Origin of the sequence: Blautia sp. DFI.1.216 (assembly GCF_020594215.1) — a bacterium.
In the GTDB taxonomy this organism is placed as follows: Bacteria; Bacillota; Clostridia; order Lachnospirales; family Lachnospiraceae; genus Blautia_A; species Blautia_A wexlerae.
This window is the reverse complement of sequence record NZ_JAJDML010000001.1, coordinates 1-115,343: the sequence shown is the minus strand read 5'-3', so window position 1 is coordinate 115,343 and position 115,343 is coordinate 1. Positions and strand designations below refer to the sequence as shown.

Sequence of the window (115,343 nt, the reverse complement as noted above, 5' to 3'; positions counted from 1 at the left end):
CACATATAACATGATGACAAATATGGAAAACAAGGACAATATGATTGCCAGACTTGAAAAAGAGCTGTCAACTGTGCAGTCGAAGAAGACCAAAGCCATTGAGGCACTTGCGAAGCTGAGACTGGAGAAGCAGAAGATTGCCGGAGAAAGCAAGGGCAATGAGGTTGTTCGTGCATGGGCTGAAGCTGTAGTGAAAGCAAGGAGGGAAGAGAAACATGATGGATGATACGGCGTTCTCTGAGTTCCTTGACGAAAGCATTCCCTTGTGGCGTGATGATCCAGTCATGTTTTTTCGGGAAGTTCTGAATTTCGAACCAGATGAATGGCAGGCACAAGCAGCTAGAGACTTGGCTGCAAACCCAAAGGTAAGCATTAAATCCGGACAGGGTGTTGGAAAGACTGGTCTTGAGGCAGCGGTGTTCCTGTGGTTCGTTACCTGTTTTCCACACCCAAGAATCGTTGCGACAGCACCAACCAAACAGCAGTTGCACGATGTCCTCTGGTCTGAGATTTCCAAGTGGATGAGCAAGTCCGAACTGCTCTCTATACTTCTAAAATGGACAAAGACATATGTTTATATGGTTGGAGAGGAAAAGCGTTGGTTTGGTGTTGCCAGGACTGCTACAAAGCCAGAGAATATGCAAGGTTTCCATGAAGATAACATGCTTTTTATCGTTGATGAAGCTTCCGGTGTTGCGGATCCAATCATGGAGGCTATCCTTGGTACCTTATCTGGAGCAAACAATAAACTTCTTCTGTGTGGAAACCCAACGAAGACGTCTGGAACCTTTTATGATTCCCATACAAGAGACAGGGCATTGTACAAATGCCATACGGTTTCTTCTATGGACAGCACCAGAACAAATAAAGAGAACATAGATTCTCTTGTTCGAAAATACGGATGGGATTCTAACGTGGTCCGTGTTCGTGTCAGGGGCGAGTTCCCGAACCAGGAGGACGACGTATTTATTCCGCTGAGCATTATTGAACAATGTAGCAGCAGGCTTTTAGAACTGGATGATACAGATGGAATGCAGTTTGTATCATTGGGGGTGGATGTGGCCCGTTTCGGAGATGATGAAACGATCATATATCGTAATTATCATGGTCATTGCAAAATAGTCCGGAACAGGCGAGGACAGAACCTGATGGCCACTGTAGGGGATATCGTACAGGAATTCAAGAAGATATATAGAGAACATCCAACGTATGAAGGCAAAGTATATGTGCAGATTGATGATACAGGACTTGGAGGAGGCGTCACTGACCGACTAAAGGAAGTCCGGAAAGAACAAAAGCTGTACAAGATGCAAGTTATCCCGATAAATGCCGCTGAAAAGATTGAGACTGATACGGCAGCAGGTAAAGATGCAGCTGAAAGGTACAATAACCTGACTACCGCTATGTGGGCCAGTATGCGAGATCTCCTTGATAACAAACAGATTGTTATTGAAGACGATGAGCAGACGATTGGTCAGCTTTCTTCCAGAAAATACACCATGGCCAGTAATGGAAAGCTTGAGATTGAACCAAAAAAGGAAATGAAGAAAAGAGGACTTGATTCTCCTGACCGGGCAGATGCTCTTGCGTTGGCATTGTATCTTGGAAAAATCAAGAAGCACACAGGTACGGCACCAAGTGCAGGTGCTATGCAGAAATTGTCAAAAGATAATTATTGGGGCTGATATAGCCAGAAAGAGAGGTGATGAAGATGAAAGAGTATGGACGGATTGGACAGAAACGCTGGGAAGGCGTGTTTAATGAAGAGTTTCTTCCTGAACTATCCGGAATAAGAGGCGTGAAAACGTATCGTGAGATGCTCGACAATGATGATACGATTGGAGCGATAATGTTTGCTATAAAAATGCTGATTCGTCAGGTTAAATGGCATATTGAGCCGGGCGGTGATAGTGCAAAAGACCGGGAAGCAGCAGAATTTGTAGAATCGTGTATGGACGATATGCAGAATACATGGACTGACACCATCTCAGAGATTTTATCATTTCTCGCATACGGTTGGAGCTTTCATGAAATTGTCTACAAGCGCAGGATGGGAAAAACAAAAAATCGAAAAACATCAAGCAAATATTCAGATGGACTGATTGGATGGCAGAAGATTCCGCCCAGAGCGCAGGATACGTTGTACAGATGGGAATATGACGATAAAGACAACTTAATCGGAATGACTCAGCAACCTCCGCCGGATTATGGATTGCTTACCATCCCGATCAGCAAAGCAATGCTGTTCAGAACAGAGAGCATAAAAGACAATCCTGAGGGACGAAGCATTCTGAGAAACGCCTATCGGTCATGGTACTTCAAGCGCCGCATACAGGAAATCGAGGCAATTGGAATCGAAAGAGACCTTGCCGGACTTCCGGTGTTGCACGCACCAGATGGTGTAGACATATGGGACGATAAAGACCCTGAGTTGGTATCTATTAATGCAGCGCTTACATCCATGGTCAAGAACATCCGCAGAAACGAATATGAAGGGCTTGTTCTTCCAGCTGGATATGAAGCTGAACTCCTGAGCACTGGTGGAACCAGACAGTTTGACACGAATGCCATTATCAACAGATATGATGCAAAGATCGCGCAGACTGTTATGGCGGATTTCATCATGCTGGGGCATGAGCAGACAGGAAGCTTTGCGCTGAGTGAAGATAAAACAGAACTGTTCGCAGTTGCTCTTGGGGCGTTCTTGGATGTCATATGCGAAACATTCAATAATCAGGGCATTCCATCCCTGATCGACATGAATGGTGCTCATTTTGATGCAATAACAGATTATCCACAGCTTGCACATGGCGATGTGGACAAGAGAGATATCACGAAGCTGTCTACATTCCTGAAAGACATGGTTGGAGTTGGAATCCTTATCCCGGATGAAGATCTTGAGGATTATGTAAGAGAAGTCGCCAACCTGCCGGAGAGAACGCTGTCAGATGATCCTAGAAATAAGGATGAACAGCGGGAAGCACAGAGAAGGTCGCCGGAAAAAGAAGGCAAAACATCAGAAGTTGAGCCTGAGGAAAATCAGGAAATCGAAGAAGCGAAGAAACGGTTAGGCAGGTGAACATATGTTGAAGATGCGGGCAAGGTCTCGAACGATTAAAAAAAGCGTAGAATCACAGAAGGTTCTTGAAGCCCTTGATAATTATCTTGAGAGTAACCTGGACGAGCCGATGAAATGGCTTGTAAGGTTCTGGAAAGATCAGGCAGCGGTTATGCTGTATAAGGACTTGCGGGAGATTGTAATCGGAGAAGCGGATCCGCAGAGCCTGTTTGATCAATGGTTCTCAGATTATTCTGTCTTTCTTTCCTCGAAAATGACAGCATCATGGGAAAGCGCTTATTTTGCGGCGTGGAATTCAACAGCTGAATTTGTTGGCCTGGAAGAAAAGATTAGTTCAGAAATCTATGTGAGAGATTGGATTATAAATCGAACAGGTAACTTGATTACGAATGTCTGTAGTGATCAGGTGAATGCGGTCCGCTATTTGATTGCAGAAGCCCAGTCATTAGGTATGGGTAGCGATGAAACTGCTCGATATATCCGGCCAACGGTTGGCTTGACGGAGAGGCAGGCAGCAGCGAATCTGAGGCATTATAACAGTGTGAAGACTCAGTTGAGAGCAGATCATCCACGCATGAAAGAAGAATCTATTGAGAGAAAGGCCAGGACAGCGGCTGCGAAGTATGCTGAGCGACAACAGAGATATAGGGCTGAAACAATCGCCAGGACAGAGATTGCACAGGCATACAATGCGGGAGCAGATGCTTTCATCAGAGAAGCCATCCGGCATGATTTGATGCCGGAAATGAAGAAAGAATGGTCAACTGCTCTTGATGAGAGAGTGTGCAAAGAGTGCCAGGCTCTTGAGGGCGTACAGATTAGTATGGATGATAGTTTTGAGACACAGTCAGGAAGAAGGAATGTAACAGTATTATTGCCGCCATTGCATCCTCGGTGCAAATGCGCGGTCAAATATGTGGAGGCAACATATGAAATCGTTTAATGAAATCATGAAGATAAGAGATGAACCGGAATCGAAAGACATACCGGTTGAAAAAAGAAAATTTCAGATCAAGAAATCCGATGATGAAAAAATGCAGGCGTTCGGATGGGCCAATATTTCGATTACCGCAGATGGAGAAGTGCTGGAAGACCTGCAGCATGACATCATCGAACCAGAGGAACTGGAACAGGCGGCATACAAATTTGTTGATCTTTACCGGGAAGGTGGAGAGATGCATATAAGAGGCGGCGTTGCCAGACTGATTGAAAGTGCAGTATTTACAAAAGAAAAGATGGAAGCTATGGGTATTCCAGAGGGAACACTTCCAACGGGATGGTGGATTGGTTTTCAGGTAACAGATGCCGATGTATGGGAAAAGGTTAAAGATGGAACATACTCTATGTTTTCCATAGAGGGAGAAGCAAAGAGAGTAGAAGTGGAAGATGAAGAATCTGATCAATAGGCACCGGAAACGGTGCTTTTTTGATAAATAAAGCGAAAGGAGGGAATGACTTGGCGACAAAACTTGAAGGTCTGCATATAAAGAAAGTTGATTTTGTGGACCAGGGAGCTAACCAGATGGCAAATATTAAGATAAAGAAAAGCAAGGATGGGGAAGAAATTTCAAATCCAGAGGTAGGTCTTTTCAAACGATTTGTGAACTGGATTACGGGTGAATTGAGTAAGTCAGACTCAGAGATTACAAAATCAGCAACAACATTCAATGAACAGATCAACGCTGTCAGCATGGATGCAATCAGGGATGAAATCTGGTCTACTTGCTATGCACTGCAGAATTCACTGAACTCTATTCTGTGCGATGCAGAAATGGACAGTTCTGCGAAGCAGGCCGCAATGGAAACAAGCACAGAACAGTTTGCAGAAGCTATGAAAGGATATATCCCGAACTGGGCTTCTGGCACAGCGACGAATATCAGAAAGAATCTGGCTACACCAGATGAAACAGATCTTCAGATGGTTATGAAAGCACATAAGAATCTGACAGATATTATTGAAAAATCAAACGAAGATAATGAGAAAGGGGAATTGGAAGACATGCTTAAAATCAACAAGTCTAAAATGACCGCAGAAGAAAGAACTGCGTATGATGAACTTATCAAAAAATATGCAGTAGAAACAGAAGAACAGACAGAAGAACCGGTTGGAAAGAGTGCACCTAAAGCGGAGGATCCGGATATTGTAGATGATTCCGAAGTTACGAAAACTCAGAAGTCAGTAACACCGCCACCAGCAGCACCTACAACAGAGACAAGTGCAGACACCGGAGATGATATCTACAAAGGATTACATCCTGCTGTAAGAGCAAGATTAGAGGCTCTGGAAAAGAGAGCGGCAGAAGCAGAAGAAAGAGAGCTTCTTGATGTCGCAAAGAAATATGAGATTGTCGGAGAAAAGCCGGAAGAATTAGTGAAAACTCTGAAGTCTTTAAAGGATGCAGGCGGAACCGCATACAATGATATGATTAGCGTTCTGGACAGAAGCGTTGATATGGTTGAGAAGTCTGGCGTATTTAGCGAAATTGGGAAGTCCTTCTCAGGCAATCCTGTAGCATCTATTAAGAAGTCTGCAGCAGAAAGTAAGATCGATACTATTGCAAAGGGATATATGGAAAAAGACTCTGCTCTGACATATAATGCAGCTCTTGCAAAAGCGTGGGAGGATCATCCAGAACTCTTGGATGAATATGAAGCAGAAGCGGGCTATTGAGAAAGGAGTGAAGAAAGATGGGTACAAACTTTAACGGAACAATGATCAACCAGTCTGTGACTATCGCAGAAAAGGCAGGAGCTGATATTGCAGATGTCCGCAATCTTATTCTGAAATATGATGAAGATGGAAATGTAGTGATCGCCGCAAACGGAACAGCACCCCTGCTCGGCTTATCTATTATCGAAGGTGGCTACAACGATATTTCTGGTGCTGAATCAGGAAAAGTAAAGAAAGGTGATGATCTTGAAATCCAGATCAAGGACATTGGCTATGCAATTGCGTCTGCGGAAATCAAAAAAGGACAGGAAGTCACAGCCACCACAGGTGGAAAGGCAGCAGTAGCTAAAGCGGGAGAGTACGTGATTGGTGTTGCCCTCAATTCTGTGTCTGCCGGAGGATACAGCAGAATCCAGATTGCAAAATATCAGAAAGCAAAAGCGTAAAGGAGGAATGTAAACATGAGAAATACAACAGCGGGAATTAAGGCTGAAATCGCAAAAGGCGTGTTCAGACCCCACACAGCACTTACTAACATGGCACTGGCTTATTACCAGAATGCCAGCAATTATTTCGCAAAAGCTCTTTTTCCAACCTGTCCGGTAGGTCTTTCTTCTGACAATTACTACATTTTTAGCAGAGAAGATCTCCTGAGAGATAACTGGCAGAGAAAACCGGCATATGGCAAAGTTGACCCGACAACAATTGGCGAAAGCACTGACAACTATGTCTGCAAAGTAGATCAGATGATTATGGGTATCGACCAGATTCGCCAGACCGACCTTTCCAGACGTCAGGGTCCATCTATCATTCAGCCTAAACAGCAGCGCACTAGAACAATTGCAGAACAGGCTAACATCCACCAGGACCGTTTGTTTGCAGCGAGCTATTTCAAAGAAGGAGCATGGAAGAACGAACTTGAGGGTGTTGATAACACCACTCCAAGCACAAACCAGTTCATTAAGTTCAGCAATGCAAATTCTGACCCTATTGCATTTATCGACAAAGAGAAGACCGACATGAACCAGCAGACAGGTCGCATGCCGAATCGTCTTGGTCTTGGTATTAATGTATTTAATGCTCTGAAAGTACATCCGGGCATCCTCGAAAGGGTTAAATACGGTGGAAGCACCGCAAATCCGGCATCTGTAACAGAGAATGTGCTTGCGCAGTTGTTTGGAGTTGAAAAGATTGTAGTGCTTAAATCCATTATGAACAGTGCAAGCATGGGCGCAGATGAAGAAATGCAGTATATCGGAGATCCGAACGCATTTCTACTGGCTTATGCAACTAACGCACCGAGTATCGATGAACCGTCTGCAGGTTATATCTTCACATGGGATATGCTCGGCAATGGACAGATGCTTCCGATCCTGAACTATCTTGGAGAGAATGGCACACATACTGAGTACATTGAAGGTCTTATGGCGACAGATATGAAGAAGACATCTGACGATCTTGCAAGATTTTATAAAGCTGCAGTTTAAGGAGGAACCTATGAAACTTGTTGCAAACAAGCCATGCAATCTGAATGGAAAGAAATATTTCATCGGTGAAGAAGTCCCGGTTGAAGAAGTGGTTGATTACGCCAGTTTAGTAAAGATGGGGCTGTTATCAGTGATTCATGACGCTGTTCCGGAGGATAATCTTGAAGAATGTGTTGCTATGGTAGGAGAGGTAAGCTTTTCTATTCCAATTGTCAAAGGTCACGAGACGATTGATTTGGACGTTACAGAGCCTCAGATGCAGGATGCAGTAAAAACTATGCAGATGAGTGCAGATGCTGCTGTAGCTCATATTAGAGGGAATATTGAGGACGATACAACGCTTATTATCATCAATGCTCTTGACTCCAGAGCAACCGTAAAAAAAGCAGCAGAGTCAAAAGCCAAAAATCTCATTGAACAGGAAGAAAGTAAAGGTGATGCCTGATGGCAGGAACTTATACATATGAACCTGCCATGATCACATCGTATGGGAAAGATCGAATGAGGTTTGAACTTGGAGATGTGATGGTAGATGGAAAAGAGAGAACTTGTGCATTGTCAGACGAGGAATACATCGTTTTGTGTGATGATGTTCAGTCTGCGAAAGATTGGAAACGGGCAAAATTAAAGTGCCTTGAAAGTATATTTCGCAGGTTTTCTTTTGAACCTGATACAACAGTTGGCCCTACCTCATTCAAATTTGGTGATAGGGCTAAATTGTGGCAGGAAGAATATGAGAAGCTGAAGAAAGACCTGAAACTTGCTTCTGTATCCCCATCGGCTATTCTGATGAATGCCGGAGATACAAGCAAACAGCCAGTGCCATATTTCTACAACGGAATGATGAGCCATGAAGAAAGTGATGGTGTAGATATATGATTAGTCCATTTGGCTTGATGTATCTAAGACCGGGAAATTTATGGACAGATTTTGTGGTAAGACGAAAGAGCATTCGCAACATACTCGGACATCCTGTGTCAGATTTTGAAGCGAAAGGCGAGATATCAGGAATACTTGCTGAAGCATCTACACATGAATCTGACCGAATGAAACACAGGTGGGATCAGGAACAGCATTCCTTAACCCACACTCTTGTTATCCGAGATTCTGCAAATGTAAAGCAGGGAGACTATCTAACTACCGCAGGAAGAACCTTCCTCGTTCTCTTGTGTGAGGATCCCGGAAACCTTGGAGCAACTGGCTTAATATATCTTGAAGAAAGGAATGATCTGAAATGACGCCTGCCGAAGCAGCAGAAGCAGTAAAAGTTCAAGTTCAAACAGACAAGGAACGGATAGAGCAGCAGGTGATCGCAAGATATCCAAGGGCTTCAAATGCCCTTAGAAATGCTGCATTATCTGTACTGGCAAATCCAAGCCCGTCAGCTCCGGGCAGTCCACCGGGTGTTCGGAGCGGACATTTAAAAAATAACTGGCATATGAGCGGCGGTGCGGTATGCATTACTTCAGGTATGGGATATGCTGGCTATCTGGAACATGGTACCAGAAAGATGGCGGCCCGTCCTTTTGTTGACAAAATACAGCAGACGGCATTACCGAATGTTATGGCTATATTTGCAGAAATCGGAGGTTGATATGCTTATTGATCACATTGAACGAGCAGAATTTAATGCGGAGGAAATGCGAAGAGGAACTCTCGTCTTTGCAAAACATAAAACATGGAAAGAGGGAATCTCAGGTATTGTTTATCGCGCTTCTGCGGAACAGATTACAGTAATGTATCCGAATTCTCTGACAAATACCCAAAATCATTTTTTTATACCAGTTTCAGAAGTTTATAAAAATGAGTGGGAAATAAGATATTCGGGCGATGGTCTTCGTACTGTTCAGGAATACAAGGAGGCTGCGGATGAATCTTAGCGAACTGATTTTTAAACGTCTCTCTGCAGACGAAAATTTGCAGACAATGCTTGCTACATATGCCGGAGCACCTGCAATATTTGATTCTGAGTTTCCGGCAGACCAGCAGGAAGGATGGGAAGGAGCCACGCAGTATCCGAGGATATGCTACCGTATCGATATGCAGGTCAATCAGGAACGATCATCGGCGGGAACCTTGTATGTTGCAATGTATACGGATAAAACCAGTACGATAATTGAAGATATTGAAACAGCTGTGAAGCACTGTCTTCAGGACGTCCTGATGAAGCCGGCAGGAGAAGCACCGTTTTGCGTGGCGTGGGCGCGCACAGAATCGTATGCGATTGAGGGAAAAGAGGTGTGGTGCAAAGAAATGGCATTTGACATCCTCGAATACCCCGAACAGTTCAGCACGGATCCTGATCCGGTTCTTGCGGTAGCTGCGTATATCAAAAAGATATTTCCAGAGACAACAGTGCTTGGCATAGACAATGTTGGAGATTTTGTCGAAACATCAAGAACTCCCGTGTTCTATTGCAGATTGGCAAATATACAGCATACGACAGGGCATTGTATGAATACGATTTCATGGTTTGTAGGGAAGATTGCTGTACATTTGATTTATCCGGGAGCTGGCACAAGGTTAAAGACACTTGCATCTATCAATCAGAAGGTAGCCATAGATGAGGAGATAATCATGCTGGATGATTCCCCTATGACTATTCAGGGATTAGAACTGAATAATAAGTCAGATTACCTCAGAGAGGGACAGCTGACTATAACTGGTAAATATGGATGTCTCAGATGCAGTGTGAAAAAACATAATATTGCAAGAATAGGCATGGAATTCACAAATTGAAAGGAGAAGCAATGGCAGAAACAAAGAAAACAAATGCTCCGGAAGAAACAAAAGAAGTTCTTCCGGCAGAGAAAGAAACGGAATATGGGGTAGATGAGCTGATTGCCGCACGCGATCAGCTTTTTTCTTGCCCTGATTGCGCGATGGTGGCACTGAAACTGTCAAAAAAGAAAAGCATGACTGTTTCAGAAGCTGAGAAGCTTGTCGAAGAATTTATGAAGAAGGAGGTCAAATAATGGCGGAATATTTCCAGATTCCTGAAGTAGGTACAAAAGTTCGACCAGGAAGTTATTTCAACGTAGATAAGAATGGTGACGATGATTCTTTCGGGGCAATTGACGGAGTTGTTGTAGCTGTGTTTAAAGCAACGTTTGGACCAGTAGATAAAGTAACAGTCTTAGAGAGAGGAGACGATTACACAACAATCTACGGAGATGGATTAACGACTGACCTGATTCGTGAAGTTCTGTATGGTGGTGCAAAGAAAGTTATTTGCTGTCGCCTTAATGGAACGGGCGGAGCTGTGGCGAGCGTAAGTCTTGCAGCTGCAACTGGAAAAGTTAAGATCACAGCAAAACATCCAGGAGAGATGCCATTTTCTGTAACTATTAGAAACCGCTTAACTGACAAAGACAGGAAAGAATGCATTATCTATACAGGAACTACTGAATTTGAAAAAGTATATTTTTCAGCAGGCGATAATGAAGCTGCAAGTCTTGTAAGTGCTTTTGCAAATTCAAAGAATTTCACGGCTAATCTTGAAGAATCTGCAAAAGGAATCATGACTAATGTGAATCAGACAGCGTTTACAGGAGGAAAGAATCCTACAGTAGCAACTGCCAATTATTCAGCTGCTTTTTCACAGGCAGAAAAATATTTCTTCAATACAATTTGTGTTGATACAGAAGATACAGCAGTACATGCGCTGTTACAGGCATTTCTGGACAGAATTTATGAAACCAGTCAGTTTGGGATTGGAGTTGTTGCAGAGAAAGATAACAAAGATTTAGACGAAAGAATGAATGCGGCAGCAGGATTTGATGGTGAGAATATAGTTTATGTTCTCAATCCAAAAGTCTTTATCAATGAGGGAACTCTGGATGGATATCAGACTGCCGGCTTGATTGCTGGACTTATTGCAGCAACTCCTGCAAATCAGGCAGTGACTCATATGGTGATTACTCGATATGTAGATCTTGTAGAACCGCTTACAAATACTCAGATTATAAAAGCGGAACTGAAGGGATGCTTGGTTCTTAGTAAGTCTACAGAAGATGAGGTATGGATTGATGCTGGAATCAATACACTGATTAATCTTCCGGATAACAAAGATAAAGGTTGGAAGAAAATCCGCCGTGTAAGAACAAGATATGAGTTATTGTACAGAGCAAATGCCCAGTCCGACGCTTTAGTTGGAAAAGTCGATCCTGATAAAAATGGAAAAGCCACTATTATTGGAAAAATTCAGGGAATTATCAATGCCATGATCAAAGAAAAAAAATTAACAGCAGGAACAGTAACTGAGAGCACGACTTATATTGCAGACGCAGATAACTGTTATTTTGACCTTGATATCATTGATAAGGATTCTGCGGAACATATTTACTCATTCTATAAGTTTAGATTCAGTACCAATGCAGAGTAAAGGAGGAAAGGTGAATGTTAAATACAAGTGCTGCAACAGACGCGAGACATAGTCGTTCAGGTAAAGATGCCATGCTTTACAATGCAGATGGGGTTCCGTTTGCGCAGGTAAGCAGTTTTCAGTCGAAAACATCTTTTAATAATACCAAATATCAGCCATTAGGACAGAACAGAGAACTGGAAACAAACAATACTATTGGAGTCACGATTACAATTTCGGAGATCGTTGTTCTGGATGGCGAATTATTCAACAATGTTGTTAGTGCGGTAAATAAAGGAGAAAGCCCGGTTATGACTTTAGATGGAGTTATTGAAGGGCGTAATGGCTCCCAGGAACGCATTACATATCGTGAATGTATCTTTAGCGGTGACCAGGATCTGCAGAATGTAAGTACAGGAGATACATTATCAAGATCTTATAATCTGCACTGCAACGGGGAAGTAGAACCCCGTTCATCACTGACAATTTGATATCTGATCAACACAAGGGTGGCTAAAACTGGCCGCCCTTATTTTATAAACGGAGGAAAATAATACATGGCAAGAACTGCAAATATCGAAAATGAAGAACTGAAAACAACTGAAATTGATATGACAGAAGCTGAGGCAGATGAAGCATTAAAAGCTGATATGGCGGCAAATGAAGTGGATTATCTGGCGGGTCTTTTGAATGCAGCAGAAGATGCAGAAGACGAAACAAAGAAGATCGAGATTGTCCGTAATGGAAAGACTTACTTTGCTTTTTCAATTCATTCGCTTCCGGATGAGACTCTGTATGAAATCCGTAAAAAGTACACCAAGTATGTAAAGAATAAGAGAACTGGCACAAAGGTAGCTGAAGGAGTAGACAATGCGAAACTCCGCAGTTCTATGATTTACAATGCGACAATTGCAGAGGATCAGGAAAAACTGTGGGATAACAAACAGGTTCAGGAAGCATTAAGACGGAGAGGAAAACACATTATTAATGCTCTGGATGTCATTGATGCGGTGCTGCTTCCGGGAGAAAAAGAGAACGTATTAACTGTTCTGGACGAGCTTTCAGGCTACGATACAGAAGAAGCAAAGGTTGAAACAGCAAAAAACTTATAAGGTCCGGCTACAAATCAGCCCTGTTGCACTGGATATTCCAAAGGCAGGGCATCCGGCCGGATGAGGTAATGGCCTTGCCAGCAGGGGTCAGAGCCTTTCTTTTTGCCTCTACGGAGGTATGGATTGAAGAAAATATCAAGAAAAATGAAAAGAGGTGAGATGCTTGGCAGAAACGATAAGGATAGAGATTCCTGTTAATGTGGTCGATAATACCGGTTCTGGAACGTCGAGTGTGACCAGGAATCTCACTGCAATGGAAAGGGCGTTTGAGAGGGCAGACAGGGCGGCGCAACGATTCCAGCGTAGATCAGGCGTAGCAGCTGAGATAGAAATTGGAGCAGACGACAATGCCACCCCGGTTCTTTCTGCTGTTGAAAATGCAACAGAACAGATCGACGGAGAAACAGCACAGGTAGAAGTTTCAGCTGACGATTCAGCTACACAGATTGTCAATTCCGCATCAAATGCTGTAGAAAATTTTGATGGACAATCGGGAGATGCAGAAATAGGAGCAGACGATAGCGCCACCCCGGTAGTATCCGCCGCTTCTGATGCGGTGGAGAATTTCGATGGAATGAGCGGGGATGCTGAGATTGGTGCTTCTGATGAAGCTACGCCGGTTATCCGGGCTGCTCAGGATGCAGCAGAATCATGGGGAGGAAGCGTGTTTAATGCTACTATCGGTGTCATAGATGCGGCGACCGCCCCAATATCCAAACTTGCGAGTATAGCAAAGAATCCGGTTGTGCAGGGAGCATCATTGATCGGTGCCAGCTTTGGTGTGGCAGAATCGGTTAACTCCTTCCAAGACTTTGAAAGCATGATGTCACAAGTCAAGGCTATCTCTGGTGCAACAGGGCAGGCATTCGATGATCTGACTGCAAAAGCACAGGAGATGGGAGCGACCACCAAGTTTACGGCCACAGAGAGCGCAGAGGCGTTTAATTACATGGCTATGGCAGGATGGAAGCCACAGCAAATGATCGATGGTATATCCGGCATTATGAGCCTTGCAGCAGCATCCGGAGAAGACCTTGGAACAACAAGTGATATTGTAACGGATGCACTGACAGCTTTCGGATTACAGGCGGGTGATGCAGGGCATTTTGCTGATGTTCTTGCTCAGGCGAGTGCCAATGCCAACACAAATGTGTCAATGCTTGGAGAATCGTTTAAATATGTCGCTCCTGTTGCTGGCGCTATGAATTACAGCGTTGAAGATACATCTCTTGCGCTTGGTTTAATGGCAAATGCAAGTATTAAAGGTAGCATGGCCGGTACCGCACTTAAAACATCTTTGGCAAATATGGCGGCACCTACAGACAGCATGGCAGCAGCTATGGATAAATACGGAATCAGCCTTACAGATTCTGAGGGAAACATGAAATCCCTTCGAGGAGTAATAGATAATCTTCGAGGAAGCTTGGGTGGACTTTCTGAGACTGAGCAGACAGCAGCAGCTTCAACCATTTTCGGAAAAGAGGCCATGGCCGGCATGTTAGCAATCATCAACGCCAGTGAAGAGGATTACAACAAGCTGAGCACAGCAATTGGCAATTCAAAAGATGCGGCAGAGGGAATGGCTGACACGATGCTGGATAACCTGAAAGGTTCGTTCACACTGATGCAGAGTGCTATCGAAGGTACGGAGAATGCCTTTGGAAAACGGTTGTCTCCGTATTTAAGAGGAATTGCAGGTGGAATTACCGATATGATGCCTGAGATAACGGATGGAATCAATGCGGTTATGGATGTGGTAGATGATAAGATTGCAGGCGTAAAACGCAAGATCACTGACATGACCGGTTCTGATGAATGGAAGAATGCGGATCTGTTTGGAAAGATCGACATAGCATGGGATTCAATAATCGCAAAGCCGTTCGGGAATTGGGCTTCTGGAGATGGTGCGCAATTAATATCCAGTGGGCTTGGCACATTATTTTCGAGTGCAGCGGCTATTCTTCCGGGAGGTGAAAAAGCAGGACTAACATCGTGGTTAAGTGCAGGGATTCTCGCAAAAGGAGCAGCTACGGTTGCTCAAAAAGGGAAAAGCATAGTGGAAACCCTGTCACCTATCGGAGATGCTATTGGTAACATTACAGAAGCAGCTGGAAATGCAAATGATGTGATGGACTTTGTAGGTAATCTGAGTTCCATGATTCCTGTAGGAGCGAAAGTTGGACTTGCGGCAGCGGGAATTACAGCTGCGATTATAGGAATCAAACTTGCAATCGACAAGTATAACCAGACTCAGCTTGAGAATAGTTTGGAGGAGCATTTTGGGAAGATTAAATTATCTGCAGATGAAGTTAAAGATGCGGCGGCAGGAATACTGAACCAGAAATACCTCACAAACGTGGAACTGGCATTGAATGAAGTACAGAATGCCGATAATCTGCGAGCGGAGGCGCAAAAAGCTTTGGAATCGAACGATGTCCTTGAATTCAAGAGCAGAGTTGGAATCACTTTGACAGCTGATGAACAACAGGAATATACGGATAATATTAATACTTTTGTTGAAAGCAAGATATCTGAACTGGAGAGTCGTACATTTGCGGCTCATATTCACGTTCAAACATACCTCGCAGGTACAGAAGACGGTCAGACATTAGCCCAGAACATCAAGGAATGGGCCAGAGCGGACAATTTGGAATTATCCGATTTATCTAGCCAGCTGTCGCAAAAGGTCTCAGAAGCCCTGAAAGACGGCATCATTGATGTGAATGAAGAAGAAGCTATTAGCGCTTTGCAGGAGAAGATGAACAGCATAACTGCTCGCTGGAAAGAAGCAGAGGCACAGGCTCAGTGGGACTGGATAAACCAGAAATACGGTCATTTAAGTGCAGCTGATCTGGAAAGCGGTTCATTTACAGACTTGATGGATGAAATGCGAAGCCAGCGTGAGACTGCAATGGAAAGCATTAAAGCAGATACGACTCAGTGGTATTCGGAATTGGAGGCAATGAAGGACTATGGAAGAATTACTCCTGAACAGTATGAGAGCTACAAAGAGCAGACTGGATGGTATGTAAGAGGCCAAGAAGGTTCCGAATTGTCGAAGAGTCTTGAGCTTGGAAGCAACACTCTGAATGACACATACGGCGAGAAGATTACCGGAAACATCCAGACGCTTACAGAAACTGCGCAGAACGCCTTGAAAAGTGCAGAGACCAGTTTGCAGAGCGGAAGCTATGGTACGATTGCAAGTACCTTTGATAACATGTTTACGTCTATGGATAATGGAAAAGGCTTCCTGGGAATTGGTGCAGATGCCGATCAGAGAGCACTAAACGAATTGTATCAGTCGATGGCTCCGGATGTTAGTCAGATGGGAAGCCTGATTGACCAGTACAGAGAAGCAGGGCAGGCAGTACCGAAGAGCCTTATGGAAGGATATAAGGAAGCAATCGAAGTCGGTGCGGCGGCAGGTGACGTTGATGCGGCTTGGCAGAATTACGCAAACCAGATTCTTGAATCTGGAAGCGAAGAAATGAAGAGCGTTTTGACGGATCCGAACAATCCAATGTACGAAAGTGTACGAGAGCAGTTGCCGGAGGAACTCAAAACTGCCATTGACAGGGCGACGGCAGAAACGACGCCAGATGAGATAACACTTGAAGGGCTGAGAGCTGCTGTCGATGGAGATGTGGATATTGACAAAGATTCCTGGGTATCGGCGCTGAATGAAAAACTGGGAGATCTTGCAACTACTGAAGAGGTTACTGCTGACAATGTAAAGATTAAAGTTGAGCAGGGGGATTGCCTTTGGGAAATTGGTAATGCTCTTGGAATTGACTGGCAGACGATTGCAGAACAAAACGGTATCGAAAGTCCATACATTATTCACCCAGATCAGGAACTTACAATTTCGATGGATACAATAAAAGCTGAAATGGACGGAGATAAGGCGCAGGCTGCTATCGAGCAGGCAATGTCGGCTCTGGATGCCGAAGGGGCAGAAATGTCCGTTACAGCAGAAGGAGTGAAGGTTGATCTGGCAAATGTTGAAGTGGATTCTGATGTAGCGGCGGCTCAGATCGAGTCGGCTCTTGGCATGGAATCCGGGACACTTGCAGCCAATGGCATTGAAATACAGGCAGGAGCAACAGTAACAATTCCACAGGAATTGGTACAGGTTGATACATCTGGCATACAGAGTGCTACTGAGGCGCAGACAGAAACAGAGCCCGTGGAAACAGATACGTCTGCAAATGTTAATATCACTGAAGCAACTACAGATGCGTCTGGTGCCAAGGAACAGGCACAGTCGGAAGTGGAATCTACATTTTCAGAATCTATGCCGGCAGATGGCCATACCGATGTAACGCTCGATCAAACGAACAATGCAGCAGAAGTATATTCTGAAGTGGCGTCTGAAGTACAGTCTACATTTTCAAATCCGATAGCGGCATCATGCACTGTTAATGTAACTCTTGACTGGCATATCACAAATCCATCTGCCGGAATTACAACCTCCGGAAGCGGTTCTTCTGTAAAGGCATCTATTACAAGCAATGCGGAGGGAAGCATCGTTACCGGACCGTTATTATCCTGGGTAGGCGAAGATGGTCCAGAAGCCATTATTCCTCTTGGCTCAAAACGCCGAGACAGAGGCATGGACTTGTGGTTACAGGCTGGACGGGCATTGGGTGTCAAAGAGTATGCAGACGGCGGCATGATTGGAGATGTCCCACTGTCAGGAGGTTCCTCAGACTCATCTTCCGGAAGTTCTGGTAACAATGGCGATAAAGGACAAATCGTTGTCAATATGAATCCTGTCTTCAACATTAACGGAGAGGGCGGCAATGACACAGTAAATTCAATCAAAGAGAAACTGAAAGAGTTAATTAACGAAATGTCCGGAGAACTGGCATCAAGATTACTCGAATCATACGCAAATATGCCGACGTAGAAAGGGGAGAGGGCATGGAGATATATTTAAAAGAGGCGGCAAATAAGCAATCTTGTCTTCGCTTTCCTTCTCTCCCAGACAAGGAGATTACTGTTAAGGGAAATTCAAAATACCAGAAGTACGATCTGATAAAAAAAGGAACCTTTGCATTTCCGGCTGGTCCGGATATCAGATCATATGAATGGGATGGATACCTCTGGGGAAGAGCCAGAAAAAAGATGTCCACCATACATACGAAGTGGCTGGATCCGAAATCTGTTATAAAGAAGCTGGAAAACTGGCGAGATAAGGGAACGGTTCTGAACCTTATCATTTCTGCCGGCGGCGGCATCAATGTTGATGTGACGATTAATAGCTTTGAATATAAGAAATTTGGCGGGAAAGGAGATTACTTTTATAGCATTTCCTTTTATCGTTATCGTCCGCTTAAAATCCAGACCACAAAGGACCTTGGCATTGATAAGAAGAAAAAGAAGACGACAGCCCGAACGAACCTGAAAAAGAGTTCAACAGATAAGAAAAAACAGACATACACCATTAAAACTGGTGACTGCCTGTGGAATATCGCAAAGAAATTTTACGGATCAGGAGCAGATTGGAAAAAGATTTATGATGCAAATAAGACAGCGATAGAAAAGGCTGCGAAAAAATACGGGCATAAGGATAGCAACCAAGGGGACTGGATATTCCCTGGCACTATCCTTACGATACCGTAAAGGAGGCATTATATGATTGATCCGCTGAAATATTCTTATTATTTAGTCCTCGTGACTGAAAAAAAGAAAAAATATGACATCACCAATTTTGTCGAAGATTTGGGATGGGAAGAGCTGGAAAACGAACTTGCAGCCAGATTGTCGTGCACTGTAAAGAATGATAAGACCACAAAAGGCAGGATTTCCAGTTTGTCTAAACCGGGATGTTATTTGTACTTGTATTATCGGTACAAGACTGGAACTGCACAGGAAGCTATGCGTGGCCGGATTGTAGAATGGAATCCATCTGCAAAGTCAAGCAGTCAACCATTAAAGCTGAAGGCCTATGATAACCTGTATGATTTGCAGGAGTCGGAAGACTGTGTATATTATTCTTCCGGAGCAAGAACCAAGCAGGTTATACAGGATTATTTCAAGAAATGGGGCATACCAATTGGTAAATATACCGGACCTGATGTGGTCCACGGAGTTATTAAGGAAGACAAGAAGAAACTCGGCACAATGGTCAAAGATATTCTGGATGAAGCGAAGAAAAAGGGTGGGGGCTATTCTGCAATCCGTTCTGTCAAGGGCAAAGCCCAGATTCTGGCAATTGGCAGCAACAAGAACATTTATCATTTTGCCGAAACAGAAAATCTGATAAGTGTTTCTCATAAGATCAGCACTTCGGGAATGGTTACGCGAGTAAAGATTCTCGGAGAAGCAGACGATGATAAGCGCAGACCTGTAGAAGCAACGGTCGATGGTCAGACAAAGTACGGCATTCGCCAGAAAATACTTACAAGAGGCAAGGATGATAGCTTAGATGAAGCAAAAAAAGAGGCAAAGGAAGTCCTTGATGATGATGGAAAGCCGAAAGAGGAAATCAAGGTAGTTACTATCGACATTCCTATCATCCGAAAAGGAGATATTATCCATCTTAAAATGTCAACTGGATCAGGGTATTACTGGGTAAAGGCAATTACTCATGATTGCGACAAGATGGAAATGACTATGACTTTAAAGAAAACTAAGCTGAAATCTTCGTCTTCGAAAAAGGATAACAAGAAAAAGGATGGAGATTACAGCATCGGAGATACAGTCAACTTCCATGGCGGCTATCATTATGTTTCTTCGGATGCAACGTCAGGATATAAGGTAAGCGCCGGAAAGGCGACAATAACACACAGTAATCCGGGCAGTGCTCATCCATGGTGCTTGGAAAATGTTAACTGGGCTGAGACCCATGTATGCGGCTGGGTAGACGAAGGCTCGTTTGATTAGGAGGGCATATGGCATATGACAGTAATGACGGTGTCGCACGATTAGCTGCGGTATTAGATGCAAGAATGAGAGATCATGCAGATAAGCCGCTCTGCCTTGATTTTGCAGAGATTCAGGCAGACGGCAGCCTGCTCTCGAATACATTTCCGATTCCAATTCCTAAGAGTGATTACAGAGTTTGTAGGCAATTAACTCTTGGAAAGACGGGAGATGCATTTTGCGATGTCCGGGCAGATGAACATTCTGGAAAAGCATATCTTCCGGAATCTATGCGGCAGTTGCAGGCCGGAGACAGAGTGTTGATTGCGTGGGTGCAAGACACTGCTGTTGTGATCGACATTATAACCAGACCGGTATAAGAGGACAGTATAGGAGGACATATGGCAGACAATAACTTATATCCGGTGGTGGATATACCGGAATATGAGGAAGAAAATGAAGAATATGATACAGAGTACAAGCCATCTGTGGCGTGGGACTTAGAGAAAGGAGATTTCGTTTGTAAATCTCCTTTTTGTATGCTCAAAAGCGAAGGACTTGAAGCGTACAAGATATGGTGCGTGAAGGCCGTATCAACAGAAAGATATAGTTGCCTCGGGTACGACGATGACATCGGTGCAGAGATGGAAGATGCCATGAAGGAAGAAGATGACACAGCTGTGGAACTGGCAATTGAACGTACCATAGAAGAGGCTCTGATGGTAAATCCAAGGACTGAATCCGTAGAGGACTTTGAGTTCTCATGGGAACCATCTGTGGTTTATGTGAAATTTACAGTGTACGCAATACACTGGGAGAAATTTGATTTAGAAGTAACATTGAAAAGGAGATGAGAATTTGACAGAAGAATTTGTAACTCCAGAATTTATAGATAATAGTGATCCTGATACGATCCAATCCAGGATGATGAACAATCTGCCTGTTGATATCTCTGATATGCCGGCAGATTTCCCATACGATTTCACAATGCCAACAGCGATTGAAATATCGAGGTTAATACAGTATAACCTTACCCGGACATTGATGTTGATGTTCCCGATGTGGGCTTGGGGTCAATGGCTTGATTTGCATGGTGTATCTGCAAAGGTTACACGAAAGCAGGCGAGCAGAGCATCCGGTCATGTGACCGTCGTAGGCACCGCTGGAACGATTATCGAGGAAGGGACGGTATTTTGTACAGAAGGTACGACAGATGTCGAATCTGTTGAATTTGCGACGACTGAGGAAGCAACTATACCAGAGCAGGGAACGGTTGACATACCTGTTGCGTCTGTTCTCACAGGAGCTTCTTATAATGTGACAAGAAATACTGTGACATTGCAGAAACAGCCAAACAAGAATGTTACTTCTGTGACGAATGAGAATCCTATCAGGGGTGGCACAGACGAAGAGGACGACGACACATACCGAGAAAGAATCCTTGAAAAGCTTCGCTCCGCAGAGGTTTCCTTTGTAGGATGTGACGCAGATTATGTCCGTTGGGCGAAAGAAGTATCTGGTGTTGGTTCTGCCGTGGTCGAAGCTGAATGGAAAGGACCTGGCACCGTTAAGGTTGTTGTTGCTGATCCGGATGGTTCTGCGGTTGGAGAAGATACTCTAAAAGCAGTTGAAGACTATATTGTATCCCCAAAGGACAGAATGAAGCGTCTGGCTCCGATTGGAGCATCCGTAACGATATCTACAGTGAAGGACATGACTATATCCTACAGTGCAGTGCTTGAACTGGAAAGCAATTACAGTATCGACAATGTAAAGGAAGCATTCCTGACAGCATTAAAGACCTATTACAGGGAAGCTAAGGACAGTGAAGAAATCCGGTATACGGTTGCATCTGCATTGTTGTCTAACACAGCCGGAGTAATTGATTTCTCAGATTTTCGTATAAATGAAAATACGAACAATATATCGGTTGCGGCAGACTATTATCCGATCACAACTGCGACGGAGCTTAATTTTACGGAGGGATAGAGATGCATATAGACAATGTTGATCTGGAACATTTTCCTACGAATGAGGTTGCTCAGAGGCTCCTGACGTATGTGACGAGAGGATGGTATGATAAGTCGTACGTCGGAAAATGGATATACGAAGTTATCGGGCTGGAACTGGAGACTGCAAGCAGGAGGATTGGCGAAGCGCAGAAGCAGGCATTTCCGGAAACAGCGGCATGGGGAATTTACTTCCATGAACTGACGTATGGAATACCGATTGACAGGACAAAAGACATTGATGATCGCCGAAAAGCAGTCGTGAATCGACGCGATAGGACGGCCAGATCGTCCATTACGCCTTATAGGCTCGAGAACATTATACAGACCGTATTTGGGCTTTCTGCGAGCGTCTCGGAGCAGGTAGAGAAGTATGTGTTTGGTATCGACCTGTTGATCGGAGCAGATTATCCGATATATTCCGTCGATGTTTTACTGGAATATATCCGAAAAATAAAACCATCTCATCTGTCAATGCAGGCTCGATATGTTATTGAAGCCGCAATATGCAGTGAGAGGGAAAGAGTTCTATTCCCAGCGTTAGACATAGGAATGCAGCATGTCTGGACAGAAAGATTTTCTGTACCATCGGTTGAAGTTAAATGTGAAATAACAGAAAAACTTCCGGTTGGAATGACCGGGAATGTTATGATCTACAAGAATCTCAATCAGTGGAATGGAGAGTACAAATGGGATGGAACGATAAAATTTGATACAGAAGTAACAACGGAGGAATTGTGATGGAAGGAAAGGTAACAGTAGTAGGAAGGACGAAAATCCTGAGAGCCAGAGCCGGAGAGATCACTCTGCCTAAGATTGTAGGATTTGCGTTTGGAAGTGGCGGCTCGAATGGTTCAACAGTTCTTAGTCCGGGAGAAACATTGAAAAATGAATTTCTTCGAAAAGCGGTAGATGGACATACGCTTAAAACCAATGAAAACAAGTGTGAATATTATTGCACATTAAATGGATCTGAAGCCAACGGAAAGAGCATAAGTGAGATCGGATTGTATGACTCTGAGGGAGACATCATCATGATTGCTAATTTTCTTCCAAAAGGTAAAGATTCGAATGTATCAATGAGATTTGAAATTGATGATGTTTTACAGTAAGGAGATGATTATATATGGCGAACGTGGTTATCCCGGAGAATCCGGAGTTCAATGAAGCTTTGAGAATCATCGAGACAAAGGATCTGGTTCATGCGGATGTAGTAAATCCTATGTTTAGGACATTACTGCTTAATACTATATATCTCGAACGACGGGTAGCAAAGATGATCGAACGGATTGACACACTTGCGATTGACAATACCTATGGAGGACCAGAGCTGTCGGCGGATGCAAATATCGTAGATGCAAGCGCGCAGTTCAGCGTTATCAGGAAAACGTCGTCGACAGCATCAGTACAGACACTGTTTCAAAAAGCAATCGATAGTCTCAGAAAAGGACTCTATAGCTTGTTGATTAGAGTGAAAGTGAACTCAAATTCAAATAACGGCGGGCTAATCGAATTAAATGTAACGTCTGGCGGAGCGATATTGGAAACCAGAACTATTACTGCAAATATGTTTGAAAGAGCAGGAGTTTATCAGACGTTTGGACTTAATGTTGAATTGAATGATACGGTTACTATTACTGCGAGATTGCTGAAAAATAGCGCAAATATAACGGTGTCCGTTGATTATGTCATGCTTCAGCCGGCTCAGACAGCAATCACGAGTTTGTAGGCGGTGGCTATATGATATCAGCAGAGAGACTTGTAGAATTGCGGGCAAAAGTAAAAAAAGAAATGGCAAGGAGAAGCTGTGTGGAGCATGGTTCAAGCGCTTCAATGAATAAATTTGCTGCAAATTATGATTATAATGCTGTTCCGGTCACTGGGGGAGACATTACAGATGAACATATACAAAAGGTTATTGATCCGCTGCTTAATGTAGCGGATTTTTTGCAAGATAACAGCCTGCAACAGAGTCATAGTGGAGCAGATGTGATCGTCGATCAGGCGGAGAAATTTGTTGATACCCTTGCAAAAATAGATAAGCAGGCAAGTGATAGTGGGTGCAGAGGACTCTGTACGGGGTTATGTGTAGGTTCTTGCACATCTGGCTGTCAGGGATGCACTGGGTGTACTGGTGGTTGCGATACCACTTGCGCAAAGAGTTGTTCAGATGGCTGTTCTACATCCTGCGGTGGTTGTTCAGATGGCTGTTTTTCTGGATGCACACATACCTGTGGTTCCGGATGTACAACCGGCGCGATGACTACATAATGAGAGGAGGTGATATCTATGGCGTGTTCAAAAGGATGTGGAACGAGTTGTGCAACGAGCTGTAAGTCCACAGCGTCTGGCAACTGCGGCGGATGCGGGACTTCCTGCTCGCGAAATTGCAGTACGATATGTAGCGGCACCTGTTCTGGTACTTGTGATAAAACATGCACAAAGCAGTGCAATCACAATTGTTCGGACGAATGTACTGGATGTCAACGGACATGCGCAGATGATTGCGAGGCAGGATGCAAAACGGATTGCCTTCAGACATGCACAGCAAATTGTTCGGACACCTGCGCAGACTGTACAGGCGGATGCGGAAACAGTTGCTTTTCGACATGCGCAGATGATTGCACAAGCGGATGCAAGGGCAGTTGCAATCAGACATGCACAGCAAATTGCATGAACGACTGCAATACCTGGTGCGAAGGCGGATGTTATTCTTCATGCACATGGACTTGCGAAGGATGCAGTAATACTTGCACCGGTACCTGCACCGGTACCTGTTCTGGCACCTGTTCTGGTACCTGTTCTGGTACTTGTCAGGGTTGTGATAATAAGTGCACAGCTTCCTGCGCTCAGTCTTGTACTGGCTGTAGCGGCTGTTCGGGTTGTGGAAATTCCTGTGGTTCCGGATGCACAGATAGCTGCATGGGAACCTGCAAAAGCAATTGTTCTGGAGGCTGCGGAACCAGCTGTGGAGGATGCTCTACATCCTGTGCATCAAGCTGTCAGAGTGATTGTGGCGGCACCTGCAGGAATCAGTGCTACGGACAGGCGACTACACCGATATATTCATTTAATTAGGAGGAAAAAAATGAGAACAGTAATTATTAAAGTAGACAGCAAAGAGGCAGAGTACATCGAAAGACTGGACTACGAAAGGGGATTTACTAAAGATGTCCTGCAGAGAATCATCGAAGCACACATGGAAGACCCAGATGTAATCAATAGCCCAGCATTTAAGGCTTATCAGAAACAGGGAGCGGAATTGGATGCACAGTTCAGCATGGCAGTAGCAGAGCTTGAGAAAAAATATATTCCGGAGATTCTTAAACATCACAAGATCAAATGGAATCTTGAGTACAAGACAGGAGAACTGAAAGTAGACATTCTGTGCAATTGTGAAATTGAGGGAATCAAATGAAAAGAACAGAACAATATTCCGAAAGGCTGAGCAGATTATATCCTGAGCTGCACGAACCGGTAGGGACAGAAAAGATTCTGACTCAGACCATTACGTTTCAGGTCACTGATGACTGCAATCTGGCATGCAAGTATTGTTATCAGACACATAAGGGCAAAAAGAAAATGTCTTTCGATACGGCAAAGAAGATGATTGATCTTCTGCTAACTGGAGAAAAGGGCATGAGAGATTATATCAATCCAAGGCGTTCCCCTGGCCTTATCATTGACTTTATCGGCGGAGAACCGCTGTTGGAAGTAGGGCTGATTGATCGAATCTGCAGTTACACTATTGGCCAGATGATAGAACTAAATCATCCATGGCTTATGAAAACAATGTTTTCTATCTGCAGTAATGGTGTGTGCTACTTCGAACCAGAAGTACAGAAGGTTTTGCAGAAATGGAACAATCGACTGTCTTTTTCTGTTACCGTTGATGGTAATAAAGAGCTACATGATTCCTGCAGAGTGTTTCCAGACGGTCATCCATCGTATGATCTGGCGATTGCAGCGGCAAAAGACTGGATGAATAAGGGCGGATACATGGGAAGCAAAGTTACTATAGCTCCGGCGAATGTAATGCACACATACGATGCAATCACACATATGATTGAACTTGGATATAACGAGATTAATGCGAATTGTGTGTATGAGGAAGGATGGAAACCGGTTCACGCCACAGTTTTTTACGATCAGCTGAAAAAGCTGGCTGATTATATTTTGGAACACAACCTTGACATGGAAAAGGATTATTATATTTCCTTGTTTGAGGAAAAGTATTTTCGTCCAAAGCAGGAGGATGATCTTGAAAATTGGTGCGGCGGGAATGGTGTTATGCTGGCAGTTGACCCAGATGGCATCATATATCCATGTTTGCGGTATATGGAAAGCTCTCTTGCAGGGCAGCAGGAACCATATAGTATAGGAGATGTGGATACAGGAATCTGCCAGTGTGAATGCCACAAATGCCGTGTGGAGTGCCTTAAGAAGATTGATCGGAGAACACAGAGCACGGATGAATGCTTCAATTGTCCCGTTGCAGAGGGGTGCTCATGGTGTACTGCATACAACTATCAGGTATTTGGCACACCCGATGCAAGGGCTACTTACATCTGTAACATGCACAAGGCACGAGCACTCGGAAACATCTATTTCTGGAACAATTATTACAAGAAACACGGTATTGATAAGCATATGGAGAATTATGTGCCAGAAAAATGGGCGCTTGACATTATCACTCAAGCAGAGTGGAATATGCTGAATAGCTTATAACTATTTTCGATATAATCTAACAAAAAATGATAATATCGAAAAAATATGGTAAAAAAGAGAGGTGTTTTAAAAATGATAAAGCAAGAAGTTATCTTTAATGTTAAAAACCTCATGATCTCTAAAACAAAGAATATCTTTGCAACGGAAGGCATTCGGAATGTATTTGAAGCGTTTTTCCAGTTTCATTCTTCTGATTGGGACAATCTTACGAAAACTGCTGTCTTCGAAAATGTAGAGGGCACGAAAGAGCTGCGACTGCTTGTAGACGATAAGTGTGATATACCTGACAGCTTCTTTAAGACTTCTGGAGTGTGTTATGTGTCAGTGATGGCGGGCGATTTCATGGTCACAAATAAAGCGGCGATCATCGTAGTAAACGCTGGGTATACTTCCGGAGATACCGTACCGGATGCAAAGAATTATTTTGAACAGCTTCTGAGATATTTTGATGCAACGAACACGAATGTTCAGGAATATGGAAAGCTGGCCGAAAGATTTGCGGTTGGTTTGGCAGAGGTTCCTGAAAGCCTGACGGATAACGCAAAATATTACGCGCGTCAGGCAGAGCGTGCCGTAATGGGTATTCCGGGGCAGGTGGAAGATGCAAAGGGAGATATCGACAATTATGTAAAGGGCAAGGAAGCTGATCTGAAAGGCGAGGATGGAAATGTGTGCTTTGTCGAGTTTCGCATTGAGCCACCTTGCTTGTATATGCGGAATAATCCGGATGAAACAGACATAGAGTTCCGACTAAACGGTTCAAAATTGGAATACAAATGGAGGGAAAGAGGTTAAATGGCAAATAGATCAACGGGCAGTGGCCAGTGGACTAACATGGGGAACGTTACACCAAATCCTCGTGGAAGTTATTCTGACGCTGAAACATATAAGTATTTAGATATGGTGTCATATGGTGGCGGTTCATATCTCTGCTTGCAGGATGATACAATTGGTGTGCGCCCATCTCCTGGTGAAAGTACAGACAGATGGTTCTGTTCTTCGGTGCCAGGAGAAGCAACCCCGGATTTCAAAAACTTAGTGACAGAAACTAAAGAAGCGGCCAGGACAGCAAAAGAAAAAGCATCTGAGGCGGAGACAAGTGCAAAGGCTTCAGAAATAAGTGCACAGGCGGCTTCGAACTCAGCCGAAGCAGCAGCAGCTTCGGCCAGAGATGCAGAGAATGCAAAAGATGTTGTTGCCGGATACAAAATTGCGGCTGAAAAGGCTGCATCATCCGCTGCGACATCTGAGAAAAATGTAAATGATAAAATTGCTGGACTGGACAATACGTTTTCTGAAAAGACAACGAGCGCAATAGAAACCATAAACAAATCCGTAGATGCAAAAGCAGATGAGATAAAAAATGAAATCACTGCAACAAAAAAATCTATGGTAGATGCGTCTCAGAAAGCTATAAACGACACAATCGATGCGAGAAAAACTGAGATCAATAATACAGGTGCATCTGAAATTAAAAATGTACAGGCTGAATCAGCAACACAGACACAGGGGATTAAAAGCGTAGCAGCTGAGCAACTGGCAGCTATTAATGCGGCTGGTGGCACTTTAGAGAGTGCAATTGAACGCTACTATGCTATGCGCCGTACGAGAGAAATCTATACGGTAGAAGAACTTGATCCGGATGTTACACAGGCCTGCACGGTAAATCGTTTAGATGCTCTGTCTGGTCTTACCTGCACACCGTCCACAAATACGACAGCTGGAGAAGACCAAATTGGAACCCTCGAAGCATTCCGTCCGATTGAAGTGAACTGGATCCTCGATGATGATGGAAACCAGAAAATTACCGCAATTGAGGGAATGCCGGGATATAAGACGACAGGAAAAGTCAACCGTGGAATCATGAACATGGGACTCTATTACAAAAAAGAGCGAAATGCAGAAGACAATGGTTGGCTGCATCATTGGTCCATGCTTCCTCGAAAAGAAGAAGGATATGTTCCGATGAAAGAATGTGTTCGTCCAGACAATACGGTGCAGGGATGGATGCTCCATCCTAAAGGAGCGGCAGTGGATATTGATGGTGTTCCGTATGTAACCAACGGAAAACCCGTCAGAAACAAACCTTCGTATGCAAATTTTACATATGCACGAAAGCAGGGTCCGGCATACTGCTTTGAAACAGATGTGGATGCTGCATGGGTTCTGGCGTTGACAATGATTAAGTACGGAACAAAAGATCTGCAGGCCTATATGAGAGGATGCACAGCTTACAGTAATCAGTATAATGTTGCAGTTGCTGAAGAGAATACAAAGAGAGTAATTCTCACAAAAGATCAGGCGAATTATTTTGTTGTTGGTTCATTTGTCAGTGTTGGAAATCCAGGTTCAAATACGAACTATGATCGATATTATGCTTATATGCATAATATCGTTGATAGCGTAAAAATCACGGCGATTGAAGCTGTGGATGAAACACATAGTGCATTGGTGCTTGATGTTGCAGCACCTTTTACGACGGAAACAAGTTACAAGGTAAGTGCAATGCATTGGGAGACGGGATCCACTGATTCCGTACAGGGTTACGATGGAAGCCCAGTATCCAATACAGATGGAAAGAATATCTGCAAGATTAATGGCATTGAGATTATGCCGGGAGGTCTTTCGGTATCTGGAAACTCTGTTCATATTATAGAGACAGATTCTGATGGAAATACAAGCTGTACATATTATAGATGTGATGATGCCAGATTGTTAACAACTAATACAGATACAATAATTAGTTCGTATGTAAAAGTTGGAAGTTTTCCTGCAACGGACAATGCGTGGAAATACATCAAAGAGCAGATGGTTGATTTTGGTAAAGGAGTTATGTATCCAGTGACATATGGCGGTGGCGATAAAGCTTATTGGGCAGATGGATGGCATACAGGAAGTACTCCTTCGGCTGGCCAAAAGTCAGCCCGGGAGCTCCTCCGGCGCGGCAATCTGCGCAGCGGCGGCATCGCTGGCCCGTCGTGCGTGCGTGGCAGCCATGGCCTGACGTCTGCCGGGTGGAACCTCCTCGCGACCCTTTCTCCTAACGCCGTACGGGGTGAATGGCAGGCGATAGCCTGACAGAGGGGCTGTCCCCTCCAATGGCTACAAATGATTTTAAAATGATGAATTTAACCGTATGAAAATACAGACGGTTTAAAGTAACAAAAAATATAATATAAGGACTTATGGGGTCCGGGAGCTCCTCCGGCGCGGCAATCTGAACAACGGCGGCATCGCTGGCCCGTCGTACGTGAATGGCAACAATGGCCTGACGAATGCCTGGTGGAACATCCTCGCGACAATTTCTGTGTATAAAAAATTTGATACTCGACCTCATAAGCCGGCTGAAGAAGCCTATACTTGGGAATACCCGAAATACGTGATAAAAGGCCATTCCTTTCTCATGAAGTAGATTGACATCTGCAGAGTGGGAAGGGGAGACTGGCAGGTGCGCTGCCAGCCGGGACTAGTAGACAACCGAAAGTCCCTGAATCACACAGAAAGGAAAATGCCTTTATGAAGAAATGCTGCAAGAATGTAAATATTTTAGCAGATGATTTTATTGAAGATCCAATTTATGAAGCACTTGACGAAAAATGGAAACGGCCAGATGTGGCAAAGTATCTGCATGGTCGCACAAGTTCAATGAGTTTGCAGGCTATGAAACGATTACTTCGAGACACAGACGAAAGAGATCTCATGGTATCCGGTCTGATCCGTACAGTGGCAGAAAGTCTCAGATATGAAATCCAGAACAGAGAGTTGAAAGTAGAACCTATTCAGTATGGTTGGCGGCGAGATGGAATAAACGGAAAGTTTCGAGAAATCGGAGTGGAGAGTGTAAAACAGCTTATTCTTGACGAAATAGCCAGCGAAGGACTGGATGAACTCTGGAGAAGAAAACTGGGCTATCATCAATATGCAAGTATCAAAGGAAAAGGACAACTCGGAGGCAAAAGAGCAATAGAGCATCAGATCAGAAAGAAATATGCTCAATCTCGGTATGCCTGGAAGGGCGATGTAAGGAAATGCTATCCATCGGTTGATACCCGTAAATTGAAACGTATGTTGGAACACGATGTGAAGAACGAAGTCCTTCTGTATCTTGTGTTCTTTCTGATAGGGACATACAAACAGGGACTTAATATCGGCTCCGGTTTATCACAGTTTCTGTGCAATTATTACCTGTCTAAAGCCTATGTGTATGTACTTAGCCTACATAAGACCAGAAAGCACCGAGATGGTACGACTGAAAGCAAGAGACTTGTATTTTTCTGTATATTCTATATGGACGACATCCTGCTCATAGGAGCCCGGGAAGCTGATGTTAAGAGGGCGGCTCGGGCGTTAGAAAAGTACCTGTTGAAAGAGTACGGACTCACAATAAAACCGGATGCAGACCTATTCCCGATTGATTATCGCATTAAAACCGGAAATAAATATGAGAATTACAGAGAAAAAGATAAGGCAGAAAGGCGCGGAAAACCGATAGATATGATGGGTTATGTGATTTACAGGGACCACACAGAAATCAGAAGCAAGATCTTTCTGCGGGCAAGGAGAGCTTATTCAGTAGCTTGGTACTGCATGAAGAATAGAGTTGAAATCCCTCTGGAGATTGCTTATAAATGTACCAGTTACTATGGATGGTTTAAACATACCGATTCCAAATACGTCAAAGATAAATATAACATTGATGCTGTTTGCGCAGCTGCAAAAAGGAGGATCAGCAAGCATGCAAAAAGCGAAATATATGGAACGTCAGCCAGAAGTGCGCTGGCAGCCTGTTAATAATGGCATGGTGGATGTTACGCTGTGCTTGAATGAGCAGAAAGTGACGATTGAACAGGGACAGATGGAAGGCTCGGCAGAGCAGATGATGTATGAATATGACTATCATCAGTTCAGAGAATCTATTGACAAAATTAATGAAGAAGCAGTGAGAGTATCTCCTACAAAGTATATGTCCTATGTTCCAGAAAGCGAAAAAAGCTTAGAAGAGAAATTAGAGGAACTGCAGGCTTCGAACGAAATGCTTACAAGTTGCGTTCTTGAGATGTCAGAACTGGTATATCAGTAATGATGAAACTATTAAGTAACTTTATTATATTATTACAGAATGATGGAGGAAAAGAAATGATTGCAATGTTATGGGCACAGCAGATTATGCTTGGAAAGAAAACTTATGCAGAGGTACCGAGACTTCTGAAAGCAAAGGTAAAAGAAATCCTGGAAGATTCCGGAATGGGAGAACTGGCAAAGGAAGAATGACGAAACTACAGATAATAAGTAAACAATGGTCATTGATTTATGATCTTCTGCTACTTAATAAGGGGGCGAGTGAAAGAACCCTTGATGAGATTGAACGGGATATGGATACATTGGAATTTCATTGTAGAAAGTATGCCGACGCAGATGATGAAGAATTGATGGCATGAAAAGGGCCTGAGCAGGCTCTTTTTTTAATGGAGGTAAAACTATGTATAGCCAAAGAAGCCCGCCGTAAGAGCAATATAGAAGCTTTGGAAATTAAATACGGAGGTATTGGAATGACGTTAAAAGAGATTTTGGAAGCTGGTGGGGGAATCCTTTTTGTTGTTCTTACATTAGTACAGGTAGCGCCAATTAAGGTAAATCCTTGGACAGTATTGGGACGATCAATTGGTCGCGTACTGAACAAAGAAGTCATGGACAAAATCGAGGAGGGAAACGCTAAGAATGCACGTTACAGAATTATTCGATTTAATGATGAGGTTAAGCATGATGTAAAACATACAGAGGAGCATTTTGACCAGATTATTGAAGATATTGATACTTATGAAAATTATTGTAGCGATCATCCTCACTTTCCAAATGGAAAAGCAGTTCATTCGATTTCGAATATCAGGAAGATTTATGATAAATGTAGTGATGAACATTCTTTTCTGTAAACACTGGAGGCGGCAGGTAAAATGAAAAAAAGATTAAAAAAGATAGTTTCGGCGATAAAGAAAGTCGGAACATTGAACCTAGTGCTGATGTTTGTCGGCGCTTTTTTTATATGGTTCAACTGGCAGATGATTTTGCTGTACAGACAGTGTGATAGCATGCCGGAAACATATGCCTGTGCAGTTGTGGCAGCAACCATTGGAGAGTGTGGCATATGCGGCTGGATCCGGACAAACAAAGACAAACAGCAGGATCGGAAATGGGAAAAAGAGGACAGGAAGAAACAGGAACAAAACGACGCCAATATGGCAGAAAATGAGGAGGATTGAGAAAATGAAATTTAAAGAAGCATTTGAAGAGATGAAATCAGGAATTCCAGTAAAACTCCCGTCATGGGCTGGCTATTGGTGGTGGGATGAAGAATCCCAGACAATCCTTATGTACACAAAAGACGGTGACTGTCTGGATATAAGAGAAACACAGAATGTGGAGTATACGCTTCAGAATATTCTTTCCGATGAGTGGGTTTATGCGGATAGTCGGAACTGCCCGATTCTTGGCGGAGAAGCAACATTCTCTTTTGGAGAAGCAATTAAGTACCTGAAAAGAGGCATGAAAGTAGCAAGAAAAGGATGGAATGGAAAGAAGCAGTACATTCAGCTTGCAAGCGGAATCTCTTATAAATCGCCTACCGGAGATATCGTGAACTGTGAACATGACGCAATCGGCAACATGGCAGTAGCTTTTGTCGGAACTTCTGGTGTACAGATGGGATGGCTAGCGTCACAGGCAGATATGCTTGCTGAAGACTGGGTATTTGCATAAGAAGAGGAGGATAAATTTATGACATTAGAATATTTTTTACTGTTACTTATGATTGTATCAATCTTTACCGGCTTAGTGACTGAAGGTATTAAGAAGTTGCTTGAAGAGTCAAAAAAAACCTACAAGGCAAATTTCCTTGCAGGAGGGGTGGCTGTAGCTTTATCTCTGCTTGTTGGAGTTGGGTACATTATTTTGATGGAGGCGCAGATTAATAGCAAAATGGCAGTATATCTTATTGCGTTAGTACTTTTGTCCTGGCTGTCTGCAATGGTTGGATACGACAAGGTCATTCAGTCACTTGGGCAAATTAAACTCCCGAATAAAAATGAGTAGTTAGGAGCCTGTTTTAAGGCTCCTTTTTTGCGAGGTGGACTTATGGATAAGCAAAATATAACTGTGTTGAGAAAAATACTGTACGCAGTGGAATCCGGAGATCAGGTATATGGTAAGCAGGATTATTCCTGCTTTGCCGGGGTCGGAGCGAACTGTAGCAATGAAAAAGCTATTACGATCGGTGCGGGCCAGTGGTACGCAGGAGAAGCAAAAGAACTGTTATACCGGATTCAGAGAGCAAACCCGAAGCTATTCAAAGACATGGATAATGCAGGCATGGAAAAAGACCTGCTGATGAAGAGCTGGGATACATACGCCGTAACAGCAGAATCTACGAAAGGAAAATGTATCGTAGACATTATCAGCACTGACTTGGGGAAGGAATGCCAGGATCAGTACATGGAAGACCAGATACAAGCGTATATTCCGATCATTGAAAAAGCATATGGAACCATGCCAGATAGTGCCATGATGGAATGCATCAATATCCTGCATCAGGGTGGCTTTGACGCATTGAAAAGAATCTTGTCTAAAACTCCGGAACCGTACACTGCAGACAAGATTTATGCAACGTTATGTAAGGATCCGGCAGACTCGACGCCGAACCAGGTAGGAGATTACACAGACAGACAGAAAGCGGTAATCAGCATGATTAAGAATTATGCTGTGACTGCGGAAAGAAAGGAAGATGCAGCAATGACAAAAACAGAAAAAGCAATAAGGCAGATGGAGACATGGGCGAAAGATGATTCTCACGGCTACGATCAGGACTACCGCTGGGGAGAAAAAGGAGATTACGACTGTTCCTCCGCTGTAATTCAGGCATGGCAGAACGCCGGAGTTCCAGTTAAGTCTGGTGGCGCTACATACACAGGAGATATGAAGAACGTATTCCTGAAAAATGGATTTGTAGACGTAACGAGCAAAGTTAACGTAGCAACCGGATCTGGTCTGCTCAGAGGAGATGTGCTGCTGAATGAAGCGCATCATGTAGCCATGTACTGTGGAAATGGTAAAGAGGTAGAAGCCAGCATCAACGAGAAAGGTACCGCTCATGGCGGTAAACCGGGAGACCAGACTGGTAAGGAGTTTCTGATCCGGAGCTATCGGAATTATCCTTGGAATTGTGTGCTCAGGTATAGAGGGAATATTTTCTCCGCTTCTGACACAGAAAAGAAGCAGAACGCAGTAGCCTATGTAGCGAGATTCACAAAGGATTGCAAATGCTACAGTGCAGCCGGCAAGACTCAGGCGAAAATGTTCCCGGTGATTAAAAAGAATGCGGTTGTAGATGTGATGAAATACACCGAAACCGTAAATGGTAAAAAGTGGTATTTTATCCGGATTCCACATCCGACAGAAGGATTCGTAAGAGAATTTGTTCCGGCCGGATATTTCAAGAAGTTGATTTAAAAAAGACGGCGCCTTCTAAAATCACATTAAAATATATCACTTCAAAAGGAACTCTATAAAGATGGAGTTCCTTTTGAATAAACCGCTAATTATATTTTATAATATTATTCCTCCCCTATCTTTTCTTCATATTTTTTTATGAGCCATTCCGGGACCGGTTCGTCTCCGTCGTCACCCCTGTATTTGATCGGGTCAATATTGTTTGTGAAACACCATTCCCAGCTGTTATAATCGTCGCCGTCTTTTGATACGATGTAGAATATATCATATTCGCCATCCACAAATGCTATCGTATCTGTTGTATTCATTGTGTACAGCATGATATACATGTTTCTCCTGTATGCGTACGCCATTTCTAGCGGCGAATCTTCACCGCCCAGAAATTCCATGAACATTTCAACGTCGGAAGATTCTTTCGACAATTTGTTATAATAATCGTAGACTTTTTCATCCCATCCGTCCGGGAAAAGCTTACGATCTTTTATTTTCTCGTTATCTTCTTTAGCCATTTTGTAAATGGTTTCAAGCTTCACTCTTTTAATCATTTTCTTACCTCCTCTTGTTCCATTTCGAGCCAAATTTCACACTGCTCGCCGTCTTCCTCGTAGCTGACAACTTCGCCAGCTTCCAGGCGTTCTCGCCAGTTCTCCGGGTAGTTTTCCGGGATGTAAATACAGTTTCCCGGAAAGAGCTGGTTGTTGCGTTTCTCGTTGACTAAATATTCCATTTTTTCCTCCTTGACTTGTAAGTTTTCAGCAGTTTTATTTTGAATCTTCTAAGACAGCTCGCTCTAACAGCTGTCTCACATAATCCGGACATTTGCTTTTTCCGGATTCCCAGTTTTCGAGCGTTCTAATCGGTATGTTGTACCTCCTTGAGAATTCTGCTCGGGATATCTTTAAGTGTTCACGCATTTCCATGGTGGACATATTTTCTTTTTGCTTCAGATCATCTTCCATAGATCCTTTTGTTTTGTAAGACATGAATCCTACCGCGGATGGGAAAATACGGGTGTAAGTGGTTTTGTTTTCGTCAATCCATTTAATACTCACATATACTTTTGCACATAAATATGGCCATTCCGGACTTAATATAGTACCGTCCGCATATACACAAACATCGCATTCTTCAGCGATAGAATTATCATATATGATACGATCGACTTCTTCTTTAAAGAATTTCGCACGGCAATAGGCCACGATGTCGTCTAACTGGTATCCGTCGCATTCAGGTATAAAACTTTTGATCTGTTTTCGCTTGATCTCCCATAGATTCGTGCTATAATCTTTATCCATTTTAACGAGGCTGTCGACAAACCCACCGACAGGAGAGGGATTTAAGATTTTGTAAGCTACATCAAGTTCGGCTTCAGATTTTCCGCAGCCTTTCTTGAAATCATGCATTAATTCATCCATCATGGATTCAAATTCAGATTGATTATATTTATACATACATTTCGCCCCCCTTCTATCAATGTTCTTTGACATATTTATGTATACGCTCATATAAATTCATTTCATTTCGGTTCGCCATTAATTCGCTCAAATCGTTTGAATCATAATTTGTAGAATATACGGCATAACTGCGATTTTCGATAAACCATGAAGCTTCTTTGATGTTGCTAAGAATCTCCATATCTTTAGCTCTTTTTTCTGCGCGAGCAGGTCTGTCTTCGGCTTCGTATTTTCTAACGAGAGCAGATAAATATGAAATCATGTTTTTTCTTATATCTTCAGCCCATGCAATCTGTTTTGGACTTCCGACGAGTTCAACTAATTTTTGTTCCATTGTTTTCGCTTCCTCCCATGCTTTCTTAAGACCGGAGGAAATTGTCATTGCAGATTTCTTGACCAGTTCCCATGCTCTTTTCATAATGTTTGATAAGTTATATTTCTTCATCTTGCTTTCCTCCGTTCCTTTGATGATTACATAATACCACCAATTTGGTGGTATGTCAAGAAGAAACGCAATTAAATTAATGCTAGTGTACGAGTGCTCGACTTTAAATTACTCTTATCTGGGATATAGCCAGTACCGTTTCCTCTACTCATTCGCCTCTCCTTTTCCCAATGTTGCCATTAAGAGATTTGTAGCAAAGCCTTCTATTGCATCGATGTAATCGACATCTTCGTCCTCCCATTCACAGTTGGGATATCTTTCCCGGAATCTATCAACTATATTCAACACAGTTTTATACGCTGCTTGATCGGCTCCGTATTGGTCATCTAAATCTTTAAACAATGGATGGATTTTACCTTCTTGCAGAAGCGTGTCATACATGAATGTTACTTCTACAATGTCTGTTCTTCTAACAGATTCTTCCAATAATTGCAGAACATATTCCGGTGGAATTCGAACTTCGGATTCCCACGATTCAAGCGTTCTAATCGGTATGTTGTACCTCCTTGAGAACTCCGCTCTGGAGACTCCTATGTAATTTCTCATTTCTGTAATGTTCATAATTGTTACCTCCTTCATAATGAAATAATACCACACAATGCGTGGTATAGTCAATAATAATTCCTTCCATATATTACCGCTATTTTTTCTACATCTGGTGTGATAGGATAAACGAGCTTCACACAGTTAAATTTCTGGCGTAAATTCGATAGGATATAGCAGAAAACGATATAATCTAACAAATTCCGTCATGTATTACCATAAAGTGGTAATTTATAACGGAGGAGCAATGGCATGATTAAAATTTTACTGTCGAAAAAGCTGGGAGAGTTAAGACTTACTCAAGCAGATCTGGCGAGGGCAACTGGAATCAGACCCAATACCATCAATGAGTTGTACCACGAGCTCACAGAAAGGGTCAGCCTTGAACACCTTGATTTAATTTGTGAAGCATTAAATTGTGAGTTGGACGAATTGATTATAAGGGTACCAAACAAGGAAACATCTATAACCCATACACGCCAGGGAACCCAGAAATCTAGCGACACAAAGTAGATTGCTGCAACAATCTACAACTAAAGAGAGGGCGAAAACCCTCTCTTTATACTGCAATGTATTAAGCTGCATGGGAAGCTTCTGCATTTTTTCTGAGCTGTTTCATCATGTGTAACCTGCAGGTCTTGAATTCATCTCCGTAAAGACCAAGGCGATTTGTTAAAATATTATACATCAGTGTGACTTTTTTCTCTGCAGTGTATCCATTCATTGATCGGAATACTATTTTGTCTGAGGATTCGATAGACCATGCTGAAAGAGCAAGGACAAACTGGATGTATGCTTTAATTTTTCCAGCATGAAGAGTGCTGTTAAAAAGTCTGAATTCGACTGTGCCTTTCTGGAAGAAGCTGTGAAGATTCAGGGCGTGGTATCTTGTTGAATTATAATGACTATGATCAATACCACCATGATACTGATCGTTCGCACTGCTGTACCAGATTTCTTCAACTTTTCTTGCATCAAGATCCTTTTCTTTTTTCATTGTATCCAGTAAATCCTTACATACCGGCTTGCACCATCTGTCTTTTCTACTTCCTACTGCAAGAGCATCGTAGATAATCTCCTGTCTGCTGAAAAAGAAATTTACCAGTCTTCTGAGAGAAGTGGCGGTATGATTGGCGCCGTCAACATGAATATGTATTCCGCAACTGCTGTGAGGTACTCCGCCGAGTTCTTTAAATTTACGGATTATTGACTGAAGCGTTTCAATATCTTCATAATTAAGTGGCGGTGTTACAAATTCAACTCTATATTCATCCATCAATTCACGTCCCGCTTTTCTAACTGGACAAATACTTGAATCTCTCATTACTTTCCAAATTCTTCTTTTGCTATCTCGAATCGTATAAGTACGATAGCAAGTGCGATCAGGTCCGGTAGCATGACTTCCGAGGATTTCTGCAACAGCCTCAGCGGCCATGGTTCTTGTTATTCCTGTAAATTCTACCTCGACTCCAAATTTCTGTTTCTTTAAAAGTTCTGACATATCATTTTCCTCCTATTATCTTTCAAACCTCGCACCGTCTATGCGAATGTTTGTTCTGCTGTTTATGTTTGTATATTACCATATGTACCGTACATGTCAATAGTTTACTAGAGAAAATTTCTAAAATTATAGAGAAAAAATTCAATATAATGAAGCAAAAGCTTGACATACATTAAACAAGACTATATAATAAAGCCAGATAAAAACAGACAAATCAGAGGAGGAAACACTATGAATAAAACGGAATCTGTAGCTGGTAAAGCTACAAGAAGAATGCAACTTAAAAACATGCCTCTCGATCGCTTCGAGGACGGAGTTGGATTCATCCATGCAACCGGATGCGATTGTTTCGTGGATGGCGAGTGGGTAACTGAATATGAAGACGGAATCTATGAGGATGCCCCAGGCTGCGTCTATGAGGACGAGGAAGATGATGAACCTGAGTGGACGGAAGAAGACGAAACTCAGTACGCAGAGACGTTCGAACCGTATCCGGGCTTTGAAAATTTTAAACTGGGAGGAAAATAGATGATTTCATATACTCCCCTCTGGCATACCCTTATCAATAAGGGCATGAATAAGGGGGATTTAAAAAATATGACTGGTTTAAGCTTCGGAACCATTGCCAGTATGGGAAAAAACGAGCCAGTCAACTTAAAACAGATCGACAGGATCTGCAAAGCTCTTCATTGCAAGATAGAGGATGTTATAGAATATAAGGAAGATTAAATGCTTCCTTATATATATTTAACAAATGTTAGATTCTGGTTACCTGCCATTAACATGCGGGATGCTATGATTATCATATAATGTCACCCAAATAATTATATCAATCAATTATCTGGTTATGAGCAAGTAGCGAAGAGGATGCTTTTATCTGCCTGATAAAAGCATAGTAAAAATATAAAAAAGAGCTGAGAAGTCCTTAACTGGATTTTTCAGCTCTTTTGAAGTATTGATGTGATTTTGGATGAATGAAGGCTCTATTTATTCGGCGTCCGAATTATCGGTATCATAGGATTCGTTGTATGTCTCTGCGTCTGTGTCATCTGAAGCTGAACTGTTCATATCAACGATATCGCTATCTGAAGCAGCTGTATCTGCAGAACTGCTCTGGGAGTCATTATTACTGTTATATTTTGCAGTAAAAGTACTGCCTTCTGCAGTAGAAATCCAGGAACTCCGCTCATTGATTTTTCCAAGGATTCTTGTTGCCTCATCACCTTCTGCCGGAGTTGGCTGATAATTATTATATCCATCATAGGCAGCAGAAGAAATGGAGCAGGGAATGATATTGGTCACGTTGTCTTTTTTTACCCCATCGGCATCAATAGTAAAGGTCTGCTGGTAGATCATGGTGTCCATATCACTTGGAGAACTGTTGCCACCGAAGCAGAAGTTTCCGAGGCTGTATACAATATTCCTGCCTTTATAAGTTTCAATGCCCTGAAGTACATGCGGATGATGTCCGCATACAAGATCAGCGCCTTCATCGATCGCGATGCGTCCAAGTGTTGTCTGGTTGCTGTCCGGAACGGTTTCCGTTTCATTACCCCAGTGGAAGATCACTACGATCAGCTGTGCCCCGTCTGCCTTTACTTTTGCAATATTGTCTTTTAACTGCTGCTCGCGCTCAAGATGGTCGTACAGTTCATAGATACCGACTAATCCCACTTTGATTCCCTTTACATCCATAACAGCAGTTTCATCATATCCGAAATGAACGATTCCTGCATCATCCAGTGCTGCCAGAGTATCATCGAAACTCTGATTACCGTAATCATGACTGTGATTGTTAGCGGTATTTACGGCCTCTACAGATCCGCCTGTCAGAATAGAGGCATAGGATGCGGGTGCTTTAAATGCAAATGTTTTATCCTCCCGTTCATCAGAATCGGTGAGTGTTCCTTCAAAATTTGCAATAGTCAGATCATCTGTGGAGAAAATATCTTTTACATTCTGCAGGAAATAATCTGCACCGTAATTTTCATAATAAGCATTTAAGCTGGTATCATAATCAAAAGTTTCATCTGTGCCAAGAGTGCAGTCACCGACAACACTGAGTGTCAGAGAAACAGGAGAAGATACTGTAGCATTGGAAGAATCCGTGTTCTGAGAATCTGAGGATGCTTTCTGGCAGTTGTCCTTAGAAGCGTTCATGGAAACAGTTTTTTTGGCTGCTGCCTGTCTGGAACTCATATAGTTGCTGCATCCGCGGATACCTGCCAGAATAAGTATAAAAACCAGAACAAAGATACCGATACCTGTTGCAATCAGCAATTTTTGCCTTTTTTCCTGATAGTATTTTGATTTTTTGTAGATGTCTTTCCTGCGTGCAGAAGAAGATTTCGTCTGGCTTCGCTTGTTGGATTGTAGGCTCATATGTATAGTTCTCGCTTTCGTTTATAATAGATTAGAGATATAGTATTAAAAAAATATTAAAGAGACCGGGCAGTTAAAATATCTGAACAGATGATCAGAATTAACAAAAAATAAATCGTAATTGCTATAGGATATATTCAAAGTATATAGAGAATTCACAGAATCGTCAAGAAATAAGTCTTTTCATAAAACCGTATTTTTGTTATAATACCATGACAAAAGGTTACATAAATATTACAGACAGAAAAAAGAGATGTGTTATCCTAAAGCGTATGAAACATGCTCTGAAAGCACTCAAAGATAATGAGAGATGGGTACGTGAGATAGCACTTCTCAGGAAAGAATATGAGGAAAAATAAAGATGAAAACATTGATATTCAACGGTTCACCGCGAAAGAACGGTGAAACTGCATATATGATCCGGACTCTGCAGGAAAATCTTGGAGGGGATTTTAAGGTGGTTAATGCCTACAGGGCAGATATCCGCCCGTGTATAGACTGCAGATGGTGTTTTGATCATGCAGGATGCGCAGTCAAAGATGAATGGCAGGAGGTTCTTTCGTACATTGAAGAATGTGACCATATTATTATGGCATCTCCTGTATATTTTGAGGAGGTTACGGGAATGCTTCTTGCTGTGATGAGCAGACTGCAGACCTATTTCAGTGCAAGATATATCCGTAAAGAAGAACCTGTTCCTAAGAAGAAAACAGGAGCAGTTCTGCTGACAGCAGGAAGTATCGGACCCAGAGAAAAAGCGGAAAGTACGGCAGAGATGCTGCTTCGTCAGATGAGCTGTGACAGTCTGGGGACTGTATATGTGAACCGTACAGACAAAGTGCCGGTCAGAGACAGAGAAGATATCATACAGGAAATAAAAGATCTGGCAGGCAGATTGAGAACAGCAGAATAAATATTATCTGAAAATGAAACACCATTTGTGTTATGTGGAACAGACGAAAGGATGATTAAAATGAAAAAAATAAAATACTTTATGATTACAGGAATGCTTCTGGCATCCATCGGTCTTGCCGGATGTGGGAAGAAGTCAGAAGATGATATTACAAATAAGGAAATTTATCAGGATGATCTTGAACCGCTGACAGAAGAAGAGCTGAATGAAATGGATGCAGATACTTCTGACGAGGATATGAAACAGATTGATGAGCCTGAGGAAGAAACCGCTGACATTACAGATACTACAGATGCAACAGAAACTACAGATAAAACGGAAAATACAGATAAAGCAGAAACTTCAGATTCTTCTGCAAAAAAATCTGCGGATAAAACTGAAACATCAGATTCTGCAGATACAACAAAATCAGAAACTAAAACGAAAACTGAAAAATAATCACAAGGGGGCTGTCGCTGGAATTATTATTGCGACAGCCCCCTGATCATATTTCTGTAATTATCAGGAAAGAACCTCGTTCTTCAGTTCGTTCCCATCCATAAATGCTTTCGCATTTTCGAGAGTAGTCTCGGCAATGTTAGTCAGTGCTTCTTTTGTAAAGAATCCCTGATGAGAAGTCATCACTACATTCGGGAAGGAAAGCAGGCGCTGGGTAATGGAGCTCTGCAGAATACGCTCGGACATATCCTCGAATACGAAATCAGTTTCTTCTTCATAAACATCCAGTCCTACTGCAAAGAACTTATGATCACGGATTCCGGAGATCAGGTCCTCTGTCTTGATCAGGCCGCCGCGGGAAGTGTTTACAAGAATTACACCATCTTTCATTTTGGCGATAGTTTCTTCATTGATGATGTGTTTGGTTTCTTCTGTAAGCGGGCAGTGAAGACTGATGAGATCACTGGTTGCCAGAAGCTCATCCAGAGATACATATTCCAGATAATCCAGGCTCTTATTCGGGAAAAGATCGTAAGCGATAACTCTCATACCAAAACCTTTGCAGATTTTTGCCATTGCCTGGCCAATTTTTCCGGTACCAATGATGCCGGCAGTTTTCTGATAGAAATTAAGTCCCATCAGACCACTTAAAGAGAAGTTGTTTTCGCGGCATTTGATGTATGCTTTATGTGTGTGGCGGTTTGCGGTCAGCGCAAGTGCCATTGCATGCTCAGCCACAGCTTCCGGAGAATATCCCGGAACACGCAGAACCTTCATTCCGAATTTGTGAGCAGTTTCCAGATCTACATTGTTATATCCTGCGCAGCGCATAAGGATCAGTTTTACACCCTGAGCATTCAGCTCTTCGATAACAGGAGTGCTCAGATCAGCGTTTACAAAAGCGCAGATTGCCTCATATCCTTTTGCAAGGGAAGCAGTTTCTTCGTGAATATTTGCTTCGGTAAATTTAATTGTAATTCCCGGATAGGAAGGAAGAAGCTTCTCGAAAAATTCCTCGTCGTAGTTTTTTGTGCCGTAAAATAAGATTTTCATAAATGTTAGCTCCTCTCTGGCTGTATACCTGTATGGTATACTCACCGTGAAAATTATAATATCAGTGTTTATAGCAATCCTCATAAATAATGCATCTTAATCCAGACCATCAGAGTGTGAAATCCTGCTATAGTAAAACAAATCGAATAATGTTAAAATAATAACAATCTTCTGACGATTCACATTATAACCGATTTATCGGAAAAAGAAAAGACTATTTTGGATAAAATTTCTCAAGTATCTATAAAAATACAATCTGAGAGAGTATGAAGATACTGTAAATAGGAATTGCAAATTATGCTTTGTTATGAAAAGTATGTACAGAAAGACAAAAGATATGCAGGATAAAAAACATTTTGCGGGATATTACAGGTGAACAGTAAAAATTATGCTGCTGTCAACAAACATAAAAAAATGATATGTTGACAGCAGCATAATTATAAATGACAGTTGCTATTTTCCGAGAGAGTACAGATCTTCATAGAATTCCGGATAGGAAATTTTAACGCAGTCCCCATCTTTGATAGTAAGTGTACCGTCACAAATTGTACCTGCAACAGCAAAGGACATGGCAATACGGTGATCAAGATAAGAATTGATCTCGGCACCATGAAGTGGCTTTCCTCCATGGATGATCATTCCGTCATCAGTCGGCTGAATATCAGCTCCCATGCGTTTCAGTCCTTCTGTTACCACTGCGATACGGTCGGATTCTTTTACCTTCAGCTCCTGTGCGTCCCTGATAACAGTAGTCCCCTCTGCAAAAGCTGCCATTACAGCGATCATCGGGATTTCATCGATCAGTGTGGGGATGATCTCACCCTCAACAGTGGTTCCGTGAAGACTGCTTGTGCGGATCAGCAGGTCAGCGGTAGGCTCACCCTCTGTACTTGCATTCAGCAGAGTAATATCAGCCCCCATAGCCTTGCATACACGAAGCATTCCGTCTCTGGTTGGATTAATGCCTACATTTTTAAGAAGAATCTCACTTCCGGGAGTAAGAAGCCCTGCTGCGATAAAGTAAGCAGCAGAAGAAATATCTCCGGGAACTTTAATCTCGCGTCCGTTCAGCACAGGCTCCGGTTCAATAGAAGCAGTTGTTCCCTGGGAAGTCACATTTGCGCCGAAATAATTCAGCATGATCTCCGTATGATTTCTGGAAAGTACCGGCTCAGTAACGCTGGTAATCCCATCTGCATACATACCAGCCAGAAGCACGCAGGATTTTACCTGTGCGGAAGCAACCGGTGACTGATAATGAGCGGCATGCAAAGACTTTCCTGTAATACGCAAAGGTGCGCATCCATTGCCCCTCAGACTTACGATATCAGCGCCCATAGACAGAAGAGGAGTCATAATCCTTTTCATTGGACGGGACTGAATGGAAGCGTCACCGTTTAATTCGCTGGTAAAAGACTGTCCTGCCAGAATTCCGGAGATCAGTCTTGTGGTAGTCCCGCTGTTTCCCACATCCAGAGTTTCAGACGGAGCACTGAGTCCGTGAAGTCCCTTTCCATGAACGAGGATTTCGGAAGCATTTCTTTCAATATCGATTCCCATTTTCCGGAAACAGGAGATTGTAGAGAGACAGTCAGCTCCCTCAAGAAAATGTGTGATCTTTGTAGTACCCTGTGCAAGAGAACCGAACATAACTGCACGATGAGAAATGGATTTATCTCCGGGTACAGTGAGTTCTCCTCTGAGGCTTGTCTGTTTTTTTATTTCCATGTTTGATTCCTGCCTGTTTTTATAATATTTCTGTATTTCCCTGCAGTTATTTATAGCAATCTGCTTTTGACAAAATATTTTTGAAATGAATGTCAAAGGGTGATCTGTTTAGCGTTCGTAGACAATATAATTTCTTTTTTTAAGGAGTGCGGCACCCTTTTCCATAGAGATTCCGTCGTAGAATTCAATTTTGAGGACACCTTCCTCGAATTCACGGTTGTGAATGATACCGATATTTTTAATGCTGATCTTCTCCATCGCAAGGATAGTGGCAATCGTAGCAATACCGCCGGCCTCATCCGCAATATCAAGATACAGGACATAAGCCTTTTTCAGCAGACCATTGTCTACCACATCAATAGAATCACGGTAATCTCTGGAACTTGCAAACATCTGATACAGACTCCTGGAGTCCTTGTTATCCACAAAACATTTGATCTGAACCAGCAGGCGGATGTAGTCATCCAGAACATTGGAGATATTCTGATTATTTTCCACACAGATCTGCTCCCACATAATTGGAGAAGAAGAAGCAATACGTGTGATATCACGGAAACCTCCGGCTGCAATCGTTTTCATATATTCCTGATCGCTGTCCAGCATATTGACAAGATTTACCAGTGCAGAAGCGATAATATGAGGCAGATGGCTGACTCCGGCAGTGATGAAATCGTGTTCTTCACTTGTAAGGACCATCGGGATCGCACCAAGGGAAGAAATCATCTCTGTGAAATCTGTCAGGCGTTCCAGTGCAACTTCACCGCCCGGAGTAATAATATAGTAAGCATTCTCAATCAGACGGTCACTGGAAGCTTCGAATCCGGTCTTCTCAGAACCGGCCATTGGATGACCTCCGATAAAACGGGATTCCATTCCAAGACGTTCTACTTCTTTATGGATAATGCCCTTGACACTTCCAACATCTGTGAGGATCGTGTCAGGACCGATATTGTCTTTGAAATATTCAAGATATTTTACATTAAATTCTACAGGAGCACACAGGAAAATATAATCGCAGCTCCTGAAACGTTCATCATGTTCTTCGCATACAGCATCGATCATATTGCTGCTTACTGCTGCAGCAAGTGTTTCCCGATCCTGATCATAAGCAAGAAGTCGGTAGTCTTCATGGTATTTTCGGATGGCCTTGGCAATTGATCCGCCAATCAGTCCGAGACCGATAAAACCGATAGTTTTCATAGTGGTTTTTGCATCCTTTCAGGTAACATTATTCGTAACTGTGAAAATACGGAACAGTTACATGATTTCATAATTTACTATTTTAAAGGATATGATTTGAAAAGTCAATTCATACGGCACTTTTATACATAAATAATTTAAAGCGACAAAGCGAACGCCGTATCATATGCAGATATCTTCCATGTCTTTCGCACTCTGGTTACTAGAGTGTGTCTGAAAAATCATTCCCGCAATCTACACGCCCCACTTTGCGGGATATTTCACCCGAATTCAGTTGCCGTAGCCCGCTACGGCGCCCTCATCCGGGCAAAATATCCCACAAATTGTGACGCACATCTTGCAGAAAGCCTTTTTCAGACACGCTCTAGGACTACTATAGTCAACTGAAAAAAACGATGCATTATAAATATTCGTACAATCAAAATCAGTCAGCCAGCTGCACGTTTGAGATAAAATTCACAGTCGAGATCCGTGAAAATTACTGAAAATATATAAAATGCTCATCAATTTACAAGAAGTTCACAAAAAAAGATGTTAAAATTTCATAAAATACTTGAAAAATATAAAAAAATTTAGTAATATATAGCCATATCGTTGCTGCGGACGTTGCAAGCGGCAATAACATAACAGACAAACAGGGAGGTACGCAACATGGATGTATTTAGAACTGACCGAATTAGAAATGTAGTCCTTTTAGGTCATGGGGGCGCTGGCAAAACTACACTGGCAGAAGCAATGGCTTACTTAGCAGGAATGACTAACCGTCTCGGAAGAGTAGAAGACGGAAATACTGTCAGCGATTATGACAAAGAAGAGATTAAGAGACATTTTTCCATTTCTACCACATTGATCCCGGTACCGTGGGATAAGGTAAAGATCAATGTGCTGGATACTCCCGGATATTTCGATTTCGTAGGCGAAGTAGAAGAAGCAGTAAGCGCAGCAGATGCAGCGATCATTGTAGTTTCCGGTAAAGCAGGCGTTCAGGTTGGAACACAGAAGGCATGGAACTTATGTGAGAAATATAAACTTCCGAGAATGATCTTTGTCACAGATATGGACGTAGATGATGTCAGCTACCGTAAAGTAGTAGAACAGCTCACTGAACTCTACGGCAAGAAGATCGCACCGCTTCACTTCCCGATTCGTGAAGACGGCAAATTTGTAGGATATGTAAATGTTGTAAAACAGGCAGGACGTAAGTACATAGATAAAGGTAAGAAAGAGGAATGCCCGATTCCTGAATACCTGGATGAATATCTGGAGAAATATCACGATATCCTTATGGAATCTGTTGCAGAGACCAGCGAGGAATTCATGGACCGTTATTTTGAAGGTGATACATTCTCGGTAACAGAGGTTTCCGCAGCACTTGCAATGAACGTACAGGAAGCATCTATCGTACCTGTATGCATGGGCTCACCGATCAATCTTCGCGGTGTATCCAACTTACTGGATGATATCTGCGGATATTTCCCAAGCCCGGACAAACGCTCCTGCAACGGAATCGCTCAGAAGACAAATGAGATCTTTGAAGCAAACTACGACTTCACGAAAGTGAAATCCGCATATGTGTGGAAAACAATTGCAGACCCGTTCCTTGGCAAATATTCTCTTATTAAAGTATGCTCCGGTGTTATCAAATCCGATGACACTTTATTAAACGTAGAGAAAGGCGAAGAAGAACGTCTGAATAAATTATATGTACTTGAAGGATCCAAACCGATCGAGGTTCCGGAACTTCATGCCGGTGATATTGGTGCAATTGCCAAATTAAACAGCGTACAGACTGGTGACAGCCTTGCGACAAAAGCAAATCCGATTCTTTATCCGAAGGCACTCCTTTCCACACCATATACCTGCAAGAGATTTAAAGCAGTGAAGAAGGGTGATGAGGATAAGATTTCCCAGGCACTAGCGAAGATGATGAGCGAAGACAAGACACTTCGTGTAGTAAATGACAGTGCAAACCGTCAGAGCCTTATCTACGGTATCGGTGACCAGCATCTCGATATTGTTATGAATAAATTAAAAGAACGCTACAAAGTAGATGTTGAACTGAGCAAACCGAAGGTTCCGTTCCGTGAGACAATCCGTAAGAATGCAGATGTAGAAGGCAAACATAAGAAACAGTCCGGTGGACATGGACAGTATGGACATGTTAAGATGCGTTTCGAGCCATCAGGCGATCTGGAGACACCTTATGAATTTGAACAGGTTGTAGTTGGTGGTGCAGTTCCGAAGAACTACTTCCCGGCAGTTGAGAAAGGTCTTCAGGAATGCGTATTAAAAGGACCTCTGGCTGCATATCCTGTAGTTGGTGTGAAAGCTACCTTATATGATGGATCTTATCATCCGGTAGACTCCTCAGAAATGGCATTCAAGATGGCAACGATTCTTGCATTTAAGAAAGGCTTTATGGATGCATCACCTGTACTCTTAGAGCCAATCGTATCTATGAAAGTAACTGTTCCGGATAAATTTACCGGTGATGTTATGGGTGACCTGAACAAACGTCGTGGCCGTGTTCTTGGTATGACTCCTGATCATCAGGGCAATACCATTATTGAGGCAGATGTTCCACAGCTTGAGATTTATGGATATTCCACAGATCTTCGTTCTATGACAGGTGGAAGCGGAGAATTCTCCTATGAATTTGCACGCTACGAGCAGGCTCCTGGAGATATTCAGGCAAAAGAAATTGAAGCCAGAGCAAGCAAAGTGGATAAATCTGAAGAATAATAAGAGGCTGGCGGTTACCGACAGAGAGGCAGCAGATAAATATATCAGCGCTATGAATTAGATGTAAGTATATAAGAAATAAAGAAGACAGGACATTTGACAGAAATGTGAGATGTCCTGTTTTTACTGTTCACTGGTAGTAACTATAAAATAGGTCCCATTTTTATCGTAAAACAGCCAATACTGCGAAACGTTACATTGACAAACCGGCGCCATTGAATTAAAATGAATTTTTAGATATAGCAAAATGTTGGAGGAAGTATAGAGATGAAATACTTGTTTAAAAAGATTGAGCCTAAGTGGCAGGCAAAATGGGAAGAGGCCAAAGTCTTCGAAGCCAAAGATAACAGTGACAAACCTAAATTCTATGGTCTGGTAGAGTTCCCATATCCAAGCGGTGCCGGTATGCACGTAGGACATATCAAAGCATATTCCAGTCTGGAGGTTATTTCCAGAAAACGTCGTATGGAAGGCTATAATGTACTTTTCCCGATCGGATTTGATGCATTTGGTCTCCCGACAGAGAACTACGCGGTAAAGACCGGAACACATCCACGTATCATCACAGATGAGAACATCAAGAGATTCTCAAACCAGTTAAAGAAAGTTGGATTTTCCTTTGACTGGAACCGTGTGATCGATACAACAGATGAAGATTACTACAAATGGACACAGTGGATTTTCCTGAAAATGTTCGAAAAAGGTCTTGTATTCAGAGACAGAACACTGGTTAATTACTGCCCGCACTGTAAAGTAGTCCTTTCCAATGAAGACAGCCAGGGCGGTAAATGTGATATCTGCCACAGCGATGTTGTTCAGAAATCAAAAGATGTATGGTATTTAAGAATCACCCAGTATGCAGATAAGCTTCTGGAAGGTCTGAAAGATGTAGACTATCCGGATAATGTAAAACAGCAGCAGATCCACTGGATCGGCAAATCAAAAGGTGCTTTCGTTAACTTCGATGTTGACGGAATCGATGAGAAACTTGAAATCTATACAACCAGACCGGATACTCTGTTTGGTGTAACATTCATGGTAATCGCACCGGAACATCCGATCATTGACAAATATGCAGATAAAATCACAAACATGGATGAGATCACTGCATATCGTAATGAGTGTGCAAAGAAAACAGAGTTTGAGAGAACTCAGCTTGTAAAAGATAAAACAGGTGTGAGAATCCAGGGACTTGAGGGAATCAACCCGGTTAACGGTAAGAAAATCCCGATCTACATTGCTGACTATGTAATGATGGGATATGGTACAGGTGCTATCATGGCAGTACCTGCTCACGACCAGCGTGACTATGATTTCGCGAAGAAATTCGGCATCGACATTATCGAAGTTATCAAAGGCGGAGATATTTCCAAAGAAGCCTATACAGGCGACGGCGAAATGGTAAACTCCGATTTCCTGAACGGATATGCAAAGAAGAAAGATTCTATTGAGCGTATGTTGGAAGAACTGGAGAAAAAAGGAATCGGTAAAGCCGGTGTTCAGTATAAGATGAAAGACTGGGCATTCAACCGCCAGAGATACTGGGGTGAGCCAATCCCGCTTATCCACTGCCCGAACTGCGGTGTTGTGGCAGTTCCGGAGAACGAACTTCCGCTGCGCCTGCCGGATGTAAAGGACTTCGAGCCGGGTGAAGACGGACAGTCCCCACTTGCAAAGATTGATTCTTTCGTAAACTGCACATGCCCGAAATGTGGTGCTGCAGCGAAGCGTGAGACAGATACTATGCCTCAGTGGGCAGGATCTTCCTGGTATTTCTTAAGATATACAGATCCGCACAATGCAAATGCACTGGCAGATATGGACAAACTGAAATACTGGATGCCTGTTGACTGGTACAATGGTGGTATGGAACACGTTACCAGACATATGATCTACTCCAGATTCTGGCATCATTTCCTGTATGATCTTGGCGTAGTAAATACACCGGAACCATACGCAAAACGTTCCATCCAGGGATTGATCCTCGGACCGGACGGAGATAAAATGAGTAAATCCAAGGGTAATGTAGTTGACCCGCTGGATATTGTAGAAGAATACGGTGCAGATACTCTTCGTACCTATGTGCTGTTTATGGGTGACTATGGCGCAGCTACACCATGGAGCGAGAACTCTGTAAAGGGCTGTAAGAAGTTCCTGGACCGTGTTGCAGGGCTGACAGATATCCTTTCTGAAGAATCCGTATCTGATGAACTGGAGATGAAACTCCACCGTACCATCAAAAAAGTTTCTTCTGATATCGAGAACCTGAAATTCAATACAGCGATCGCCAGCCTGATGACACTCATTAATGAGATCACAGCAGAAGGACACTTAAGCAAAGATGACCTTACCATCTTTATCAAACTGCTTAGTCCGTTCGCACCGCATGTCTGCGAAGAAATCTGGGAATTCATCGGAGGTGAAGGCTTACTGGCAGTTTCCGAATGGCCGAAATACGATGAAGGCAAAACAATTGCCAAGACCGTTGAGATTGGTGTACAGGTAAACGGTAAAGTAAGAGGAACAATCGTAATCCCTAACGGATGTGAAAAAGAAAAAGCATTCGAGATCGCCAAAGCAGACGAGAGAATTGCTTCCTTCCTGGAAGGCAAGAACCTTATCAAAGAGATTTATGTACCGAACAAGATCGTAAACTTTGTTGCGAAATAATAGAAACAGTAAAAAGAGGACTGACAGAAATTTTTCTGAACAGTCCTCTTTTGAGTTTGCCAGCTGTATTAAGAAACCTTTAGACCTTTTCAGGCAACCGCCTGCTGATATGCCGGAATGTCAGTGTAAACACGATTCCCTTCACGATAGAAGAGATTGTAAGCGCCCACCATACACCATTTAATCCCATTCCCGCATGTGTCAGGATCAATGCCAGCGGGATTCGTGAGCCTGTCAGGATCACACTGATCGTACTGGATAATCTGGTGCGTCCAAGTCCTGATAATGCGCCCACTGTCATCAGCTCAATGGACATAAAGACTTCACTGAATCCGATAATGACCAGATAATTGACAGCAGTATCCAGAGCTTCTTTTTCGTGGAAAAATAACCTGGCAATTGGTTCCGGAAGAAAGACAAAAGCTGCAGTGACAAACAGGCCCCAAATTGTGAGAACGCGAAATGACAGACTGTAACCTTTACGGATACGGTCTTTTTTTCGTGCACCGTAATTTTGGGCAATAAAAGCATTCAGTGCTGAAGCAAAACCATCAGCAGTATTCCAGGATACGGATTCAATCTGTCCGCCAACACGCTGCGTTGCAATAGCGGCAGCACCATAACCGGAAACCATACGGGTCAGAACCATGGAGATGAAACAGTAAATGCTTCCCTGTATAGCTGTGGGAAACCCGATCCTGAAGATGTGCTTATAATATTCTTTTGGAAAAACAGACAGCAGATTCAGATGCTGTAAAACATTGGGCTCCAGTCTGGAATGCCGGATACGCAGAACCATCACTACAAAAACCAGAATCTGTGAACTTACTGTCGCAATAGCGGCTCCGGCAACCTCCAGCCTCGGGAAAGGTCCGATGCCAAGGATCAGCAGCGGATCCAGGATCATATTTCCTGCAAGCCCGATAAAGTTTGCAAGCAGGGGAGTGCGGGAATCGCCCTGCGCAGTAGAGAGTCCGGTCAACGTCAGATTCAGATAAGAAAAAAGGATCAGTCCACAGGTGATCAATGTATAAGATCTGGCAGCAGTATAAGTTTCTGCGTCGGTCAGATTAAAAAATCCCAGCAGAGGCTGTATGAAAATAACACAGACAGCAGCAAACAAAATGCCGGACAGTGCAGTGAGCTGCAGAGAACCGGCAGCATAGGAACGTGCTTGGTCATAATCTTTGCGCCCGCATGCCTGAGCTGTATTTACCTGTCCGCCCATTCTTGACAGGGATGCAAGTCCCTGGGAGAGCCAGACATACATTCCGCCTACTCCCACGCCTGCAACCGCCTTTGCACCAAGCAGTCCAATCCATGCCATATCCATAATACTGTATGCTGTTCCCAGCATGGAAGAAATCATGATAGGCAGAGCCAGCTCTGCCAGAGTTTTCAGGATCGGACCGGAAGTCAGATCCACAGTTTTTGCTTTACTCATTTGTAATAACCCTTCATGTACCAATTATTATAATACTTTTGTAGTCCATTTACTGCAGTCCCATACCTGAGAAACCACATCGCGGTAAAACTCCGGTTCATGGCAGATCAGGAGAATGCTTCCCTTATATTCGATCAATGCCTGCTTCAAAGCTTCTTTTGCATCCACATCCAGATGATTGGTAGGCTCGTCCAGAAGCAGAATGTTCGTTTCTTTATTCACCAGCTTACACAGACGCACCTTCGCCTGCTCCCCGCCACTCAGTACACGTACCTGACTTTCAATATGCTTGGTAGTCAGACCGCATTTGGCGAGAGCAGACCGCACCTCATACTGAGTATAAGACGGAAACTCCGCCCAAATCTCATCAATACAGGTAGTCTTGTTATCACCCTTTACTTCCTGCTCAAAATATCCAATCTGAAGATTCTCCCCAAGTTCGCAGGAACCCTTCAGAGACGGGATCAACCCCAGAATACTCTTCAGTAAAGTTGTCTTACCGATACCGTTTGCACCAACCAGCGCAATCTTATTTCCTCTTTCCATAGAGAGAGTAACAGGTCTGGAAAGAGGTTCATTATAACCAATAACCAGATCCTTCGTTTCGAAAATATATTTCCCCGGAGTGCGTCCGTATTTAAAATGAAACTCAGGCTTCGGCTTCTCGGCAGCAAGCTCGATCACATCCATCTTATCCAGCTTCTTCTGTCTGGACATTGCCATATTTCTTGTAGAAACCCTGGCCTTATTTCTTGCGACGAAATCTTTCAGTTCACTGATTTCCTGCTGCTGGCGTCTGTAAGCAGCCTCAAGCTGAGCCTTCTTCACCTCATACACTTCCTGGAAATGGTCATAATCCCCGACATAACGGTTCAGTTCCTGATTCTCCATATGATAAACCAGATTGATAACAGAATTCAGAAACGGAATATCGTGGGAGATAAGGATAAATGCATTCTCATAATCCTGCAGATAACGCTTCAGCCATTCGATATGTTCCTCATCCAGATAGTTGGTAGGCTCGTCCAGAAGCAGGATATCCGGCTTCTCCAGAAGCAGCTTGCCAAGCAGAACCTTGGTTCTCTGACCACCACTCAGGTCTGTAACATCACGTTCCAGTCCGATATCCAGAAGTCCCAGGGCTCTGGCAACTTCCTCCACCTTCGCATCGATCACATAGAAATCATGCATGGTAAGGGTATCCTGAATAGTTCCCAGCTCCTCCATCAGAGTATCCATCTCCTCAGGAGAAGCAGTGCCAAGAGAGTCACAGATCCCATTCATTCTTTCCTCCATCTCAAAGAGATAAGAGAACGCAGATTTCAGCACGTCACGGATGGACATACCCTGAGAAAGGACAGAATGCTGGTCCAGATAGCCGACACGTACATTCTTTGCCCATTCAATCTTACCCTCATCCGGCATCAGCTTTCCGGTTACAATATTAAAGAAAGTAGATTTACCTTCCCCGTTGGCACCAACCAGTCCAATATGCTCGCCCTTTAACAGGCGGAAAGACACATCATTAAAAATCGCCCTGTCTCCGAAACCATGTGTCAGATGTTCAACATTCAAAATACTCATAAAAAGAAATTCTCCTTAATTATTGTTATATAATGTCAGGGTCAAAAGGTATTTCACCCCTGACCTGACATCCACGAATTACTTACTCCGCTGCAAAGCAGCTCCCGCAATTCTTTTAATATTTGTAACTATACAACAGTATGATCAGACTTCCCTGACTCCTTTTAATGACGGCTCAGCCATCAGCGAATAATTTGTATAATAAACCACAAATCCGGGCTTCGCCCCTGCAGGCTTTTTCACCTGCTTCTTCTGGATATAATCAATCTCCACCTTAGGAGCAGTACGTCCTTTGGAATAATAAGCAGCAAGCTGTCCCGCAATCTCAAAGATATGATCCGGCAGTTCGCCGTCCTTAGACTTCACGACCACATGCGAACCGGCCATCTTCTTGGCATGAAACCACCAGTCATTCCCTGTGGCAAACTTAAAGGTAAGCTCATCATTCTGGAAATTATTTTTTCCCACATAAATATCATACCCATCCTCAGTCACATAATGGAACGGCTTAGACTTACTCTGCGCCTTTTGCCCCTTCCTGCGGTCATAATGCTTCTTAATATATCCATACTCCATCAGCTCTTCCTTGATCTGTGCCAGATCACTCTCAGCCAGAGCAATATCCAGAGCATTGGAAACAGACTCCAGATGCTCAATCTCACTTCTCGTATCTGCAATCTGCTCAGTTAGAGCCTCCTCTGTACGCTTCAGCTTTCCATACTTGTCAAAATACTTTTTGGAATTCTCCGCCGGAGTCATAGTAGGATCAAGAGGAATGGTAATCTCCTCGTTGGTATAATAATTCAGAGCCTTAAACGACTTACATCCATCCTCCAGCCCATACCCGTAAGTATTGATCAGCTCCCCGTAAACCTTATACTTCTCTTTCTTCGCAGTATCCTTCATCTGCTTCTCCTGCAGACTCAGCTTCTTACGGTTACGCTCCAGCGCAGTCTGCACGATCCTCCTCAGATCCGAAGACTTCTGATGGATACGCGTCAGCGTATTCTTTGTCGCATAATAAGTCTCCAGCATCTGTGAAACACTCTCAAACTCCACAGAATGATACTCCGGTCCATACTGCTGGAACGCAAACACACCATACTCCACAGGTTCTTCCCCCCGGTAAACAATATTCGGAGAAAAATCCCCCTCCACAACCTGATCCATCAGCCTGCGGAACGTATGATACAAATGCACCCTCGCCGCCTCATCCAGAGACTGCGCTGCATCACTTCCGTCGATCGAAGCCCTGAAACAGATCTCTTCCGCAACAACCGGACTGATTCCCGTAAGAGAAGAGTAAACAGCTCTGGAAACATTACATGGCTTCCTGCACACAACATCATAGAACTCCTCCTCACTCACAGTCAGCGGATCCAGCTTATCCTGCGTCTTCGGAATAAAATACTCCCTTCCCGGAAGCACCTCACGCACAGAACTCATATGAGAAGAAACATGCTTGATACTATCCAGGATCATCCCCTTATCATCACAGAAAATAATATTACTGTGCTTGCCCATCAGCTCCATGATAAGAACCTTCTTACAGGGATCCCCCAGCTCATTTAGATGCTCCAGCTCAAACATCACCACACGCTCCATCCCCGGCTGCCTGATATCCGAAACCCTCGCACTTCCAATATGCTTACGCAGCAGCATACAGAAATTAGGCGCAGTCATAGGACTGGGCTTATTCTTGGAAGTAAAATAAATCAGCGGAAGAGAAGCACTGGCCGAAAGCAGCAGCCTGCACTGCCCATTCGCCCCCTTCCCCGTAATCAAAAGCTCATCCGCCTCCGGTTGAGCAATCTTATTAAACCGTCCTCCATCCAAATTCAAATGCAGCTCCTTCACCATAGCCGCAATCGTAATCCCATCAAAAGCCATATAAAAACACTCCTTTTTAAATAATACTCACAATAATCAAAATCTCAGTCCCCAATATGACTGATAACAATTTTATAATTGACAGGTAATACATAAAATCTAAACACCACCTACGTCAGAAAGGCAAAGCCCTTTCTGACAAACAAACTATAATAAGCTTTTCTGAAAGCCGTTCAATTTAAAGGATATACCATATACCTCCAACAGCCAGCTACCAGCAGGAGAAAATAAATAGTTCCGGGCGCATTTGCAGGGGTTGTAGTAACTCTTAGGCTTCGGGAATCTGCGTTATGAAAAAAACAGCAACCTGTCTGAGCGAAGCGAGTTTTGCTGTTTTTTTCATGCCTTTAGCAGATTTCCGAAGCCTTAGAGTTGACTAAACCCCGAAACCGCGCCCGGAACTATTTATTTTCTCCTGCGTCCCACCTGCGTCCCACCTGCGTCCCACCTGCGTCCCACCTGCGTCCCACCTGCGGCGTCCCTTCTGCTAGTATACCACACATTTCCTACCGCCATCAACGAAAAAATGTTTGACTCCCATTCTATAATGAACTATAATAAATCTGTATGTAAACCAGAACAGGCACACATACCCCGACACTAATAGACAGACAAAGAGAGAAAAACTATGATAAAAAGCATGACAGGTTTCGGCCGGGCAGAAGTCGTGACCAAAGAAAGAAAAATAACAATCGAACTAAAATCTGTCAACCACAGATACCTGGACCTCAGCATCAAAATGCCCAGAAAACTCAACTTCCTGGAAGGCGCAGTCAGAAACCTGATGAAAACCTACATCCAGAGAGGCAAAGTTGATGTATACATCACATACGAAGACTACACCCTGGACAACGGAGCCCTCAAATACAACAGAGAACTCGCATCCGACTACATCACCTGTCTCAAACAGATGCAGCAGGACTTTGACCTTGACTACGATATCAAAGTCAGCACCCTGTCACGCTATCCGGAGGTACTTGTCATGGAAGAACAGTCTGTTGATGAGGAAGCACTCTGGGAATCTCTGGAACCGCCCCTTCGCGAGGCATGTGAGAAATTTGTCCAGACAAGGACACAGGAAGGCAGAAACCTTGAGAAGGACCTTATCGGAAAACTGGACAGCCTTGAAGAAAAAGTATTACGTGTAGAAGCCCGTTCTCCGGAAGTAGTCAATGCCTACAGAACCAAACTGGAAGCAAAAGTTTCCGAGCTGCTGGAAGACACACAGATCGACGACAACCGCATCGCAGCAGAAGTCATCCTGTTTTCAGACAAAATCTGCAATGATGAGGAAACCGTCCGCCTTCACAGCCACATCAGAAACATGAAAAAGATGCTCACAACAGAGAAAGAAGGCATCGGACGCAAGCTGGACTTCATGGCACAGGAAATGAACAGAGAAGCAAACACGATTTTATCCAAATCAAGTGATCTGGAGATTTCCAACATTGCCATTGATCTGAAAACAGAGATTGAGAAAGTCAGAGAACAGATCCAGAACGTAGAATAGAGGAAGAAAACGTGGCAAGACTTATTAATATCGGTTTTGGAAATGTAGTCAATTCACAGAAAATCGTGGCAGTGGTAAGCCCGGATGCGGCACCTGTAAAAAGAATGGTGCAGAGCATAAAGGGAACCCGGTCACTGATTGATGCAACTCAGGGGCGAAAGACAAAAGCAGTGATCGTCACAAGCGACGATTATCTGGTGCTCAGCGCACTTCAGCCTGAGACCATTGCCCGGAGATTTGCAGAAATATATGAAAACGAGGATAAGGGAGAGACCCATGAATAAAGGAATTTTAGTAGTGGTTTCCGGATTTTCCGGTGCAGGAAAAGGCACAGTAATGAAACGCCTCATGGAGAAATATGATGGTTATGCATTATCTGTCTCCGCAACAACCAGAAAACCCCGTCCCGGTGAAGAGGACGGCAGAGAATATTTCTTCCGTACAAGGGATGAATTTGAGAGGCTGATCGAAGAGGATGCATTGCTTGAATATGCCCAGTATGTGGAAAATTATTACGGCACTCCACGCTCTTATGTCGAAGAGCAGCTTCAGGCAGGCAGAAATGTAATCCTTGAGATCGAAATCCAGGGCGCAATGAAGATCAAAGAGAAAATACCGGAAGCACTTCTGGTGTTTGTAACTCCGCCGACTGTGGAGGAACTGGAACGCCGTCTCACAGGCAGAGGAACAGAAACCGCACAGGTGATCGCAGACAGACTTGCAAGAGCCGGTGAAGAGGCAGAAGGTATGGGACAATATGACTATATTCTTGTCAACGATACTGTAGAGGAATGCGTAGACCATCTTCATCAGATTATTGTGAGTGAACATTCCAGAGTATCCAGAAATGCAGAATTTATCGCAGATATCCAGAAACAGACAAAAGCATTTCAGAAATGATAAACATGCGGCCCAGACCGCTTAAAAGAAAGGAGAAAATACATGATACATCCGTCTTATACAGAATTAATCGAAGCAATCAATACAAACAGTGAGGACGACGATACAACAATGTCCCTTAACAGCCGTTATTCCCTTGTACTTGCTGCAAGTAAACGTGCGCGTCAGATCATTGCAGGTTCCAAACCAATGGTAGAGGGTGCGGCAGGCAAGAAACCTCTCTCAGTTGCGATCGACGAGCTCTACAAAGGAAAAGTAAAGATCCTTGCTCCGGAAGAAGAGGATGAAGAAGGAACAGAACAGACAGCTGAGGCACAGACAGAAGAATCAGCACAGGCTTCTGAAATCACAGAGACTGCTGAAACAGCAGAAGAAACAACTGCAGAAACAACTGAAGAGTAAGAACTGATGGTAACACAATAGATAAACAAAAGGATGTGTCTGAGAATTACAGAGGTATATTTTCAGGCACATTCTTATAGGAGAATTTATGAAATTATTATTCGTATCATTAGGCTGTGACAAGAACCTTGTAGATTCCGAAGAAATGCTTGGGCTTCTTACAGGTAACGGGTTCGAGATCGTAGATGATGAAACTGAAGCAGAGGCCATTGTGGTGAACACCTGCTGCTTTATCAATGACGCAAAGGAAGAGAGCGTCAACACCATCCTTGAGATGGCAGAATACAAGAAAACCGGGAGCTGTAAAGTCCTGGTTGTCACAGGATGTATGGCACAGCGTTATAAGAATGAGATCATTGAGGAAGTACCGGAAGTAGATGCAGTACTTGGCACAACTTCCTACGGAGACATCCTTAAGGCAATCCGTGAAGCAATGGAAGGAAAACATTTCCAGGAATTTAAAGATATTGATTATCTTCCGGAAAAGCTTGGCAAACGTGTTCTCACAACAGGCGGACATTTCGGATACCTCAAGATAGCAGAAGGCTGTGATAAACACTGCACCTACTGTATCATCCCGAAACTTCGCGGTAAATTCCGAAGCGTTCCGATGGAACGTCTGGTAACACAGGCAAAGGAGATGGCAGAGGAAGGCGTAAAAGAGCTGATCCTTGTCGCACAGGAGACAACCGTATATGGAACTGATATATATGGAAAGAAATCTCTTCATATCCTCCTGAAAGAGTTATGCAAGATCAAAGGAATCCGCTGGATCCGCGTGCTTTACTGCTATCCGGAGGAAATTTACGATGAACTGATCCAGACCATGAAAGAGGAGAAGAAGATCTGCCATTATCTGGATCTTCCGATCCAGCATGCAAGTGACCGTATCTTAAAGAGAATGGGAAGAAGGACAACACAGGCAGAGCTGGTGGAGATTGTAAATAAGCTTCGTCGGGAGATTCCTGACATCGTGCTCCGTACCACTCTGATCTCCGGATTCCCCGGGGAAACACAGGAAGACCACGAAGAGCTGATGAGCTTTGTGGATGAGATGGAATTTGACCGTCTGGGAGTATTTACTTACTCACCGGAAGAAGATACACCTGCAGCAACGATGCCTGATCAGGTTGCGGAAGAAGTCAAAGAGGCCAGACGTGACGAGATCATGGAGCTTCAGCAGGAGATTTCCTATGATAAGGGAACTGACCGTATCGGACAGGAACTTCTCGTGATGATCGAGGGAAAAGTTGCAGATGAGAGCGCATACATTGGCAGAACTTACGGAGATGCACCAAAGGTCGACGGTTATATTTTTGTGCAGACAGGAGAACTCCTGATGACAGGAGATTTTGCAAAGGTACGTGTGACCGGTGCACTGGAATATGATTTGATAGGAGAGTTGGCAGATGAATACACCGAATAAACTTACAGTAGCCAGAATGATCCTGGTTCCGTTTCTTGTACTGTTTATGCTTACAGACCTGGGCGGTGAGGCAAACCGCTATATAGCACTTGCTATTTTTGTTGTTGCAAGTGTGACCGACTGGTTTGACGGAAAGCTTGCCAGAAAATACAATCTGGTGACAAACTTTGGAAAATTCATGGATCCTCTTGCAGACAAGCTGCTTGTGTGTTCTGCAATGATCTGTTTTATTGAACTGGAGAAACTTCCGGCATGGTTTGTTATCATTATCATAGGAAGAGAATTTATTATCAGCGGATTCCGTCTGATCGCAGCCGAGAACGGTGTTGTGATCGCGGCAAACTACTGGGGCAAATTCAAGACGGTTTCCCAGATGATCATGATCATTTTACTGCTGATCGATCTGGGCGGAGTGTTTGATATTCTGGAACAGATATTTATCTGGCTTTCTCTGGCACTTACCGTTATTTCCCTGATCACATATATCTGGCAGAACAGGAGTGTTCTGTCCATGCAGGATTAGAAAGAAGGCTTTAATATGGCTTCAGAAAAGGAAGCATCAGAAGAATCAGCATTAGAGGAAACAGCATTAGAAGAAACAGTTGTAGGACTCCTGAAAAAAAAGAAAATGACACTATCTCTTGCCGAGTCCTGTACAGGCGGTGCGGTAGCAGCGGACATCGTAAATGTACCGGGAGCTTCGGAGGTATTTATGTGTGGTTATGTCACATATACAAACCGTGCCAAAAGAAAATGTCTTGGAGTAAAGAAGAGTACACTGAAGAAAGAAGGTGCTGTCTCAGCCAAATGTGCCAGACAGATGGCAAAAGGCGGTGCGAAAGCAGCCAAAACCGATGTCTGTCTCTCTGTGACAGGACTTGCAGGTCCGGGCGGTGGAACAGAGGAAACACCGGTGGGAACCGTATTTATGGGATGTTACTGTGCAGGAAAGACAACTGTGAGGGAATTTCACTTTGAGGGCGACAGAAAAAGTATCAGAGACCAGGCAGTTGAACAGGCACTGACATTTATCTGCGACAGGCTGCGCAAATATGACAGATAATAATTGGTGACAAGTTACATTACTGAACATAAGAGTACATTTCGGAAAGTTGATGAAATGTACTCTTTTTGTTATCATAGCAATTCATATTAACCGAATCAGGTAAGTTTTCTGCGGAGTCTGCGAAAAGCAATAAGCAGTGAGTGGGGACTTGGTCACCGCATCATTTTCATAAGGTTCACCACTTTATCAAGTTTTTGTGCCTCTGCGGGAGATTTTCCCATCTTCAGCACTTCAATGATCGCAGAAATTTCATCAGCATTAAATTTCAGACCACCTTTTTTTCCCTGAGCAGCTGCGCTCATCAGGAAAGGCAGCATCTCATTTGCACCCTTTGAACTTCCCTGGGAAGCCAGATTCTGAAGCATATCAAGCTTGGAACGGTCCATACCTGCAAGCTTCGGGTTGTTGCGCCAGTCATCATTCATGAGAATCCTCCTTCTCACCATCTGCAGGCTGGTTCATGAGCTGCAGCATCTGAACCATAGCCATCATATTTACCATCTGATCTAATTTATCCCTGCTGGGACCATAACAGAAGCTGCGGATATCATTGATGATATCCACCGGATTCTGGGGCGGCATGCTCATGGCACACAGATCGCTGCCGGAACTTCTTTTGCTGAAAACAGAAACCGTATTGATAAATTCAACCGCTTTTTCATAGACTGAGAAAATCTGCTGTCCTTTTGGCGGAAGATAAGGAATGGCGGCTTTTATCATCTGTCCGCGGTCAGAACTGACCATCTGATCCAGTAAAGTCTGTGAAATCTGCTCTTCATTCATAATATCTGCTTCCATTTTATGTTTTTTATTAACAGAATATGACGGGGAGAAGGATTCTGACATATAATAAAGTAGAATTTAAGTAACTGTGAGACTGCTTTTACTGCACGCTGCCTCAAATTTTATGGAATTGCTGCAGGTATCATGCGTTTGCAGTTGCAAAAAAATGGAGAATCAGATATGGAATCAGAGTCAGAAGAAAAGAAAGAAATGCTTATTATAAATGGAAATGCTTTTTATGAGATAGATCTGGAGTGTGTGAAAAAGAAAAAACAATGTGCTCAGACAGTGCACCCGGAAAAGAAAACAGACAGGATCAATTCCCGGAATATGAAAGATAAGGATAATATCAGGCAGCATGAATAATAAGGACGAAATTATAATCCTGTAAAATATAAAGAGGCAGAGGGAAAGATCCCCCTGCCAACAGAAAATGATTGTCAGCAGCCACATCCACAGCCATTGTTTCCACATAACAGAAGCAGCACGATAATAATCCAGCAGTTGTCACCGTTGCCACATCCGCCGCAGCCATTGTTGCATCCGCAGTTATTGTTTCCGCACAGGCACAGAAGGATGATGATCCAGAGGATATTACAGCAGGAATTATTTCCGCCTGAAAGTCCCCATCCACTGTTACATCCACATCCGTTATTACATCCGCAGCCATTGTCGCATCCGCATCCGCTGTTATTAGCGCAGCCACATCCGCATCCTCCTCTGTCCTCACATCCGCAATTTGTAGCAGCTAAGTCGCTCATATTAAATCCTCCGTTTTTTTTCTTTACAATCCTATCATATGTGGAACCGCAAAAAGTGTTACAGTTTCATCATTGTTCATTATGTTCACAGTAACCAATAACCTTAAGTTCGATGCGAATTGTTGCTTTTCACAAGTTGACAATAATATATGAATCCGATATAATATACTACGTAACAAATCTGTAATGATTGAGAAAGAAATGCAACAATAACCCAATTAAAACGTAAAACAATACGTATAAAAAGAGAGGAAACGGAGAATAAGAATGAAGAAACATGGGAAACTATTGTTAAAGTATCTGCTCCTTTTTGTGATGACCGTTTTTGTAATGGGCTGTTTTAGTGTATCCGCGGCAACAAAAACAGGATTTGTCACTCAGAAAGGGAAAACCTACTACATAAACAAAGACGGTTCCAAACAGAAAGGCTGGCTGGAACTTAAGGGTAAGAAATATTACTTTGATAAGAAAACAGGAGTTCAGGTAAAAGGCTGGGTAAAAGACTCCAGCGGACAGGCAATCCGATACTTTACCAGAGGAGCCGGATATATGGTGACAGGATTTATCACTGATTCCAATGGAAATACCCGCCATTTTGATGAGACAACAGGCCTGATGACAAGAGGCTGGCTCACAGATACAGATGAATATAAATATTATTTTTACAGCGGTTCCGGCGTTATGGCCAAAGGCTGGGTGGAGAACAAAAAAGAACAGAAACGCTATTTCAGTCAGGCCAATGGACGTATGTGTACAGGCTGGGTGAAGAGCAGTGCCGGAAATTACAGATACTTTAAGCCGTCAAATGGAATAATGTATACAGGTCTGGAGAAAATTGACTCAGACTATTACTATTTTTCAAAATCAACCGGTGTCCGTTATCAGAAAGGTTTCGGAACCGTAGGAAGTAAGAAATATTATTTCAACCCTTCAGATGGTAAGGCGAAGACAGGCTGGCTTGAGCTTGATGGAAAGAAATATTATTTTGATACATCAGGAGTGATGCTGGCAAATACCATCGCTTCCATTGACGGAACTACATACAGGTTTGATTCTGACGGTGCTGCAACAAAGACTTCCGATAATGATTACACAGTAGAGGGCAAATATGTCAAGGTCTTTGATGCGAAGAATAATAAATACTACTATATGGAAGAAGAGTTCCTGGAACATCCGGGAATTGCAGACGGAAAGGTGTCAGATCTGGATCTTCTGGCAGCAGTGTGTGATGCAGAAGCAGGAGATCAGGGAGTCGTGGGAATGGAGGCAGTTGCGCTTTGCGTATTAAACTGTACCATTGACCAGTATAAAGAATTTCCGTCACAGATCCGTTATGTGGTATATCAGGGAAAACCTACCCAGTATGCGGTTGTCACAGACGGAGCACTTCTTAAAAGACTGAAAGGCCAGTTTGAGGACAGGACCAATGCCTATGCGGCAGCAAAGGCAGCCATGGAAGTGTTCAGTAACTATGTGAATCATGGCACAAAGAGAACACTCCCGGGATTTAAGACAAAGGATTTCAATTACAAATTCTTTATGACTCCGGCAGCATTTAAGGCACAGAACCTTAATTTCAGCAAGCTGGAATATGAACAGTACAAAGGACATGTATTCTTTGTGGACTGGATTTCAGGGTGAGTACATTAATGCTTTAAGTTGGTGAAATATGAAGAGGATTGCTATAAATTCCTTGACAAATAAATTTTGTATTTGTATACTTGCAGATATATGATATAAAAAAGCACAGATGGGAAAGAGTAACATAGGGAAAACAGACAGAGAGCTGCCGGCAGGTGAGAGGCGCGTGGGGAACTTATGTGAATACCTCCCGGAGCTCTGCACCGAACACCTCAGAGATATTGTAAGGGTAAGTAGGCTGCAGCGGAGTGGCATCCGTTAACATGCTTAAGTAACAGAGAGAACCGTTGTTTATCATAACAATGGCATGGTTTGTTACTTATTGAGGCAGAGAATGCGAGTTTTCTGCGAATTTAGGTGGTATCGCGGGACCCGGTTCTCGTCCTAAATGGACAGGAACCGGGTTGTTTTATTTTATTACGAGGAGGAAACAAACAATGACAGTTTGGGACGAGCTGAAAGCCCGTGGTCTGATTGCTCAGGTAACAGACGAAGAAGAGATCAAAGAAATGGTAAATAATGGAAAAGCCACATTTTACATTGGCTTTGACCCTACCGCAGACAGCCTTCATGTGGGACATTTCATGGCGCTCTGCCTGATGAAACGTCTGCAGATGGCGGGAAATAAACCAATCGCATTATTAGGCGGCGGAACCGGTATGATCGGTGACCCGTCCGGAAGATCTGATATGCGTCAGATGATGACGGTGGAGACAATCCAGCACAACATTGACTGCTTCAAGAAACAGATGGAGCGTTTCATCGATTTCTCAGACGGCAAGGCATTAATGGTAAACAATGCAGACTGGCTGATGAACTTAAATTATGTAGAGGTACTTCGTGATGTTGGACCACATTTCTCTGTAAACCGTATGCTCTCTCACGAGTGCTACAAACAGCGTATGGAACGTGGACTTACATTCCTTGAGTTCAACTATATGATCATGCAGAGCTACGACTTCTACATGCTGTATCAGAAATACGGCTGCACCATGCAGTTCGGCGGTGATGACCAGTGGGCCAATATGCTTGGCGGTACAGAGCTGATCCGTCGTAAACTTGGAAAAGACGCTTACGCCATGACGATCACACTTCTTCTGAACTCCGAAGGTAAGAAGATGGGTAAAACACAGTCCGGTGCTGTATGGCTTGACCCGGAGAAGACTTCTCCTTTCGATTTCTATCAGTACTGGAGAAACGTGGATGATGCAGATGTTATCAAATGTATGCGTCTCCTTACCTTCCTTCCGTTAGAAGAAATCGATGAGATGGCGAAATGGGAAGGAAGCCAGTTGAATAAAGCAAAAGAAATCCTTGCATACGAGCTGACAAATCTGGTTCATGGCGAAGAGGAAGCAAAGAAAGCGCAGGAAGGCGCAAGAGCACTTTTTGCAGGCGGCGCTGATACAGCACACATGCCGACAACTGAGCTTGCAGACGAAGACTTCTCAGAAGAAGGAACAATCGACCTGATCTCCATGCTTGTAAAAGCAGGAATGGTTCCAACACGTTCCGAGGGACGTCGCGCCATTGAACAGGGCGGTGTTTCCATTGACGGTGAGAAGATCACAGATGTGAAATACACAGTTGCCAAAGATGCACTTACAGGTGAAGGTGTAGTGCTGAAAAAAGGCAAAAAGAAATTCAATAAAGTTCTGGCAAAATAAAAAATTCATTATAGAAATATCGGCGGATACTGCTGAACCGGTGTCGCCGATTTCAGGAGGAAAAGATTATGAAGAAATACGGAGTAAACGAACTTCGTCAGATGTTCCTCGACTTCATGGAGAGCAAAGGACATCTGGTAATGAAAAGCTTTTCCCTGGTACCACAGGGAGATAAGAGTCTTCTGCTGATCAACGCAGGTATGGCTCCGCTGAAACCATATTTTACAGGTGCTGAAATCCCGCCAAGAACAAGAGTAAGTACCTGCCAGAAATGTATCCGTACAGGTGATATCGAGAATGTAGGTAAAACTGCACGTCACGGTACATTCTTTGAGATGCTTGGTAACTTCTCCTTTGGTGACTATTTCAAGAAAGAAGCCATCCACTGGTCCTGGGAATTCCTCACAGAGGTAGTAGGACTGGATGCAAACCGTCTGTATCCTTCCGTATATCTGGAAGATGACGAAGCCTTTGACATCTGGAACAAAGAAATCGGAATCCCTGCTGACAGAATTTTCCGTTTTGGTAAAGAAGATAACTTCTGGGAGCATGGTGCAGGCCCCTGTGGTCCATGTTCAGAAATCTACTATGACCGTGGAGAGAAGTACGGCTGCGGTAAACCTGGCTGTACAGTAGGCTGTGACTGCGACCGTTACATGGAAGTATGGAACAACGTATTTACCCAGTTTGAGAACGATGGTAACGGAAATTATACAACACTGAAACAGAAGAACATTGATACAGGTATGGGTCTGGAACGTCTGGCAGTTGTTGTGCAGGACGTAGATTCCATCTTCGATGTAGATACTATCTGCGCACTGCGTAACCTGGTATGTAAGATCTCCGGAAAAGAATACGAGAAGAATTATAACGATGACGTATCCATCCGTCTGATCACAGACCATATCCGTTCTGCAACATTTATGATCTCCGACGGTATCATGCCTACAAACGAAGGCCGCGGTTATGTACTCCGCCGTCTGATCCGTCGTGCAGCACGTCACGGACGTCTTCTTGGAATCGAAGGCCCCTTCCTTGCAAAATTAAGTGAAGAAGTGATCAATGGTTCCAAAGCAGGATATCCGGAGCTGGAAGAGAAGAAAGAATTTATCTTTAAAGTTCTCACAAATGAAGAAAACCAGTTCAACAAGACCATTGACCAGGGTCTTCGTATCCTTGGAGAGATGGAAGATGAGATGAAAGCAGCAGGAGAGAAAACACTTTCCGGCGAAAATGCATTCAAATTATATGATACTTACGGATTCCCGATGGATCTTACAAAAGAGATCCTTGAGGAAAAAGGATATGATATTGACGAGGCAGGCTTCCAGAAATGTATGGAAGAGCAGAGAAACAAAGCACGTTCTGCACGTGAAGTGACAAACTATATGGGTGCTGACGCAACTGTATATGATGATATTGATGTAAATGTTACAACAGAATTCGTAGGATACGATCATCTTACCTTTGATTCCAAAGTAACAGTCCTTACAACAGAGACAGAGATCGTAAACTCCCTGATGGAAGGACAGAAAGGAACTGTCTTTACAGAGCAGACTCCATTCTACGCAACTATGGGTGGACAGGTCGGAGATACAGGTGTGATCGAAACTGCAAACGGTAAGTTCGTAGTAGAAGACACCATCAAGCTTCGCGGCGGCAAATTCGGACATGTAGGTCATATGGAATCCGGTATGATCTCCACAGGCGAAACTGTTTCCCTGAAAGTGGATGAAGCTGCAAGAAGAGACACTGAGAAGAACCACAGTGCAACACATCTTCTTCAGAAAGCATTAAAGACAGTTCTTGGAAGTCATGTAGAACAGAAGGGTTCTCTGGTAACACCGGACAGACTTCGTTTCGACTTTGCTCATTTCCAGGCTATGACAGCTGATGAGATCGCACAGGTAGAAGCGCTTGTTAATAAAGAAATCCAGGCTGGTCTTGAAGTCCGTACAGATGTTATGGATGTGGAAGAGGCTAAGAAATCCGGAGCAATGGCTCTGTTCGGAGAGAAATATGACCAGAAGGTACGTGTGGTATCCATGGGCGACTTCTCCAAGGAACTCTGCGGTGGTACTCATGTGGCAAACACAGGCAACATCATGCTGTTCAAAATTGTTTCCGAATCCGGTATTGCAGCAGGTGTGCGCCGTATTGAAGCTCTGACAGGAAATGGTGTTCTGGAATACTATAAGAAACAGGAAGAACTGCTTCATGAAGCTGCAAAAGCCCTGAAAGCAAATCCTGCAGAGATCGTAGAGAAAATCGGACATCTTCAGGGAGAAGTAAAGGCACTCTCCAGTGAGAACGAATCCTTAAAGAGCAAACTGGCTCAGGGAGCTCTGGGAGATGTTATGGATAAAGTAGTAGAAGTCAAAGGTGTGAAACTTCTTGCTGCAAAAGTAGACGGAGTGGATATGAACGGACTTCGTGACCTTGGCGACCAGCTGAAAGGCAAACTTGGTGAAGGTGTTGTCCTTCTGGCAGCAGTAAACGGTGAGAAAGTAAACCTTCTTGCAATGGCTACTGATGCAGCACAGAAAGCAGGCGCTCACGCAGGTAACCTGATCAAAGCAGTGGCAGCTATCGTAGGCGGTGGCGGCGGCGGACGTCCGAACATGGCTCAGGCCGGCGGAAAGAACCCTGCCAAAGCTCAGGAAGCCGTAGATGCAGCAGCAGGAATCCTTGAAGGTCAGATAAAGTAAAAATTGTTACTGCTCACTTTGTGACCAGCAACACGCTTCGCGATGCAGGAAATATGAACCTCCTTGTGCAATGCCCAAGGAGTATCGTTTGCTTCGCAAACTTAATTTATGCTAATCGCATAAATTCGCGCGGTATGTCTCGGGATTTTGGCATATACATGCCAAAACACCTCGCGGGATAGTGGCGTGTGAATAGTAACTAAAAAAATCTGCAAAATTTAACCAAAAAAATGTTGACGAACCCACAGGCAATGATATATAATATCACTTGTGCAAGAAAAAATACCCAGACAGTTGTATTTTAGCACAATCTACAACTGGAGGGAGGTTAGGTGTGAGTCTATGTCAAACGTAATCGTAAAAGAGAACGAGACTTTAGATAGCGCTCTTCGCAGATTCAAGAGAAGCTGTGCAAAAGCAGGAATCCAGCAGGAAATCCGCAAAAGAGAGCATTACGAGAAACCAAGCGTTCGTCGTAAAAAGAAATCTGAAGCCGCAAGAAAACGTAAATATAATTAATTGTGCGCAAAAATCCCTGGCAGTTCTGTCAGGGATTTTTATCATAATTTGGATAATAATCAGGGGAAGGAAGTAATCTTGAAGGCAGAAAATAACAAAATACTTAAAGAAAAGAAAAACTGGATCCTTTTACTGTTAAAAAAACTGGCAAAGCTGATTTTCAACAGAATCTTTTATGTTGCGGTTGCAATGCTCGTCCAGCTCGGATGGATCTTAATGATGGTACTGCGTCTGGCCGCTTATTCCAGATACATTGATATCGGATTAAGGCTGATAGGTATTGTGCTGGTATTATGGATCCTGAATAAGGAAATAAATCCTTCCTATAAACTGGCCTGGACCATGCTGATCCTGATCCTGCCAATCCTTGGAGTGGTATTATATTTTGTATTTGGACGTTCCAGGATTGCTGCGATCATGCAGCAGCATTTTGAACAGAGGATTGAGGAGAGCAGGGAGTATCTGCGGGATCAGCCACAGACGAGGCAGAAGCTGGAAGAACTGGATTCCTCGGCTTCGAACCAGTCCAGATATATTTCGGATGTTTCCAGATTTCCGGTCCATGAGAACACAACTGCAGAGTATTTTCAGGTAGGAGACGATATGTTTCCGGTGCTTGTGAGGGAACTGAAACAGGCGAAGAAATACATTTTTATTGAATATTTCATTATCAATGATGGGGTGATGTGGCAGACAATCCTGAATATTCTGGAAGAGAAAGCTGCGGAGGGTGTGGATGTGCGCCTGATCTATGATGGATTTGGCTGTCTCACAACACTTCCCCATAAATATTATGAAGAGCTTCAGAAAAAAGGAATCAAATGTCAGGTATTTAATCCTTTCCGTCCCATTTTGAATATTATCCAGAATAACCGGGATCACAGGAAGCTTTGTATCATTGACGGATGGGTTGGATTTACGGGAGGCATCAATCTTGCAGATGAATATATCAACCAGAAAGCGCGTTTCGGACACTGGAAGGATACCGCTGTTATGCTCAAAGGGGAAGCTGTCTGGAATATGACGGTAATGTTTCTCCATATGTGGGCAGTGATCGGCAGATCTGAAGAGAGTGTCGATTATGAAGCCTATTTTCCCCACAGATATCATGAGGAAGAATTTGAGAGTGACGGATTTGTCCAGCCGTTCTGTGATACACCTCTGGATGAGGAGGTTGTCGGTGAAGATGTATATCTGAACATTATCAACAAGGCAAAAAAATATGTATATATCTGTACTCCTTATCTGATCATAGATAATGAGATGATGACTGCCCTCTGTCTGGCAGCCAAAAGCGGGGTGGATGTGCGTATTATGACGCCGGGAATCCCTGACAAGAAGCTGGTATTTATCCTTACCCAGTCCTATTACAGGCAGCTTCTGGAAGCCGGTGTAAAGATTTATGAATATCAGCCCGGTTTCCTTCACGCAAAATCCTTTGTGAGTGATGATGAGATTGGAGTTGTGGGAACCATCAACCTGGACTATCGAAGTCTTTATCTTCATTTTGAGGATGGTGTATGGATCTACAGAAACAGAGTAATACAGGATATAAAAGATGATTTTATCCAGACTATGGAATATTGCAGGCAGATAAAACCGGAATTCTGCCTGAACAGAAATATAGGGCTGCGTATCATGCAGAATATTTTCCGCGCATTTGCGCCGCTGATGTAAAATGAGCACTGAAAATCGTATTTTTATGGTTTTCAGTGCTTTTTATCTGATTATGATCAGGTATCGGATCGGATTAAGATGCATTATTTTATTGGATTGCTATATAATGAATAAAGAAAGTAGTCTTAGAGCCGGCAGCCTGCCGGTACATTGATCGGAGAGAGAATATGCGAAAAAAATGGATCTCCATAATATGCGCTATACTTATCATGGTCTGCACCATCACCGCACCTGTATATGCCGCCGGAATCTTTTTGCCTGAGGAAAGCAATACCAGACAGGCAGAATCCACAGATCTTATTGAAGCACCATCAGGAATCTTAATGGAAGCGCAGACAGGAACAGTCGTTTATCAGAAGGATGCGGATACCAGACGAAGCCCTGCCAGTATCACGAAGATCATGACGCTGATCCTGATCTTTGATGCTCTGGATAAAGGCAGCCTGAAAATGGACGACACAGTCACAACCAGTGCCCATGCAAAGTCAATGGGCGGCTCTCAGGTGTTTCTGGAGGAGGGGGAAATCCAGACAGTGGAAACCCTGATCAAATGCATTGTAATCGCGTCAGGAAATGATGCAAGCGTAGCAATGGCAGAGCATATCTGCGGCAGTGAACAGGAATTTGTCCGCCACATGAATGAACGGGCAGAAGGACTTGGGATGAAAAATACTCATTTTGAAGACTGCTGTGGTCTGACAGAATCTCCCGATCATTACACAACAGCCAGGGACATTGCCATCATGAGCAGGGAACTGATCACAAAATATCCGAAAATTCTGGAATATTCTTCCATATGGATGGAAAATATCACCCATGTGACCAGGCAGGGGACCAAGGAATTCGGACTTACCAATACCAACAAACTGATCCGCAGCTACGAGGGATGTGTCGGCCTGAAAACAGGAAGCACCAGTATTGCAAAATACTGTCTCAGCGCAGTTGCAAAAAGAAATGACATTACTCTGATCGCAGTAGTGATGGCAGCCCCGGACTATAAAGTGCGATTTAAAGATGCTGCCTCCATGTTAAATTATGGCTTTTCAAAATGCAGCCTGTACATAGATAAGAAAATGGAAGCTCTGCCTGAGATCCCGGTCAGAAATGGAAAGAAAAAGACGGTTTCCCTGGTTTATGAAGAACAGTTTCACTATCTGGATACCACAGGACAGAATATCGGGAATGTAAAAAGAAAGCTGAGAATCCACAGGGAAGTAAAGGCTCCGGTGAAAAAGAACACCCTGGCAGGGGAGATGATCTATTCCGTCGATGGGAAGGAACTGGGAAGAGTGCGGATCCTTTATGGGGAAAATGCAGGAAAAGCCACATATCCGGACTGCCTGAAAAAAGTCTTCATGAGATTGTAAACGTTACTGAGAACAGAGTGAACAGTAACCTGTAAACAAAAAGTATTTTGGACAATTCTATAATTTTTTGACAAAGGACAGCAATCCGATGTATAATAAAATCCAAATGGGTATTGAGGGAAATAAAAAACAAAAGGAAGGTACTATATAATGAAAGAAATCCGTACAGAAGATGCCGTAGGGCACATTTTATGCCATGACATCACACAGATTATCAAAGATGTAAAAAAAGGGGTGCTTTTTAAGAAAGGTCATATTGTCAGAGAAGAGGATATTCCTCTGTTACTCTCTGTAGGAAAAGAACATTTATATGTGTGGGAGAAGAAAGAAGGAATCCTTCATGAGAATGAAGGTGCAGAGATCCTTTATAAGATCTGTGCCGGAGATTCGGACACCATGCATGGTTCTGATATAAAAGAGGGAAAGATCGAGCTGATCGCAGACATTGACGGAGTGCTTAAAATCCGCAGAGAAGCTCTGCTGGCTGTCAACTCACTTGGAGAGATGATGATCGCATCCCGCCATGGAGATTTTCCTGTAAAGAAGGGCGACAAACTTGCAGGAACCAGAATTATCCCTCTGGTGATCGAGAAGGAGAAAATGGATCGTGCAGCAGAGGTGGCAGGCACAGAGCCGATCTTTTCCATTCTGCCATATAAGAAGAAAAAGGTGGGTATCGTAACAACAGGAAGTGAAGTGCAGAAAGGTCTGATCACTGACACCTTCACTCCTGTACTGAGAGATAAATTTGCAAAATTTCCATCAGAGGTCATCGGTCAGACAAAACCGGGTGACGATATGGAGCAGATAACAGCCGATATCCTGAAATTTATCGAAGAGGGAGCCGATATGGTAGTCTGCAGCGGTGGAATGAGCGTAGATCCGGATGACAGAACTCCGGGTGCGATCAAAGCAACAGGAACCCGCATCGTATCCTACGGTGCACCCGTACTTCCGGGAGCTATGATGCTGGTTTCCTATTATGAGAAAGACGGCAGGCAGATACCGATCCTTGGGCTTCCGGGATGTGTTATGTATGCAAAGAATACCATCTTTGATCTGCTTCTGCCGAGACTGATGGCAGATGATGAGATCACATTATCAGAGATTAACCAACTTGGAGAGGGTGGACTCTGCCTGAACTGTGATGTCTGTACATTCCCGAACTGCGGATTCGGGAAATGATATCCCGCAAAGTGCGTTGCCAGACACAAAGTGAACATAAAGGGAAAAGAAAACTTGCATGAAAAGATTTAAAACCGTACATTATACAATCCATTCTAACAAAATAAAGGATGCGAGAGGCATCAGATTTGCTGTGATCGCAGATCTTCATGGCATGGAATTTGGCCCTGATAACAGAAAGCTTCTGGAGACGATCCACCGGTACAGACCGGATGGGATTCTCATTGCCGGTGATATGATCGTGAGAAATGATTCTGCTTCTTTAAAGACTGCATCATCTCTTCTGAGGAGCCTGGCTCAGCAGTATCCTGTTTATTATGCATTGGGAAACCATGAATATAAGCTGTACAGGACAGATCCTCAGGAGAACTGTATGGCAGCCCGATATCAGGAATATGAAAAGGAGCTGAAGACAGTCGGGATCCATATCCTGCATAATGAATCCTGCAGCCTGCAGGTGGGAAAAACCAGCCTTACTGTCTATGGTCTGGAAGTACCTCTGATCTATTATAAAAAGCCATTTTCTCCACAGCTTAAAAGAGAGGAAATCAGGGAACTGATCGGAGAACCATCTTCTGATTCCCTGAATATTCTTCTGGCCCACAGTCCCAAATATGGAGATACCTATTTTGACTGGGGGGCAGATCTGATCCTGAGCGGGCATTATCATGGAGGGATTGTAAGAATTGGCAGGCACAATGGGTTGCTTTCCCCACAGCTTCATCCATTTCCGAAGTTCTGCTGCGGAGATTTCCACAGGAAGGAACAGCATATGCTGGTAAGCGCAGGAGCAGGGGAACACACCATACCTGTAAGGATCCATAATCCCAGGGAATTGCTGATGGTGGATCTGAAACCGAATGCCTGAGAACATTGTTACTGTCTGCTGACTGTATGGCAGCGAAATATTTACTTGAAAAGGAAAAGACTGTGCTATGGGAATTCCGGTAAAGCTGGAAGTATTTGAAGGTCCTCTGGATCTCTTACTGCACCTTATCGAAAAAAATAAAATAGATATCTATGATATCCCCATCGTGGAGATCACAGATCAGTATATGGAATACATCCATGCCATGGAGCGGGAAGACCTTGGAATCATGAGTGAGTTTATGGTTATGGCAGCCACATTGCTGGATATCAAGTGTAAAATGCTTCTCCCGAAAGAAGTCAATGAGGAGGGAGAAGAGGAAGATCCAAGAGCGGAACTGGTGGAGAAACTTCTGGAATATAAGATGTATAAGTTTATGTCCTATGAGCTGAAGGACAAGATGGACGATGCGGCAAATGTATTCTTTAAAGAGCCCACTCTTCCCGATGAGGTACTGCAGTACAGAGAGCCTGTAGATCCAAAGGAACTTCTGGCAGGTCTCACACTGGAGAAGCTGAATGCAATCTACAAGTCTATCATCCGCAGGCAGGAAGACAAGGTCGATCCTATCCGAAGCAAATTCGGAACCATCGAGAAGGAAGAGGTCAGTCTGTCTGATAAGATGATAGAGATCAAAGATTTTGCCCGTACCCATCGGAAATTCAGCTTCCGAAATCTCCTGGAGAGTCAGTGCTCGAAAGTACAGGTGATCGTCACCTTTCTATCCATACTGGAACTGATGAAAATGGGACATATCCATGTGGAGCAGGACGGACTGTTCGATGATATCTCTGTTGAAGTACAGACAGACCCGGATACATGGAAGAATCTTACAGAATTTGCGGAAGATGAACCATAGAATACAGAGATCAATATGTAATAAAAGGAATGAGGAAGACTGAGTGAAGATTAAGGAGACAGAAGCTGCGATAGAAGCAATACTTTTTGCAATGGGCGGTTCCGTAGAACTGCCCCGGATCGCCAGAGCCATCGGTGTGGACGAGAAGACAACAGGAAGGATCATCCGCAATATGATGGACCGTTATCAGGAAGAGAACAGAGGCATCCAGATCATAGAGCTGGAGAATTCTTTCCAGATGTGTACAAAGAAAGAATATTATCAGTATCTGATCAATATTGCCCTGCATCCTCAGAAGCCGGCACTGTCAGATGTTATGCTGGAAACCTTATCCATCATTGCATACAAACAGCCGGTTACAAAGGCGGAGATCGAGAAGATCCGAGGGGTAAAATGTGACCACGCCATCAACAAGCTGGTAGAATACAGTCTGGTCAGGGAGCTGGGGCGTCTGGATGCCCCCGGACGTCCGATCCTGCTCGGGACCACGGAAGAGTTTCTGCGCTGCTTCGGCGTACAGGATCTGGAATCCCTGCCTGTCCCTGATCCTGTCCAGATAGAGGACTTTAAGGCAGAGGCAGAGGAAGAAATCCAGCTGAAACTGGATGTGTAAGATAAAGGAGAAAAAACTAATGCCAACCACATATGCACATGATTTATTTGGAAAAGAAGTATATAAGAGACTGCCTTCAGATATGAAAGCCCTGATCCGCAGACATGGGGACTTGTACAGGATCGGTTTACATGGGCCGGATATCCTGTTCTACTATATGGTTTCAAAGAATCCTGTCACCCAGTTCGGGATTGAGATGCATCATGAAAAGGCAAGAGCCTTTTTTGAAGAAGGGATGCGGCAGGTCAGAAGAAATGATGATGAGGCACTTTTTGCATATCTTCTTGGATTTGGCTGTCATTATATTCTGGACTCCGCATGCCATCCCTATGTAAATAAGATGGCTGCAGAAGGCGTCATTCCTCACATTGTTCTGGAGAAGGAATTTGACCGTGTGCTTATGGAAGAGACAGGCAAAGATCCTGACCATTATTATCCGGCCTGCGGGATCATGCCGAAGATGGAATATGCCAGAGTGATCCACAGGGCCATTCCTCTGGTGAAAACCATAAACATTTATATTTCTGTCAGGATGATGAAAATTCTTACCAATTTCATGGTGTGTGATGACCATGGAAGAAAACGCAGGATTCTGGGGAAACTTCTGAGACTGGGAGGAGAGTCCATCGGCTCTGTCATTGAACATTTCATGACTGCCGAAGCAGTAGAGCAGGCAAAAGCTCCCATGCCTGAACTTGAGAGGCTTTACAGAGAGGCGGTTCCTGAAGCTGTGGAATATCTGGGAGAACTTTATACCTTAAGAGAGGGAGCTTATCATCTGAGCAAAAGATGGGACCGGACTTATAACGGGTAATGGGCATATCCCGATATTTTTCGGAACTGTGACAGTCATATTCCGGACATGCAGGCATAAATTATCTTATAGGGTGAAGCAAAATCCTGCAGATATCCTGTAAACAACAGATCTGTGAATAACCGTAAATTATGAACAGTGATATTCATGGATTGCCAGCATGTGAGGTGGAGTATGAGAATGAAACATATTGCCGCTGTCATTGTTGTGACGGCGGTATTATTGTTTACGCAGACATACACCTCCGCCCGGGGAGCGGAGTACAAAATACCTCAGACAGTAGACATGACACCTGTTGCAGAAGAACCGGCAGAACTGTACGCATTATCAGCAGTCCTCATGGACGGAGAGTCAGGCAGAGTACTCTATGAAAAGGACGGAGAGCGGCCTCTGGCAAATGCCAGCACAACCAAGGTGCTTACCTGTATTGTGGCACTGGAGAACTCTCCGGGGGATGATTATGTTCAGGTTTCTCAGAATGCGGCATCCCAGCCGGAAGTAAAGCTAGGACTTCAGAAAGGAGAACAGTATTATCTGGAGGATCTTCTGTACTCCCTTATGCTGAAAAGCCACAATGATACAGCGGTTGCCATTGCAGAACACTGCGGGGGAAGCGTGGAAGGCTTTGCCAGAATGCTCAACCGGAAAGCAAAACAGATAGGATGTAAGAATACGTATTTTATTACACCCAATGGCCTGGATGCTGAGGATGAGAACGGAAAACATCACACAACAGCCAAAGATCTGGCACTGATCATGCGCTATGCTATTAAAAACGAAACATTCCTGCACATTGCACAGACCAGAGACTATACATTCTCTGAGATCACAGGAAAGAGAACCTTTTCCGTACATAATGCCAATGCATTTCTTGACATGAGAGACGGAGTTCTTGCCGGAAAAACAGGCTATACTTCCCAGGCTGGCTACTGTTATGTATGTGCATGGGAAAAAGAGGGCAAAACATTTATCGTCAGTCTCCTTGGCTGTGGGTGGCCCAACCACAAAACCTATAAATGGAGTGACACAGAGAAACTGCTGGACTTCGGAGATTACAACTATGAGTACGAAACCTACTGGAAAGAACCACAGACCGGAAAAATCCTGGTAACAGACGGTGTGGAAGATGGTCAGGATATAGGAACGAAAATCTATCTGAGAGGTAAATGCAGTGTAACCGCATATGACAGGGAAAAAGAAGTCCTTCTGAAAAAAGGGGAAACTGTAACCTGTAAAATAGAAATTCCACAGAAAGTCAGTGCACCGGTTCTTAAGGGGGAGAAGCTTGGCCGCATTGCCTATTACCTGGATGGAAAACTGATAGATTTTTATCCGGTCTATGCGGAGAAATCAGTGGAAAAAATCAGTTTTAAATGGTACACTGAAAAAGTATTTCATGATTTTTTTCATTAGATACATTTATATGGGAACCTATAGCAGTCCCAGTAAATAATGCATCTTAATCCGGCTCAGCAGAGTGTGAAATCCTGCGTCAGATATCTTTGCCGTGCGTCAGCACGCCTGCAGAAATCTTCCTTGTCTTTCGCACTCTGCTAAACTGTCTTAAATGCATTATTTACTGGGACTGCTATAAAAGAACCGTCATCAGAGTCTTGCCATAGAATCGTCTGTCGAATTCATAGAAAAAAACTATCGAACAGATGAAATAATTTAATGGTTTAAAGGGTTGCTATACGAAAGCGATATTGATATAATAAATCTTAACAGTCGGCATTCATATATTGCCGTTCGTGAATAGTTTATGGCAGTTTGTGACTGATCTGCGGTCTGCTGCAAGCTGACATAGGAAAGACAGAGGAAAGAGATATGAATCAGTTAGAAATACTCAGAGAGAGTCTTGGCCAGTGTGATGAGATCATTCTGGATGCACTTATCATGCGTAACAGGATCGTGGAGGACATTATGGCATATAAAGAAGCCAACGGACTCCAGATTTTACAGCCTGAGCAGGAAGCGAAGCAGAAAGAATGGCTGGAGAAGAGAATGGAAGGCAGACGCCATAAGGACGAGGTTTCCGATGTATTTGAATGCATCCGCACAAACAGTAAACGGATCCAGGCAAGAAAACTCTTCAACTACAACATCGTGCTGATCGGTTTCATGGGTGCCGGAAAGTCCACAATTTCTGATTTCCTTAAGAATGTATTTGCCATGGATGTGGTAGAGATGGATCAGATCATTGCCCAGAGACAGGGAATGAGTATTTCCGATATCTTCGAGACATACGGTGAGCAGTATTTCCGTGACCTTGAGACAAACCTGCTTATCGAAATGCAGTCACGCAGCAATGTTGTGATCTCCTGCGGCGGTGGTACTCCAATGAGAGAGTGCAATGTAGTAGAGATGAAGAAGAATGGCCGTGTTGTTCTCCTCACAGCAAAACCGGAGACAATCCTTGACCGCGTCAAAAATAACCATGACCGTCCGCTGATCGAGAACAATAAGACTGTTCCATTTATCGCAGATCTGATGGAGAAACGCCGCGCTAAATACGAGGCAGCGGCTGATATCATCATCGAAACAGATGGCAAGAACGAACTGGAAATCTGCGAAGAACTGGTACACAGACTCCGCACCATGGATGAAGAAAAATAATATAACATGACAGATCTGGTTTATGATATCAGAAGTGCCGGATATCAAGTCATAATATTGAATGTATCGGTTATTATAAAAAGATATGGGGTGTCTCGACTGACGGGACAGTCCCATATCTTTTTGTATTCTGATATTTTATTAAGTCAGATCAGCTGGTCTTATAATCCCATTCCTTCTGTGCCTGCTCGATCACATATTTCTTAAATGCTTCCACAACCGGTGGATGGTATACGTTCTTCAGCATCGCCATATAGAAGTTTCTTTGCCAGCTTGGAGAAACTAAGGGAAGGATCTTTACATTCAGAGACTGCAGGATCGGAATATTGGGAGCTACGCAGATTCCAAAGCCGTTGGAGACAAAGCCTGCAGCAACCTGATCCTCGTCAATCTCATAAGCCACATCCGGTGTCTGCCCGATACATTCAAATAGTCCGTCAATGATCTGTCTCAGGCCACTTCTCTTCTTAAATATAATCTGTTTATAAGGAATGGTATCCTCCAGCCGTACTTCATCCTTTACTGCCAGCGGATGATCAAGAGGTACGATCACAACCAGCTCCTGTCTGGCAACCGGAATAAACTCGATCAGCGGCTCATTATCAAGTTTGGAACAGAACCCCAGATCATATTTCTTCTCTTTTAATCCGTTCAGAATATCAGATGTTAAAACTTTATCACAATACAGATTAAAATCTATCTTTTTAGTAGGATTTTCCTCCAGAAATCCCCGCATGATCTTAGGAAGAAAATCAATTCCAAGTGTACGCAGGAATACCACATCAATGCAGCCTTCCCCTTTACCTGCCAGCTTCAGACTGTTCACAGAAGAGTCCAGACGGTTCAGTACCTCTTCCACGTCATTCAGGAAAACTTTTCCATACTTGGTAAGAGTAACATTCCTTCCATTTTTTTCAAACAGTTTTACGCCCAGTTCTTCCTCGAGAGTGGAGATCGCATAACTCAGCGAAGGCTGGGTGATCGCCAGAATATCAGCGGCTTTTGTGTAATGTTCAATATGAGCCAGCGTAGAAAAGTACCGCAGATGATACAGGTTCATAGAAAAACTCCTTTCTCTGATAAGTATTTTATAAGTGACTATATTTTATGTGCAGGCTTTTACAGTCCTTTAATGCTTCGGAAAACTATAATTATAGTCACTCTTGCACAAATAATCCGCGCTGTATTTGTCATATACGTAGATTATATCATGATGTATTGAAAAAATCTATGAATTTAAAGGATAGAACTAATTTGTTTTATATTTAACAAAGATATATAATGCTTATATCAAAAAGATACAAAATATTATCAAAATAAATAGAAAAATTATGCGATTTTATCAGGAGGACAAAAAGATGTCAAAAGAATTTCCAATTACTATCAGTTCCTGGACACTGGGAGATCAGTGCAAATTTGAAGACAGAGTGATCGCTGCAAAGAACGCAGGATACGAAGGAATCGGCCTTCGTGCAGAAACTTATGTAGATGCGTTGAATGAGGGACTTTTTGACAAAGACATTCTTGCTATTCTGGACAAACATGGTATGAAAGTAACAGAGGTTGAGTACATCGTACAGTGGGCTGAAGAACACAGATCTTACGAACAGAAATACAAAGAACAGCTCTGCTTCCATATGTGTGAATTATTTGACGTAAAACAGATCAACTGCGGTCTGATGGAAAACTACTCCGTAGAATATACTGCTCAGAAATTAAGAGAATTATGCCAGAGAGCAGGAAAATACATCATCGGTGTTGAGCCAATGCCATACAGCGGAATCCCGGATATGAAAAAAGGCTGGGCAGTTGTAAAGGCAGCTGACTGCGAGAATGCAAAACTGATCATGGATACCTGGCACTGGGTAAGAGCAAATCAGCCGGTTGACCTTTCTGTGATCGAAGACATCCCGGCAGACAAGATCGTATCCATCCAGATCAACGATGTATGGGAAAGACCATATGCAACAACAATCTTAAGAGACGAATCCATGCATGACCGTCTTGCTCCCGGAACAGGAATCGGATGTACAGCAGCGTTCGTTAAGATGGTAAAAGAAAAAGGAATCAAACCAAACGCAATCGGTGTAGAAGTCATCAGCGATGCAATCCTTGCAAAAGGACTTGAATATGCTGCAAACCATACATATGAGAACACAAAGAAAGTGCTTGAGGAAGCATGGCCGGAAGTTCTTCAGTAAGTATCTGACGGATAAACCAACAGATTAAAGGATCAGGCAGAAATCTCCACGCCTGTCTGATCCGGATTTTTGATGAGATAAAAAATACTGAAAATATAAATAAAATCCAGAGAAAAAGGAGAAGGTTACATGAAATTCAATGCAATGTTTCAGCCGATCAACATCGGTCCAATGACAGTAAAGAACCGCTTCGTAGTTCCGCCAATGGGAAACAACTTTGCAAACACAGACGGAAGCATGAGTGAACAGTCCGCAGCTTATTATCGTGAAAGAGCAAAAGGCGGCTTCGGTCTGATCACAATCGAAGCAACAGTAGTACATAAAGGCGCAAAGGGCGGTCCTCGCAAACCATGTCTTTATGATGACTCCACAATCGAAAGCTTCCGCAAGGTAGTAGATGCCTGTCATGCAGAGGGAGCAAAGGTTTCCGTACAGCTTCAGAATGCAGGTCCTGAAGGAAATGCAAAGAACGCAGGTGCACCGATCGAGGCAGCTACAAGTATTCCGTCAGACTGCGGAAGAGATACACCAAAGGAAGTTACAACTGAAGAAGTTTATGAACTGGTAAAAGGCTATGGCCTCGCAGCAAAGAGAGCCATGGAAGCAGGCGTAGATGCAGTTGAGATTCATATGGCACATGGATATCTGGTAAGTACCTTCCTTTCTCCGAGAACGAACAAGAGACTGGATGAATTTGGTGGTTCCTTTGAGAACAGAATGCGTTTCTCCCGTCTGATCATCGAAGAAGTAAAGAAGATGACAGAAGGAAAGATCGCAGTTCTTGCAAGAATCAACAGCTGTGATGAAGTACCGGGCGGTCTTGATGTGCATGACAGTGCTGCGATCGCTGCATATCTGGAAGGATGCGGACTGGATGCCATCCATGTATCCAGAGCTGTTCACATCCGCGATGAATTTATGTGGGCACCGACAGTCACACACGGCGGTTTCTCCGCTTCTCAGGTAGAAGAGATCAAACGTGCCGTATCTATCCCGGTGATCACAGTAGGACGTTATACAGAACCACAGTTTGCGGAATTGATGGTAAAAGAAGGACGCTGTGACCTGGTTGCATTCGGACGTCAGAGCCTTGCAGATCCTTATATGCCATTAAAAGCGCAGGAAGAAAGACTGGAGGATATGATCCCATGTATCGCATGTCTTCAGGGCTGCGTGGCAAACATGTATGCAGGAAACCCTGTATGCTGTCTTGTAAACCCATTCCTTGGACATGAAGCTGAGGGCATTGCTCCTGCAGAAAAAGCGAAAAAAGTAATGGTAATCGGCGGCGGTGTTGCAGGTCTTTGCGCTGCATTTATCGCACAGGAAAAAGGTCATCAGGTAACACTTTATGAAGCAAGTGATAAACTTGGCGGAAACATGCGTCTTGCTGCTTATCCTCCGGGAAAAGGCGACATCACAAACATGATCCGCAGCTATATCGTACGCTGCCAGAAAGCAGGCGTAACAATCAAAATGAATCAGGAAGTAACTCTGGATCTTATCAGGGAGGAGAAACCAGACAGCGTAATTGTTGCTTCCGGTTCCAGAACACTGATTCTTCCAATCGAAGGTATCGACAATCCTGCAATTATCCATGGCTCTGATCTCCTTGACGGCAAGAGAGCAGCAGGAAAGAAAGTACTGGTTGTAGGCGGCGGAATGGTAGGATGCGAGACAGCAGCATTCCTCGGTGAGCAGAACCATGATGTAACAGTCATTGAGTTCAGAGACACTGTAGGTGCCGACGTGATCCACGAGCATAGAGTTTACCTGATGAAAGATTTCGAAGATTACAAGATCAAAGAGATCACAGGTGCAAAGGTATGCAAATTCTATGAGGACGGCGTAGAGTACGGGACAGCAGACGGACAGAGACATGAATCCAGAGGCTATGATTCTGTCATTCTTTCCATGGGATTCAGAAACTACAACCCATTCGGCGAAGAGATCAAAGCCATCGTACCGGATACCTATGTGATCGGCGATGCCACCCGCGCAAGAAGAGCACTTGATGCTACGAAAGAAGCGTATGAGGTAGCTTCCACATTATGATGATATCAGGGTCAAAAGTTCAAAAAGTCGTTCGTGCTTGCACGATAAGATTTTTGAACCTGGGACCCGCCAAACATGAGAAAGTAGCGATTTACGCAGTAAATCAGCGAATTTCGAATCTTATAATTTATTCGTTTTATAGTTGCAGTTAAGAGACGCTGTATGATATTATCAGCGGACAGCAGCTTGAAAATGATTTTACAAATGAAAAATATCCGGGTACATATATAAAATGTATCCGGATTCTGACAAAAATATTTCAGGAGGCAAACAGGAAATGGAACAGAGAATTAAAGGAACAACAGGATTAATGGCACTTATCGGAAGCCCGGTAGGACACTCAGGATCACCGGCAATGTATAACTTCAGCTTCCGTCATCATAACCTTGACTATGCTTACATGGCATTTGACATCAAGGAAGACCAGGTTCCGGCTGCTCTGGATGCAATCCGTCTTTTCAAAATGAGAGGCGCAAACGTAACTATGCCATGCAAGAACGAAGCTGCAAAACACATGGATGAGCTGTCACCTGCAGCAAGAATCATCGGTGCAGTTAACACAATCGTTAATGAAGACGGCAAATTAGTAGGACATATCACAGACGGTATCGGATTTGTCCGCAACTTAAAAGAACATGGCGTTGATGTGAAAGGCAAAAAAATGGTAGTTCTCGGTGCAGGCGGTGCTGCAACAGCAATCCAGGTACAGTGTGCATTAGACGGTGCAGAATCCATTTCTATCTTCAATCCGAAAGACCCATTCTTTGCACGTGCAGAGTCCACAGCAGAGAAACTGAGCAAAGAAACACCGGATTGTAAAGTTTCTGTATTTGATCTGGCAGATGAGGCAAAACTGAAAGAAGAGGTTGCAAACGCAGACATCCTCGTGAACGCAACACTTGCAGGAATGAAACCTCACGAAGAGCTTACTCTGATCAAAGATAAATCCATGTTCCGCCCTGACCTTGTAGTAGCAGACGTTGTTTACAATCCTGCTGAAACAAGAATGGTAAAAGAAGCCAAAGAAGCAGGCTGCAAGCTTGCAATCGGCGGAAAAGGAATGCTGTTATGGCAGGGAGCTGCAGCTTACAAACTCTACACAGGACTGGAAATGCCAACAGCTGAATACCAGAAATTCCAGGAAGAAAACGAAAACAAGTAATAATAACCTAGGAGACCAAAATGAAACAGAAAACAAACAAAATGCTCATTTTCACCTCCCTTGCAGCATATTTCACTTATTTCATCCATGGAATCGGTGCTTCTATCCTGGGGCAGTACAAACCGGAGTTTGCAGCTGCCTGGGGTGCGAAGCCCCTGGCCGATGGCACACTGGATGTAAGTATGGTAGTATCTGTAATTGCAGCACTTGGACTGGGGCGTCTGATTTCTCTTCCTTTCTCCGGTCCTCTGTCTGACAAATACGGAAGAAAACTGAGCGGAATTATCGGCGTGCTCTGTTATGTAGCATACTTCTTTGGAATGGCTAATTCCACATCCATGGCAATGGGATATGCATTTGCAGTGATCGGCGGAATCGCAAACTCTTTCCTCGATACCTGCGTAAGCCCCACCTGCATGGAAATCTATGTAAACAACCCGTCAGTAGCCAACCTGTTTACAAAATTTTCCATCTGCCTGAGCCAGTTCCTGCTTCCATTCCTGATCGGAATCGTAGCATCTGCAAATATGTCATATAAGACAATCTTTATTGTAGCAGGTATTGCAATCCTCATTGACGGAATCCTGATCCTGATCCTCCCTTTTCCGGCGAGAAAGAAGGCAGTACAGGCTAAAGCTGATAAGAAGAAATCCGGACACAAGATTTCCCCTGCAGCGATTGCTGCAATTCTGATCGGATTCACTAGCTCCTCAACCTTTATGTTATGGCTGAACTGTAATCAGGAACTTGCCCGTTCCTATGGTATGGCAGACCCTTCAAAGATCCAGTCCCTGTATGCCCTGGGAACTGCAACTGCCATCCTTGCAACAGCAGCATTTATCAAAAAAGGTCTGAAAGAGATTAACGTCCTGATCCTCTATCCGTTAATCTCTACAATTATGCTGGCTCTCTGCTACTTTATCCAGGCTCCGTTTATTTGTCTGGTAGGTGGTTTTGTGATCGGATATGCAGGTGCAGGCGGTGTTCTCCAGCTGGCAGTTTCCACAACAGCAGAGTTCTTCCCTGAGAACAAAGGAACAGCAACCTCACTGGTAATGATCGCATCTAGCATCGCAAACTATACGATCTTAAGCCTTGCAGGATACATTACCAAAGTGGGCGGAAGCAGTGCTCCGAGAATGATTCTTCTTCTGAATATGGCAGTGACTATTATCGGTATCCTGCTCGCTCTTTTTGTAAAGAAAAACAGAAATAAGTAAGCCAGTAAGTGATAGAAATAAATAAGCGATAGAAATAAATAAGATACAGAAATCCTGTGATATTGAAATCCAATCTAACTGAAGATACGTTTGGACGTTACAAGCTTCAAATTTTTTCCGGTCGGATTGGATTTTATTAAAAACTGGATTGTTTAAAAATTAACAAAAAAGATAGAATATACAAGCTGAAATATAGAAGTAATCTAACAATTCACTGAAAAGGAGAAATTGTATGGCACATACAAGAACACAAAGAAGAGAAAATGAACTGCCCTACATCCCCTTTGGACCATTTCAGATAAGACTTCCATTCATACACTACAAGATAGAATCTGTTGAGTTCATTCAGGGTCTAATCCTGGGCGTTACTGCGCTGGCTGCTGTTCCCTATCTGGAGCAGTATCTGGGGCTTCCTTATGAGCTGGCGTGGAGCTGTGTAATTATTGAAACCTTCCTTTATCTGCTTCACAGCCTGCTTGGCGATCCGGTAGTACCGGGGTGGATCACACCCACACTGCCGCTGACCATTGTATTTCTGGAAGGCTTCCCCATGGGAAAAGAGAGAATACAGGCTATGATCGCACTGCAGATGCTGGTAGGTCTGGTATTTATTTTTATGGGTGTGACCAGACTGGCGGATAAATTTGTTCATGCAGTTCCCAATTCTGTTAAAGGCGGAATCCTTCTTGCAGCACCTGTTACAGTTATGGCAGGACAGCTGGGTGAGAATGGAAATATGCACAAATATCCTCTGGCTATTGTTGCAGGTGTAGGTCTCCTGATCCTGATCAGCTTCTCTGACAAATATCAGGAGAAGAGAAAAAACAATAAGTTTCTTGACCTGGTTGCAAGATATGGAAATCTCTTCCCCTATCTTATCGCAATGGTAGTAGGACTTCTGGTTGGAGAACTGGATGCTCCGGGACTGGAGATTGGTACTTTTATCAAGATTCCTCAGTTTAAAGATATCATTGATCAGGTGAGCATCTTCGGCGTAGGGATTCCTCCTGCATCTATGTTTATCAAAGCACTACCGCTGGCACTGGTGTGCTATGTTATTGCATTTGGTGATTTTGTTACTACAGAGACCCTTGTATCAGAGGCACGTCAGGCAAGAGATGATGAGTATATTGATTTCAATTCCAGCCGTTCCAATCTGGTAAGCGGTCTGAGAAACCTGATCCTGTCTATCATTGCACCATTTCCTCCCCTTTCCGGTCCGTTATGGGTTGGAATGACTGTATCCGTATCCATGCGTTATAAAGAAGGAAAGAAAGCAATGAAGTCTCTTCTCGGAGGAATGGCTTCTTTCAGACTGGCCACATTCTTAAGTGTGCTGATCATTCCTGTAGTAAGCTTCTTTCGCCCGATCTTCGGAGTAGGATCTTCCATTACTCTGATGTTCCAGGCGTTTGTATGTGCGAGAATTGGTATGGATTACTGTAAGAGCGACAGAGACAAGATGATTGCAGGCGTTATGGCAGCAGTCCTCGCAACCCAGGGAACTGCATGGGCATCTGCATGGGCTCTGGCAGTAGGCTTCGGACTGAATGTTTTCCTGTCCAACTGGAATCCCCTTGAGAAAAATCATAGATGATTAATGGAATCTGTGTTATAATCAGGTAAATTAGATGAAGAAGGGGTGAATGCAATTATGATGTATCCGTTTATGACATTGAATGATGATACTGAAATTACTCATTCGGAAATGAAAGCAGATGGGAAAGTAAAAGTCTATATAGAAACTCCTGATGAATTTGGAGGATTTCACAATGCCACATGCTGGCTTCCTGATTATAAGTGGGAGGATATTGAGGGATATTCTGATACAGAGATGGCATATTTTAAACAGTTAATCAGAAATAACGCTCATCTTATTATTGAATTTTCGCAGGAAGGAGGCATTTTAAATGCCGCAAATTCTTAGAATTGGACCATATAGTATTTATTTTTGGTCCAATGAAGGAGATCCCTTAGAACCAATTCATGTTCATGTATCAGAAGGAAGAGCCAGTGCAACTGCTACTAAAATATGGATTACCAGTACTGGAAAAACTATTCTCAGCAATAATAATTCTAAAATTCCGGAAAAGATACTGAAAAGGTTAATGAGGATGATAGAAGCCAATAGTTCGGATATTATTGATGAGTGGTTAAATCGTTTTGGAGAAATTCGATATTTTTGTTGAAAAATACCAGCTTTTATTAGCTGGTATTTTTTTATTGTGAAGGATTCTGAGATAAAGAGATAGTTTTGGATAATTCAGGTTGGAAAAAGGAAGGCTCTATATTAATGGCTGAGGAAGGCAGTACAATATCAATAATAGTACCTTCGCCAGGTATACTTTCTACCAAAAGTCCATATTCCTCTCCATAATAACTGCGTAACCTTTGATTTACATTTGCAAGTCCAATAGAGTGATGCCCTTTTGGAGAAGTTTTGCCGGAACACTGAAAAGTTTTTAATTGTTCCTGAGACATTCCGCTTCCGTTATCAGCAACCAGGAAATGAAGTAATTCGTTTTCAAGTTGACAGGAAATACTGATATAACATTCATTTTCTTTATTAGAAAAACCATGTTCCACACTGTTTTCTACAAGTGGCTGGAACAAAAATACAGGAAGATTCATCTGCAGGAATTCAGGTGGGACATTAATATCATAGCAGAATTTTCCGGGAAAACGTATGTTCTGTATAGTCATATAGCGCTGAACCTGCTGGAGTTCTTCCTGAAGAGTTGCAACAGGAAATTTTTCCAGATTATACCGTACAAGTTCAGACATACAAGTAGCAATGGTTTCGATTTCAGGTACATCATGAATTTCAGCAAGTGACTTGATAACATTTAAAGTATTATGAAGAAAATGATGATTTATCTGAAATTGCAGCATTTGAACCCGCATTTGTTGTTCAGTAATTTGAATTTCATAATTTTGTTTCAGGCTCAGAAAGAGACGCTGGCTCATTCCGTTAAAGCTGTCAATCAGTTTGCGCAATTCCTGGTTGGAACCGCAGGATTTCAGATCAATCTGTGTTCCATCGGAAGGATCCAGAATATCGATTTCATGACATAGATTGGAAACCGGACGGGTAAGTATTCTGGACAGGAAAATTGCCAGGATAAGTCCAAGCAATGCGCAGAACAGGAAAATTCCCAGGTAACTGATGATAGTGTCATGAAAAGTATGAGCGATTTTTTCGTTGCTTATGATCTGAACAATATGCCACTGGGTAGTATTATTAATGCATCCATTAATTACAAACTGACCCAGAGATGTCTTAAGAGTACTTTGATCGATTGCATCCTGTGAAGTTAGAGTATTGCTGAAGTCTTCAAGTTTGGACAAAACAGAGGAAGATATATCTGCTTCTGAAAAAGATGCAAGATTAATTGTGCATGTAAGTTTGTTATCTGCATTATAGATTAAAAGTGTATTTTGTGTTTCACAGGATGAAGATAGGATTTCCATAATTGGAGTAAAATCTATTTCTGCATAACACAGTCCTGTTTCCTGGTAATCGTATCTATCCAGTAAAATTTTGACCATTGGAAGAATACTGTGTCCGGTACTGGAATCTGTCTGCAGAGGTGCAAAATATGTCCGGTTTTTAGAAGTTTCAGCTATTTTTTTCCATTTTTCCATATTAGATTCAATTGTATGACGCTGCTGCGCTGTCTTTACATTATATTCAAAAGAGTAACCGTATCTATTTTGAAAATAGACGGTAAGCATAGAACTGTTCAATTGATTTGTCTGGCGCATTAAATTTCGAAAAACATTGAAATCCTGAGCATATGACAGATAATCTTTTTCGTAATTAGTTATCATGGCTTTACGTGCGTCATCGTTGAGAAGAGGAGTATCCGCTATTTTTAGTGCATTTTCAAGAAGTGTATCAAGAGACTGGTTCATTTGCGTCAGTGTTGCTGCAGTAGAAGTATTATATTCTGAAGTGATTGTACTGGTTTTTGAAATGGCATTTATTGTGCTTAGAAGAACCGTTGGAAAAATAACGAGAATAAGTGATGACAGAAAAATCTGCATACGAAAAGACAATTGATGTATTTTTTTCATAAAAACCTCCAGATATTTGTGATAGAATATTTTTAAAGAATTATAGCATGTATTTTTTGGAAAAAATAGAAAATATCCTAAGAAATTTTCTATTTTTATAAAACAATCTTTCTATTTTTTTGAAAAGAAGTTTATTATACTGTTTTCAACGGTCAGGGAACTTTGCAAAGCAGAAGACAGTAGAAATTTCAGGAGGTTAGAGAAAGATGACAAAGAAAGAGCGTGTACTGGCAGTAATGAAAAAAGAGCAGGTGGATATGATTCCGGCTGGATTCTGGTTTCATTATAAATCAGATTATACAGTGCAGCAGATGATTGATGAGCATATGAAATTATTCAGAACTACAGATATGGATATTATTAAAATTATGCAGGATTACCCATATCCGATTTCTGGAAAGATAACCTGCGCGGATGACTGGTACCATATCCAGGTAAAAGGAACAGACTCTGAAGAATTTGCAAAAATGGCAGAGATCATAAGAGGAATAAGAAAAGAAGCAGGTAAAGATGTTTTGATCTTCCAGACAATGTTTGGACCTTTTAAAGCTGCATCTATGACTTTTGGTGATGATGTTCTGATGAAATACAGTAAAGAAGCTCCAGAGGCAGTTGCGGCTGGTGTTAAGATTATTGCAGATGCATTGGAAGAGTGGACAAAGGGATATCTGGAGGCAGGAGCAGATGGCATATATTATTCTGCACAGTTTGGTGAAATCGGAAGATTTGAAAAAAATGAATGGGAAGAACTTGTGTGCCCATATGATCTTCAGATTTTAAAAGTAGCAGAGGAAATGCCAGAGAAATATAATATTCTTCATATTTGCGGTGAACCGGAATATCAGTTTGAAACACATGTAGAATGGTTTAAGAATTATCCGGCTGATTTGATTAATTGGTCAGTGAAAGATAATCATTTCAGTCTGGAGCAGGGACGTGAACTTTACAGCAGCGCGATTCTTGGTGGAATGAATAATAAGGGTAATGTATTGAATGGCTCTGAAGATGCAATCCGAGAAGAAGTAAAAGGAATTTTGGACGCGTTTGGAACAAAAGGAATTATGATTGGAGCTGACTGTACGATTCAGGGCGAAAATATCAGCCTTGATCTGATTAAAACAGCAGTGGAAGCGGCACATGCATACAAGAAATAAAAAGTAAAAGGAGAAATATATTATGGGTAAGAAGAGTTTGGCAGCATTACTTTGTGCAACAATGGCAATGACAGCATGTATGTTACCTGCAACAGCAGCAATGGCAGATGAACCATTAAAAATTGAATTCTTTCAGCAGAAGGGAGAAGAAGGACCTCAAAAGGGATATAAGGAGATTATTGATAAGTTCAATAAAGAAAATTCAGATATAGAGATTGAAATGAATACAGTTCCGGATGCAGGAACAGTTCTTACATCCAGAATTTCTTCTGGTGATATTCCGGTGATTTTTTCCGATTTTCCAACACAGACACAGTTTAAACAGAAAGTTGCCAATGGATATGTACAGGATCTTTCTGATCAGGATTTCCTGAAAAACGTCAATGAATCCGCACTGGAAATGACAAAACAGGAAGATGGTGGATATTATGCGCTTCCTTACAGCCGAAACTATATTGGAGTTTACTATAACAAAAAGACCTTTGAAGATAATGGATTAGAAATCCCGACTACATGGGAAGAGTTTACTGCAGTATGTGATAAGTTAAAAGAGGCAGGAATTACTCCTGTTGGAATGCATGGAAAAGATCCGGCACGTGTAGGACATCTGTTCCAGGCAGCAACTGTTGCATGGGCACCGGATGGTGTGGAAACTATCGGAAAAGTTGTTTCCGGAGAGGCAAAAATTGAAGGAGACGAAGAATTTAAAAATGTATTTGAAAAGATGAACACACTTCTTTCCTATGCGAATGAAGATGCACTGGCACTTTCTGATACAACATGTTACGAAAACTTTGTAAATGGTGAATATGCAATGACGATTACAGGTTCTTATGCGAGAGGAACTATCCAGTCTATTAACCCGAATCTGGAAATTGGTGTATTCCCACTTCCAAATGATACTTATGATGATACTAAGTGCTTATCCGGTATTGATGCTGCAATTTGTGTATCTGCACAGGCAAGTGATAAGGAAAAAGATGCAGCATATAGATTCCTTTCTTATCTTGCTGATCCTGAAAATGCACAGATATTCTGCGATAATGACGGTGCACCATCCTGTATCACAGGTGTTACAAGCAATGATGATGGAATCAAACCTATGGTAGATATGATTAATGCCGGAAAAACACATGACTGGATGGCGTCTACAATTGATAACAATGTAACTACTGATCTTTATAATGTAGTGCAGGGATTCTGGGCAAATAAAGATGTAGATGCAGTTATGAAAGACATGGATGCATCAATTGAAATTTCAAGCGCACAGTAAAATATTAAACGGCTCAATGTAGAAAAACCGTATACGTTCAAAAAAAGATTGCTGCGTAAGAATAATGATTCATTGGCAGCAATCTTTTTTTGAACCTGGATTTGATAATAATAAACAAAGCCTTTTAAGAGGAGTGCTATATGAATAATACAAAAAGAAAAAAGTTATCGGGCAGAGTGACGTTTTTTCTGTTTACACTGATACCGGTAGTGCTTTATACATTTTTTTATGTGGTATCTGTAATCAATGGTATTCGATACAGTTTTACAGACTGGGATGGAATGGCTCAGAAAATGAATTTTATCGGGTGGAAGAATTATAAGATATTGCTCAAAAATCCGAACTTTTGGAATGCTATAAAAACAACGGTGATTTACAGTGTATTGCTGGTGATTGGTGTAATTGTAATATCACTGATTTTGTCAATTTCACTGAATTCACTGAAAAAGTTTAAGACATTAGTAAAATCCGTGTATTTTGTTCCGGCAATGATTGGTGGTGTTACAATTGCACTGATCTGGGATCAGATTTATTATCGAGTGATTCCGGTAATCGGGAAAGCACTGGGAATTTCCTGGTTATCTAACAGCGTTCTGATGTCTGGAGATACGGCGTTGCCTGCAGTTGTATTTGTACAGATATGGCAGGCGGTTGCGATGCCAACGGTAATCTTTATAGCCGGTTTGCAGCAGATTCCAGAAGAGCAGTATGAATCTGCCAAAATTGATGGTGCCACAGCTTTTCAGCGTTTCAGGTATGTTACATTTCCTTATTTGCTTCCAACAGTAACAGTAAATCTTATACTTACAATTAAACAGGGATTTACCTCATTTGATTTTCCGTACGCACTTACCGGAGGTGGACCTGTCCGGGCAACAGAAGTAATAGGAATTCTGATATATAATGATGCGTTTAAAAATATGCGATTTTCCATGGCAAATGCAGAAGCATGTATATTATTTGTGATTGTTGCGATATTCTCACTTACGCAGTTGAAACTGACAAGTAAAGGAGGGACGGACTGATGAAGATAAAAGCAGGAAATGACGAAAGAGTATGGCTTTTTTTTAGAAATATTATTTTGATCGGTGGATTACTCCTGATTTTATGCCCTCTTTGGATGGTGCTGATCAACTCATTTAAAACATTGGAGGAGGCCGGAAAAAATTTCTTTGCGCTTCCTTCAAAACTGAATCTGGAAAATTATATTGAGTTGTTTACTAACAGTAATTACTGGATTTTTTTGAAAAATTCATTTAAAATAACAGTAATAACCATCATTTTGATTTTGATTTTTGTTCCGTCTGTTTCTTATTCTATTGCAAGAAACTTTAACCGGAAGTATTACAAAACAATTTATTTTTATATTATGATGGGGTTATTTGTTCCGTCGCAGGTAGTATTGTTGCCTGTAACCAAAATGATGTCAAAGTTAAATATGCTTAATCATGCGGGACTGATTATTCTGTATGTGGCATTTAGCCTGACGCAGGGAGTATTTCTGTTTGTAAATTATATCAGAGGTCTTCCTTACGAAATTGAGGAGTCTGCACAGATTGACGGTTGCAGTGTATTTCAGACATATGTAAAAATAGTACTTCCTCTGGTAAAGCCTATGATTTCTACGTTGCTGATCATGGATACTTTGTGGATCTGGAATGACTTTATGCTCCCTTTACTAATTTTAAACCGTTCACAGGCTATTTGGACACTTCCTCTTTTTCAGTATAATTTTAAGACAGAATATTCTTTTAACTATACAATGGCGTTTACGGCATATTTACTTGCTATGCTGCCTATGTTGATCATTTATTGTATGGGACAGAAATACATAGTCAAAGGACTGACAGCAGGATCTGTAAAAGGTTGATCCTGTAGAAGTAGTATATTGCGGGCGAAAGGAGAATCATGAAAAGTGAAGGTGCTGGTTGTAGAAGATGAATTTTATGCAAGAAAAGCCATGATAAGACAAATCAAAAAATATGATCAGGATGGACTTTTTGAGATATCGGAGGCATCTAATGGAGAGGAAGGCTGGGAATTTTGCGAAAAATATAAACCAGAACTTGTCTTGACAGATATTCGTATGCCTAAAATGGATGGGATACAGCTTCTTCAGGAGATCCGCAATAATGAATTAGAAATAAAAGTAATTATTCTGAGTGCTTACTCTGATTTTGAATATGCTCGCAGTGCAATTGTAAATGGAGCTTCAGATTATTTACTGAAACCAATTGATGATACGGCTCTGACAGAATGTCTGAATAAGTTTGTCACTCAGCATAAAATAGAACGAAAAGAAGCTTTGCTATCCAGAAAAGATATGGCAACACAATATATTTTGAACAGCATTCAGGAATCAAAATATTCCGGTTTTATAGAGAAAAATATGTTTGAAAGAGTGTTTCCGCAATATCAGCTAGGTGTTTTTCTGTTTCTTCATGATAAGCCCAGACAGGAAATCTTTCTTACGGAATTGGAAGAAAGCTGCGGAAGTATCATGCTGACGAAGATTCGGTTTGTAGAATTGAAACCGGATATGTGGATATTGCTTGTAAGACCGGAGGGAGATATGCTGTTTTTCTGGAGACGTATCAGAAAACTGCTGGAGAAAGAGGATTCCCAGGTTAAGATAGGAATCAGTAATGTGTATGGTGCAAATGCTTCTGTTTTGGATGCTTTTAGAGAAGCAGTTACTGCGATAAAGAGCAGAATTTATAAAAGGGAATCTCTGATTTTTGCGAAGGAAATAAAACAGGAAGATTTTTCAGAATATTACCTTGAAAAAGAAATAGAAAGAGAACTGGAACAATATCTAAAGGAAGGGAATGAAAGCAAAACAGGGACAACGCTGGATAAACTTTTTAAAGATATTGAGAAAGTTCTCCCAATTCGAATAGAATGTATGGAACTTCTGTATTCGCAGATTATCCTTATATACCGAAGGACGATTCGAATGGAAAATCATGATAAAGAATTAGATAATCTGTCAGAAAGTTTTCTGAAGTTTGATTCTGTTTTGGAGATTGAAAGCTATCTCAGGAGGATTGCGGAAAATATTTGTCATATGCAGCCGCAGAGACAATCAGATGAGTTGACAAATACGGGAATGGACATTGTGGAGAAGATGAGTGAATATGCAGTCAATAACTATAATATGGACATTACAATCCGGAATCTTGCGGAAAATGTATTTTTCATGAATCAGAGTTATATCAGCCACTTATTTGCTGAGAAGAAAGGAATTAGTTTTTCTGCATTTCTGCGAATGATTCGGATTTGTCATGCTAAGGAATTTCTGGCAGATGCGAGATGGTCCGTAACAGATGTTGCATTGATGTCGGGTTATAACGATACCTCACAATTTATACGTATTTTCCGACAGGAAACAGGAATGACACCAAAGAAATACCGAATATTTCTGAAAAATGGAGGAAGTGAAAATGAATCCAGGGAAAGTTGAATGGAATGAAGAAAATAAGCCACAGCCGGATATGGAATTATTAGAACAATGGATCTCCAGACAGGAATATCAGATGCGAGAAGATATTGCAGCATTGATCAGAATCCCGAGTATTGCTGATCAGCAGGAAGCAATTCCGGGGGCACCATATGGAAAAAAATGCAGGGAAGCACTGGAACAGATGCGAGCATTTGGATTGAGAGAACAGATGGAGACAGAAGATATAGACGGACACTGTCTGACTATTGCTACAGGCAAAGGGAATGTTGAGATTGGAATATGGAATCATCTGGACGTAGTTCCGGAAGGAAAAGGATGGATATATCCGCCCTATACGTGTACAGAAAAGGATGGCTATTTAATTGGGCGTGGAGTACAGGATAATAAAGGTCCTGCAGTTGCTGTTTTATATGCAATGAAATATTGCAGGGAAAAAGAAATTCTGAATAATATTAAAGTAAGGCAGATTCTTGGATGTCAGGAAGAAAGCGGTATGACAGATGTAGAATATTATCTGAAATACAAAAAAGCACCGGAATATTCTTTTGTTGCTGATTGTGGATTTCCCGTATGTTGCGGAGAAAAAGGACATTGTATTGTGTTGATGGAAACTGTTAGTGCAGTAGAGGGGATTCTGGAATTTGACGGAGGGACTGCGCCTAACAGCGTGCCGTCTTTTGCTCATGCGGTTGCGGAGAACAAAATAGGACAAAAGAGCGAAGAAACAGCAGTGGGAATCAGTGGACATGCAGCTTTTCCGGATGGAACTCAAAATGCAATAGGTATACTTTGTGGAAAGTTGAAAATGCAAAATTTTTCTAAACAGACAAAAAGAGCATTAGAATTTGTGGAGAGACTTTCAGAAGGTGGTTATGGGGAAAAAACAGAAATTTGTTGTTCTGATGAATGTTCTGGTAGACTAACATGCAATATAGGTCAGGCATTTCTGCACGAAGGACATTTGAGAATAGTGATTGACATCCGTTATCCAGTTACTAAAAAAACAGAAGATTTTCTTCCGAAGCTGCAAACAGAAGCTGCTAAATCAGGAATTCGCATCATTGGTATTGAAGACAGCAGACCATATTATATGAATCCGGAACAGCCTTTCATACAGACTCTGATGGAAGCATGGAGGGAGGTTACAGGTCTTGAAGGCAGACCATTTGTTATGGGAGGAGGAACTTATGCGAGGAAAATTCCCAATGCAGTGGCATTTGGCCCTGGACAGGAGCGAAATCTAGACAGGCTCGGACTTCCAAAAGGACATGGAAACTGTCATTGTGCGGATGAAGCGGAATTGTTTGAAAATCTGAAGAATGCAGTGAAAATATATGTTTTTGCACTTAAAAAACTGGACAAAAGAATAAAAGAAATACGTTAACTAAAGAGAAATACATAAATTAAGTATAATACAGGAGGATACAAAATGAAAATGTTTCAGATTAGTGATAAAATAGACAATGTATCAAGAATTGGAATTGGATGCATGAGAATTACAGGTTTATCTGATGAAAAAGCGGTAAGAAGTCTGATTGAAGGAGCACTGGAGTGTGGAATTAATTTTTTTGATCATGCAGATATTTATGCAGGCGGAGAAGCCGAAACACTATTTGGAAATGCGCTGACACCTCAGTTGCGTGAAAAGATGGTGATTCAGACAAAATGTGCCATACGTCCGGGTATCTGTTATGATTTTTCAAAAGAATATATTCTGAATTCTGTAGATGGAAGTCTGAAACGTTTAAAAACAGATTATGTAGATATATTACTTCTTCATCGTCCGGATGCGTTGATGGAGCCGGAAGAGGTAGCAGAAGCATTTGAAATTCTGGAAAAAAGCGGAAAAGTAAAAGCATTTGGTGTAAGCAATCACAATCCAATGCAGATTGAATTACTAAATCAATACTGTGGTGGAAAAATCTGTATTGATCAGATACAGTTTTCAGCGGCTCACTGTCCAACGATTGATGCAGGACTAAATGTAAACATCCATAATGATGCAGGATGTGATCGTGATGGTGGTATTATCGAGTATGCAAGACTGAAGAAAATGACATTGCAGGCATGGTCTCCGTTCCAGTATGGAATGTTTGAGGGAATATTTATTGGAAACGAGAAATTTCCGGAACTGAATAAAGTGTTAGATCGTCTGGCAGAGAAATATGGGGTAACACAGAATGCAATCGCAGTTGCATGGATTATGCGTCATCCCGCAGGAATCCAGACAATTGTAGGAAGTACAAATCTGAAAAGAATTCAGGATATAAGTAAAGCATCCGATATTGTTCTGAGCCGTGAAGAATGGTATGAAATTTATCTTGCAGCAGGAAAAATGCTGCCGTAAGAAAAAACATATCATCTGAATCAGATGGTAAAGAACTTTGCTTGACAGTTAGGAGAAGAGAGCGCGCATTTATGGAAAAAAAAGTGTATGAGAGTTATCTGGAGATTCTCAGAGAAGAACTTGTTCCTGCTCTGGGATGTACGGAACCTATTGCAATTGCATATGCAACTGCAACAGCAGCTTCTGTACTGGAAAAAGTGATAAAAACAGATGATGATGGAAATAAAAAATATGAAGGACATTTAAATCTTTATTGCAGTGGAAATATAATAAAAAATGTAAAAAGTGTTACAGTACCAAATTCAGGAGGAATGAGAGGTATTGAAGCTGCTGCAGTTCTTGGAATGGTTGGTGGTCAGGCAGAACGGAAACTGGAAGTACTGGAGGGAATTACAGAAGCTGAACGCATTCAGACAGCAAAACTTCTGGAAGCACAATTCTGCACATGTTATCTTGAAGAAGGAGTAGAGAATCTTTATATCCGTGCAGAACTTACGCAAAATGGACATAGAGCAGTTGTAGTTATAGAAAATAAACATACGAATATTGTCCTGATCAAAAAAGACGATGAGGTACTGTTGGAAAAGAAGGGCTTTCAGCAGAAAAAAACAGAGAAAAACCAGGATAAAAGAGATTTGCTGAATGTAGCAGATATTCTGGAGTTTGCAAAAATTGTGAATATAAAAGAGATAGAGGAAGTCATAGGACGCCAGATTGCCATGAATACAGCAATTTCCGAAGAAGGTCTGCGTAATCATTACGGAGCAGAAGTAGGACGTACCTTGCTTCGCGCATATGGTGATGATGTCAAAGTACGTGCCAGAGCAAAAGCGGCAGCTGGATCTGATGCAAGAATGAATGGATGCTCTATGCCGGTAGTTATTAATTCCGGGAGCGGAAATCAGGGAATGACCTGTTCTTTGCCAGTCATCGAATATGCCAGAGAACTTAAAGTTCCTAAAGAGAAAATGTATCGGGCACTGGTTGTAAGCAACTTAGTAGCGATTCATCAGAAAACTTATATTGGAAGTCTGTCAGCTTACTGTGGAGCGGTAAGTGCCGCATGTGGAGCAGGAGCTGCCATATCCTGGTTAAACGGGGGTGATTACAATGCAATATCTAAAACAATCACAAATGCTCTTGCAAATACAAGTGGCATTGTATGTGATGGAGCTAAGTCTTCATGTGCTGCCAAAATCGCTTCAGCAGTAGATGCAGCAATTATGGCATACGCTCTGGAGGATGCAGATCATTGTTTTCAGGCAGGAGAAGGATTGGTACGTGATAATGTTGAGGATACAATTCGAAATATGGGATACGTAGGAAGAGTTGGAATGAAAGATACAGATGTTACAATCCTGAATTTGATGATCAATCAGAAAAAAGTATAAAGAATAAAAGCAAAGAACCTGTCAGGTTTTTGGCAGGTTCTTTGTCATGGAAATTTTCATCATAAAATTTTAAGGAGTATTTTGAGTAAATATTTATTGCCATATATCTCATGGGATAACAATCATCTGTTGCCGAAGATGAGTGATATCAGACAACTATGGGCAAGAATAACATCTGATATCACATCATTCATCAACAGATCACAGACTGCTGTGAATGATATCCAGCACCTGTTTTAATTCATGCACACCGACCTGTCCCGGAGCAGAAGCTTTGGAAGCAGCACCGAAGGTGAGAGCGGAGCCGAATGTCTCACCTGTCAGGCGGCTTACAACGCCTGTTCCTGCCATGGACATGGTAATGATCGGGCGGTCTGCATATTTCTCAGACATTTCCAGAGTAGCAGAGAGGAGTGTAAGAACATCCTGTTTGCAGGTCGGCATAACAGCCATTTTCGGAATATCAGCACCGAAATCCTGCATCATACGAAGACGTCTGATAATCTCCTCCTTCTCCGGAGTCTTAAAGAAATCATGGTTGGAAGCAATTACCTTTACACCTGCCTCATGAGCAGCATTGATGATTGTCTTAACAACTTCATCACCTGTAAATGCTTCTACATCAATTAAATCTACATAACCGCTCTGAGCAGCTACAATATTTAAAGCAGCATAGTCATTTACAGAAATTTCTTTCTCACCGCCTTCTTTGGAAGTACGGAATGTAAGGAGAACAGGAATGTCTTTTAAAACTTCCTGAAGCTCTTTTGCGGTTTCTAATACTTTCTCAGTAGCAAAGACATCATCAAACCAGTCTACACGCCACTCAACTACATCAACAGGAAGAGTAGTGATCTTTTTGGCTTCTTCGAGAATGTCTGTTTTTGTTTTTCCTACGATGGGAACGCAGATCTTAGGTCTGCCCTCGCCGATCACAGTGTTTTTTACCTGAACTGTGTTCATCTGTTTATCCTCATATTTTCTGTTGTATTATAGTAGTTCCGGATTATTATGGAACTGTTATAAGAATAACCGTAACATAACCGCATGATCAACAGCTTTTTGAAGCAAACTGCAGAATATGTACATTCTGCGCGGAGTAATATATCAGTACATCTCCTGCAGTACGCCGAAAAGCGGTATATATCAAATATTATGTGCGGAAAGATCAGTGAAATGATCTGTTCTGCATCACAATATGAGATATCCATACTGAAGATACCATCAGGTATCAGTCATCATAGGAGATGTGAAGAATCTCTTTCATATGTTCGATAGGCATTGGTTCGCCTGTCCATAACTCAAATGCAGCGGAACCCTGGAATAACATCATTCCCAGACCATTCATTGTCTTGCATCCAACTTCCTTGGCCATGGAACGCATCTTTGTTTCCAGCGGAGAGTAAGGAACATCAATAACGATCAGCTCAGGACGGAAGTAAGACTTGTCCGGAACAACGGACTGGCCTTCCAGTGGTTTCATTCCCACACCTGTAGCATTGACAAAGATAAAACTGTCATCCATCTCAGCTTTCAGTTTATCAAGATCTGCCAGATCATAAAGAACTGCATGGCAGGATGTCTTTGTGTTGATCTTCTCTACTGTGGATACTGCACGATCCCAGAATTCATCCTTGCGGTTAAAGATTGTGATCTCGGCAACGCCGTCCAAAGCAGTCTGGATCTCGATAGCAGTGGCAGCACCGCCTGCACCGACGATAGTCATTTTCTTTCCGATCACATCAATATCATTATCTTTCAGGGCAGACATAAATCCGATACCGTCAGTGATATGACCTGTAAGATGACCGTTGTCATTTACGATCGTGTTAACTGCACCGCATAATTCTGCTGCAGGAGAAAGCTTATCCAGGTATTTTCCAACCAGAGTTTTGTTTGGCATGGAAACATTGGATCCTCTCATTTTCAGAGTACGGATTGCTTTTACTGCATCCTCAATTTCATCTGCGCCAACTTCGAAAGCAAGGTAAGCGTAGTCATACCCGAGTTTTGCAAAAGCCTCATTCTGCATTGCAGGAGAGCTGGAGTGACGGATCGGGTAAGCCATCAGACCGATTAATTCAGTATGTCCGGTAATTCTTTCAGCCATTATAATATCCCCTTTCGTATTTTGTTGTAAAGGTTTTTATTAAAGGTATCCCATCTGAGTCAGTGTATTAAGGATATTTCTTCCTTCCAGAGTTCCGTCGATGATCCTTCTTGCACGTTTGCTGTCTCCGATGTTCAGGATCTCAATATCATCAGAAACAAAAGCATCGGAAAGCTCTGCGAAAAGCTGTCCCTGAGCTCTCATACCAAGACATACGAATCCGTAGTCAAATGGAAGCTCACGTTCACCTTCTGCATCTTTTACAAGGAAAGAGCTGTCTTTTACTTCCTGAAGAGCTGTCTTTGTAAGCTGGGCCACATGATGTTTCTTCATCTGGTCCTTCGTGTCATTCTTTGTAACAGGATCCAGGTCACGTCCGATCTGATCCATCATCTCCACAATAGAGATTTCAGCATTTCTTGCTGCAAAGAATTCCACAACATCAAGACCAACAGCACCGCCGCCCACAACAACAACCTTCTTGCCTGTCATATCTTCCGGATAGTCATTGATGTGATTGATCATTCCCAGGATAGAAGCAACCTTGCTGCCTTCTTTGTCAATGCGGTCGTGAAGTCCCCTGATCGGAGGAAGCAGTGGTGCGGAACCTGTGGAGCTTACGATCAGGTTCGGATGGAACTTGCGGATATTTTCCGGTGTTCCTTCTGTGTTTGTGAAGATATAAAGATTCTCAAGCTGCTCTGCTCTGTGAATCAGATAGTTCGGGAAATCAGCCAGACGCTTCTTTGCAGGAATCTTAGAGATCACAGAAGCAAGACCGCCAAGAGTCTCACCTTTTTCCAGGAGGAAGGTATTACAGCCTACTTCTGCGGCTGTACAGGCAGCTTCCAGTCCGGCAGTACCGCCTCCGATTACTACAACATTACAGTTTTTGTTCACTTTCTGATTCTTATAAACATCACCTTCCAGAACAGCCGGGTTTACAGTACAGCGGATCGGACGGTTAAAGCCGATTCTGTTTCCTGCACATCCGATGTTACAGGAGATACATTTGCGAAGGTCACATTCTCTGCCTGTAGCTACTTTGTTCACCCATGCAGGTTCTGCGATAAGACCACGTCCCATACCGATCAGGTCTGCATCGCCGTCAGCGAGGATCTGCTCAGCAACCTTCGGGTTACGGATATTTCCCATGGAGATACATGGCTTGCCGAATTTCTCTCTGACAGCTTTAGGCATATAGGAACGCCATCCGTCTTTCATGTAGTTGGCATCGATCTGATACTGGATAGAACCGTTTAAACCGCAGGAAACATCGAAGATATCAACTTCATCCTGAACATATTCCAGATATTCAAGAGTATCCTCAAGAGTGTTGCCGCCTTCCATCAGCTCATCTGCGCTGAGACGGAGCATGATCGGGAAGGAAGGTCCGACCTGTTTTCTTACTTCTTCAATGACCATACGGCAGAAACGTGTTCTGTTTTCCACAGATCCGCCGAACTCATCTGTACGTTTGTTTGTAAGAGGAGAGAGGAACTGGCTGATCAGATAGGAATGTCCCGCATGGATCTCTACTGCGTCAAAACCTGCAGCCTGGGCTCTTTTTGCAGCCTCGCCGTATTTCTTTACAATGTGATGGATTTCTTCCACTGATAACGGACGCGGGATCTCTCCGCCTTCTTTGGACGGAACATCAGATGCGGAAACCGGCTGCATATTTGTACGTGCGGAAACAGCGGAAGCACCTGCGTGGTTGATCTGGATCGCAATACAGGTACCATATTTGTGGATCTCTTCACAGAATTTGTACAGACGCGGCAGATAGTTGTCGTGGTCAATACGAAGCTGAGTAGTTCCGTTGGAACCCTGCGGAGAATCTACGCTTGCATTCTCTACGATGATCAGACCTGTGCCGCCTTTGGCACGCTCTTTATAATAATTAATGTGAAGAAAACTCATTTCGCCGTTCTGTTCCCCGTAATTGGTTCCCATAGGCATCATAACGATACGGTTTTTGATAGTCATATTTTTTACTGTGAGTGGTGTGAAAATATGCTGGTAATTGCTTTTCATTACGTCTTTCCTCCTGAAATTTTCTGTTGTATCTATAGCTGTTCAGTGCTTTAGCTGTGGCCTGAATTTCTTTGATGTGTTAATTATATAATGGGATAATCCGTAAATCTAATTGATAATTCGTGCTATATAATAAAAAACATCTATGGTTTTCCGTGCACTGTCCGCGTACTGAATGAAAGCATTCGCAACTGCATCCACAGCATGGGAAAATCCTGCTGAACCTGTATGACTATAGCATTTTTTCACCGAGCTGCGCTGAGACTTTTATACTTGTGCAGTCGGATTCTCAGACAAGTGAGTGGTATAGTCACCTCAAACACGCTCTGGTGTGCCGACAAGTTGATTCTTGAAACAATCTTGCAGGATAGAAATAAGAAATTCAGACGCAGGATTGTTCGAGAAATCAACTTGTCGACACACTGGTTTGCGGGAGAGGGTGAAATACAGGACAATACAAAATAACCGTAATACCCTCTATTAAAATAGGAAGAAATGCTCAAAAAAACAAAATTTGGAGAAACCTGACAAATTTTTCTGCTATATTTTTAACGAAAATGACAAATAAATGTTGAAATTTTCTGCTGAAAAAGGTAAAATTAAAATTGGCTAAATTTTTGGGTTAACTTTTAAATATTCTCATAAAGATGGAGGGCAAACAAGAATGAGTAATGCAACACAAAGCTTAGCAGGCACAAGAATTACTTCTTTGCTTGACGCAAACAGTTTTGTCGAAATCGGACAGGGTGTAACAGCCAGATCCACAGATTTCAACATGACTGCAAACAAGGCACCATCTGACGGTGTTATCACCGGATATGGTGTGATCGATGACAAACTGGTTTATGTATACAGCCAGGATGCATCTGTATTAAACGGTACTGTTGGTGAAATGCATGCAAAGAAGATCACAAGACTTTATGATCTTGCCATGAAAACAGGCGCTCCGGTTATCGGACTTGTTGACTGTGCAGGTATCCGTCTTCAGGAAGCAACAGACGCACTGGAAGCTTTCGGACAGATCTATCTGAAACAGACATTGGCATCCGGTGTGATCCCGCAGATCACAGCAATCTTCGGAACATGCGGCGGTGGTATGGCAGTTATCCCGTCCCTGACAGATTTCACATTCATGGAATCCAAAAAAGGAAAAATGTTCGTCAACACACCAAACGCACTGGAAGGAAACAACACAGACAAATGCGACACAGCAGCAGCTGATTTCCAGAGCAAAGAGACAGGTGTGATCGATGGCGTTGGTACAGAGGATGAGATTCTTGGCCAGATCCGTTCCTTAGTATCACTTCTTCCTTCTAATAATGAAGACACAGACAATTACACAGAGTGTACAGACGATCTTAACCGCGTATGCGCAGATCTTGCAAACTGTGCAGGTGACACAGCAATCGCACTTTCCCAGATCGCTGACAACGGTGAATTCTTCGAGACAAAAGCAGACTATGCAAAAGACATGGTTACAGGCTTTATCCGTTTAAACGGCGCTACAGTAGGTGCTGTTGCAAACAGAAGCGAAGTATATGACGCAGAAGGCAAGAAAACAGAAACATTTGACGGAAGCATCTCTGCAAGAGGCGCAAGAAAAGCAGCAGATTTCGTGAAATTCTGCGACGCTTTTGATATTCCGGTACTTACACTTACAAACGCAACAGGCTTCATGGCAACCTTATGCAGCGAGAAGATGATGGCGAAATCCGTAGGTGAACTGGTAGCTGCATTCGCAGATGCAACTGTTCCGAAGGTAAATGTGATCATCGGCAAAGCTTACGGTACAGCTTACGTGGCAATGAACAGCAAATCTATCGGTGCAGACCTTGTATATGCATGGGATAACGCAGAGATCGGTATGATGGATGCTTCCCTGGCAGCCAAGATCATGTACGCAGATGCAGATGCTGCTGAACTGAATGAAAAAGCTGCTCAGTACAGAGAGCTTCAGAATGGTGTTGCTTCCGCAGCAGCAAGAGGCTATGTTGACACTGTGATCAGCCCGGCTGACACAAGAAAATATGTAATCGGTGCATTTGAGATGCTGTTCACAAAGAGAGAAGATCGTCCGTCTAAGAAACATGGAACGGTCTAAGCGGGGTGACGCATATGAAAATGATCAAAAAAATAACTTCTGTATTCATGACATTTCTCGTAATGGCTGCGCTGGTGATTGGCAGCACCTCTGTGGTATTTGCCGCAGATAAGGTTGATGATACTGTTAAGTCCACACTGGTAACTACAGCAGAAGGACTGACAGATGCCATTGTCCAGCTTAAAGATGAAGAAATCGAGAATTACATGAGTTCAGGAGATGACTTTACAACAAGTGCCATGCAGTCCTGGCAGACATCCAAGGATGAACTTGGCGCAAAGAAGGAAAGCAATGGTGAAACCACTGTAACTTTCAAAGATGATCAGTACACAGTTACTGTTCCTCTTAAATTTGAGAAAGCAGATGCAAACTTTGTATATGTCTTTGACTCACAGGGAACACCGACTTCCATGTCTGTAGATGTACAGTATGGTATGGGCAAGACTCTTCAGAGAGCAGGCCTTAATACTTTGATGGGTATTGGAACTGTATTCGTAATGCTGATTTTATTAAGCCTTCTGATTTCTCTGTTCAGATTTATTCCGAATCCGGAAGCAAAGAAAGCAGCAGAAGCAAAAGCAGCCAAAGCTGCAAAAGAGGCAGAGGCAGCAGCCATCGCACAGACAGCACCTGCACAGGCAGAAGAGAACCTTGCAGATGACGGAGAGCTGGTAGCTGTTATCGCAGCAGCCATCGCAGCAGCAGAAGGAACTACAACAGACGGCTTCGTAGTTCGTTCCATCCGTAAAGTAAAAAGAAATAGAAGATAATTGTCATTTATTTAGGAGGATTTTAAAATGAAAAGCTATACAATTACAGTAAATGGTACAGCATATGAAGTAACTGTTGAAGAAACAGGAAGCGTATCCGCTCCTGCAGCAGCTCCAAAAGCAGCACCTAAGGCTGCACCTGCAGCAGCTCCGAAAGCAGCAGCTCCTGCAGCAGGCGCCGGCGCAGTAAAAGTAACTGCTTCCGTACCTGGCAAAGTTGTCAAAGTAGCAGCAAGCGTTGGACAGGCAGTAAAAGCCGGAGACAGCGTAGTTATTCTTGAATCCATGAAAATGGAAATCCCTGTAGTAGCTCCTCAGGATGGTACTATCGCAAGCATTGATGTTGCAGAAGGTGCCTCTGTAGAAAACGGAGATACTTTAGCAACAATGAACTAAGACGGGAGGTAGTCAAATGTCTTATGTAACAGAAACATTGTCCAACCTGATTCATCAGACAGCATTCTTCAGTTTGACATGGGGCAATTACCTGATGATCGCAGTAGCCTGCGTATTCCTTTACCTTGCTATCAAGAAGGGATTCGAGCCGCTTCTGCTTGTTCCTATCGCATTCGGTATGCTGCTTGTAAATATCTATCCGGACATTATGGCAAACCCGGAAGATATGTCTAATGGTGTAGGTGGACTTCTTCATTATTTCTACATCCTTGATGAGTGGAGTATCTTACCATCCCTGATCTTCATGGGTGTAGGTGCCATGACAGACTTCGGTCCGCTGATTGCAAACCCGATCAGCTTCCTGATGGGTGCTGCAGCACAGCTTGGTATCTATGCAGCTTACTTCCTTGCAATCTTCCTTGGATTCAACGGAAAAGCAGCGGCAGCTATCTCCATCATCGGTGGTGCTGATGGCCCGACTTCCATTTTCCTTGCAGGTAAACTTGGACAGTCTGCACTGATGGGACCGATCGCAGTGGCAGCATATTCCTATATGTCACTGGTTCCGATCATCCAGCCGCCTATCATGAAACTCTGCACAACAGAGAAAGAACGTAAGATCAAAATGGATCAGCTTCGCCCGGTTTCCAAACTGGAGAAGATCCTGTTCCCGATCGTTATCACAATCGTTGTCTGCCTGATTTTGCCTACAACAGCTCCGCTGGTTGGTATGCTCATGCTTGGTAACCTGTTCAGAGAGTGCGGTGTTGTAAAACAGCTGACAGAAACAGCTTCCAATGCCCTGATGTATATCGTAGTTATCCTTCTGGGTACATCCGTAGGTGCTTCCACAAGTGCAGAAGCATTCTTAAACGCAGATACTCTGAAGATCGTAGTTTTAGGTCTTGTTGCATTCGCAATCGGTACATTCGGCGGATGTATGCTTGGTAAACTGCTCTGCAAACTGACTCATGGAAAGATCAACCCGCTGATCGGTTCCGCAGGTGTATCCGCAGTACCTATGGCAGCCCGTGTATCCCAGAAAGTGGGTGCAGAGGCAGATCCTACAAACTTCCTTCTGATGCACGCAATGGGCCCGAACGTTGCCGGTGTTATCGGTACAGCCGTAGCAGCCGGAACATTCATGGCTATTTTCGGTGTATAATTGAATGAAATGAGTTCCCTGCTTTTATTGCGGATGCAATAAGCAGTGGAACAGCTATTCGATATAGAGCCACAGGGTATGACAACTGTCTGAACCCTGAAGTAATATTGGCTGAGTTATTGAGAACAAAATGATCAGTAACGAACAAACTATAAAGGAGATTTAATAATGGCAGAATTAGAGAAAAAACCTGTTAAAATTGTGGAAACCATTCTCCGTGATGCTCATCAGTCCCAGATCGCAACACGTATGACCACAGAACAGATGCTTCCGATCGTAGATAAACTTGATAAAGTCGGCTATCACGCAGTAGAGTGCTGGGGTGGTGCAACATTCGATGCATCCCTTCGTTTCCTTCATGAAGATCCATGGGAAAGACTTCGTAAATTACGTGACGGCTTCAAAAACACAAAACTTCAGATGCTTTTCCGTGGACAGAACATCCTTGGATACCGTCCATATGCAGATGACGTTGTAGAATACTTCGTACAGAAATCTGCTGCAAACGGAATCGACATCATCCGTATTTTTGACTGCCTCAATGACCTTCGTAACCTGCAGACAGCAGTAAGCGCTGCAAACAAAGAGAAGGCTCATGCACAGGTAGCTCTTTCCTACACATTAGGAGATGCTTACACACTGGAATACTGGACAGACATTGCAAAACGTATTGAAGATATGGGCGCTGATTCCATCTGTATCAAAGATATGGCAGGTCTTCTCCTTCCAAACAAAGCTACAGAGCTTGTAACAGCATTAAAAGAAACAGTTAAGATCCCGATCGACCTTCATACACATTACACCTCAGGTGTAGCTTCCATGACTTACTTAAAAGCAGTAGAAGCAGGTGTGGATATCATTGATACAGCAATGTCTCCATTTGCACTGGGAACATCCCAGCCTGCAACAGAGGTTATGGTTGAGACATTCAAGGATACACCATACGACACAGGATTTGATCAGAAGCTTCTCTCCGAGATCGCTGACTACTTCCGTCCGATCCGTGACGAAGCTCTTGACAGCGGACTGCTCAATCCGAAGAACCTTGGTGTTAACATCAAGACTTTACTGTACCAGGTACCGGGCGGTATGCTCTCCAACCTGACTTCCCAGTTAAAAGAACAGCACGCAGAAGACAAATTCTACGATGTTCTCGAGGAAGTTCCGCGTGTACGTAAAGACCTTGGTGAACCGCCACTTGTTACTCCGTCTTCACAGATCGTTGGTACACAGGCTGTATTCAACGTACTTATGGGCGAGAGATACAAAATGGTTACAAAAGAAACAAAAGATATCCTGTTAGGAAAATACGGCGCAACTGTAAAACCGTTTAATCCGGAAGTACAGAAGAAGTGCATCGGCGATGAGAAACCGATCACATGCCGTCCTGCAGACCTTCTTGACAACGAGCTTGAGAAACTTGAGAGCGAAATGGCTCAGTATAAGGAACAGGATGAAGACGTATTAACATACGCACTGTTCCCACAGGTAGCTATGGACTTCTTCAAATACCGTCAGGCTCAGAAAACAAAAGTTGACGAGAAAGCAGCTGACAAAAAGAACGGAGCATATCCTGTATAATTGATCAGTAATTAAATATGTCCAAACGAAAAAAGGAGCTTGCGTAAGCAGGCTCCTTTGCGTTATTATGAAAGAATATGATACCCGGGAATATAATGTGCCAATGGGTATATGCTGCCAGTGGTACATATCTATATTGATCTTAGTGAAGCGGAAACGTGGAACTATGATGAAATAGACAATCTGCAGGGTAAAATAAATACAGGAGAATATTCCATGAGCAAAGTTATAATAATCGGCGGCGGAGCCGCCGGAATGATGGCAGGGGTTTTTGCAGCCCGTAATCATCATGAAGTTCATATATTAGAGAAGAACGAGAAACTGGGAAAGAAAGTCTTCATCACAGGAAAAGGCAGATGCAATGTGACAAATGCCTGCGACACAGAAGAACTCTTTCCTGCAATGATGAGCAATCCCAAGTTCCTCTACAGCAGTTTCTATTCATTTACCCCTCAGGATGTAATGGAGTTCTTTGAGAAAGCAGGTGTCCCTCTGAAGGTAGAGCGTGGAAACAGAGTATTCCCACAGTCTGACCATTCTTCAGACATCATCCGCGCTCTGGAGCGTGAGCTGAAGAAAGCAGGAGCAAAGATTCATCTTCACACTGCTGTGCAGGAAATCGTAAAGAAACCTGTAACAGATTCGGCAAATACCCTGGAATCAGAAGCTACATTAACAGAATCAGGATCTGGTGCAGGAAAAGGCAGAAAAGGAAAAAAATCACCTGACATACCGCAGGAGAAGATCACAGGAGTCATCCTTACAGATGGAACCTTCATGGAAGGAGATGCAGTCATCGTGGCAACCGGTGGATTCTCTTATCAGAGTACAGGCTCCACAGGTGACGGATACCGCTTCGCAAGAGAACTGGGACTGAAAGTCACGGACATTGCTCCCTCCCTTGTGCCATTAAAGACAAAAGAAGACTATATCCCTAAGCTTCAGGGACTTTCCCTTAAGAATACAGGACTTACCATAAAGAATGGAAAGAAAGTACTTTACGAGGATTTCGGAGAGATGATGTTCACCCATTTCGGAGTCACAGGTCCAATGATCCTCTCCGCCAGTGCCCACATCGGTGCAAAACTGGCAAAAGCACCAAACGGCGAACTGTCCGCATATCTGGATCTGAAGCCTGCACTCACCAGAGAACAGCTGGATGCCAGGATCCTGCGTGAATTTGAAGCAGGACCAAACAAACAGTTCAAGAACGTGATTGGCGTACTTTTCCCGTCATCTCTGACTCCGGTAATGCTGGAACTGGGTGGAATCCCCGCAGAGAAGAAAATCCACGATATCTCCAGAGAAGAACGCCAGCACTTCATTGACCTTATCAAAGCTTTCCCCTTCACAATCACAGGAATGGGTGAGTTCAAAGAAGCCATCATCACCAGAGGCGGCGTTTCTGTCAAAGAGATCAACCCCGGAACAATGGAATCAAAGAAAATCTCAGGTCTTTACTTCGCAGGCGAGGTACTGGATCTGGATGCAGTGACAGGTGGATATAATTTACAGATTGCCTGGTCTACCGCATATCTGGCAGCGCAAGCTATACAGTAAGCTGAAACAAGCAGATGATGAGTACCAGTACCTTGTAGGTGGATTATATCTATGATATGATTCAGCTATACGTTATTTAGCGATTCATAAACATCAATCAATAATAAAACAGAGAAAATCTGTTTGAATAATAGAAACAGGAGGAACCACGAAAATGGGATGTAACATAGCCATCGACGGACCTGCAGGAGCAGGAAAGAGCACCATCGCAAAGAAAGTAGCGAAAGAATTATCATTTATCTATGTAGATACAGGAGCCATGTACAGGGCAATGGCTTTATATCTTTTGAACCATGGCGTAAACGGAGAAAATCAGGAAGAGATCGAAGCTGTATGTTCCGGCGCTGACATCTCCATCGAATACAAAAACGGAGAACAGATTGTCATCCTCAACGGAGAGAACGTAAATGCTATGATCCGCACCGAACAGGTAGGAAACATGGCATCCAAAAGCTCCGCAAACCCGAAAGTCAGAGCCCATCTTCTGAAACTTCAGAGAACTCTGGCAGAGAAAAACGACGTAGTCATGGACGGCAGAGATATCGGCACAACCATCCTTCCAAACGCAGAAGTAAAAATCTACCTCACAGCAAGCGCAGACACCAGAGCAAAAAGAAGAGCACTGGAATATGAACAGAAGGGAGAAGCCTTTGACCTGGACCAGATCCGAAAAGACATCATCGAACGTGACGAACGCGACATGAATCGGGAAGTTTCTCCTCTGAAACAGGCAGAGGACGCAGTGCTTGTAGATTCTTCGGAAATGGGAATTGATGATGTTGTAAATGCAATTCTTAATGTATATAAGGAAAAAGTGCAGAAATAATTTAAGAAGGATTATTTTATGAAAGTAAAAGTAGCAGAAACAGCAGGCTTCTGCTTCGGCGTCAAACGTGCAGTGAACAAAGTCTACGAACTCATAGACACAGAACAGAAACCTATTTTCACTCTGGGCCCGATCATCCACAACGAAGGCGTAGTAGCGGATCTGGAAGCTCGTGGCGTCCATGTTATCGCAGAAGCAGACCTGGATTCCCCGGATGACACCCTGCAAAACGGAACAGTAGTCATCCGTTCCCACGGTGTAGGCAAATCTATCTATGATAAACTGAAAGAAAAAAACATCTCTTACGTAGATGTCACCTGTCCCTTCGTCCTGAAGATCCACCGCATCGTGGAAAAAGAGAGCCTGGCCGGAAATCATGTGATTATTATCGGTGACAAAGATCATCCAGAGGTTCAGGGAATCTGCGGATGGTGCCAGGGACCTTACACAGTGATCAAAAACCAGGAAGAGGCCGAAGCATTCCTCCTTCCGGAAGGAAAAAAAATAAGCATCGTGTCCCAGACGACATTTAATTACAACAAATTTAAAGATTTAGTTGAAATTCTTTGCAAAAAGAGGTATGATAATAATGTTTTAAATATTCTCAATATTTTAAACACTATTTGTAATGCTACCGAAGAACGGCAGAGAGAAGCAAAAAACATAGCCGGAGAGGTAGACACTATGCTGGTCGTAGGTGGCCGGCACAGCTCCAATACTCAAAAGCTGTTTGAAATATGTAAAAAGGAATGTGGAAATACTTACTATATACAAACACCTGTAGACTTGGATTCTGAAATGTTCCAATGCAGTAGTTATGTAGGTATTACAGCAGGGGCTTCCACCCCAAACAAAATTATTGAGGAGGTTCAAGAACATGTCAGAATTAAGTTTTGAACAAATGCTGGAAGATTCCGTAAAGACTATCAGAAATGGAGAGATTGTACAGGGTACTGTCATCGATGTTAAAGAAGATGAGATTATTCTGAATATCGGTTATAAAGCAGACGGTATTATCACAAAGAACGAATACTCTAACGATGCAAGCCTTGTACTCACAGATGCTGTTCACGTTGGAGACACAATGGAAGCAAAAGTTCTCAAAGTAAACGATGGAGAAGGTCAGGTAACTCTTACTTACAAGAGACTGGCAGCAGAGAAAGGCAACAAACGTCTTGAAGAAGCATTTGAGAATCAGGAAGTATTAAAAGCTCCTGTAACTCAGGTACTTGACGGCGGACTTTGTGTAAACGTAGACGAAGCAAGAGTATTCATTCCTGCAAGCCTCGTTTCCGACACATACGAGAAAGACCTTTCCAAATATGCAGATCAGGAGATCGAATTCGTTATCACAGAATTCAACCCGAGAAGACGCCGCATCATCGGTAACCGTAAGCAGCTTCTTCTTGCTGAGAAAGCAGAGAAACAGAAAGAATTAATGGAGAGAATCCATGTTGGCGATACAGTTGAAGGAACAGTTAAGAACGTTACAGATTTCGGTGCATTCATCGATCTGGGCGGAGCAGACGGACTTCTTCACATTTCCGAAATGTCTTGGGGCAGAGTAGAGAATCCGAAGAAAGTATTCACTGTTGGCGATAAAGTCAAAGTTCTTATCAAAGAGATCAACGGAGAGAAGATCGCACTTTCCCTTAAATTCCCGGAGGCAAATCCATGGCTCACAGCAGCTGAGGACTTCGCTGTAGGAAACGTAGTTAAAGGTAAAGTTGCACGTATGACAGACTTCGGTGCATTCGTAGAGCTTGCACCTGGAGTAGATGCACTCCTTCACGTATCCCAGATTTCCAGAGAGCACGTTGCCAAACCAGCAGACGTACTGTCAATCGGACAGGAGATCGAAGCTAAGGTTGTTGACTTCAACGGAGAAGACAAGAAGATCAGCCTGAGCATGAAAGCTCTTGAGGCACCGGCTGAGGAAGCTACAGAAGAATAATTAAGAGAATACTCATAAATATTCAGCAACCGGCTTTGTATGAGGATGATCATACAGAGCCGGTTGCTTGTTTTTTCAGATTACGAATGTGGTCAGCAGTTACAGGAGCATCAGAAATGCTGCAGACAGTCAGGAAGGTTATTAGCAGTTAAATATAAATTATAAAATTATATAAGCGCATGTTGAATTTTATTAGATATTAGAGTGGAATATTATTGAAAGGAGTTGATTCTTTGAGTAAATATTATTCTAGACATGAATTTTCAAAAATTATAGGCGTATCTGCCCAGACATTACGAAATTGGGATGCCAA

General features: G+C 42.9%; 116 protein-coding genes, 2 pseudogenes and 1 other annotated feature (1 of these 119 running past the window's edge). Of the genes and pseudogenes, 97 read left to right on the top strand and 21 right to left on the bottom strand.

Annotation, left to right across the window (positions count from 1 at the left end):
• The 43 genes from terS to LJE11_RS00370 all read left to right on the top strand — a co-directional run.
• Window positions 1–226, top strand: the end of a protein-coding gene (gene terS, locus LJE11_RS00575) for a phage terminase small subunit (RefSeq protein WP_055149981.1). It extends 575 nt beyond the left edge of the window; only the last 226 of its 801 coding nucleotides appear in the window; its start codon lies beyond the left edge, outside the window; its stop codon occupies window positions 224–226.
• On the top strand, window positions 216–1,685 hold the full coding sequence (locus LJE11_RS00570; protein WP_070099979.1) for a DEAD/DEAH box helicase family protein: 1,470 nt from the start codon (window positions 216–218) through the stop codon (window positions 1,683–1,685). The genes terS and LJE11_RS00570 overlap by 11 nt, the downstream gene beginning before the upstream one ends.
• Before the next feature lie 26 nt (window positions 1,686–1,711).
• The gene (locus LJE11_RS00565; protein WP_195277618.1) at window positions 1,712–3,079 is read left to right on the top strand and encodes a phage portal protein family protein; all 1,368 of its coding nucleotides are present in this window, start codon (window positions 1,712–1,714) and stop codon (window positions 3,077–3,079) included.
• 4 nt (window positions 3,080–3,083) lie between these two features.
• Window positions 3,084–4,022, top strand: coding sequence for a phage minor head protein (locus LJE11_RS00560; protein WP_195277617.1), 939 nt, complete (start codon window positions 3,084–3,086; stop codon window positions 4,020–4,022).
• Entirely contained in the window at window positions 4,009–4,485 is a 477-nt protein-coding gene (locus tag LJE11_RS00555; RefSeq protein ID WP_055149986.1) for an XkdF-like putative serine protease domain-containing protein, read from the top strand. Before LJE11_RS00560 ends, LJE11_RS00555 begins: the two co-directional genes overlap by 14 nt.
• Window positions 4,486–4,535: 50 nt before the next feature.
• A complete protein-coding gene (locus LJE11_RS00550) occupies window positions 4,536–5,750 on the top strand; it encodes a hypothetical protein (protein WP_195277616.1) in 1,215 nt (404 codons plus the stop codon).
• Between the two features lie 17 nt (window positions 5,751–5,767).
• Window positions 5,768–6,196: a hypothetical protein gene (locus LJE11_RS00545; protein WP_008704610.1), complete on the top strand. Its 429-nt coding sequence runs from the start codon at window positions 5,768–5,770 to the stop codon at window positions 6,194–6,196.
• Between the two features lie 15 nt (window positions 6,197–6,211).
• Complete coding sequence (locus LJE11_RS00540) at window positions 6,212–7,237, top strand: hypothetical protein (protein ID WP_195277615.1); 1,026 nt, start codon at window positions 6,212–6,214, stop codon at window positions 7,235–7,237.
• A 10-nt stretch (window positions 7,238–7,247) separates the two neighbouring features.
• Window positions 7,248–7,682, top strand: coding sequence for a hypothetical protein (locus LJE11_RS00535; RefSeq protein ID WP_055149996.1), 435 nt, complete (start codon window positions 7,248–7,250; stop codon window positions 7,680–7,682).
• Window positions 7,682–8,116: a hypothetical protein gene (locus tag LJE11_RS00530; protein WP_055149999.1), complete on the top strand. Its 435-nt coding sequence runs from the start codon at window positions 7,682–7,684 to the stop codon at window positions 8,114–8,116. The genes LJE11_RS00535 and LJE11_RS00530 overlap by 1 nt, the downstream gene beginning before the upstream one ends.
• Window positions 8,113–8,475: a hypothetical protein gene (locus LJE11_RS00525; protein ID WP_055150002.1), complete on the top strand. Its 363-nt coding sequence runs from the start codon at window positions 8,113–8,115 to the stop codon at window positions 8,473–8,475. The genes LJE11_RS00530 and LJE11_RS00525 overlap by 4 nt, the downstream gene beginning before the upstream one ends.
• Window positions 8,472–8,831: a hypothetical protein gene (locus tag LJE11_RS00520; protein WP_195277613.1), complete on the top strand. Its 360-nt coding sequence runs from the start codon at window positions 8,472–8,474 to the stop codon at window positions 8,829–8,831. The genes LJE11_RS00525 and LJE11_RS00520 overlap by 4 nt, the downstream gene beginning before the upstream one ends.
• Before the next feature lies 1 nt (window position 8,832).
• Window positions 8,833–9,117 (top strand): DUF5026 domain-containing protein, encoded by a 285-nt coding sequence (locus tag LJE11_RS00515; RefSeq protein ID WP_055150008.1) that lies wholly within the window; start codon window positions 8,833–8,835, stop codon window positions 9,115–9,117.
• Window positions 9,107–9,976, top strand: coding sequence for a hypothetical protein (locus LJE11_RS00510; protein ID WP_055150011.1), 870 nt, complete (start codon window positions 9,107–9,109; stop codon window positions 9,974–9,976). The genes LJE11_RS00515 and LJE11_RS00510 overlap by 11 nt, the downstream gene beginning before the upstream one ends.
• An 11-nt stretch (window positions 9,977–9,987) precedes the next feature.
• The gene (locus LJE11_RS00505) at window positions 9,988–10,212 is read left to right on the top strand and encodes a hypothetical protein (protein ID WP_055150014.1); all 225 of its coding nucleotides are present in this window, start codon (window positions 9,988–9,990) and stop codon (window positions 10,210–10,212) included.
• Window positions 10,212–11,621, top strand: coding sequence for a phage tail sheath subtilisin-like domain-containing protein (locus LJE11_RS00500; RefSeq protein WP_055150017.1), 1,410 nt, complete (start codon window positions 10,212–10,214; stop codon window positions 11,619–11,621). The genes LJE11_RS00505 and LJE11_RS00500 overlap by 1 nt, the downstream gene beginning before the upstream one ends.
• 14 nt (window positions 11,622–11,635) lie before the next feature.
• Window positions 11,636–12,091, top strand: coding sequence for a hypothetical protein (locus LJE11_RS00495; RefSeq protein ID WP_055150020.1), 456 nt, complete (start codon window positions 11,636–11,638; stop codon window positions 12,089–12,091).
• Window positions 12,092–12,157: 66 nt separating this feature from the next.
• Window positions 12,158–12,712: a phage tail assembly chaperone gene (locus tag LJE11_RS00490; protein ID WP_227295296.1), complete on the top strand. Its 555-nt coding sequence runs from the start codon at window positions 12,158–12,160 to the stop codon at window positions 12,710–12,712.
• Window positions 12,713–12,875: 163 nt separating this feature from the next.
• Window positions 12,876–17,624, top strand: a complete 4,749-nt coding sequence (locus tag LJE11_RS00485) for a phage tail tape measure protein (protein ID WP_227295293.1) — start codon at window positions 12,876–12,878, stop codon at window positions 17,622–17,624.
• A 14-nt stretch (window positions 17,625–17,638) separates the two neighbouring features.
• Window positions 17,639–18,340: a LysM peptidoglycan-binding domain-containing protein gene (locus tag LJE11_RS00480; RefSeq protein WP_008704594.1), complete on the top strand. Its 702-nt coding sequence runs from the start codon at window positions 17,639–17,641 to the stop codon at window positions 18,338–18,340.
• 12 nt (window positions 18,341–18,352) lie between these two features.
• Entirely contained in the window at window positions 18,353–19,603 is a 1,251-nt protein-coding gene (locus LJE11_RS00475; protein ID WP_020993776.1) for an XkdQ/YqbQ family protein, read from the top strand.
• An 8-nt stretch (window positions 19,604–19,611) separates the two neighbouring features.
• Window positions 19,612–19,962, top strand: a complete 351-nt coding sequence (locus LJE11_RS00470; protein ID WP_008704590.1) for a hypothetical protein — start codon at window positions 19,612–19,614, stop codon at window positions 19,960–19,962.
• A 21-nt stretch (window positions 19,963–19,983) separates the two neighbouring features.
• Entirely contained in the window at window positions 19,984–20,436 is a 453-nt protein-coding gene (locus tag LJE11_RS00465) for a DUF2634 domain-containing protein (protein WP_020993777.1), read from the top strand.
• Between the two features lie 4 nt (window positions 20,437–20,440).
• Complete coding sequence (locus tag LJE11_RS00460; protein ID WP_008704587.1) at window positions 20,441–21,571, top strand: baseplate J/gp47 family protein; 1,131 nt, start codon at window positions 20,441–20,443, stop codon at window positions 21,569–21,571.
• A 2-nt stretch (window positions 21,572–21,573) separates the two neighbouring features.
• Complete coding sequence (locus LJE11_RS00455; protein ID WP_227295290.1) at window positions 21,574–22,332, top strand: putative phage tail protein; 759 nt, start codon at window positions 21,574–21,576, stop codon at window positions 22,330–22,332.
• Window positions 22,332–22,703, top strand: coding sequence for a phage tail-collar fiber domain-containing protein (locus tag LJE11_RS00450; RefSeq protein ID WP_020993778.1), 372 nt, complete (start codon window positions 22,332–22,334; stop codon window positions 22,701–22,703). The genes LJE11_RS00455 and LJE11_RS00450 overlap by 1 nt, the downstream gene beginning before the upstream one ends.
• Before the next feature lie 14 nt (window positions 22,704–22,717).
• On the top strand, window positions 22,718–23,320 hold the full coding sequence (locus tag LJE11_RS00445; RefSeq protein ID WP_118570964.1) for a hypothetical protein: 603 nt from the start codon (window positions 22,718–22,720) through the stop codon (window positions 23,318–23,320).
• 11 nt (window positions 23,321–23,331) lie between these two features.
• Entirely contained in the window at window positions 23,332–23,862 is a 531-nt protein-coding gene (locus LJE11_RS00440) for a hypothetical protein (protein WP_008704583.1), read from the top strand.
• Window positions 23,863–23,911: 49 nt separating this feature from the next.
• Window positions 23,912–24,268 (top strand): hypothetical protein, encoded by a 357-nt coding sequence (locus LJE11_RS00435; RefSeq protein ID WP_227295289.1) that lies wholly within the window; start codon window positions 23,912–23,914, stop codon window positions 24,266–24,268.
• Complete coding sequence (locus tag LJE11_RS20705) at window positions 24,265–24,669, top strand: hypothetical protein (protein WP_227295287.1); 405 nt, start codon at window positions 24,265–24,267, stop codon at window positions 24,667–24,669. Before LJE11_RS00435 ends, LJE11_RS20705 begins: the two co-directional genes overlap by 4 nt.
• 10 nt (window positions 24,670–24,679) lie before the next feature.
• Window positions 24,680–25,009, top strand: coding sequence for a hypothetical protein (locus LJE11_RS00425; protein WP_227295285.1), 330 nt, complete (start codon window positions 24,680–24,682; stop codon window positions 25,007–25,009).
• Window positions 25,006–26,319, top strand: coding sequence for a radical SAM peptide maturase, CXXX-repeat target family (locus LJE11_RS00420; RefSeq protein ID WP_227295274.1), 1,314 nt, complete (start codon window positions 25,006–25,008; stop codon window positions 26,317–26,319). The genes LJE11_RS00425 and LJE11_RS00420 overlap by 4 nt, the downstream gene beginning before the upstream one ends.
• Before the next feature lie 72 nt (window positions 26,320–26,391).
• Window positions 26,392–27,114: a hypothetical protein gene (locus LJE11_RS00415; RefSeq protein ID WP_227295269.1), complete on the top strand. Its 723-nt coding sequence runs from the start codon at window positions 26,392–26,394 to the stop codon at window positions 27,112–27,114.
• Complete coding sequence (locus tag LJE11_RS00410) at window positions 27,115–29,397, top strand: hypothetical protein (protein ID WP_227295267.1); 2,283 nt, start codon at window positions 27,115–27,117, stop codon at window positions 29,395–29,397.
• Between the two features lie 438 nt (window positions 29,398–29,835).
• Window positions 29,836–31,110 (top strand): RNA-directed DNA polymerase, encoded by a 1,275-nt coding sequence (locus LJE11_RS00405; RefSeq protein ID WP_195277608.1) that lies wholly within the window; start codon window positions 29,836–29,838, stop codon window positions 31,108–31,110.
• Window positions 31,055–31,399 (top strand): hypothetical protein, encoded by a 345-nt coding sequence (locus LJE11_RS00400; RefSeq protein WP_195277607.1) that lies wholly within the window; start codon window positions 31,055–31,057, stop codon window positions 31,397–31,399. Before LJE11_RS00405 ends, LJE11_RS00400 begins: the two co-directional genes overlap by 56 nt.
• A 56-nt stretch (window positions 31,400–31,455) precedes the next feature.
• Complete coding sequence (locus LJE11_RS19745; RefSeq protein ID WP_255655183.1) at window positions 31,456–31,590, top strand: CD1375 family protein; 135 nt, start codon at window positions 31,456–31,458, stop codon at window positions 31,588–31,590.
• Window positions 31,587–31,757 carry a hypothetical protein gene (locus tag LJE11_RS00395; protein WP_195277605.1) on the top strand — a complete coding sequence of 57 codons (171 nt, stop codon included), beginning with the start codon at window positions 31,587–31,589 and terminating at the stop codon, window positions 31,755–31,757. The genes LJE11_RS19745 and LJE11_RS00395 overlap by 4 nt, the downstream gene beginning before the upstream one ends.
• A 27-nt stretch (window positions 31,758–31,784) precedes the next feature.
• Window positions 31,785–32,249, top strand: a complete 465-nt coding sequence (locus LJE11_RS00390; RefSeq protein ID WP_195277604.1) for a hypothetical protein — start codon at window positions 31,785–31,787, stop codon at window positions 32,247–32,249.
• Between the two features lie 21 nt (window positions 32,250–32,270).
• Window positions 32,271–32,576, top strand: coding sequence for a hypothetical protein (locus LJE11_RS00385; protein ID WP_195277603.1), 306 nt, complete (start codon window positions 32,271–32,273; stop codon window positions 32,574–32,576).
• 4 nt (window positions 32,577–32,580) lie between these two features.
• On the top strand, window positions 32,581–33,072 hold the full coding sequence (locus tag LJE11_RS00380) for a DUF2829 domain-containing protein (RefSeq protein ID WP_020993784.1): 492 nt from the start codon (window positions 32,581–32,583) through the stop codon (window positions 33,070–33,072).
• Between the two features lie 18 nt (window positions 33,073–33,090).
• Window positions 33,091–33,405: an aminopeptidase gene (locus LJE11_RS00375; RefSeq protein WP_195277602.1), complete on the top strand. Its 315-nt coding sequence runs from the start codon at window positions 33,091–33,093 to the stop codon at window positions 33,403–33,405.
• Between the two features lie 42 nt (window positions 33,406–33,447).
• Window positions 33,448–34,818 (top strand): NlpC/P60 family protein, encoded by a 1,371-nt coding sequence (locus tag LJE11_RS00370; protein WP_227295264.1) that lies wholly within the window; start codon window positions 33,448–33,450, stop codon window positions 34,816–34,818.
• Window positions 34,819–34,922: 104 nt separating this feature from the next.
• Here LJE11_RS00370 and LJE11_RS00365 read toward each other — a convergent pair whose 3' ends face one another.
• From LJE11_RS00365 to LJE11_RS00345, 5 genes are all read right to left on the bottom strand, one after another.
• On the bottom strand, window positions 34,923–35,363 hold the full coding sequence (locus tag LJE11_RS00365; RefSeq protein ID WP_195277601.1) for a hypothetical protein: 441 nt from the start codon (window positions 35,361–35,363) through the stop codon (window positions 34,923–34,925).
• Window positions 35,360–35,545 carry a hypothetical protein gene (locus LJE11_RS00360; protein ID WP_118566519.1) on the bottom strand — a complete coding sequence of 62 codons (186 nt, stop codon included), beginning with the start codon at window positions 35,543–35,545 and terminating at the stop codon, window positions 35,360–35,362. Before LJE11_RS00360 ends, LJE11_RS00365 begins: the two co-directional genes overlap by 4 nt.
• Window positions 35,546–35,579: 34 nt before the next feature.
• Window positions 35,580–36,269, bottom strand: a complete 690-nt coding sequence (locus LJE11_RS00355; protein WP_195277600.1) for a helix-turn-helix domain-containing protein — start codon at window positions 36,267–36,269, stop codon at window positions 35,580–35,582.
• 19 nt (window positions 36,270–36,288) lie between these two features.
• Complete coding sequence (locus LJE11_RS00350; RefSeq protein WP_227295262.1) at window positions 36,289–36,717, bottom strand: hypothetical protein; 429 nt, start codon at window positions 36,715–36,717, stop codon at window positions 36,289–36,291.
• Between the two features lie 144 nt (window positions 36,718–36,861).
• Window positions 36,862–37,278 (bottom strand): helix-turn-helix domain-containing protein, encoded by a 417-nt coding sequence (locus LJE11_RS00345; RefSeq protein WP_227295258.1) that lies wholly within the window; start codon window positions 37,276–37,278, stop codon window positions 36,862–36,864.
• A gap of 234 nt (window positions 37,279–37,512) precedes the next feature.
• Here LJE11_RS00345 and LJE11_RS00340 point away from each other — a divergent pair, with 234 nt between their 5' ends.
• Window positions 37,513–37,773, top strand: a complete 261-nt coding sequence (locus LJE11_RS00340) for a helix-turn-helix domain-containing protein (RefSeq protein ID WP_055150086.1) — start codon at window positions 37,513–37,515, stop codon at window positions 37,771–37,773.
• Window positions 37,774–37,834: 61 nt separating this feature from the next.
• Here LJE11_RS00340 and LJE11_RS00335 read toward each other — a convergent pair whose 3' ends face one another.
• The gene (locus LJE11_RS00335; RefSeq protein ID WP_055150088.1) at window positions 37,835–38,761 is read right to left on the bottom strand and encodes an amidoligase family protein; all 927 of its coding nucleotides are present in this window, start codon (window positions 38,759–38,761) and stop codon (window positions 37,835–37,837) included.
• A 231-nt stretch (window positions 38,762–38,992) separates the two neighbouring features.
• On the opposite strand from LJE11_RS00335, the gene LJE11_RS00330 reads away from it, so the two are divergent.
• Both LJE11_RS00330 and LJE11_RS00325 read left to right on the top strand, forming a co-directional pair.
• Window positions 38,993–39,289: a hypothetical protein gene (locus LJE11_RS00330; RefSeq protein WP_055150091.1), complete on the top strand. Its 297-nt coding sequence runs from the start codon at window positions 38,993–38,995 to the stop codon at window positions 39,287–39,289.
• Window positions 39,290–39,490, top strand: a complete 201-nt coding sequence (locus LJE11_RS00325; protein WP_055150094.1) for a helix-turn-helix domain-containing protein — start codon at window positions 39,290–39,292, stop codon at window positions 39,488–39,490.
• Window positions 39,491–39,748: 258 nt separating this feature from the next.
• Here LJE11_RS00325 and LJE11_RS00320 read toward each other — a convergent pair whose 3' ends face one another.
• Window positions 39,749–41,143, bottom strand: a complete 1,395-nt coding sequence (locus LJE11_RS00320; protein ID WP_227295256.1) for a CapA family protein — start codon at window positions 41,141–41,143, stop codon at window positions 39,749–39,751.
• A gap of 361 nt (window positions 41,144–41,504) precedes the next feature.
• Here LJE11_RS00320 and LJE11_RS00315 point away from each other — a divergent pair, with 361 nt between their 5' ends.
• The gene (locus tag LJE11_RS00315) at window positions 41,505–42,056 is read left to right on the top strand and encodes a flavodoxin family protein (RefSeq protein WP_025576904.1); all 552 of its coding nucleotides are present in this window, start codon (window positions 41,505–41,507) and stop codon (window positions 42,054–42,056) included.
• A gap of 60 nt (window positions 42,057–42,116) precedes the next feature.
• A complete protein-coding gene (locus LJE11_RS00310; protein WP_020993787.1) occupies window positions 42,117–42,494 on the top strand; it encodes a hypothetical protein in 378 nt (125 codons plus the stop codon).
• A gap of 63 nt (window positions 42,495–42,557) precedes the next feature.
• Here LJE11_RS00310 and LJE11_RS00305 read toward each other — a convergent pair whose 3' ends face one another.
• From LJE11_RS00305 to LJE11_RS00295, 3 genes are all read right to left on the bottom strand, one after another.
• Window positions 42,558–43,547 carry a 2-hydroxyacid dehydrogenase gene (locus tag LJE11_RS00305; protein ID WP_008704545.1) on the bottom strand — a complete coding sequence of 330 codons (990 nt, stop codon included), beginning with the start codon at window positions 43,545–43,547 and terminating at the stop codon, window positions 42,558–42,560.
• Window positions 43,548–44,000: 453 nt separating this feature from the next.
• Complete coding sequence (aroA, locus tag LJE11_RS00300; protein ID WP_227295254.1) at window positions 44,001–45,275, bottom strand: 3-phosphoshikimate 1-carboxyvinyltransferase; 1,275 nt, start codon at window positions 45,273–45,275, stop codon at window positions 44,001–44,003.
• A gap of 108 nt (window positions 45,276–45,383) precedes the next feature.
• The gene (locus LJE11_RS00295) at window positions 45,384–46,475 is read right to left on the bottom strand and encodes a prephenate dehydrogenase (RefSeq protein ID WP_025576901.1); all 1,092 of its coding nucleotides are present in this window, start codon (window positions 46,473–46,475) and stop codon (window positions 45,384–45,386) included.
• 207 nt (window positions 46,476–46,682) lie between these two features.
• Here LJE11_RS00295 and LJE11_RS20230 point away from each other — a divergent pair.
• From LJE11_RS20230 to leuS, 3 genes and pseudogenes are all read left to right on the top strand, one after another.
• A pseudogene (locus LJE11_RS20230) lies at window positions 46,683–46,793 on the top strand (DUF6783 domain-containing protein); the annotation flags it as partial.
• A gap of 333 nt (window positions 46,794–47,126) precedes the next feature.
• Window positions 47,127–49,217, top strand: coding sequence for an elongation factor G (locus LJE11_RS00290; RefSeq protein ID WP_008704541.1), 2,091 nt, complete (start codon window positions 47,127–47,129; stop codon window positions 49,215–49,217).
• Between the two features lie 267 nt (window positions 49,218–49,484).
• Entirely contained in the window at window positions 49,485–51,887 is a 2,403-nt protein-coding gene (gene leuS / locus LJE11_RS00285; RefSeq protein WP_008704540.1) for a leucine--tRNA ligase, read from the top strand.
• Window positions 51,888–51,966: 79 nt separating this feature from the next.
• Here the strand turns inward: leuS and LJE11_RS00280 are convergent, their stop codons facing one another.
• From LJE11_RS00280 to LJE11_RS00270, 3 genes are all read right to left on the bottom strand, one after another.
• Entirely contained in the window at window positions 51,967–53,331 is a 1,365-nt protein-coding gene (locus LJE11_RS00280; RefSeq protein ID WP_008704539.1) for an MATE family efflux transporter, read from the bottom strand.
• Between the two features lie 27 nt (window positions 53,332–53,358).
• Entirely contained in the window at window positions 53,359–54,915 is a 1,557-nt protein-coding gene (locus LJE11_RS00275) for an ABC-F family ATP-binding cassette domain-containing protein (protein ID WP_008704538.1), read from the bottom strand.
• 144 nt (window positions 54,916–55,059) lie between these two features.
• A complete protein-coding gene (locus tag LJE11_RS00270; RefSeq protein ID WP_118331281.1) occupies window positions 55,060–56,805 on the bottom strand; it encodes an Rqc2 family fibronectin-binding protein in 1,746 nt (581 codons plus the stop codon).
• A 628-nt stretch (window positions 56,806–57,433) separates the two neighbouring features.
• Here LJE11_RS00270 and LJE11_RS00265 point away from each other — a divergent pair.
• From LJE11_RS00265 to LJE11_RS00235, 7 genes are all read left to right on the top strand, one after another.
• Window positions 57,434–58,315, top strand: a complete 882-nt coding sequence (locus LJE11_RS00265; RefSeq protein ID WP_118613257.1) for a YicC/YloC family endoribonuclease — start codon at window positions 57,434–57,436, stop codon at window positions 58,313–58,315.
• An 11-nt stretch (window positions 58,316–58,326) separates the two neighbouring features.
• The gene (locus LJE11_RS00260) at window positions 58,327–58,599 is read left to right on the top strand and encodes a DUF370 domain-containing protein (protein WP_008704535.1); all 273 of its coding nucleotides are present in this window, start codon (window positions 58,327–58,329) and stop codon (window positions 58,597–58,599) included.
• Complete coding sequence (gmk, locus tag LJE11_RS00255) at window positions 58,592–59,215, top strand: guanylate kinase (protein ID WP_227295251.1); 624 nt, start codon at window positions 58,592–58,594, stop codon at window positions 59,213–59,215. The genes LJE11_RS00260 and gmk overlap by 8 nt, the downstream gene beginning before the upstream one ends.
• Window positions 59,216–59,257: 42 nt before the next feature.
• Window positions 59,258–59,617, top strand: a complete 360-nt coding sequence (rpoZ, locus tag LJE11_RS00250) for a DNA-directed RNA polymerase subunit omega (protein ID WP_008704531.1) — start codon at window positions 59,258–59,260, stop codon at window positions 59,615–59,617.
• A gap of 88 nt (window positions 59,618–59,705) precedes the next feature.
• Window positions 59,706–61,043 (top strand): 30S ribosomal protein S12 methylthiotransferase RimO, encoded by a 1,338-nt coding sequence (gene rimO, locus LJE11_RS00245; protein WP_008704530.1) that lies wholly within the window; start codon window positions 59,706–59,708, stop codon window positions 61,041–61,043.
• Window positions 61,027–61,566, top strand: coding sequence for a CDP-diacylglycerol--glycerol-3-phosphate 3-phosphatidyltransferase (gene pgsA / locus LJE11_RS00240; protein WP_008704529.1), 540 nt, complete (start codon window positions 61,027–61,029; stop codon window positions 61,564–61,566). Before rimO ends, pgsA begins: the two co-directional genes overlap by 17 nt.
• Window positions 61,567–61,581: 15 nt before the next feature.
• Complete coding sequence (locus LJE11_RS00235; RefSeq protein WP_179985381.1) at window positions 61,582–62,106, top strand: CinA family protein; 525 nt, start codon at window positions 61,582–61,584, stop codon at window positions 62,104–62,106.
• Between the two features lie 155 nt (window positions 62,107–62,261).
• Here LJE11_RS00235 and LJE11_RS00230 read toward each other — a convergent pair whose 3' ends face one another.
• Both LJE11_RS00230 and LJE11_RS00225 read right to left on the bottom strand, forming a co-directional pair.
• Entirely contained in the window at window positions 62,262–62,534 is a 273-nt protein-coding gene (locus tag LJE11_RS00230) for a hypothetical protein (protein ID WP_008704527.1), read from the bottom strand.
• Entirely contained in the window at window positions 62,527–62,892 is a 366-nt protein-coding gene (locus LJE11_RS00225; protein WP_022381123.1) for a hypothetical protein, read from the bottom strand. The genes LJE11_RS00230 and LJE11_RS00225 overlap by 8 nt, the downstream gene beginning before the upstream one ends.
• A 180-nt stretch (window positions 62,893–63,072) precedes the next feature.
• On the opposite strand from LJE11_RS00225, the gene LJE11_RS00220 reads away from it, so the two are divergent.
• Complete coding sequence (locus LJE11_RS00220) at window positions 63,073–63,258, top strand: hypothetical protein (protein WP_227295249.1); 186 nt, start codon at window positions 63,073–63,075, stop codon at window positions 63,256–63,258.
• A 74-nt stretch (window positions 63,259–63,332) separates the two neighbouring features.
• Here the strand turns inward: LJE11_RS00220 and LJE11_RS00215 are convergent, their stop codons facing one another.
• Window positions 63,333–63,653, bottom strand: coding sequence for a hypothetical protein (locus LJE11_RS00215; RefSeq protein ID WP_118573923.1), 321 nt, complete (start codon window positions 63,651–63,653; stop codon window positions 63,333–63,335).
• A gap of 267 nt (window positions 63,654–63,920) precedes the next feature.
• Here LJE11_RS00215 and LJE11_RS00210 point away from each other — a divergent pair, with 267 nt between their 5' ends.
• The 13 genes from LJE11_RS00210 to LJE11_RS00150 all read left to right on the top strand — a co-directional run bounded on the left by LJE11_RS00210 (window position 63,921) and on the right by LJE11_RS00150 (window position 80,187).
• Window positions 63,921–65,294 carry a cell wall hydrolase gene (locus tag LJE11_RS00210; protein ID WP_226852804.1) on the top strand — a complete coding sequence of 458 codons (1,374 nt, stop codon included), beginning with the start codon at window positions 63,921–63,923 and terminating at the stop codon, window positions 65,292–65,294.
• A gap of 97 nt (window positions 65,295–65,391) precedes the next feature.
• Window positions 65,392–65,684, top strand: a binding site (T-box leader).
• A 47-nt stretch (window positions 65,685–65,731) separates the two neighbouring features.
• The gene (gene tyrS, locus LJE11_RS00205) at window positions 65,732–66,961 is read left to right on the top strand and encodes a tyrosine--tRNA ligase (protein WP_008704520.1); all 1,230 of its coding nucleotides are present in this window, start codon (window positions 65,732–65,734) and stop codon (window positions 66,959–66,961) included.
• Between the two features lie 68 nt (window positions 66,962–67,029).
• The gene (gene alaS, locus LJE11_RS00200) at window positions 67,030–69,669 is read left to right on the top strand and encodes an alanine--tRNA ligase (RefSeq protein ID WP_118670021.1); all 2,640 of its coding nucleotides are present in this window, start codon (window positions 67,030–67,032) and stop codon (window positions 69,667–69,669) included.
• A gap of 342 nt (window positions 69,670–70,011) precedes the next feature.
• Complete coding sequence (gene rpsU, locus LJE11_RS00195; protein WP_004222305.1) at window positions 70,012–70,188, top strand: 30S ribosomal protein S21; 177 nt, start codon at window positions 70,012–70,014, stop codon at window positions 70,186–70,188.
• 189 nt (window positions 70,189–70,377) lie between these two features.
• Complete coding sequence (gene cls / locus LJE11_RS00190; protein ID WP_227295325.1) at window positions 70,378–71,865, top strand: cardiolipin synthase; 1,488 nt, start codon at window positions 70,378–70,380, stop codon at window positions 71,863–71,865.
• A gap of 167 nt (window positions 71,866–72,032) precedes the next feature.
• A complete protein-coding gene (locus tag LJE11_RS00185; RefSeq protein WP_227295246.1) occupies window positions 72,033–73,232 on the top strand; it encodes a D-alanyl-D-alanine carboxypeptidase family protein in 1,200 nt (399 codons plus the stop codon).
• A 150-nt stretch (window positions 73,233–73,382) separates the two neighbouring features.
• Window positions 73,383–74,417: a molybdopterin-binding protein gene (locus LJE11_RS00180; protein WP_055053455.1), complete on the top strand. Its 1,035-nt coding sequence runs from the start codon at window positions 73,383–73,385 to the stop codon at window positions 74,415–74,417.
• Window positions 74,418–74,475: 58 nt separating this feature from the next.
• Entirely contained in the window at window positions 74,476–75,285 is an 810-nt protein-coding gene (locus tag LJE11_RS00175; RefSeq protein ID WP_227295245.1) for a metallophosphoesterase, read from the top strand.
• 67 nt (window positions 75,286–75,352) lie between these two features.
• Window positions 75,353–76,144: a segregation and condensation protein A gene (locus tag LJE11_RS00170; protein ID WP_008704506.1), complete on the top strand. Its 792-nt coding sequence runs from the start codon at window positions 75,353–75,355 to the stop codon at window positions 76,142–76,144.
• Window positions 76,145–76,187: 43 nt separating this feature from the next.
• Window positions 76,188–76,757: an SMC-Scp complex subunit ScpB gene (gene scpB, locus LJE11_RS00165; protein ID WP_008704505.1), complete on the top strand. Its 570-nt coding sequence runs from the start codon at window positions 76,188–76,190 to the stop codon at window positions 76,755–76,757.
• Between the two features lie 19 nt (window positions 76,758–76,776).
• Window positions 76,777–77,571 (top strand): zinc dependent phospholipase C family protein, encoded by a 795-nt coding sequence (locus tag LJE11_RS00160; RefSeq protein WP_055150133.1) that lies wholly within the window; start codon window positions 76,777–76,779, stop codon window positions 77,569–77,571.
• A 180-nt stretch (window positions 77,572–77,751) separates the two neighbouring features.
• A complete protein-coding gene (locus LJE11_RS00155; protein ID WP_227295243.1) occupies window positions 77,752–78,984 on the top strand; it encodes a D-alanyl-D-alanine carboxypeptidase family protein in 1,233 nt (410 codons plus the stop codon).
• Window positions 78,985–79,398: 414 nt separating this feature from the next.
• Window positions 79,399–80,187: a shikimate kinase gene (locus LJE11_RS00150; RefSeq protein WP_022381135.1), complete on the top strand. Its 789-nt coding sequence runs from the start codon at window positions 79,399–79,401 to the stop codon at window positions 80,185–80,187.
• Window positions 80,188–80,338: 151 nt separating this feature from the next.
• Here LJE11_RS00150 and LJE11_RS00145 read toward each other — a convergent pair whose 3' ends face one another.
• On the bottom strand, window positions 80,339–81,247 hold the full coding sequence (locus tag LJE11_RS00145) for a LysR family transcriptional regulator (RefSeq protein WP_008704500.1): 909 nt from the start codon (window positions 81,245–81,247) through the stop codon (window positions 80,339–80,341).
• A gap of 298 nt (window positions 81,248–81,545) precedes the next feature.
• Between LJE11_RS00145 and LJE11_RS00140 the strand changes: the two genes are divergently transcribed.
• The 7 genes from LJE11_RS00140 to LJE11_RS00110 all read left to right on the top strand — a co-directional run bounded on the left by LJE11_RS00140 (window position 81,546) and on the right by LJE11_RS00110 (window position 89,014).
• Window positions 81,546–82,388 (top strand): sugar phosphate isomerase/epimerase family protein, encoded by an 843-nt coding sequence (locus tag LJE11_RS00140; RefSeq protein ID WP_022381137.1) that lies wholly within the window; start codon window positions 81,546–81,548, stop codon window positions 82,386–82,388.
• A 129-nt stretch (window positions 82,389–82,517) separates the two neighbouring features.
• Complete coding sequence (locus LJE11_RS00135) at window positions 82,518–84,443, top strand: oxidoreductase (protein ID WP_227295241.1); 1,926 nt, start codon at window positions 82,518–82,520, stop codon at window positions 84,441–84,443.
• 277 nt (window positions 84,444–84,720) lie between these two features.
• Window positions 84,721–85,605 carry a shikimate dehydrogenase gene (aroE, locus tag LJE11_RS00130; RefSeq protein WP_008704497.1) on the top strand — a complete coding sequence of 295 codons (885 nt, stop codon included), beginning with the start codon at window positions 84,721–84,723 and terminating at the stop codon, window positions 85,603–85,605.
• Between the two features lie 20 nt (window positions 85,606–85,625).
• A complete protein-coding gene (locus tag LJE11_RS00125; protein ID WP_008704495.1) occupies window positions 85,626–86,825 on the top strand; it encodes an MFS transporter in 1,200 nt (399 codons plus the stop codon).
• A 232-nt stretch (window positions 86,826–87,057) separates the two neighbouring features.
• A complete protein-coding gene (locus LJE11_RS00120; RefSeq protein ID WP_008704493.1) occupies window positions 87,058–88,422 on the top strand; it encodes a hypothetical protein in 1,365 nt (454 codons plus the stop codon).
• A gap of 57 nt (window positions 88,423–88,479) precedes the next feature.
• Window positions 88,480–88,752, top strand: a complete 273-nt coding sequence (locus tag LJE11_RS00115) for a hypothetical protein (protein WP_008704491.1) — start codon at window positions 88,480–88,482, stop codon at window positions 88,750–88,752.
• Window positions 88,736–89,014, top strand: coding sequence for a DUF4160 domain-containing protein (locus LJE11_RS00110; RefSeq protein ID WP_008704489.1), 279 nt, complete (start codon window positions 88,736–88,738; stop codon window positions 89,012–89,014). Before LJE11_RS00115 ends, LJE11_RS00110 begins: the two co-directional genes overlap by 17 nt.
• 31 nt (window positions 89,015–89,045) lie before the next feature.
• Here LJE11_RS00110 and LJE11_RS00105 read toward each other — a convergent pair whose 3' ends face one another.
• The gene (locus LJE11_RS00105) at window positions 89,046–90,902 is read right to left on the bottom strand and encodes a sensor histidine kinase (protein ID WP_008704488.1); all 1,857 of its coding nucleotides are present in this window, start codon (window positions 90,900–90,902) and stop codon (window positions 89,046–89,048) included.
• 206 nt (window positions 90,903–91,108) lie between these two features.
• Between LJE11_RS00105 and LJE11_RS00100 the strand changes: the two genes are divergently transcribed.
• The 8 genes from LJE11_RS00100 to LJE11_RS00065 all read left to right on the top strand — a co-directional run bounded on the left by LJE11_RS00100 (window position 91,109) and on the right by LJE11_RS00065 (window position 100,530).
• Window positions 91,109–92,056 carry a uroporphyrinogen decarboxylase family protein gene (locus LJE11_RS00100; protein WP_008704487.1) on the top strand — a complete coding sequence of 316 codons (948 nt, stop codon included), beginning with the start codon at window positions 91,109–91,111 and terminating at the stop codon, window positions 92,054–92,056.
• Between the two features lie 22 nt (window positions 92,057–92,078).
• The gene (locus LJE11_RS00095) at window positions 92,079–93,329 is read left to right on the top strand and encodes an ABC transporter substrate-binding protein (RefSeq protein ID WP_020993792.1); all 1,251 of its coding nucleotides are present in this window, start codon (window positions 92,079–92,081) and stop codon (window positions 93,327–93,329) included.
• A 140-nt stretch (window positions 93,330–93,469) separates the two neighbouring features.
• Window positions 93,470–94,354, top strand: a complete 885-nt coding sequence (locus LJE11_RS00090; RefSeq protein WP_008704485.1) for a carbohydrate ABC transporter permease — start codon at window positions 93,470–93,472, stop codon at window positions 94,352–94,354.
• Window positions 94,354–95,199 carry a carbohydrate ABC transporter permease gene (locus tag LJE11_RS00085; protein ID WP_008704484.1) on the top strand — a complete coding sequence of 282 codons (846 nt, stop codon included), beginning with the start codon at window positions 94,354–94,356 and terminating at the stop codon, window positions 95,197–95,199. Before LJE11_RS00090 ends, LJE11_RS00085 begins: the two co-directional genes overlap by 1 nt.
• A 45-nt stretch (window positions 95,200–95,244) precedes the next feature.
• The gene (locus tag LJE11_RS00080) at window positions 95,245–96,792 is read left to right on the top strand and encodes a response regulator transcription factor (protein WP_008704483.1); all 1,548 of its coding nucleotides are present in this window, start codon (window positions 95,245–95,247) and stop codon (window positions 96,790–96,792) included.
• Entirely contained in the window at window positions 96,773–98,176 is a 1,404-nt protein-coding gene (locus tag LJE11_RS00075; RefSeq protein ID WP_008704482.1) for a Sapep family Mn(2+)-dependent dipeptidase, read from the top strand. Before LJE11_RS00080 ends, LJE11_RS00075 begins: the two co-directional genes overlap by 20 nt.
• A gap of 45 nt (window positions 98,177–98,221) precedes the next feature.
• The gene (locus LJE11_RS00070; RefSeq protein WP_008704480.1) at window positions 98,222–99,139 is read left to right on the top strand and encodes an aldo/keto reductase; all 918 of its coding nucleotides are present in this window, start codon (window positions 98,222–98,224) and stop codon (window positions 99,137–99,139) included.
• Between the two features lie 71 nt (window positions 99,140–99,210).
• Window positions 99,211–100,530, top strand: coding sequence for an L-cysteine desulfidase family protein (locus LJE11_RS00065; protein ID WP_008704478.1), 1,320 nt, complete (start codon window positions 99,211–99,213; stop codon window positions 100,528–100,530).
• A gap of 201 nt (window positions 100,531–100,731) precedes the next feature.
• On the opposite strand, the gene aroD is transcribed toward LJE11_RS00065, so the two are convergent.
• The 3 genes from aroD to LJE11_RS00050 all read right to left on the bottom strand — a co-directional run bounded on the left by aroD (window position 100,732) and on the right by LJE11_RS00050 (window position 104,677).
• Window positions 100,732–101,493, bottom strand: coding sequence for a type I 3-dehydroquinate dehydratase (gene aroD, locus LJE11_RS00060; protein WP_178015860.1), 762 nt, complete (start codon window positions 101,491–101,493; stop codon window positions 100,732–100,734).
• A gap of 268 nt (window positions 101,494–101,761) precedes the next feature.
• A complete protein-coding gene (locus LJE11_RS00055; RefSeq protein WP_227194588.1) occupies window positions 101,762–102,640 on the bottom strand; it encodes a shikimate dehydrogenase in 879 nt (292 codons plus the stop codon).
• 39 nt (window positions 102,641–102,679) lie between these two features.
• Entirely contained in the window at window positions 102,680–104,677 is a 1,998-nt protein-coding gene (locus LJE11_RS00050) for an oxidoreductase (protein ID WP_195998785.1), read from the bottom strand.
• 664 nt (window positions 104,678–105,341) lie between these two features.
• Between LJE11_RS00050 and LJE11_RS00045 the strand changes: the two genes are divergently transcribed.
• From LJE11_RS00045 to LJE11_RS20680, 10 genes and pseudogenes are all read left to right on the top strand, one after another.
• A complete protein-coding gene (locus LJE11_RS00045; protein WP_008704469.1) occupies window positions 105,342–106,778 on the top strand; it encodes an acyl-CoA carboxylase subunit beta in 1,437 nt (478 codons plus the stop codon).
• 14 nt (window positions 106,779–106,792) lie between these two features.
• On the top strand, window positions 106,793–107,548 hold the full coding sequence (locus LJE11_RS00040) for an OadG family transporter subunit (RefSeq protein ID WP_173679238.1): 756 nt from the start codon (window positions 106,793–106,795) through the stop codon (window positions 107,546–107,548).
• Between the two features lie 27 nt (window positions 107,549–107,575).
• Entirely contained in the window at window positions 107,576–107,944 is a 369-nt protein-coding gene (locus LJE11_RS00035) for a biotin/lipoyl-binding carrier protein (RefSeq protein ID WP_008704467.1), read from the top strand.
• Between the two features lie 16 nt (window positions 107,945–107,960).
• Window positions 107,961–109,109, top strand: a complete 1,149-nt coding sequence (locus LJE11_RS00030) for a sodium ion-translocating decarboxylase subunit beta (RefSeq protein ID WP_055057872.1) — start codon at window positions 107,961–107,963, stop codon at window positions 109,107–109,109.
• 168 nt (window positions 109,110–109,277) lie between these two features.
• Window positions 109,278–110,690, top strand: a complete 1,413-nt coding sequence (locus tag LJE11_RS00025) for an oxaloacetate decarboxylase subunit alpha (RefSeq protein ID WP_008704465.1) — start codon at window positions 109,278–109,280, stop codon at window positions 110,688–110,690.
• A gap of 216 nt (window positions 110,691–110,906) precedes the next feature.
• Window positions 110,907–112,250 carry an NAD(P)/FAD-dependent oxidoreductase gene (locus tag LJE11_RS00020; RefSeq protein ID WP_173679239.1) on the top strand — a complete coding sequence of 448 codons (1,344 nt, stop codon included), beginning with the start codon at window positions 110,907–110,909 and terminating at the stop codon, window positions 112,248–112,250.
• Between the two features lie 154 nt (window positions 112,251–112,404).
• On the top strand, window positions 112,405–113,076 hold the full coding sequence (gene cmk / locus LJE11_RS00015) for a (d)CMP kinase (RefSeq protein ID WP_173679240.1): 672 nt from the start codon (window positions 112,405–112,407) through the stop codon (window positions 113,074–113,076).
• An 18-nt stretch (window positions 113,077–113,094) separates the two neighbouring features.
• On the top strand, window positions 113,095–113,973 hold the full coding sequence (ispH, locus tag LJE11_RS00010) for a 4-hydroxy-3-methylbut-2-enyl diphosphate reductase (RefSeq protein WP_055059400.1): 879 nt from the start codon (window positions 113,095–113,097) through the stop codon (window positions 113,971–113,973).
• Window positions 113,954–115,030 (top strand): 30S ribosomal protein S1, encoded by a 1,077-nt coding sequence (rpsA, locus tag LJE11_RS00005; RefSeq protein WP_055052980.1) that lies wholly within the window; start codon window positions 113,954–113,956, stop codon window positions 115,028–115,030. The genes ispH and rpsA overlap by 20 nt, the downstream gene beginning before the upstream one ends.
• Before the next feature lie 233 nt (window positions 115,031–115,263).
• A pseudogene (locus LJE11_RS20680) lies at window positions 115,264–115,343 on the top strand (IS607 family transposase); the annotation flags it as partial.

What these genes read in the sequence shown, in the direction of transcription:
- LJE11_RS00570 (WP_070099979.1), top strand. Translation starts at nt 216, where the DNA reads ATGATGGATGATACGGCGTTCTCTGAGTTCCTTGACGAAAGCATTCCC.
- LJE11_RS00565 (WP_195277618.1), top strand. Translation starts at nt 1,712, where the DNA reads ATGAAAGAGTATGGACGGATTGGACAGAAACGCTGGGAAGGCGTGTTT.
- LJE11_RS00560 (WP_195277617.1), top strand. Translation starts at nt 3,084, where the DNA reads ATGTTGAAGATGCGGGCAAGGTCTCGAACGATTAAAAAAAGCGTAGAA.
- LJE11_RS00555 (WP_055149986.1), top strand. Translation starts at nt 4,009, where the DNA reads ATGAAATCGTTTAATGAAATCATGAAGATAAGAGATGAACCGGAATCG.
- LJE11_RS00545 (WP_008704610.1), top strand. Translation starts at nt 5,768, where the DNA reads ATGGGTACAAACTTTAACGGAACAATGATCAACCAGTCTGTGACTATC.
- LJE11_RS00540 (WP_195277615.1), top strand. Translation starts at nt 6,212, where the DNA reads ATGAGAAATACAACAGCGGGAATTAAGGCTGAAATCGCAAAAGGCGTG.
- LJE11_RS00535 (WP_055149996.1), top strand. Translation starts at nt 7,248, where the DNA reads ATGAAACTTGTTGCAAACAAGCCATGCAATCTGAATGGAAAGAAATAT.
- LJE11_RS00530 (WP_055149999.1), top strand. Translation starts at nt 7,682, where the DNA reads ATGGCAGGAACTTATACATATGAACCTGCCATGATCACATCGTATGGG.
- LJE11_RS00525 (WP_055150002.1), top strand. Translation starts at nt 8,113, where the DNA reads ATGATTAGTCCATTTGGCTTGATGTATCTAAGACCGGGAAATTTATGG.
- LJE11_RS00520 (WP_195277613.1), top strand. Translation starts at nt 8,472, where the DNA reads ATGACGCCTGCCGAAGCAGCAGAAGCAGTAAAAGTTCAAGTTCAAACA.
- LJE11_RS00515 (WP_055150008.1), top strand. Translation starts at nt 8,833, where the DNA reads ATGCTTATTGATCACATTGAACGAGCAGAATTTAATGCGGAGGAAATG.
- LJE11_RS00510 (WP_055150011.1), top strand. Translation starts at nt 9,107, where the DNA reads ATGAATCTTAGCGAACTGATTTTTAAACGTCTCTCTGCAGACGAAAAT.
- LJE11_RS00505 (WP_055150014.1), top strand. Translation starts at nt 9,988, where the DNA reads ATGGCAGAAACAAAGAAAACAAATGCTCCGGAAGAAACAAAAGAAGTT.
- LJE11_RS00500 (WP_055150017.1), top strand. Translation starts at nt 10,212, where the DNA reads ATGGCGGAATATTTCCAGATTCCTGAAGTAGGTACAAAAGTTCGACCA.
- LJE11_RS00495 (WP_055150020.1), top strand. Translation starts at nt 11,636, where the DNA reads ATGTTAAATACAAGTGCTGCAACAGACGCGAGACATAGTCGTTCAGGT.
- LJE11_RS00490 (WP_227295296.1), top strand. Translation starts at nt 12,158, where the DNA reads ATGGCAAGAACTGCAAATATCGAAAATGAAGAACTGAAAACAACTGAA.
- LJE11_RS00480 (WP_008704594.1), top strand. Translation starts at nt 17,639, where the DNA reads ATGGAGATATATTTAAAAGAGGCGGCAAATAAGCAATCTTGTCTTCGC.
- LJE11_RS00475 (WP_020993776.1), top strand. Translation starts at nt 18,353, where the DNA reads ATGATTGATCCGCTGAAATATTCTTATTATTTAGTCCTCGTGACTGAA.
- LJE11_RS00470 (WP_008704590.1), top strand. Translation starts at nt 19,612, where the DNA reads ATGGCATATGACAGTAATGACGGTGTCGCACGATTAGCTGCGGTATTA.
- LJE11_RS00465 (WP_020993777.1), top strand. Translation starts at nt 19,984, where the DNA reads ATGGCAGACAATAACTTATATCCGGTGGTGGATATACCGGAATATGAG.
- LJE11_RS00455 (WP_227295290.1), top strand. Translation starts at nt 21,574, where the DNA reads ATGCATATAGACAATGTTGATCTGGAACATTTTCCTACGAATGAGGTT.
- LJE11_RS00450 (WP_020993778.1), top strand. Translation starts at nt 22,332, where the DNA reads ATGGAAGGAAAGGTAACAGTAGTAGGAAGGACGAAAATCCTGAGAGCC.
- LJE11_RS00445 (WP_118570964.1), top strand. Translation starts at nt 22,718, where the DNA reads ATGGCGAACGTGGTTATCCCGGAGAATCCGGAGTTCAATGAAGCTTTG.
- LJE11_RS00440 (WP_008704583.1), top strand. Translation starts at nt 23,332, where the DNA reads ATGATATCAGCAGAGAGACTTGTAGAATTGCGGGCAAAAGTAAAAAAA.
- LJE11_RS20705 (WP_227295287.1), top strand. Translation starts at nt 24,265, where the DNA reads ATGAACGACTGCAATACCTGGTGCGAAGGCGGATGTTATTCTTCATGC.
- LJE11_RS00425 (WP_227295285.1), top strand. Translation starts at nt 24,680, where the DNA reads ATGAGAACAGTAATTATTAAAGTAGACAGCAAAGAGGCAGAGTACATC.
- LJE11_RS00420 (WP_227295274.1), top strand. Translation starts at nt 25,006, where the DNA reads ATGAAAAGAACAGAACAATATTCCGAAAGGCTGAGCAGATTATATCCT.
- LJE11_RS00415 (WP_227295269.1), top strand. Translation starts at nt 26,392, where the DNA reads ATGATAAAGCAAGAAGTTATCTTTAATGTTAAAAACCTCATGATCTCT.
- LJE11_RS00410 (WP_227295267.1), top strand. Translation starts at nt 27,115, where the DNA reads ATGGCAAATAGATCAACGGGCAGTGGCCAGTGGACTAACATGGGGAAC.
- LJE11_RS00405 (WP_195277608.1), top strand. Translation starts at nt 29,836, where the DNA reads ATGAAGAAATGCTGCAAGAATGTAAATATTTTAGCAGATGATTTTATT.
- LJE11_RS00400 (WP_195277607.1), top strand. Translation starts at nt 31,055, where the DNA reads ATGCAAAAAGCGAAATATATGGAACGTCAGCCAGAAGTGCGCTGGCAG.
- LJE11_RS19745 (WP_255655183.1), top strand. Translation starts at nt 31,456, where the DNA reads ATGATTGCAATGTTATGGGCACAGCAGATTATGCTTGGAAAGAAAACT.
- LJE11_RS00395 (WP_195277605.1), top strand. Translation starts at nt 31,587, where the DNA reads ATGACGAAACTACAGATAATAAGTAAACAATGGTCATTGATTTATGAT.
- LJE11_RS00390 (WP_195277604.1), top strand. Translation starts at nt 31,785, where the DNA reads ATGGAGGTAAAACTATGTATAGCCAAAGAAGCCCGCCGTAAGAGCAAT.
- LJE11_RS00385 (WP_195277603.1), top strand. Translation starts at nt 32,271, where the DNA reads ATGAAAAAAAGATTAAAAAAGATAGTTTCGGCGATAAAGAAAGTCGGA.
- LJE11_RS00380 (WP_020993784.1), top strand. Translation starts at nt 32,581, where the DNA reads ATGAAATTTAAAGAAGCATTTGAAGAGATGAAATCAGGAATTCCAGTA.
- LJE11_RS00375 (WP_195277602.1), top strand. Translation starts at nt 33,091, where the DNA reads ATGACATTAGAATATTTTTTACTGTTACTTATGATTGTATCAATCTTT.
- LJE11_RS00370 (WP_227295264.1), top strand. Translation starts at nt 33,448, where the DNA reads ATGGATAAGCAAAATATAACTGTGTTGAGAAAAATACTGTACGCAGTG.
- LJE11_RS00365 (WP_195277601.1), bottom strand. Translation starts at nt 35,363, where the DNA reads ATGATTAAAAGAGTGAAGCTTGAAACCATTTACAAAATGGCTAAAGAA.
- LJE11_RS00360 (WP_118566519.1), bottom strand. Translation starts at nt 35,545, where the DNA reads ATGGAATATTTAGTCAACGAGAAACGCAACAACCAGCTCTTTCCGGGA.
- LJE11_RS00355 (WP_195277600.1), bottom strand. Translation starts at nt 36,269, where the DNA reads ATGTATAAATATAATCAATCTGAATTTGAATCCATGATGGATGAATTA.
- LJE11_RS00350 (WP_227295262.1), bottom strand. Translation starts at nt 36,717, where the DNA reads ATGAAGAAATATAACTTATCAAACATTATGAAAAGAGCATGGGAACTG.
- LJE11_RS00345 (WP_227295258.1), bottom strand. Translation starts at nt 37,278, where the DNA reads ATGAACATTACAGAAATGAGAAATTACATAGGAGTCTCCAGAGCGGAG.
- LJE11_RS00340 (WP_055150086.1), top strand. Translation starts at nt 37,513, where the DNA reads ATGATTAAAATTTTACTGTCGAAAAAGCTGGGAGAGTTAAGACTTACT.
- LJE11_RS00335 (WP_055150088.1), bottom strand. Translation starts at nt 38,761, where the DNA reads ATGTCAGAACTTTTAAAGAAACAGAAATTTGGAGTCGAGGTAGAATTT.
- LJE11_RS00330 (WP_055150091.1), top strand. Translation starts at nt 38,993, where the DNA reads ATGAATAAAACGGAATCTGTAGCTGGTAAAGCTACAAGAAGAATGCAA.
- LJE11_RS00325 (WP_055150094.1), top strand. Translation starts at nt 39,290, where the DNA reads ATGATTTCATATACTCCCCTCTGGCATACCCTTATCAATAAGGGCATG.
- LJE11_RS00320 (WP_227295256.1), bottom strand. Translation starts at nt 41,143, where the DNA reads ATGAGCCTACAATCCAACAAGCGAAGCCAGACGAAATCTTCTTCTGCA.
- LJE11_RS00315 (WP_025576904.1), top strand. Translation starts at nt 41,505, where the DNA reads ATGAAAACATTGATATTCAACGGTTCACCGCGAAAGAACGGTGAAACT.
- LJE11_RS00310 (WP_020993787.1), top strand. Translation starts at nt 42,117, where the DNA reads ATGAAAAAAATAAAATACTTTATGATTACAGGAATGCTTCTGGCATCC.
- LJE11_RS00305 (WP_008704545.1), bottom strand. Translation starts at nt 43,547, where the DNA reads ATGAAAATCTTATTTTACGGCACAAAAAACTACGACGAGGAATTTTTC.
- aroA (WP_227295254.1), bottom strand. Translation starts at nt 45,275, where the DNA reads ATGGAAATAAAAAAACAGACAAGCCTCAGAGGAGAACTCACTGTACCC.
- LJE11_RS00295 (WP_025576901.1), bottom strand. Translation starts at nt 46,475, where the DNA reads ATGAAAACTATCGGTTTTATCGGTCTCGGACTGATTGGCGGATCAATT.
- LJE11_RS00290 (WP_008704541.1), top strand. Translation starts at nt 47,127, where the DNA reads ATGGATGTATTTAGAACTGACCGAATTAGAAATGTAGTCCTTTTAGGT.
- leuS (WP_008704540.1), top strand. Translation starts at nt 49,485, where the DNA reads ATGAAATACTTGTTTAAAAAGATTGAGCCTAAGTGGCAGGCAAAATGG.
- LJE11_RS00280 (WP_008704539.1), bottom strand. Translation starts at nt 53,331, where the DNA reads ATGAGTAAAGCAAAAACTGTGGATCTGACTTCCGGTCCGATCCTGAAA.
- LJE11_RS00275 (WP_008704538.1), bottom strand. Translation starts at nt 54,915, where the DNA reads ATGAGTATTTTGAATGTTGAACATCTGACACATGGTTTCGGAGACAGG.
- LJE11_RS00270 (WP_118331281.1), bottom strand. Translation starts at nt 56,805, where the DNA reads ATGGCTTTTGATGGGATTACGATTGCGGCTATGGTGAAGGAGCTGCAT.
- LJE11_RS00265 (WP_118613257.1), top strand. Translation starts at nt 57,434, where the DNA reads ATGATAAAAAGCATGACAGGTTTCGGCCGGGCAGAAGTCGTGACCAAA.
- gmk (WP_227295251.1), top strand. Translation starts at nt 58,592, where the DNA reads ATGAATAAAGGAATTTTAGTAGTGGTTTCCGGATTTTCCGGTGCAGGA.
- rpoZ (WP_008704531.1), top strand. Translation starts at nt 59,258, where the DNA reads ATGATACATCCGTCTTATACAGAATTAATCGAAGCAATCAATACAAAC.
- rimO (WP_008704530.1), top strand. Translation starts at nt 59,706, where the DNA reads ATGAAATTATTATTCGTATCATTAGGCTGTGACAAGAACCTTGTAGAT.
- pgsA (WP_008704529.1), top strand. Translation starts at nt 61,027, where the DNA reads ATGAATACACCGAATAAACTTACAGTAGCCAGAATGATCCTGGTTCCG.
- LJE11_RS00235 (WP_179985381.1), top strand. Translation starts at nt 61,582, where the DNA reads ATGGCTTCAGAAAAGGAAGCATCAGAAGAATCAGCATTAGAGGAAACA.
- LJE11_RS00230 (WP_008704527.1), bottom strand. Translation starts at nt 62,534, where the DNA reads ATGAATGATGACTGGCGCAACAACCCGAAGCTTGCAGGTATGGACCGT.
- LJE11_RS00225 (WP_022381123.1), bottom strand. Translation starts at nt 62,892, where the DNA reads ATGAATGAAGAGCAGATTTCACAGACTTTACTGGATCAGATGGTCAGT.
- LJE11_RS00220 (WP_227295249.1), top strand. Translation starts at nt 63,073, where the DNA reads ATGGAATCAGAGTCAGAAGAAAAGAAAGAAATGCTTATTATAAATGGA.
- LJE11_RS00215 (WP_118573923.1), bottom strand. Translation starts at nt 63,653, where the DNA reads ATGAGCGACTTAGCTGCTACAAATTGCGGATGTGAGGACAGAGGAGGA.
- LJE11_RS00210 (WP_226852804.1), top strand. Translation starts at nt 63,921, where the DNA reads ATGAAGAAACATGGGAAACTATTGTTAAAGTATCTGCTCCTTTTTGTG.
- tyrS (WP_008704520.1), top strand. Translation starts at nt 65,732, where the DNA reads ATGACAGTTTGGGACGAGCTGAAAGCCCGTGGTCTGATTGCTCAGGTA.
- alaS (WP_118670021.1), top strand. Translation starts at nt 67,030, where the DNA reads ATGAAGAAATACGGAGTAAACGAACTTCGTCAGATGTTCCTCGACTTC.
- rpsU (WP_004222305.1), top strand. Translation starts at nt 70,012, where the DNA reads ATGTCAAACGTAATCGTAAAAGAGAACGAGACTTTAGATAGCGCTCTT.
- cls (WP_227295325.1), top strand. Translation starts at nt 70,378, where the DNA reads ATGCTCGTCCAGCTCGGATGGATCTTAATGATGGTACTGCGTCTGGCC.
- LJE11_RS00185 (WP_227295246.1), top strand. Translation starts at nt 72,033, where the DNA reads ATGCGAAAAAAATGGATCTCCATAATATGCGCTATACTTATCATGGTC.
- LJE11_RS00180 (WP_055053455.1), top strand. Translation starts at nt 73,383, where the DNA reads ATGAAAGAAATCCGTACAGAAGATGCCGTAGGGCACATTTTATGCCAT.
- LJE11_RS00175 (WP_227295245.1), top strand. Translation starts at nt 74,476, where the DNA reads ATGAAAAGATTTAAAACCGTACATTATACAATCCATTCTAACAAAATA.
- LJE11_RS00170 (WP_008704506.1), top strand. Translation starts at nt 75,353, where the DNA reads ATGGGAATTCCGGTAAAGCTGGAAGTATTTGAAGGTCCTCTGGATCTC.
- LJE11_RS00160 (WP_055150133.1), top strand. Translation starts at nt 76,777, where the DNA reads ATGCCAACCACATATGCACATGATTTATTTGGAAAAGAAGTATATAAG.
- LJE11_RS00155 (WP_227295243.1), top strand. Translation starts at nt 77,752, where the DNA reads ATGAAACATATTGCCGCTGTCATTGTTGTGACGGCGGTATTATTGTTT.
- LJE11_RS00150 (WP_022381135.1), top strand. Translation starts at nt 79,399, where the DNA reads ATGAATCAGTTAGAAATACTCAGAGAGAGTCTTGGCCAGTGTGATGAG.
- LJE11_RS00145 (WP_008704500.1), bottom strand. Translation starts at nt 81,247, where the DNA reads ATGAACCTGTATCATCTGCGGTACTTTTCTACGCTGGCTCATATTGAA.
- LJE11_RS00140 (WP_022381137.1), top strand. Translation starts at nt 81,546, where the DNA reads ATGTCAAAAGAATTTCCAATTACTATCAGTTCCTGGACACTGGGAGAT.
- LJE11_RS00135 (WP_227295241.1), top strand. Translation starts at nt 82,518, where the DNA reads ATGAAATTCAATGCAATGTTTCAGCCGATCAACATCGGTCCAATGACA.
- aroE (WP_008704497.1), top strand. Translation starts at nt 84,721, where the DNA reads ATGGAACAGAGAATTAAAGGAACAACAGGATTAATGGCACTTATCGGA.
- LJE11_RS00125 (WP_008704495.1), top strand. Translation starts at nt 85,626, where the DNA reads ATGAAACAGAAAACAAACAAAATGCTCATTTTCACCTCCCTTGCAGCA.
- LJE11_RS00120 (WP_008704493.1), top strand. Translation starts at nt 87,058, where the DNA reads ATGGCACATACAAGAACACAAAGAAGAGAAAATGAACTGCCCTACATC.
- LJE11_RS00115 (WP_008704491.1), top strand. Translation starts at nt 88,480, where the DNA reads ATGATGTATCCGTTTATGACATTGAATGATGATACTGAAATTACTCAT.
- LJE11_RS00110 (WP_008704489.1), top strand. Translation starts at nt 88,736, where the DNA reads ATGCCGCAAATTCTTAGAATTGGACCATATAGTATTTATTTTTGGTCC.
- LJE11_RS00105 (WP_008704488.1), bottom strand. Translation starts at nt 90,902, where the DNA reads ATGAAAAAAATACATCAATTGTCTTTTCGTATGCAGATTTTTCTGTCA.
- LJE11_RS00100 (WP_008704487.1), top strand. Translation starts at nt 91,109, where the DNA reads ATGACAAAGAAAGAGCGTGTACTGGCAGTAATGAAAAAAGAGCAGGTG.
- LJE11_RS00095 (WP_020993792.1), top strand. Translation starts at nt 92,079, where the DNA reads ATGGGTAAGAAGAGTTTGGCAGCATTACTTTGTGCAACAATGGCAATG.
- LJE11_RS00090 (WP_008704485.1), top strand. Translation starts at nt 93,470, where the DNA reads ATGAATAATACAAAAAGAAAAAAGTTATCGGGCAGAGTGACGTTTTTT.
- LJE11_RS00085 (WP_008704484.1), top strand. Translation starts at nt 94,354, where the DNA reads ATGAAGATAAAAGCAGGAAATGACGAAAGAGTATGGCTTTTTTTTAGA.
- LJE11_RS00075 (WP_008704482.1), top strand. Translation starts at nt 96,773, where the DNA reads ATGAATCCAGGGAAAGTTGAATGGAATGAAGAAAATAAGCCACAGCCG.
- LJE11_RS00070 (WP_008704480.1), top strand. Translation starts at nt 98,222, where the DNA reads ATGAAAATGTTTCAGATTAGTGATAAAATAGACAATGTATCAAGAATT.
- LJE11_RS00065 (WP_008704478.1), top strand. Translation starts at nt 99,211, where the DNA reads ATGGAAAAAAAAGTGTATGAGAGTTATCTGGAGATTCTCAGAGAAGAA.
- aroD (WP_178015860.1), bottom strand. Translation starts at nt 101,493, where the DNA reads ATGAACACAGTTCAGGTAAAAAACACTGTGATCGGCGAGGGCAGACCT.
- LJE11_RS00055 (WP_227194588.1), bottom strand. Translation starts at nt 102,640, where the DNA reads ATGGCTGAAAGAATTACCGGACATACTGAATTAATCGGTCTGATGGCT.
- LJE11_RS00050 (WP_195998785.1), bottom strand. Translation starts at nt 104,677, where the DNA reads ATGAAAAGCAATTACCAGCATATTTTCACACCACTCACAGTAAAAAAT.
- LJE11_RS00045 (WP_008704469.1), top strand. Translation starts at nt 105,342, where the DNA reads ATGAGTAATGCAACACAAAGCTTAGCAGGCACAAGAATTACTTCTTTG.
- LJE11_RS00040 (WP_173679238.1), top strand. Translation starts at nt 106,793, where the DNA reads ATGAAAATGATCAAAAAAATAACTTCTGTATTCATGACATTTCTCGTA.
- LJE11_RS00035 (WP_008704467.1), top strand. Translation starts at nt 107,576, where the DNA reads ATGAAAAGCTATACAATTACAGTAAATGGTACAGCATATGAAGTAACT.
- LJE11_RS00030 (WP_055057872.1), top strand. Translation starts at nt 107,961, where the DNA reads ATGTCTTATGTAACAGAAACATTGTCCAACCTGATTCATCAGACAGCA.
- LJE11_RS00025 (WP_008704465.1), top strand. Translation starts at nt 109,278, where the DNA reads ATGGCAGAATTAGAGAAAAAACCTGTTAAAATTGTGGAAACCATTCTC.
- LJE11_RS00020 (WP_173679239.1), top strand. Translation starts at nt 110,907, where the DNA reads ATGAGCAAAGTTATAATAATCGGCGGCGGAGCCGCCGGAATGATGGCA.
- cmk (WP_173679240.1), top strand. Translation starts at nt 112,405, where the DNA reads ATGGGATGTAACATAGCCATCGACGGACCTGCAGGAGCAGGAAAGAGC.
- ispH (WP_055059400.1), top strand. Translation starts at nt 113,095, where the DNA reads ATGAAAGTAAAAGTAGCAGAAACAGCAGGCTTCTGCTTCGGCGTCAAA.
- rpsA (WP_055052980.1), top strand. Translation starts at nt 113,954, where the DNA reads ATGTCAGAATTAAGTTTTGAACAAATGCTGGAAGATTCCGTAAAGACT.